The sequence below is a fragment of the Nonomuraea sp. WAC 01424 genome, assembly GCF_003947315.1.
In the GTDB taxonomy this organism is placed as follows: Bacteria; Actinomycetota; Actinomycetes; order Streptosporangiales; family Streptosporangiaceae; genus Nonomuraea; species Nonomuraea spiralis.
Window position 1 is genome coordinate 1 of record NZ_QHHZ01000025.1, and the last position, 111,000, is coordinate 111,000.

The following is a 111,000-nucleotide window of genomic DNA, read 5'->3' on the forward strand; positions in this document are numbered from 1 at the left end:
CACGCCAAATTCCGCGGACCCGGCGAACGCGCGAACGCCCAGCTGAAGAGCTGGAAGATCCTCCGAAAGCTACGCTGCAGCCCGTCCAAGGCCGGCCACCTGTGCAAGGCCATCGCAGTCCTTCAAACCATCGCGTCGCCCAGGCCGCGTGAGGCTGAAATAGGTTCAGTGTTCCGTCTGTCGGATGGCGTGCAAAGCCATCTTGGAACTGTGGCTCCTACTTGTCTCAGCCGAGGAGCGGGTCCTGTCGACTTTCGCGTTTTAGGCCATTCATTGCACCTTGCGAGGGCATGTTGGCACATTGGTTAGAGACAGCCAATTTGAGTGGGATCTTGAAGGCGGGCGGCAGGGTGGTCCATAAGTGCCTACGACGACGAGGCGATGTGGTCTGCGGAACGGGCTCTGGTCAGCGCTGTTGAGCCGCATCCGGTGGGATCGGACTGGTCGGACTTCGGTGCGCTCTGGATGTGCGAGGAGGCTGACTGGGCGGATTGCGAGGTGCGGCGCGGCAGTTTCTGCGGATATGTGGAGTCGGCGGGACAGGTGGCAAGGCGTGACTGCCGTGGCGCAGGCCCCGGGTTTCGCGGGCCTCGTTGAGACGCGTGAGGGTCGGCGTTGCGGCAAGGCTCTCTGTCGTAGGAGCGGCTTCATGACATGGCAAGGCTGGGGTGCAGGAGCGCTTGTGATCGCGATCTGAGGTGCGAGCCGTGCGGTGGCTGTGGAGCGGGGGCAGCACGCTGCCGGTCGCGTGTAAGAACCGTTCGAGCCGCGCTGGCATGGGGGCGGCTGCCCTGGGGAGCAAGGTCACTACCTGTGGATCGGTTGGGTGTGCTGAGTCAGTGAAGCTGTCCGGTCTCATGTAGGTGATCGAAGATGATCTGGTCGACTGGGGACACGCGGTCGCGGTCGGCGTAGCTCAACCAGGCGATCTCCTCGATCTCGTTACTGGGCGTCGGTACTCCGTGATGGTCGGCGGTGTAGCAGGTCATCTGTACGGTGATGCCCTCGGCGTGGCCGTGTGCTTGGGCCTGGTAAGTGCCGACGTGGGTGACGGTTGTGGGGACGATGGTGATGGAGAGTTCCTCGTCGATCTCGCGGATTAGGGTGTCTAGGTCGGATTCGCCGGGTTCGCGTTTGCCGCCGGGGATGTAATAGGCGTTCTTGCCTCGTGATCGGGTGCTGAGAATCTTGCCGTTGTCCAGGTGGATCCAGGCGATCTTGTCGATGGTGCTGTTCATCGTGTGCTCCTGTTATCGGGGGTGGAGGGATGAGGTACGCGGCCAGGTCGTGGGGATGTTGGAGGGTTTGTCGTTGGTGAAGGCCGTGCCGGCGCGGACGAGGGCGATCGGTGGGGTCCGTTGACCGCGCGTGAGCGGGCTTGGGTGGATGCGATCAGCGGAAGGTCGTGGCCAGTCTGGCAGCGTGGGCCCCTCTTTGCGGCCATCGGTGCGCATGCCGGTCAGCACCGGTCGGCAGAGCCTGTGTCTCTGCAAGCGGAGGTTGACGTGGACCGTCGGGCGAAGGATGACGTGGATGCCGTCGCACGCAGGTAGACGGCGTCGACGCCGGGCAGATCGCGTCCGGTCAAGGATTGTTGCTCGGCTTTCGCTGCTCGGGGGGCTTGGTGAGGGCCGGTGCCGACAGTCCGGTGTTGGAGTCGAGGAACTGGTCGCGTGCCGGCAAGCACGAAGGTCACCGGCAGATTGCTCTTGCAGATGGCAGCCGAGGCTGCATGTCGCTGATCGGTGCAGTGCGGCGGGCGCGGGCGCGGGCGGCCAGGATCGTCGGGGAGAGACGCTGGCGTTCGCCGGTGGGGTCGTCGATGCGCTTGTCGTTGGCGGGCAGGGCCATCGCCGCGATCGCGCTGGTAGCGAGGATCTTGCGCGGCTGGTGGCGGCCGTTGCGCACGACCAGGCCGTTCTCGGCGAGCTCATTGGTGGAAGGGGCGCGATGTAGGCGTCGATCTTGACCTGCTCCTACGGATGCCCTCACCGAGGGTTCGGTCGATCAAGGCCGGGAGGTGGAGCTGTTGTGGTTGTCAGCGGGCACCTTGAGGCAGCGGTATGCGGCATGGGTGTGCCCAACGTCGGCCTTGTCGGATGATCTGGTGAGGTTCACGCTTCCCGGCAGATCCACGGGTTTCGATCACCGCTTGCTCTGGGAGCGGTTCGGTCGAGCCCTGCCCTTTACCTGCACGGCTGGCCGGGGGTTTCCGTGCGCAGGGTCGACGTCTTTCGTTCGCTCCGAGGATGTGGGAGGCGGCGCGGTTGGATGGGCCCGGTCGCCGAGTCTCTTCGCGGCGAACGCGTGCGGCAATGATGTCGTCTTGGCTGGCTGGGTCTCTGCCAGTTGGGCGTCGTAGTTGGCGGACCTCGCGGCCTGGGGTGCGGTGGGTGTTGTGCTGGTTGATCTGTTTCGTGGTGGCGGTTTTTCGACGTCGCACTGTTGTTGGTTGGGCCGAGGGGAGCATGGAGCGTGGGCCTGGGCAGCTGTTCGGCGTAGCGGATGAACAGGTGGTGGCAGGCGCGGTTGGCGCGAGGTGCCAGGTCGTCCAGAATCCGGGTCGGGCGCGGCGCCAGGTGGCCGGGTTGTGTGCGGTCCAGTGTTTGGTTGGTTGCCGGTTGGCGGGCGCGCGAGAGTGGACGTTGGTGAGCAAGGCTGCTCAGACGGGATCGGACCAGGTGTGGGGCGTCGGTCTGGTCGGATGCCTGTAGGCGGTTCGGGGTGGCGAGGTTGTGCTCGGCCGGATGGGGTGGGCTTGAGCCTGGCAGCTTGACGAGGGTTGTGCGCCGTTTGTGGCGGCCTCGGATTGTGCTGGGTGGCCCTGGCCGGCGTATGAGACTGGCGACGACGGTGCCGCGGTTGAGGGCCTTCAGCGTTTGCGCATCCCCTACACCTCGGGGGTGTGGTGTCGCGGTCGCTGGGTCTGGCGGTGCGGCAGGTGGATTGTCGGGGGGCGTCGCTAGGTTGGGTTCAGGCGGGGCGAGGTGGGGTTCGGGCTGTTGGGTTTGCTGGTGCTGTTGGGAGAGGTGTTCGTGTGCGGGCTCCCCGGGGGCGGTTACAGGATGTCGCCGGTTAGCAGGGCGGTCCACATCAGCAGTGCTCTGGGCTGGGGCATTCGGAGGCTTTCGTCCATGTACGGGGTTCTGTGGGTTCGGCGGGTTCTACGGAGGAAGCCCTGGCCGCCGGCATGGCAGAGCTCGTAGAACGTGTGCGGGCATTCGCAGGTGTAGGCCTGGACTCGGATGCGTTCCCGTGCTGAGCGCATGGGATACCAGAGGATCGGGGTGCAGGTAGGGCGGGGCTCTGGGAGGTGGATGCCGGGGCAGCGGTCGCACTCATGGAGGGATTTGGCCATGGTCTGAATATACGTCTGGTTGTATCCGCTCGTCTATGTAGTAAGAGCGCTCTGTCTGAGTAGGCAGGAGGATATGGGAGGGCTCGTACCCGTTCGTCTATCTTGCCGGTGTGCTGGACTACGACGGGGACACCCACATCTACGTACAGATCGCGGAGATCCTTCGGCGGCGGGTCGCTGGGCTCGCCTCGGGACATCCTGTGCCGAGCGAGGCCGAGATTCAGAACGAGTTCGGGGTCGCGCGGACGACAGCCCGTCGGGCCATTCACGTGTTGCGCGAGGAAGGGCTCATCTACACGGTTCAGGGCGAGGGGACGTTCGTCGGCGTTCCTGATGAAGCGCCGCGTACGCAGCGGAAAGTGCCGCTCTATCGGCAGATCGCGTCGGATGTTGCGGAGCAGATCAAGGCGGGGCAGTTCCCGCCCAAGCGGCCGATTCCGGGTGAGACGGCGTTGGTGCAGCGGTACGACGTGGCGCGGGAGACGGTGCGGCGGGCGATGGCGTTGTTGCGGGATCAGGGGTGGATCTACACCGTGCCGCAGCGTGGGAGTTACGTGTCACCGGAAGAGTCGTGGCCCCAGGATTGAGGTTCGCTGAACTGCTTGTATCTAGACGTCTAAGGTATGAGCATGCTCGAGCGAGACGGGCCTGTGCCGATCTATGTGCAGATTGCCGAGATGATTCAAGGCCAGATTCTGCGAGGTGAGCTGCGGGCTGGGGAGGCGGTGCTGAGTGAGCTGGCCATGGAGGCCGAGTTCGGCGTGGCGCGGTCGACCGTCAGGAATGTGATGCGTGAGCTGCGCAGGAGGCAGCTTGTGCACACGGTCGGGGGTAAGGGGACGTTCGTGGGGGCCGTGGCGAGCACGGCGGGCACGGTGGTCGCGGTGGTCGCGGTGGTCGCGGGGAGTTCGGGGTCCGAGCACTTGCCCGGGTCCGGCGGCGCAGACGGAGACGGCAACGGGGACGGTGACAGGGCCAGCGACACGGCTGGGGCTGGGTGACTGCGGCGTGGGTTGCTGGTCATAGGTCGCGTTGACGCCTGGGGTGAGGGCGGCCCGTGCGGGGTGGATTCGGTCGGGTCGCCTCGGGTGAGATGGCGGCGAGGTGTGGGGCCGTGGGGTCCCCTTGGTACGGGTGCCGCGACGGACGGCGCCACGCGAACGGTACGCGGATCGTGGAAGGGCGCTGGACAGGGTGCTCACGGGTACGCGGATCGCGGAAAGGCATCAGGCGGGGAGCTCGCAGGTACACGAATCGCGGAAAGGCGCCAGGTGGGGGGCTCACAAGTACGCGGATCGCGGAAAGGCGCCGGGTAGGGGGCTCACAAGTACGCGGATCAAGGAAAGGCGCCGGGTGGGGGCTCACGGGGCGCGGTTGTTGTGGGTGTTCGGCGGGGCCTGATGGGGGCGTGGGTGTTGGCGGGGCAGGTGGCGGGCGTGAGCGTGGGCTGGAGGGGTCACGGGGGGAGGAGGCGGTAGTGGAGGCAGACGATTGGGGAGGCGTCGGTCACCTCGTAGCCCTGGGAGGACCAGTAGCGGCGGTGGGTTTCTCGCCAGTCTTCGATCGAGGTGTACCCTTCGCCCTCCGCTTCGGCGAACTCCCACGGGACCTCGGCGAACGGCACCAGTTCCACTGAGGTGATCTCGATGGTGGCGGCCTTCTCGCCGGCGTCGTTCACGAGGATCAGGTGCTCGCCGACGTGTTCGACCTCCTCGCCTTCGGTCTCGTAGTCGAGGGGCAGGAGGCCGGCGGTGGCGGTCTTCGCGCCGGAGAGGGTCAGGTCGGTGAGCCAGGTGCGTATCTTGCCGGGTGTGCCGAGGGCGAGGACTCTGCGTCCATCGATGCGGGGCCACATGGTCGCATCCTAGAAGACAGGGATGATCTCCTCGGGGTCGATGACGTTCACCTCGACGCCTTCCAGGTCCAGTTCGGGAATGGCGGGGAAGGCGATGCCCCAGCGCTCGACTATCGCGCGTACCTTGGCCATGGCCACGCGCCAGTTCTCCTTCTGCTCCTCGTACGAGAGCACGCCGAGGCCGGCGTCCCTGGCGTGGTCCATGAGGACGCGGTGATTGTCGAGGAAGTACGGCGGGAGTTCCCAGAAGCCTTCGGGCGGCTCCCAGAGAATCATGCTGAGGAAGACGAAACCGGCCCGGAGCTGGCGGGTGATGAGGCTGCGGGTGTCGTCGGTCAGGCCGGGCCATTCGTTCTCGAGAATGGTCATGCAGATTTGCAGGTGGCGGGACTCGTCGAGGCCGATGCGCTGGAACATCTCGCCGAAGACCGGATGCCGGGTGCCCGTGGCCATGCCCCTGAACAGCGTGGACGCCGCCATCTCGCCCATCATGAAACTGGTGAACAGGACCGGGAGCGAGTATTTCCCGACGGCGCTGGTGTAGCCGGTCCAGTAGCGGCCGCCGTTGTGGTAGAGCCAGCCGATGTTGTTGTGGGCGGCCTTTTCCAGATCGTCTTCCGGGGTCCAGTCGAGGGGGCCGCCGGGCCACAGCCGGGCGATGGTTCGCTGGCAGCACTCCTCGTGGTTCATCTCGTCGCGGGTGATGGAGAAGAAACACTTCCGGACCGGGTCTTCTTCGTGTTTCTCGAAGGCCTGGATGGTGGCGCGGGCGAAGACCGCCGGGCCCGAGGCGTCGAAATTGGCGAGGACGGCGAACCAGTACATGATGCCCAGGCGCTGTTCGCGGGTGAAGTCCTCCGGGTTCAGGCCGTCCCAGGGGAGGTCGGCCGGGTTCCAGAGTTTGCGCTTGGACTTCTCGTAGATGGCCGCGAGTTTCTCCGTCTCCACGTGCCATTCCATCGGATAGATGTTGGGCTGCGGGATCTCCGGCGCGGGCCAGAAGCCGCCTTCCGGGATCGTGAGGTCCGCCATGGTTGTGACACCTCCTCTCCCATCCTGCGTGGCGGCGTAACGCCATGCAAGCATCGCCGCGGTCCGGTGCGCCGGGGCCGTCCCCTACGTACGGGTGCGTTGGGTGACGGCGACGCAGGCCAGGACGACGAGCGCGGCGGCGACGGTGGCCGGGCCGAAGCGTTCGCCCATCAGGAACCAGGCCCAGACGAGGGTCAGCAGCGGCTGGGCCAGCTGGGTCTGGCCGGCGCGGGCGATGCCGCCCCTGGCCAGGCCCGCGTACCAGGGGATGAAGCCGAGGAACATCGAGATCAGCGCCACGTACGCGAAGCCGCCGAGTGAGGGGGCGGTGGGCGTGATGGGGGTGGTCAGGGCCAGGACCGCGGTGATCACGGCGGTCAGGGGGAGGAAGAGGACGAGGGTACGGCTGATCACCTGCCAGCCGGGGGTCGTCCTGGTCAGGCGGCCGCCTTCGGTGTAGCCGAGGGCGGCTGACAGGAGGGCGCCGACGAGGAGGATGTCCGGCCAGGCCGCGCCGGCCTGGCCTCGGGTGAGGGTGAAGGCGGTGATGGCGGCGGCGCCGGCGGCGCGGTCGGCCCAGAACAACGGGCGGGGGCGTTCGCCTGCTCGTACGACGGCGCAGGCGGCGGTGGCGGCGGGGAGCAGGGCGATGACCACGGCGGCGTGGGAGGTGCTGGCGCCCAGGTTCAGGGCCAGCCCGCTGAAAACGGGGAAGCCGAAGACGACGCCGAGTGAGATGACGGCGTAGGAGGGCCATTGGTGGCGTGGTGGGAGGAGGGGGAGGCGGGCGGCCTTGAGGCAGATCAGGGCGATGATGCCGGCCAGGGCGGCGCGGCCGATGGCGACCAGCCAGGGGTCGAAGCCCTGCATCGCGTAGACGGTTCCGGGGAAGCTGCCGGAGAAGGCCAGGACGCCCAGGAAGGCGAGCATCGTCCCTTGCCGGGCGCGAGCGGCTGCGCCGCCGCCGTCGGCTCCTCGCGTGGGGGCGGTGGCTGACGAAGCGCCGCGTGGGGTGCCGGTCGTGCTCGACGCCCGGGTCGCCTCGGGGCTGCGCCGTGAGATGCCGGAAGTGACGCTGGGGCTCTCGGAAGTGCGGTGCGAGGAGGCCGGAGTGACGCTGGGGTCCTCAGGAGTGCGGTGCGAGGAGGCCGGAGTGACGGTGGGGTCCTCGGGAGTGCGGTGCGAGGAGGTGGGAGCAATCCCGAGGGCCTCGGGGGTGTGGCGCAAGGGGGCGGTGGCGGGGGCGTTGGGGGCCTGGTGAGGGGTGGTGGGGGGGGTGGGTGCGGCTTGAGAAGAGGCGGGGTGGTGCGGAGGGGTGGGTGGGGGCGCTACTTGGGGGTGGTGGGTAGCGCTATTGTGGTCTTTCATGGTCAACGATAGCAGTATCGCCCAGATTGCTGCGATGTTGCGGGAAGAGGCCGATCGTCTCGGTCCCGGTGCGCGGCTGCCGTCCAGTCGGGAGATCATGCGGCGGCACAACGTCAGCCCCGTGACGGTCTCGCGGGCCATCGGTCAGCTCGCCGCCGAGGGTCGGGTGGTGTCGCGTCCGGGCAGCGGCGCGTTCGTGGCGGCGCGGCAGCCGGTACGCGGTCAGGACCCGGTGGACCTGTCCTGGCAGACGGTCGCGCTCGGCGACCCAGTCGTGGACGACGGCCCGGTGGCGGCGCTGCTGGCCCGTCCGCCCGAGGAGGCGGTGCCGCTGACCGGCGGCTACCTGCATCCGGGGCTGCGGCCGGACCGGCAGCTCGCGGCGGCCGCCGCGCGGGCCGTACGCAGGCCGGACGCCTGGGCGGTGCCGCCGCTCACCGGGCTGCGGGAGCTGCGGAGCTGGTTCGCCCGGCAGGCCGGCGGGGACGTGACGGCGGCGGACGCGCTGATCGTCAGCGGCGGCCAGGCGGCGCTCACGCACGCGTTCAGGGCGCTGGCGGCCCCCGGTACGCCGGTGCTGGTCGAGACGCCCACCTACCCGGGGGCGCTGGCGGCGGCCAAGGCGGCGGGGTTGCGGGCGACGGCCGTGCCGATGGACCGGGACGGTGTACGGCCCGAGCTGCTGGCCGAGGCGTTCGCCGTCACCGGCGCGCGGGTGTTCTTCTGCCAGCCCACCCTGCACAACCCGACGGGCGCGACGTTGTCCCCGGACCGGCGCGCGCAGGTGCTGGAGGTGGCGCGGGCGGCGGGGGCGTTCGTGATCGAGGACGACTACGCCCGCTACCTGGCCCCCGGCGCGCCCCCGTCGCTGGCCTCCATGGACGCCCACGGCACGGTCGTCAACGTGGGCTCGCTGACCAAGATCCTCTCCCCCAGCCTGCGGGTGGCGGCCGTCGTCGCCCGCGGGCCCGCCGCGCACCGGCTGCGGGCCAGCCAGCTCGTCGAGTCGTTCTTCGTGGCCAGGCCGCTGCAGGAGACGGCGCTGGAGTTCGTGGGCTCGGCGGCCTGGAGCAGGCACCTGAACGCCGTCCACGCCGAGATCCTCACCAGGCGGGACGCGCTCGCGGCGGCGCTGGCGGCCCGCATGCCCGCGGCCGAGGTGCACCTGCTGCCGATCGGCGGCCTGCACCTGTGGCTCCGGCTGCCCGCCGAGGTGGACGAGAACACGCTGGTCGAGACCGCCAGGCGGCTCGGGACGCTGGTGAGCCCCGGGCGGATGTACTACCCGTCGGAGCCGCCGGGCCCGCGGATCAGGGTGACCCACATGGCCGCCGCCGACCTGCGGGAGCTGGCCGAGGGGGTACGCAGGCTCGCCGAGGCGCTGGAACGCTGCCTGCTCTCACAGGTCCCGTGATCGGACTGGCCTCACAGGTCCCATGATCGGATGCCCGATAGAGTGTCGGGCATGCCGTTCTCCGCGGAGCTCGTACGCGACTTCGTGAACACCTACGACGTCGAGGCCGACGCGGACGAGCTGTCCTCCCCCGCCGAGCTGGCGTTGTGGCTGCGTGACCGGGGTCTGAGCGGTCCGGGCGACCGGGCGGGCGACGACGACCTGCTCACCGCCCTGGCCCTGCGCGAGGGCCTGCGGGCCGCGCTCAGGCGCGAACGGGCCGACCTGCCCGCCCTCCCGCTCACGGTGGGCGTGGGCGGCGACGGCCTGCCGGAGCTCGTCCCGGCGGGCGAGGGGGTGCGGGCCGGGCTGCCGCCGATCGCCGCCGCGTCGGTCGGCGCGTCCTGGGATCGGCTCAAGGTGTGCGCGGAGGGAACGTGTCAGCGGGCGTTCATCGACTCGTCCAGGAATCGTTCGCGCTCGTGGTGTTCGATGCGGGTATGCGGTAACCGCACCAAGACACGCGCATACCGGGCGCGGAAGCGGGGTTCGCGTCGTCTCCAAGGGTCAAACACCGATACGGTGTAACTCGTGCCTTGTGGCACGAACGGCAGGCGAAGGAGCGGGCCGAGATGGCAGACGTAGGCGTCCGGGCGGCCCGGCGCGAGGATGTTCTCCAGGTTGCGAATACTCAGATCCGCGCCTGGCGCTACGGCTATCGGGAGTTCCTCCCGGAGGGCCCACTCGAGCAGATGACGGGCCCGGCGGCCGAGAAGATGTGGCTGCGCCAGTGGGACGAGGCGATCGTCGCCCCGCCCGGCCCCACGCACCGGGTGCTGGTCGCGGTGGAGACCATCCTCGACACCGAGGGTTTCCCGGCGCTCGGCGCGGGCGGCAGCGCGGCGCTGACGACCCCGCGCGGCGGCGAGCGCGTGGTGGGGCTGGCCTCGCACGCCCCCGCCGAGGATCCCGACCTGGATCCCAGCAGGGTCGCCGAGATGCTGACGCTGCTGGTCGACCCTGACTTCGTCCGTCGCGGCCACGGCAGCCGCCTGCTCAACGCCACCGTCGACTACCTGCGCGAGGACGGCTTCCGCCAGATCGTCACCTGGGTGTTCGCCGACAACTACGCGGTGCTCGGCTTCCTGGAGTCGGCCGGCTGGGGAGAGGACATGGCCGAACGTGTCCTCGACATGGGCCGTCCGATCCGCATGGTCAGGCTCACCACGGATATCAGCTAGAGGTTCGACAGCATGGCTACCCCCGGTCAGTGGATCGCGGGCGCGCGCCCGCGCACCCTTCCCAACGCCGTAGTCCCCGTCATGGTCGGCACGGGCGTGGCGGTCGGCGACGGCGGATTCGTCTGGTGGCGCGCGGTCCTGGCGCTGCTCGTGGCGCTGTCGTTGCAGATCGGCGTCAACTACGCCAACGACTACAGCGACGGCATCCGCGGCACCGACGACCAGCGGGTCGGCCCGATGCGGCTCGTGGGCTCGCGGGCGGCCACGCCCCGGCAGGTCCTGACGGCGGCGCTGGGCTGCTTCGCGGTCGCGGCGGTGCTCGGTGTCGTGCTGGTGGTCGTGACGCGGGCGTGGTGGATCCTGCTGGTGGGGGTCGCGTGCATCGGCGCGGCCTGGTTCTACACCGGCGGCAAGCGGCCCTACGGCTACCGCGGGCTCGGCGAGCCGGCCGTCTTCGTGTTCTTCGGCGTGGTCCCGGTGATGGGCACCGCGTACGTGCAGACCGAGCAGCTGAGCTGGACCGCCTTCCTCGCCTCGATCCCGGTGGGCCTGCTGTCGTGCTCGATGCTGGTGGTCAACAACCTGCGCGACGTCCAGACGGACAGCACATCGGGCAAGCGCACGCTGGCGGTGCGGCTGGGGGCCGAGCGTACCCGGGCGCTGTACGTGTTGTGCCAGGTGGTGCCGTTCGTGGTGGCGCTGGCGATGATCGCCGTCACGCCGTGGGCGGCGCTCGCGGCGCTGGCCGCGCCGCTCGCGGTCACGCCGATCAGGACCGTGCTGGGCAAGGCCGTCGGGCCGGCGCTGATCGCGGTGCTGCAGCAGACGGGCAAGCTCCAGATGGCGTACGGCCTGCTGTTCGCGGTCGGCTTGGCGATCACTTTGTAGCCGGGTACAACTGGCTCTCGTACGCTCGTATGTCTGGATAAATCACCAGGTCACCCCCCTACGGTTCACTGTGTGCGCACGCACGAGCGACCCTCAGGAGGGGCAATGGAACAACGCGGGATCGAACTGGTCTCGGCCGGCGAAAGGTACGGCCGCCCGCGTGACCTGCTTTTCCTCTGGTCGGGGACGACGATGGGCATCTTCACCCTCGTCTACGGCATCACGATCGTGGCGGCCTTCCAGCTCAGCTTCACGCAGGCGGTCATCGCGATCGTCATCGGCAACCTGCTGGCGTTCCCGCTGGTCGGCCTGACCAGTTTGCAGGGCCCGGCGACCGGCACCTCCACCATGGCGGTCTCCAGGGCCGCGTACGGCCCCAAGGGCGCGCGCGTCCTCAGCTTCTTCGGCTGGCTGAACATGGTCGGCTTCGAGGCCGGCGGAATGGTGCTGATCACGTTCGCGGCGTTGTCGCTGCTGGAGCAGGCGGGGGTGAGCGACCAGGGGCTCGGGCTCAAGGTCGTGGTCATCCTGGTGGCCGCGGCCATCCAGCTCGTGTTGCCGCTGATCGGGCACGCCGCGGTGATGAAGGCGCAGAAGTACTTCACGTGGGTGTTCGTGGTGCTGTTCGGCGTGATGGCGATCCTGATCGCGCCCAAGGTCGAGCTCGGGGGCGGCGGCGGTTCCGCGGACTTCGCGACGTTCACGATGGCGATCGCGATGATCATGTCTGCGGGCGGGCTGTCGTGGGGGCCGCTGGGCGGTGACTACTCCCGCTACCTGCCGGCGAACTCCTCCAAGAAGGCGGTCTTCGGCTACGCGGCCCTCGGCGGGTTCGTCCCGTACGTGCTGCTGATGACGCTCGGGGCGGCCGTGGCGACCGTGGTCAAGGACAACACCGACCCGATCTCGGGGCTGCCGGGCGCGCTGCCCGGCTGGTTCGTGGTGCCGTACCTGCTGCTGGCGATCGTGTCGCTGTTCGCGGTCAACACCACCGACCTGTACTCGTCAGGGCTGAACCTCCAGGCGGCCGGGATCAAGGTCAAGCGCTGGGTGGCGGTCGTGGGCGACCTCGTGCTGTGCGTGATCATCACGTTCGTGGCGGTCACCTCGAACAACTTCAACACCATGCTCAACAACTTCCTCTCGCTGCTGATCATCTGGCTGGCGCCCTGGGCCGGGGTCTACATCACCGACTGGCTGCGCCGGAGGGGCCGCTACGACGCCGAGGCGCTGTTCGACGAGCGGGCGCCCGGCCAGATCCGGTGGCCGGCCCTCGTCGCTCAGGCCCTGGGCATGGTGGCGGCGGCCCTGTGGATCAACTCGGCCGTCTTCGTCGGGCCGCTGTCGGCGGCGACCGGCGGCAGCGACTTCAGCATCTTCGCGGGCTTCCTGGTGGCGGGGGCGGCGTACGCGCTGCTCGTGCCACGGCCCGCCGTACGGACTGTGGAGGCATGATGGACCGCGACCTGCTGGACGTGGCGTACGGGCGCCGGCCCGCCGACCGGATCATCACGGGCGGCACGCTCGTCAACGTGCTGACCGGCGAGCTCTACCCGGCCGAGATCGGCATCGTGGGCGGCCGGATCGCCGCCGTCGAGCCGGTGCTGGAGCGCGGCCCGGACACCGAGATCATCGACGCCCGGGGCGGCTACCTGGTGCCGGGCCTGATCGACGGTCACCTGCACATCGAGTGCAGCAAGCTGTCGGTCACCAGCTTCGCCGACCTGGTGGTGCCGTTCGGCACGACGAGCGTGGTGTCGGGGCTGGACCAGATCCTCGTGGCCGAGGGACTGCCGGGCGTACGGCGTTTCCTGGACGAGGCGGCGGCGACCGGCATGCGAATCTGGTGGGGTGCACCCGCGAAGGCGCCCTACACCGTGCCGGAGTCGACCGTCGGTCATCCGTTCGGTCCGGCTGAGCACAGGATCGCCCAGGAATGGCCGGAATGTGTGGGCATCTGGGAGACCGTCCAGGAGATGGTGGAACACTCCGATCCCGCCGTCCTGGAGGCCCTCGACCTGGCCCGGGAGCGACGGCTGCCGGTGTTCGGCTGCGCGCCGCTGTCCGACCCCCGCCGGATCAGCGGCCTGGCCGCGGCCGGCGTACGGCTGGACCACGAGTCGTACTCGCACGAGGAGATGCTGGAGAAGCTGCGCCGCGGCATGTACGGCATCATCCGCGAGTCGTCCGTCGCCCACTTCCTCGACGAGAACATCAAGGCCGTGGCCACGGCCGGCGCCCGCAGGCTGGCGTTCTGCACCGACGACGTGCACGCGGCCGACGTGCTGGCCGGCGGCCACATGGACAAGCTGGTCCGGATGGCGGTCGCGGCCGGGGTCGACCCGGTGACGGCGATCCAGATGGCCACCGTCAACTGCGCGGAGATGTACCGCATCGACCACCTGGTCGGCAGCCTCTCCCCCGGCCGGTTCGCGGACGTGCTGATCGTGGACTCGCTGGAGGACTTCCGGGTCCGCGAGGTGATCGCCAACGGCGTCCCCGCCGCCAGGGACGGGCAGATGGTCACGCCGACGCCGGCCCCCGAGCGCGGCCCGGTCCGGCCCTTCCCGATCAGCCCGGTCACCGCGGACGACCTGGTGCTGCGCGCCGAGGGCGCCGAGGCGACCGTACTGACCCTCGGGTTCACCGAGCAGGTCTTCGTCCGCAAGAGGCGCGACGTGACGCTGCCCGTGGTGAACGGCGTCGTGGAGCCCTCCGTGGAGCAGGACGCGCTGCTCGTCACGGTCGTCGAGCGGTACGGCAAGACCGGCAACAAGCCGGTCGCCATGGTCAGCGGCATGGGCCTGCGGGCCGGCGCGATCGCCACCAGCGCGGCCCCCGACGACAACAACATCATCTGCGTGGGCGCCTCCCGCGAGGACATGGCGCTGGCCGTCAACACCGTCGCCGAGCAGGGCGGCGGCCAGGCCGTCGTGGTGGACGGCGAGGTGCGGGCGCTGCTGCCGCTGCCGGTCGGCGGCATCGTCTCCGACCTGCCCGCCGCCGAGATGGCCGTGCTGGAGGAGCGGCTCGACGATCTGGCCCGCGAGCTGGGCTGCACGCTGCCCGCGCCGCTCATGTACCTGTTCTTCCTGTCGATCACCGCGATCCCCGACTACGCCGTCACCGACCTCGGACTGATCGACTGCGTACGGCTCACGGTCGTCGACCCGATCCTCACGGAGGTTTGATCATGAAGGACTTCATCGCCGGGCTGCCCAAGTGCGAGCTGCACCTGCACATCGAGGGCACGCTTGAGCCGGAGCTCAAGTTCGCCCTGGCCGAGCGGAACGGCCTCGCGCTGCCCTACGCCTCGGTCGAGGAGATGCGGGACGCCTACTCCTTCGACGACCTGCCCTCCTTCCTCAAGGTCTACTACGAGGGCATGCAGGTGCTGCGCACCGAGCCCGACTTCTACGACCTGGCCATGGCCTACCTGCGCAAGGCCGCCGAGCAGAACGTGCGCTACGCCGAGATCTTCTTCGACCCGCAGGCGCACACCTCGCGCGGGGTGCCGTTCGACGTGGTGATCCGCGGGCTGCGGCGGGCGCTGATCGACGCCGACCGGCAGCTCGGCGTGCGGGCCCAGCTCATCATGTGCTTCCTGCGCGACTTCCAGGCCGAGTACGCGATGGCGACGCTGCTGGAGTCGCTGCCGTACAAGGAGTGGATCGTCGGCATCGGGCTGGACTCCGACGAGAAGGGCAACCCGCCGGCCAAGTTCGCCGCGGTGTACGAGCGGGCCCGGCAGGAGGGCTACCTGCTGACCATGCACTGCGACGTCGACCAGGACAACTCGATCGAGCACATCCGCCAGGCGATCGAGGAGATCGGCGTCGACCGCGTCGACCACGGCGTCAACATCCTGGAGGACCAGCGGCTGGTCGACCTGGTGCTGGCCCGCGGCATCGGCCTGACCTGCTGCCCGATCTCCAATGGGTACGTCACCGACTCCATGAAGGCCGAGGGCATCCGCAAGCTCATGGAGCTCGGCGTCCGCGTGACGATCAACTCCGACGACCCGGCGTACTTCGCGGGGTACGTGGCCGAGAACCTCGCGGCGCTGCAGGAGGAGCTGCAGCTCACCCGGGAGGAGCTGGCCCAGCTTGAGCGCAACGCGTTCGAGATCACCTGGCTGCCGCGGCACCTGAAGGACGCCTACCTGGCCGAGGTCGACGCCTACCTCGCGTGACCCGATCCGGCGGGGGACCGGCTCGGCCCCCTGCCTAAAGGGCAACCGGCATAATCGCCGCATGCCCTCTTTTCTCGCCCATGACGGAACCGAGCTGGCCTTCCACGTGAAGGGCACGGGCGTGCCACTGGTGTGCGTGCCGGGCGGCCCGGGGCGTGCCTCCCGCTACCTGGGCGACCTCGGCGGGCTCCCCCGGCGGCTGATCCTGCTGGACGGCAGGGGCAGCGGCGACTCGGCGGTCCCGGCGGACGCGGAGACGTACCGGTGGGACCGGCAGGCGGCCGACGTCGAGGCGCTGCGGGAACATCTGGGGCTGGAGCGGATGGACCTGCTGGCCCACTCGGCCGGCGCGAACGTGGCCGTCCGCTACTCCGGCCTCCATCCGGGCCGCCTCGAATCCCTGTGCCTCGTCGCGCCCTCGCCGGTCGCCGTGGGCTTCGTACCGACGGAGGACGACTGGCGGGCCGGGCTGGAGCTGCGCGAGGACGAGCCCTGGTACGAGTCCGCCCTGGCCGAGTTCCGGTCGGGCGACGGGCTGGAGGGGCACCGCTTCCTCTACGGCCCCTGGACCGAGCGGGCCAGGGCGCACGCGGCGGGCGCCGAGGACGAGTGCGCCGAGGCCGCGGGCGACGGCTTCTACGCGCCTTCCCCGGTGACGCCGGATGAGGTCAGGGCCGGGCTGGCCGCCCTGGACGCGCCCGTGCTGCTGCTGACGGGCGACCTGGACGCCCACCCCTGCCGCCTGTACGCGCGGCCCTTCGCGAGCCTGTTCCGCGACGCGACGCCGGTGACGATGCCCGGCGCCGGGCACTTCCCGTGGGTGGACGACCCGGACGCGTTCGTCCGGATTGTGGCGGATTTCCTGGACCGGCGGGGTTAAGCCGCAGGGCATGATGGGGGTGGACCCTCGAAACAGGAAGGACTCACCACGTGCGGCAGGAACTCGCGGTGACCAACGGGCAGGCCGCCGGGGTGCGGGGCGCGCTGGCCGGCAACCTGCGGCGCACGCGGCTGGCCCGGGGGCTCAGCGTCCGCGAGCTGGCCGAGCTGACCGGGGTGAGCAAGGCGCTGATCTCGCAGATCGAGCGCGGGGTGGCCAATCCGACGATCGAGGTGCTGACGCGGCTGGCGGGGGCGCTGGAGCTCACGTTCGCCGAGCTGACCCGTACCCATCTGGCCGCGCCCGAGGTGCTGCGCAGGGGCGAGGGCATGCCGGTGGCCGTGGGCGACACGCCCGTGCGCAGCCTGTTCGCCGCGGCCGACCGGCGGCGGTTCGAGCTGGCCGAGGGCGACCTGCCGCCGATGACGCGCAGCGCCAAGAGCGCCCACGGCCACGGGTCGGTGGAGCACGCCTACGTGGTGTCGGGCGAGGTGACGGTGGAGAGCGACACGTGGTCGGTGCGGCTGGGCGAGGGTGACGCGGTGCGGTTCGGCGCCGAGGTCGACCACGTCTACGCGACCGGCGAGCGCGGCTGCCGGGTGCTGACGCTGATCTCCTACGACTGAGGGCGGGCCCGCCGCTCAGCCGGGCCAGCGGCTGGTGCCGTCGGGCACGCTGGCCAGCAGCTCACGGGTGTAGGGGTGGGCGGGGGCGTCCAGCACCTGGTCCACGTCGCCGGTCTCGACGCATTCGCCGGCCCTCAGCACGTACAGGCGGTCGGCCAGCTGGCGGACCACGGCCAGGTCGTGGGTGATGAACAGCAGGCCCATGCCCAGGCGTTCCCTGAGCCCGGCGAGCAGGGTGAGCACCTGCGCCTGCACGGACACGTCGAGGGCGGAGACGGGCTCGTCGCAGACCAGCAGCCGGGGCTCGCCGGCCACGGCCCGCGCGATGGCCACGCGCTGCCGTTCGCCGCCGGACAGGCCGGCCGGGCGCTTGCGGGCGAGCGCGGGGTCGAGGCCCACCAGGCGCAGCAGCGCCCCGACGTCCGGGGGGCGTCCCTCGGCCGCGAGCGCCTCCTTGAGCGTCGCCCCGACGGTACGCGCCGGGTTGAGCGTCGAGTACGGATCCTGGAAGATCATCTGCGCCGAACGCCGGGCCTGACGCACCGCCTGGCGGGACATCCGGGTGTAGTCGGAGCAGTCGAGGCCGTCGAGGGTGATGACGCCCGCGTCAGGGCGTTCCAGGCCGGTCACGCAGCGGGCCAGCGTGGTCTTGCCCGATCCCGACTCGCCGACGACGGCCACGACCTCGCCCGGGGCCACGGTCAGGTCCACGCCCGCCAGGGCCGGCCGCGACCCGCCCGCGTACGTCTTGCGCAGCCCCGTGACCTCCAGCAGCGGCGCGACGGCGGCCCGCGGCGGCGACGGCACGCCCGGCGGGGGCGGCGGCGCCTCGGGCAGCGCGGCGGCCCGTACGCAGGCCGACAACCGCCCTTCCACGCCCGGCACGGCGACCAGGGCGGGGACACCCGTACGGCACTCCGCCACCGTGCACGCGCACCGGTCGGCGAAGCCGCAGCGCCCGTCCACCGCGTCATGGGCCGGGACCGAGCCCGGCACGGACGGGATGACCGACAACCGCCGGTCGGCGGGCGGCTCGGCGGCCAGCAGCGCCCGCGTGTACGGATGCCGCTGCTCCTCCCGCAGCTCGGCGGCCCGTCCCACCTCCATGACCCGGCCCGCGTACATGACGACGACCCGGTCGCACATCGAGAACGCCAGCCGCAGGTCGTGCGTGATGAGCAGGAACGTCATGTCCCGTTCGCGCTGGATGCGCCGGATGAGGGCCAGGACCTCGCGCTGCGTGGTGGCGTCGAGCGCGGTGGTCGGCTCGTCGGCCACCAGGATCCGCGGCGCGGCGGCCAGCGCGCAGGCCAGGCCCACCCGCTGCCGCATGCCCCCGGAGAGCTGGAACGGGTATCTGCCCGCCACCTCGCCCGGCAGCCCCACCTCGGCCAGCAGCCTCGGGACCTCGCGCTTCGGGTCGGCGCCCTCGGGCAGTCCGTCGGCGATCTGCTTCCCGGCCTTGCGCAGGGGGTTGAGCAGCGTGAACGGGTCCTGCATGAGCAGCGAGACCGTGCCGCCGCGCTGCCGCCGCATGACCTTGGGGTCGTCGTCGACGCGCCGGCCGTCGATCTCGACGTGCCCGGTGGACTCCAGCCCGGCGGGCAGCAGCCCGAGCAGCGCCCTGACGGTCAGCGACTTGCCCGACCCGGACTCGCCCACGATCGCCACCGACTCCCCGGCGGCCACCTCGAAGGACACCTGCGACAGCAGCGTACGGCCGGTGCCCGGCTGCCGTACGGTCAGGTCCGCCACCCGCAACATGGTCACCGGGCCCTCCGCTCGAAGCGTTCGTGCAGCCAGTCGCCCACCAGGTTGAGCGCGGCGGCGGTGACGATCACGGCCAGGCCGGGCGCGATGACCGCCCACGGGTTGGCCAGGAGCTGGGTGCGGTTGTCGGCCAGCGTGCGCCCCCAGTCGGGCGAGCCGGCGGGCACGCCCAGGCCGAGGAACGACAACGACGACAGCGACACCAGCGCGTAGGCGAAGTTGAGGAAGGCCGAGGCCAGGCTGACGGGGGCGATGTTCGGCCAGATGTGCCGGGTCATGATTCGCCAGGACGACAGGTTCTTCAGCAGGGCGGCCTCGACGTAGGGCCGGTGCCGCTGCTCCAGGACCGCGCCGCGCACCACCCGCGTGTCGGTGGGCGAGAACAACACGACCAGCACGGCGACGGCCAGGCCGTAGCCGCCGCCGAGCACGCCCGCCACGACGATCGCGACCAGCAGCGCGGGCAGCGAGAACATCAGGTCGGCCCAGCGCATGACCAGGGTGTCCGCCCAGCCGCCGAAGTAGCCGGCGGCCAGGCCGAGCAGGTTGCCGACCAGCATGGACCCGGCGGCCACGGCGAACGCCCCCGGAACGGCGGTGCGCGCCCCGGCGACGAGCAGGCTCAGCACGTCGCGGCCCAGGTCGTCGGTGCCGAGCGGGTGGCCGGGGCCCGGCCCGGAGATGCCGGTCATCAGGTCCTGGGCGGTGGCGCCGGGGACCAGCCAGGGGGCGAAGGCGGCGGCGACCACGACGACCGCGAGCACGGCCAGCGCCAGCGGCACGGCGACGGGGAACCGGCGGGTCACGACGCACCCCCGCCGAGCCGTACGCGGGGGTCGGCCACCGAGTAGGCGACGTCCACCAGCAGGTTGACGGCGGCGATCAGCAGCGTCAGCAGCAGCGCGAGCGCCTGCACCACCGGCACGTCCTTGAACGTGACCGAGTCGACCAGCAGCGACCCCAGCCCCGGCAGCGCGAACGTGACCTCGACCAGCACGGTCCCGGCCAGCATGCCGGTGACGACGAGCCCGGCCGCGGTCAGCACGGGCACCAGCGAGTTGCGCATGGCGTAACCGAGCACGACGGGCGCGCTCAGCCCGCGGGCACGGGCGAAGACGACGTAGTCCTGGTCGAGCTCGCGCACGAGCGCGGCCCTGCTGAACCGGAGGAGCATGCCGGCCGCCCCGGCCGCCAGCGCGACGGCGGGCAGCGTCAGGTGCCACAACTCCCCGGCGAACCCCTCCCCCGTGCCGTAGACGGGGAACCAGCCGAGCCCGAGCGCGAACACCACGAGCAGCAGCAGGCCGACCGCGAACGGCGGCGCGCTCAGCCCCACCACCCCGGCGGTCACCACCAGGCGGTCGCTCGCCCGGCCCTTGCGCAGCGCGCCCAGCACGCCGAGCGGGAGACCGGCGAGCGCGGCCAGGAGCGTGCCGTAGGCGGTCAGGACGAGCGTGCGCGGCAGGCGTTCCCCGAGCATGGCGCCGACGGGCTGGCCGGTCCTGATGGAGACGCCGAGGTCGCCGCGGAGCACGCCGCCGAGCCAGCGCAGGTACTGCACGGCGACGGGGTCGTCGAGGTGGTAGCGGGCCCTGAGGGCGGCGATCGTGGAGGCGGTGGCCGGACGGGTGCCGAGCAGGGTCTGCTGGATGTCTCCGGGGGCCAGGTAGAGCAGGCCGAACACGCCCGCCGACAGCAGCAGCACGACGGCGGCGGTGCCCGCGGACCTGCGCAGCAGGAACCCGGCCCAGCCCATCACAACACCCCGCCCCCGGTCAGCCAGCCGATCACGCGCTCTGCCGCGTCCCTGCGGTGGGCGGGCTCGACCAGCTCATGACCCTCCCGAGGGTAGACGACGAGCTGAGTGCTCACACCGGCCGCCGACCAGGCACGATAGAGCTGTTCCGCCTGTCCGGGTGGCGTGGTGCGGTCGCGTTCGCCGTGCAGGATCAGGGTCGGGGTCTCGACCTCGGCGGCGTGGTAGACCGGCGAGCGGGCGGCCAGGTCCTCGCGTCCCTCGGGGGTGGCCGGGTCGGCCCCGGCGTGGTAGAGCGGGTCGAAGCCGCCTGCGAGGTTGCTGGCGGTGGAGAAGCTCAGCCAGTCGCTGACGCCGGACATCACGACGGCCGCACGGAAGCGGTTCGTACGGGTGACGGCCCAGGCGGTCAGGAAGCCGCCGTAGCTCAGTCCCATGACGGCCGTCCGGCCAGGGTCGGCGACGCCGGTGGCGTCGAGGTGGTCCACGCCGGCGAGCACGTCGTCCAGGTCCGCCTCGCCGAACCGGCCGATGACCGCGCGGGCGTAGTCCTGGCCGCGTCCGCTGCTGCCCCTGGGGTTGGGCAGCAGGACGGCCGCGCCGGCGTGCGCGAGCGGCACGGCGAGCTGGTTGGACTCGGCGGGCGCGAACGAACTGGACCACAACCAGGTGGGCCCCCCGTGCACGACGACAACCAGCGGCCGAGGCTCGTTCCCATCCTTCGGTGTCGTGAGGAGGAGGCCGGTGATCGGGAGGCCGTCGCGGCCCGTCCAGGTGATCTCCTCCTGGTGCACGGCGAGCCCGGCCAGCCCGGCGTTGAGGGCGGTGACCTGGCGCCAGCCGCCGTCGGCGAGGGAGGCCACGGCGACCTCCGGGGGCAGCTCGGGGCTCTCCCAGCAGGCCGCGGCCACCCGGCCGGCACGGTCCACGGACAGCGAGGGCTGGCCGTCGCGCCCGCCCAGCGTGCCCCGGGCCGTCCAGCGGCTCAGCACGCGGCCGTCGGCGGCGCCGAGCACACCGCCGTGCACGCCGGTGCCCGACCAGCCGGTGAACCACAGGGTCTCGTCGTCCAGCCAGCCGAGGTCGGTGACGTCGTCCAGCTCGCCCAGGTACGTGACCTCCCCCGTGACCAGGTCGGCGCGCAACACGCGGCCCGAGACGATCGACAACCCCTCGACCACCACGGCCGCCCGCCCGCCCGGGGCCAGCCGGGGCCGGCTGAGCTGCCAGGACGTGCGGTGCAGTGTACGCACCTCGCCGCCGTCGACCAGGTCCAGCCGCGGCCGGTAGTACCCGGCGGGTGTCTCGTCCTCTGAGGTCACCGCGAGGGCGCGGCGTCCGCGCCAGTCGGCGTCCCACACGGTCAGGCCGGGCAGGGCGAGCTCGTGCGGCCGGTCGTCGCCGATCTCGAACCAGGCCAGGCGGCGCAGCCGCGCGCCCGGCGTGAGGACGAAGGGGTCGGCCGGGTCATGGACACGCAGGCCCAGGTGGCTGCCGTCGCGTTCGCTGCCGGGATCGGCCAGCCGGACCAGGACGGTGCCGTCCTCGCCGGGGATCAGGTCCTCGATCTCGCCGTCCACGCGGGCCCGCCACCCGTCCACCGCCAGCTCGCCGGGGGCCGTCGCGCGCAGCAGCCGACCGTCGGGGAGCCACCGGACCAGGCCGTGGCAGTCGCCCGCGGCCGTCACGCCGCCGTCCAGCGTGACGACGTGCGCGACGCCGTCGATCACGCAGGCGACGCGGTCGCCGTCCGGGTGCAGGGACACCGACTCGGGGTATCGCATCCCGGCCAGCGCCTCGTGCACGTCGATGGGGTTCGTCATCAGCGCGCGGCCACCTTCGTCGCCCACGGGCCGACGAAGAAGTAGGGGCCGAAGCCGTCGGCGGCGACCGCCTTGCCGAACGCGGTGGCCGCCTCGCCCCACCACAGCGGCTGGTACGGCACGTCCGCCGCGGCCTTGACCAGCGCCTGGCCGAGCAGCTTGCCCCGGGCGGCGTCGTCGGTGCCCGCCTTGGCCTTGTCCAGCAGGCCGGTCACTTCGGCGTTGTCGTACTCGGCGATGTTGGTGCCGTTCTCGCCGGTGGCGCCGCCGTGCAGGAGCTGCTGGATGTACTCGGCGGGGTCGCCGGTGGTGGCGAAGTACCAGCCGAGGTAGATGCCGGAGCCGTGCTTGCCGAGGTCGGCGATCCACTGTTCGAGCGGCACCTCCTTGACCTCCAGCGTGATGCCGATGGTCTTGAGGTTCTCGGCCAGGGTGAGCGCCGCCCGGCCGAGCTGCGGGCCGCTGCTCGGGTACGTGAGCGTGTCGGAGAACCCCTGCGGCGTGGCCGACTTCGCCAGCTCGGCCTTGGCCTGGGCCAGGTCGAAGCCGTACTGGGGGATGGACGCGTACAGGGCGTCGACCTCGGCCTGGTCCAGCACGCCGCCCCACTGGGCCGGGTCGGGGATGGTGGCGGCGACCTTGCCGTGGCCGCGCAGGACGCTCCTGACGACGCCCTCCCGGTCCACGGCGTGGGCGACGGCCCGGCGTACGTGCACGTCGTCCCAGGGCTTCTTGGCGGTGTTGAAGGCCAGCGTGACCAGTGAACGGTCGCCGGCGGTCAGCACCTGCGCGCCGGGCACGGCCTTCCACTGGTCGATCTGCTCGGCGGGCACGTTGAGCGCGACGTCCACGGAGTCGCCGCGCATGGCCAGCAGCCGCGTCGACTCCTCGGGGATGAAGTCGATCCTGATCTGCCGGAAGGCCGGCTTCCCGCCCCGGTAGGCGTCGTTGCGCTCCAGCGTGACGTGCGAGTCGGGGGCGAACTCCGCCACCTTGTACGGCCCCGTCCCCAGCAGCTTGCCCTCCGGCGTGCCGATGCGCTCACCGGTGGCCTTGATGAACGCGGCGCTGGTCACCAGCAGCGTGCCGGGCGTGGGCACCCAGGCGAAGGAGGCGTCGGGGCTCTTGAGCTTGATGGTCACCTCGGCGTCGCCGGTCGCCTCGATCGTGTCCACGTTGGCGTAGGCGTAGGCGAAGGCGGTGGTCGAGCCCTTCTTGGCGTGCAGGTTCAGGCTGGCGACCACGTCCGCGGCGGTCAGCGGGCTGCCGTCGGCGAATGTCACGCCTGAGCGCAGCTTGTAGACGTAGGTGGTGGCGTTCTTCCTGGTCCACGACTCGGCCAGGGACGGCTGGAGGCTGCCGTCCGGACCCACGCCGACCAGGGACTCCTGCACCAGGAGGGCGACGACGTAGTTCATGATGCCCGCCTCCTTGGCCGCGTCCAGCGACCCGATGGAGGAGGGCAGCGCGACGCGCAGGACGTCCAGGCTCTTCTTGGCGCCCGTCCCCTCGGGCTCGGCCGATCCGCAGGCCGACAGCAGGCCGGGCAGTACGGCGAGCGCGCCCGCGAAGGCGGCAGACCGCAGGACAGAACGCCGGGAAACAGGCAGATCGGCCACCGGGGGACCCTACTTTCACACGACCGGTTAACCCGCCTAGCTGCAGTGTCTACCGGTAAACTCCAGTTGGCACACGAGAGTATTCGCTGCCCGCGCCAGCGGTCAAACCCACTCATCGAATCGGAAATACATGATCACGGTCTACAGCGCCCCCTGGTGCGGTTACTGCCACCGGCTGAAGGCGCAACTGTCCCGCGCCGGCATCCCGTACACGGAGATCGACGTGGACGAGACGCCCGGCGCCGTCGACTTCATCGCCGAGCTGAACGGCGGCTCCTGGCTCATCCCCACCGTGCTGTTCCCGGACGGCTCCGCCCTGGTCAACCCCAGCGTCGAGCAGGTACGGACCCGCCTCAGCGCATCCTGAGCGCCAGCATGAAGTCGACCCGCTCGTCCCAGGAGTTCAGCGACCTGCCGGTCAGCTCCTCGATCCGCCGAACCCGGTAGCGCAGCGTGTTGACGTGCACGTGCAGGCGCTCTGCCGTGGCCGTCCAGGAGCCCGACTCCTCCAGGTACGCCTGCAATGTCTCCAGCAGGTCCGTCTGGTTGGCCGCGTCGTACGACTCCAGCCGCCCCAGCAACCGCGCCCGGAACGCCCGCCGCAGCTCCCCGGGGATGGCGGCCAACAGCGTGCGGTGGGAGCTGACGTCGTCGCCGGTGACCACGCTGACCCGCTCGCCGCCCAGCGCGGCCAGCGTGAGCGCGTGCCTGGCCTCCTCGATGAGGCTGCTCAGCGCCGCCGGGCCGGTCGTCACGCTGCTCACCCCGAGCGTGATGCGGCCCTCGCCGAGCCCGGCCTCCAGGGTCCGGGCGCCCCTGAGCACGTGGTTCGTCAGCTCCTCGGCCGTGTTGCCGGCCAGCGGGACGAGCGCGAGGGCCTCGGCCGGACCGGTGGCCGTGACGATTCCGGGCGCGAGCGGCCGCAGCAGCTCGGCCAGCACCGGCACGGCGACCTCCCCGTCGCCGCCGAGCCGCGCCGACAGGGCCACGGCCACCAGGCCGTGCTCGGTCTCCACGTGCAGCGTGTGCAGGCGCGAGACGACGCCGGGCAGCGCCGCGTCGCCCGACTCCAGCAGCGTCAGCAGCTGGTCGAGCACCCGCCGCTCGATCCGCTGCGCCGCCTCCAGCCGCGAACGTTCCAGCGCCACGAGCGCGGCCAGCTCGACGATCAGGTCCTCGTTCTCGCCCTGCACCTGCTCGCCCGCGTAGGCCAGGAACCAGTTGGCGATGCGGTGGGAGGCCCCCTTGCCGACCGGGAAGACCGACAACGCCGTCCCGTCCTCCTGCGTCACCATGCCCGGCAGGAAACGCGCGGTGAGGAACGTGTGCGCCAGCCGCAGCCGGGCCGCCACGCCGAGCGGCTGGGAGCCGACGATCACCCGGCCGGTCGGCGAGAGCACCCAGCAGGGCACGTCGAGCTCGCCGGCCACCGCCGTGACGAGCTTGGTGAGGCTGCCACCGTCGACCAGGGTGCTGGCCAGGCGCCTGCGGGCGGCGTACGCGGGCCGCGGCGGCGTCGTGCCCAGCTCGACGATCAGGGCCCGCAACACGTGCTCGGTGACCTGACTGAACGGCACGTCCACCGGCAGCGTGAGCAGCGGCAGCCCGGCCTCGGCGCAGGCGTCGATGAGGTCGGCCGGCGGCACCTTGAGCGCGGTGCCCGCGACCAGCGCCGCCACGTCCCCGAGGCTCCGCACGAAGTCGCGGGAGGAGGCCGGGCCGGTGTGCCAGGTCAGCTCCGTGAGCACCAGCTCGCCCGTCTTGACGAACATGGCCGGGTCGGGCAGGTCGGTCGTGGCCACACCGCGTACGCGCCGGTCGAGCAGGTCGTGCCCGGTCAGCACCTTCAGCGCGAGCTGGTCGGCCTGGAGGAGGTCCCTCAGCCGCATGGCCAGCCCTCCTGGCGCCAGGCCGCGTCCCAGAACATCCATTCGTAGCGGGCCGTGGTGAGCGCGCGGTCGAGCAGCCGGTGCCGCTCCTCGCCCTCAGGTACGAGCCCGTCGAGCAGGTCGAGCACGCCGGCCACGGTCTCCTGGTAGCCCTCGCCGCCGTAGGTGTCGATCCACCAGGCGTACAGCGGGTCGGGCGAGGAGCGGCCGAGCAGGGTCTCGCCGACCCGGGCGTAGATCCAGTAGCAGGGCACGATCGCGCCCAGGGCCTCGGGGAACGTCCCCAGCGAGCACGTACGCACCAGGTACGAGGTGTAGCCGACCGTGGTGGGCCCGGCGGGCGTCTTGCGCGCGTCGGCTTCGTCCAGCCCGAACGCGGCCAGCAGTTCCACCACGAGACTGTGCTCGACCTCGACGGTCATGGCGGCGTCCCCCGCGAAACGCTGCACACCGGACGGCTCGGGCGAACGCGCCGCGCACGCCGCCAGCGCCCTGGCGTAGTCGGGCAGGAAGTGCGCCTCCTGCACCACGTAGTGACGGAACGCCTCCCGGGGCAACGACCCGTCGGTCAGCCCGGACAGGAACGGGTGGGCCAGGATCTGGTCGTACACACCGCCGACGACCTGCCACAACTCATCACGAAACCGGCTCACCCGTTCAGGCTATCGGCGCATCACGACCCGCGGCGCCACCTCGATGCCCAGCTCGCGCTCGTGTTCCACCAGCCTGCGCAGCTCCGGGCCCCACTCCGTCTCCGGCATCACCGCGAAGCCGTGCCGCTCGTACCAGGGGGCGTTCCACGGCACGTCCCTGAACGTCGTCAGCGTGACCGCCGGCGCGCCCACGGCCCGCGCGTGGTCGGCCACCGCCTCGACCAGCCGTCCGCCGATGCCCTGCCGCATGTTGTCGGGATGCACGGCGAGCTGGTCGAGGTGCAGGTTGCCGTCCACGTGACCGATCAGCGCGAACCCGGCCGGCGGATCGCCCTCGACGAGCACCGAGGCCGGGTCGTCCACCTCCTCGACCATGGTCGTGCCCGGCGGGAAGACGATGCCGACCTGCTCGAACAGCTTGTCGGCGGCCAGTTCCACGGAGATCAGCCCGGGAAGCTCGTCCGGGTCAGCCCATCGCACCATGGCGACACGGTCTCATGTTTCGGGCGGACCACGCCGCTGGTATTAGTGTTGATGATCGTAGGCCCGGCTGTGCGGAGCCGGGACCCTCTCCTCACGGCGTGCCCATGCCCCGTGTCCTCATGGGTCATGGGCACGTCGTGCAGCGGTCACAGGTCGAGCAGGGGCTCCAGGCCCACGGTGAGGCCGGGCAGCTCGCGCACCCGGCGCACGCCCAGCAGCACGCCCGGCGTGAACGCCGACCTGCTCATCGTGTCGTGCCGGATGGTGAGGATCTCGCCGTCGCCGCCGAGCAGCACCTCCTGGTGGGCGATCAGCCCGGCCAGGCGCACCGCGTGCACGTGCACACCGCCGACGTCCGCGCCGCGCAGGCCGTCGAGGGCGGTGCTGGTGGCGTCGGGCATCCCGCCGAGCCCGGCCTTCCCGCGCGCCTCGGCCACCAGCTCAGCCGTACGCCGGGCGGTGCCCGAAGGGGCGTCGGCCTTGTTCGGATGGTGCAGCTCGATGATCTCGACGGACTCGAAGTGGCGGGCCGCCTGCTGCGCGAAGTGCATCATGAGCACGGCCGCGATGCCGAAGTTGGGAGCGATCAGGCAGTTGACGCCCGGCGACCGCTCCAACCACCCGCGTACGGTCTCCAGCCGCCCGGCGTCGAAGCCCGTGGTGCCCACCACCGGGTGCACGCCATGGGCGATGGCCCATTCCAGGTTGCCCATGACCACGTCGGGATGGGTGAAGTCGACCACCACCTCGGCGCCTTCGAGCCCCTCGACGGGATCGTCCTTGTCGAGCGCGGCCACCAACTCCAGGTCGTCCGCCGCCTCGACCGCCTTGCACACTTCGACGCCCACACGACCGCGCGCGCCCAGCACCCCAACCCTGATCACACGCCCAACCCTATTACGCCCGCCTCCCTTGGGACGAGCCAGGTGGGAGAGACGCTCGGCGAGCGCTCCCCCACCCGAAAGGACGTCAGGCGATGGCCTCGGAGAAGTCCTTGTCCCCGTACGGCCCGATGACGGCCAGCGTGAGCGGCCGGCTGAGGACGTCGCGGGCGACCTCCCCGATCTCGTCGGGGGTGACCGCCTCGATCCGAGCCAGCACTTCGTCCACCGACATGAGCTCTTCGTACACCAGCTCGTTCTTCCCGATCCGCGACATGCGCGACCCGGTGTCCTCCAGGCCGAGCACGAGCCCGCCCCGCATCTGGCCCTTGCCGCGCATGATCTCGTCCGCGGTGAGCCCTTCGGCCACCACGCGGGACACCTCGTCCCGGCAGATCTTGAGCACGTCGTCGATCTTCGAGGGCAGGCAGCCCACGTAGATCCCGAACTGCCCGGTGTCGGCGTAGGCCGAGGTGTAGCTGTAGGCGGAGTAGGCCAGGCCGCGCTTCTCCCTGATCTCCTGGAAGAGCCGGGAGGACATGCCGCCCCCCAGCGCGGCGTTGAGCACGCCGAGCGCGAACCTGCGGTCGTCGGTCCTGGACATGCCGGTCGTGCCGAGCACCAGGTTGGCCTGCTCGGTCGGCCGGTCCAGCACCCTGACCCCGGAACGGGTCTCGGCGCCTGGCCCGCTGGTGCGCGGCGGGGCGAACTCGTAGGCCCCCTCCAGCGCGCCCGCCCGCTCGTACGCGCGGGCGACCAGCTCGACGACCTCCTCGTGCCGCACGTTCCCCGCCACCGAGACCACGGTGGTACGCGGCCGGTAGTAGCGGTGGTAGTACTCGGCGATGCGCTCGCGGCCCAGGGTGTTGATCGACTCGACCGTGCCCAGGATGGGCCGGCCGATCGGCGAGTCGCCGTAGAGCGCAGCCGCGAACTGCTCGTGCACCACGTCGGACGGGTCGTCGTCGTGCATGGCGATCTCTTCCAGGATCACCCCGCGCTCGGACTCGACGTCCTCCTCGGTGATCAGCGAGCTGGTCACCACATCGGCGAGGACGTCCACCGCGACCGGCAGGTCCTCGTCGAGGACCCGCGCGTAGTAGCAGGTGTACTCCTTGGCGGTGAAGGCGTTGATCTCGCCGCCGATGCCCTCGATGGAGGCCGAGATCTCCATCGCGTCCCGCGTGGGCGTGCCCTTGAACAGCAGGTGTTCGAGGAAGTGGGTGGCCCCCATGTGCTCGGGGGCCTCGTCACGCGACCCGATGCCGACCCACATGCCGACCGCGACGCTGCGCACGGTCGGCATGGTCTCGGTCACCACACGCAGGCCGCCCGGCAGGACGGTACGCCTGACGACTCCGGCTCCGTCCTTGCCGGGGTGCAGCGTGGTGGTCGTCACGAGGCCTCCTCCTGCGTCGGTGGTGCCGAGATTTGTGGTTGACCCGCTCACGAGTTGCGGTCGTCCCCCTCGTTGGGGCGGGTGGCGCGCACGCGGGTGCGGGTGCGGCGCGGCCGCTCCGACTTCTCCTCCGCGGCCGCGGTCTCGGCCTCGGGCGCGGCGCCCTCATCCTCGCCCTCGTCGGCGCCGGAGGCGGCCTTGGCCTCCTTCTCGGCGGCCTCCTTCTCGATGACCTCGACGGGCACGAGGGAGAGCTTGCCCCGGCCGTCGATCTCGGCGATCTCGACCTGGATCTTCTCGCCGACGCTCATGACGTCCTCGACGTTCTCGATGCGCTTGCCGCCGTGCAGCTTGCGGATCTGGGAGACGTGCAGCAGGCCGTCCTTGCCGGGCATGAGCGAGATGAACGCGCCGAAGGCCGCGATCTTGACGACCGTGCCCAGGTAACGCTCGCCGACCTCGGGCATGTGCGGGTTCGCGATGCTGTTGATCGCCGTACGGGCGGCCTCGGCCGAGGGCCCGTCGGTGGCGCCGATGTAGATCGTGCCGTCGTCCTCGATGGTGATCTCAGCGCCCGTGTCGTCCTGGATCTGGTTGATCATCTTGCCCTTCGGGCCGATGACTTCGCCGATCTTGTCCACCGGGACCTTGATCGTGATGATGCGCGGCGCGGTCGGGTTCATCTCCGCCGGGGAGTCGATCGCCTCCTGCATCACGTCGAGGATCGCCAGACGGGCGCCCTTGGCCTGCTTCAGCGCGCCGGCCAGCACGGAGGCGGGGATGCCGTCGAGCTTGGTGTCGAGCTGGAGGGCGGTGATGACGTCCTTGGTGCCGGCGACCTTGAAGTCCATGTCGCCCATGGCGTCCTCGGCGCCGAGGATGTCGGTCAGCGTGACGTAGTTGCCGCCCTCGCTGATCAGGCCCATCGCGATGCCGGCGACCATCTCCCGAAGCGGCACACCGGCGTCCAGCAGCGCCATGGTGGAGGCGCAGACCGAGCCCATCGAGGTCGAGCCGTTGGAGCCGAGGGCCTCGGAGACCTGGCGGATGGCGTACGGGAACTCCTCGCGCGAGGGCAGCACGGGGATCAGCGCCCGCTCGGCCAGCGCGCCGTGACCGATCTCGCGGCGCTTGGGCGAGCCCACGCGGCCCGTCTCACCGGTGGAGTACGGCGGGAAGTTGTAGTTGTGCATGTAGCGCTTGGTCCGCTCGGGGTTGAGCGTGTCGATGTTCTGCTCCATGCGCAGCATGTTCAGCGTGGTGATGCCCAGGATCTGGGTCTCGCCGCGCTCGAACAGGGCCGAGCCGTGCACCCGCGGAACCACGTGGACCTCGGCCGACAGGGCGCGGATGTCCTTGGTGCCACGGCCGTCGATGCGGACACCCTCGTTGACGACCCGCTCACGCATGAGCTTCTTCGTCACCGAGCGGAACGCGGCGGAGATCTCCTTCTCGCGCCCCTCGAACTCGGGCAGCAGCCGCTCGGCGGCCAGCGCCTTGACCTTGTCGAGCTCGGTCTCGCGCTCCTGCTTGCCGGCGATGGTCAGCGCGGCGGCCAGCTCGGTCTTGATCGCGGCCTCGACCGCGTTGTAGACGTCGTCCTGGTAGTCGAGGAAGACCGGGTACTCGGCGGTCTCCTTGGCGGCCACCTGGGCGATGCGGGACTGGGCCTCGCACAGCACCTTGATGAACGGCTTGGCGGCCTCAAGACCCTGGGCGACGGTCTCCTCCGTCGGGCCCACGGCGCCCTCGGCGACCAGCTTGAGCGTGTCCTTGGTGGACTCGGCCTCGACCATCATGATCGCGACGTCGCCGTCGTCGAGCAGGCGGCCCGCCACGACCATGTCGAACGTGGCCCGCTCCAGCTCGGGGTGCGTGGGGAAGGCCACCCACTGGCCCTCGATCAGCGCGACGCGCACGCCGCCGATCGGGCCGGAGAACGGCAGCCCGGCGAGCTGCGTCGACAGCGAGGCGGCGTTGATGGCGACCACGTCGTAGAGGTGCTCGGGGTTGAGCGCCATGACCGTGGCCACGACCTGGATCTCGTTGCGCAGCCCCTTGACGAACGACGGGCGCAGCGGCCGGTCGATCAGGCGGCAGGTCAGGATCGCGTCCTCGGACGGACGACCCTCACGGCGGAAGAACGAGCCGGGGATGCGGCCCGCGGCGTACATGCGCTCCTCGACGTCGACCGTGAGCGGGAAGAAGTCGAAGTTCTCCTTGGGAGCCTTGGACGCGGTGGTGGCGGAAAGCACCATCGTGTCGTTGTCGAGATAGGCGACGGCCGAACCGGCCGCCTGACGCGCGAGCCGGCCGGTCTCGAACCGGACCGTGCGCGTGCCGAACGAGCCGTTGTCAATGACGGCTTCAGCGGTGTGGACACCCTCCACGGGGGACCTCCTTGTGGTCGGTCACCCGCGCCCTCTTTTCTCACCGGCACCCTCGTGCCTATGAGGAAACCCGCTCGTCAGGCCGCCGCCCATCCGTCGTGCCAGGTCGGCACCGCGGCGGCGGTCCATCAGCGGTCTCCCCATAGTAGGTGCAGCGCCGGTCTTCGATCGAAGCGCCCGGTCGTTCGTACCGGAAGCCACTACCGAGGACCGGCCCGCAGGCGTCGCGGGTCGCATGGTGCTGAATCGGACGCGGGGGCTGTGTGTCTCGGATATTCAGTTGTACGCCGACGGCACGGCGGTTCTCCGCCGCGACGCGCCGGTCGCCTGGGCTCCTACCCACATGGGCGAGCCCATATGAGAAGGGAGCGGCGTCCCGCGCCGCTCCCTTTCCATGCTATCGGCGCAGACCGAGCCGCTCGATGAGCGAACGGTAACGCTGGATGTCGACCTTCTGCAGGTACTTCAGCAGACGACGCCGGCGACCGACGAGCAGAAGCAGGCCACGACGGCTGTGGTGGTCGTGCTTGTGCGTCTTCAGGTGCTCGGTGAGCTCGCTGATGCGCTTGCTGAGCAGCGCGATCTGCACCTCGGGCGAACCGGTGTCGCCCTCGGCCGTCGCGTACTCACTGATGATGGTCTTCTTGGCAGCGGTGTCGAGGGACACGGCTCTCCTTCGAACTACGGACACGCGCGAATGAGATGAAAGTGCGAACGACCGTGCGTGCCTACAGTCGCCGCGTGAAGGCCGTCATGGGCAGCGCAGCAGCGCCACCGTTACAGAGCCGACATGCAAGGTTACCATCGGAGTCAAGTGTTCCGCGCACACGACAATCGCGCCCGCCCTCCGCTGTCCTTCGTCGTCAGGACGTGATGCGCCGCGCGGCGTCGACGTCGGCGTGAATCTGGTCGATCAGCTCCTCGATCGACTCGAAGCGCGTGTTGCCACGCAGCCGGGCGGCGAACTCCACCGCCACGTGCACCCCGTAGAGCTCCAGGTCGTCGCGGTCGAGCGCGTACGCCTCCACTGTACGCGGCACGCCCTCGAACGTCGGATTCGTCCCCACCGAGATCGCCGCCGGCCACCGCTCGCCCTCGTACGGCGCCGGCAGGTTGGCCACCGGGACGCACTCCAGCCACCCCGCGTAGACCCCGTCGGCCGGGATGGCGGTCTGCTGCGGGGTCTCGACGTTGGCGGTCGGGAAGCCGAGCTGCCGCCCCCGCTGGTAACCGCGTACGACCACGCCCTCCACGCGGTGGGGCCGGCCCAGCTCAGCGGCGGCCCCCTCCACGTCGCCGGCGACGATCAGCGGGCGGACGGAGGTCGAGGAGACGCCGTCCAGCATGGGCACCACCTCGACCTCGAAGTCGTACTTGTCGCCCAGCGTACGCAGGGTCTCGGCGTCACCGGAGGCGTGGTGCCCGAACGTGAAATCGGCCCCCACCACGACCACCGCGGCCCCGAGCCGCTCGCTCAGCACTCCCTGGGCGAAGTCGTCGGGGCTCATCCTCGACACGTCGAGTGTGAACTCCACCACCTCGACGTCGTCGATCCCCAGCCCGGTCAGCAACTCGGCACGCCGCTTGAGCGTGGTCAGCCGCGCCCTGCGGGTGCCCGGCAGCACCACCTCGTCGGGATGCGGCTCGAACGTGACCGCCACGCCGCGCAGCCCCCGCTCGCGGGCGAGCGCGACCGTGCGCTCGACCACCTTCCGATGCCCGCGATGGACCCCGTCGTACACGCCGATGGTCACCACAGACCTTCTCGAACCCCGCACGCTAGGCCCCATTCGCTCGTGGCGGATCAATCCTAGACAAGCCTGCCATGTGTCTCCCGTTCACCTCCAATCGAGGGGCGGAGCGCCGGATTCCCGCAAGTAGGATGAGCCATCATGCCTCGATACGCGCTGCTGATCCTGCCCGCCTTCAACCGGGTCTACGGCGAGAGCTCGCCCCGCCTGACCCTGGCCGAGCTGGCCGTCTTCAGCGACCACGCCATCGAGAACACCGTGCTGAGCAGCGCGGAGACCACCATCGGCGGGGTCCCGTACATCACGTTCGAGACCGAGCGGCCGCTCGACGGGCCCGACGTCGCGCTGCTGTCCAACCTCTCCTCCGTCTACGCGGTCTTCGGCGTCGAGGGCGACCTGCTCCGCCCGCTGGCCATGCGCCCGCTCGACCGCCTGAGCAGCGACCTGCTCACCATCCAGAAGTACGCCGGCAAGACCAACGAACACTTCACCAAGCTGCTGCTCAACGTGACCGTGCTCGCCTCCGACCGGGCCCTGTCCGACAAGCTGTCCGTGTTCGACCCGATGTGCGGCCGCGGCACCACCCTCAACCAGGCCCTCATGTACGGCTACGACGCCTACGGCCTCGACGTCGACGGCAAGGACTTCGAGGCGTACACCGTTTTCATCAAGACCTGGCTGCGCAACAAGCGGCTCAAGCACACCGCCGAGACCGTGCCGGTGCGGCGTGACCGGGCCCTGGTCGGGCGGCGGCTCAACGTCTCGTTCGGGCTGTCCAAGGAGGCCGTCAAGGCGGGCGACGTCCAGCAGCTCGCCGTGGTCAACGCCGACACCCTCAAGAGCCGCGAGTTCTTCAGGCCCCGCACGTTCGACGTCGTCGTGACCGACGCCCCCTACGGCGTGCAACACGGCAGCAAGGGCGGCGGCGGCCTGTCCCGCAGCCCGCTGGAGCTGCTGCGGCAGGCGGTGCCGGTCTGGGCCGAGCTGCTGCGCCCCGGCGGCGCGATGGGCATCTCCTGGAACACCTACGGCGGCAAGAGCGCCGAGCTGGCCGCGATCCTCACCGGCGCCGGCCTGGAGGTCATGGACTACCCCGACTTCGAGCACTGGGTCGACCAGGCGATCGTCCGCGACATCCTGGTAGCCCGCAAACCCGCCTGACCCCGCCCAGGCCCCGCGGCGAACCCGCATGGGCGGCGGGTTCGCCGGTTCGGCCGGTTCAGCCGACGAAGACGGCGAGCGGCTTGGCCACCCGGCCCTGCTCCTCGACCAGCGCCAGCAGCTCCCCCTCGGGCCCGAACACACCGATCGGCCCCGGGCCGAGCCCGGCCGCGGGCAGCCGGCCGCCGTGGCCGATCACGCGCGCCTCCTCGGCGGTCACGTCCCTGCGCGGGAACGCCGCCGCCACCGCCGCGCCGATCGGCAGCACCACGCACTCCTCGGCGAGCTGGTCGACGGTCCTGACCAGCGACAGGTCGTACGGGCCGACCCGGGTCCGGCGCAGGCGTGTCAGATGGCCGCCGACGCCCAGCGCTGCCCCAAGGTCGCGGGCCAGCGCCCGGATGTAGGTGCCGCTGGAACACGTCACGACCGCGTCGACGTCCACGACGTCCCCGGCGGGCCTGACGTCGAGCACGTCGAAGCCGTACACGGTCACGGGCCGGGCCGCGAGCGCGACCTCCTCGCCCGCGCGCGCCATCTTGTACGCCCGCTGACCGTTGACCTTGATGGCGCTGACCTGCGGCGGGACCTGCATGATGGCCCCGGTGAGCGCCTCGACGCCCTTGTGCACCTCGGCCGCGCTCACCTCCGCCGCGGACGCCGTGGCCGTGGTCTCGCCCTCGGCGTCGTCGGTGTTGGTGGACACGCCCAGCCGGATCGTGGCCTCGTAGACCTTCTCGGTCAGCGCCAGGTGCCCGAGCAGCCTGGTCGCCTTCTCCACGCCGACCACCAGCACGCCCGTGGCCATCGGGTCGAGCGTGCCCGCGTGCCCGACGCGGCGGGTGCCCGCGATGCGCCGCATCCGGGCCACCACGTCGTGCGAGGTCCACTCGCCCTGCTTGTCGACGATGATCAGACCGCTCTCGGCCATCCAGCCTTCCCCAGCTCTCGTCTGAACTTGGCCATGGTCTCCTCGACGCTGTCGTAGGAGGTGAACCCGGCCGCGTTGTGATGTCCGCCGCCGCCCAGCGCGGCGCACACGGCCGCCACGTCGACCGCGCCCTTGGACCGGGTCGACACCTGCCAGTCGCCGTGGTCGTCCTCCTTGAGCACGACCGCGATCTCGGCCTCGTCGGTACGCCGCACGATGTCGATCATGCCCTCGACCTCCGTGTACGGCAGCCCGTACGCCGCCCGGTCGACCCGCGGCACGTACGTCCAGACCAGCGAGCCCTCAAGCTGCACCCGGTCGAGCGCCCTGGCCAGCACCTTGAGATAGCCGAACGGCGAACGGTCCCACAACTCGCGGGCGATCTCCTCGGTGTGCAGCCCTGTGAGCAACAACCTGGACGCCATCCGGTGCACGGCCGACGTGGTCGAGGAGTAGCGGAAGGAGCCCGTGTCGGTCACCAGGCCGGTGTACAGGCAGGTGGCGATGTCCCGGTCGAGGCTGCCGCCGAGCCGGTAGATCAGTTGCTCGGCCAGCATGGCCGTGGCGGCCGCGTGCGGGTCGATGAGGCTGTGCGTGCCGAACCCGGCGTTGGACGGATGGTGGTCGATCACGATGACCTCCTCGGCCCTGGCCGCGTTGGGGCTGAGCAGGCCCAGCCGCTCGAACGTGGAGGAGTCGAAGGTGATCATCAGCGCCGGCGCCTCGGGGTAGTCGGCCGGCGGGCACAACATCTCCTGCCCCGGCAGGAACCTCAGGATCCGCGGGACCACGAAGTACTCGTCGCCGAAGGAGGCCACGACCCGCTTGCCGATCGAGCGCAGCACGTAACCGACGGCCAGCATCGAGCCGAGCGCGTCGCCGTCGGGCGACACGTGACAGGCCAGGGCGACCTCGTCGACCTGGTCGATGAGCTGGATCGCGCGCTCCCAGGCGGCCTTGGGGATGCCCAAGGTCTCGGCCTCGGGGATGCACGGCTCCGGTGAGTGCTGCTCGGCTCGGGCCACGTGGGACGTCACTCCTGGTCGTCCTCACCCTCATCGGGCTTCTTGTACGGGTCGGCCTCTCCGGCATAGGCCGCGCCCTCGGCCCTGCGCGCCACCTCGGCGTCCCGCGCCCTGGCAGCGTTGATCAGGTCGTGGAGCTGGCGGGCACTGTCGGGCAGCGGGTCATGCTGGAACGTCAGCGTCGGAGTGAAACGCACGCCGGTCTGGCGGCCCACTTCGGCGCGGATGATGCCTTTGGCGCTCTCAAGGGCGGCCGCGCTGTCGGACCGCTCGGCGTCGGAGCCGAACACCGTGTAGAAGACCGTCGCCTCACGCAGGTCAGCGGTGATGCGCGTGTCGGTCACGGTGACGAAACCCAGGCGCGGGTCCTTGATCCGGCGCTCCAGCATCTCGGCGACGATCTGCTGGATGCGGTCGGCGAGCTTGCGCGCTCGTGCGGCATCCACCATGTTCGCTCCCCCTCACGCACGACCTGGCCGTGCAGTCGTTCAATCTTCGTCGTTGTAGAGGCGCTGTCTGGCTGACAGCAGCTCGATGTCAGGGCGGAAAGCCACCATTCTCTCGCAGGCGTCCATCACCTCTTTGCAGTTACCCGCAGAGGCGGAGACCACCGCGACGCCCACCTCGCACCTGCGATGCAGGTCAAGATGGCCGGTCTCGGCCACCGCGATGGACGGATAACGTCGCTGCAGCTCGGCGATCAGAGGCCGGACGACAGAGCGCTTCTGCTTCAGCGAACGCACGTCGCCGAGCAGGATGTCCAGGGTCAGAGAACCCACATACATCGTTTGGGACCACCGCTTGGCCTGGTGGGGTGGAAGCACGACCGGCCTGCTGCGGTGGAGAGGAGGCCCGGGCGTGCGAGTGGCGCCCGGCGGAGGTTCCGCCGGGCGCCCGGCCGTGGGTCAGACCCGCGGCTTCTCCCGCATCTCGAACGTCTCGATCGTGTCGTCGATCCGGATGTCGTTGTAGCCGACACCGATACCGCACTCGAAGCCCTCGCGGACCTCGGTGGCGTCATCCTTGAAGCGACGCAGGGACGAGACGGTCAGGTTGTCGGCGATGACGACGCCATCGCGGATGATCCTGGCCTTGCTGTTGCGGACGATCGTGCCGGAGCGGACCAGCGAACCGGCGACGTTGCCGATCTTCGGCACCTTGAAGACCTCGCGGACTTCGGCGGTGCCCATCTGGACCTCTTCGAACTCGGGCTTGAGCATGCCCTTGAGCGCCGCTTCGATCTCCTCGATCGCCTGGTAGATGACCGAGTAGTAGCGGATGTCGACGCCCTCGCGCTCGGCCAGGTCGCGCGCCCGGGGCTCAGGCCGGACGTTGAAGCCGATGATGACCGCGTTGTCGTCGGCGACGGCCAGGTTGACGTCGTACTCGGTGATGGCGCCGACCGCGCGGTGCAGGACACGGAGCCTGACCTCGTCGCCGACGTCGATCTTGAGCAGGGCGTCTTCCAGGGCCTCCACCGAACCGGACACGTCACCCTTGATGATGAGCTTGAGCTCGTCGACGCGACCCTTCTCAAGGTCGCTGAACAGCTCTTCGAGGGTGCGGCGACGGCTCGACTTCGCCATGTCGGCGCTGCGCTTGCGCGCCGCGCGCTGCTGGGCGATCTGGCGGGCCATCCGGTCGTCGGTGACGACGATGAAGTTGTCACCGGCGCTCGGCACGGCCGTCAGACCCATGACCAGGACCGGACGCGACGGCGTGGCCTCCTCGACCGGGTCGCCGTTGTCGTCGAGCATCGCACGGACGCGGCCGAAGGCCTCGCCACACACGATCGAGTCACCCACGCGCAGCGTGCCGCGCTGGACCAGGACGGTCGCGACGGGGCCGCGGCCCTTGTCGAGGTGAGCCTCGATCGCGATGCCCTGGGCGTCCATCGTCGGGTTGGCCCGCAGGTCGAGCTCGGCGTCGGCGGTGAGCAGGATGGCCTCGAGGAGGTTGTCGATGCCCGTGCCGTTCTTCGCCGAGATGTCGACGAAGAGGGTCGAGCCGCCGTACTCCTCGGCGACCAGGCCGTACTCGGTGAGCTGGGCGCGGACCTTGTTGGGGTCGGCACCCTCCTTGTCGACCTTGTTCACCGCGACCACGATCGGCACGTCGGCCGCCTGGGCGTGGTTGAGCGCCTCGATCGTCTGCGGCTTCACACCGTCGTCGGCCGCGACCACCAGCACCGCGATGTCGGTGGACTTGGCGCCTCGGGCACGCATGGCGGTGAACGCCTCGTGACCCGGGGTGTCGATGAAGGTGATCTTCCGGTCTTCGCCCTCGTGCACCGCGGGGACCTGGTAAGCACCGATGTGCTGGGTGATGCCACCGGCCTCGCGCGCCACCACGTTGGTCTTGCGGATGGCGTCGAGCAGCTTGGTCTTACCGTGGTCGACGTGACCCATGACGGTCACGACCGGCGGACGCGCGGCCAGGTCGGCCTCGTCGCCCTCGTCCTCGCCGAACTCGATGTCGAAGGCCTCGAGAAGCTCGCGGTCCTCCTCCTCCGGGCTGACGACCTGGATGTTGTAGTCGAGCTCGGCGCCGAGGAGCTGCAACGTCTCCTCGTTGACCGACTGGGTCGCGGTCACCATCTCGCCGAGGTGCAGCATGATCTGCACGAGCGAGGCGGGGTTCGCGCCGATGCGGTCGGCGAAGTCGGACAGCGACGCGCCGCGCGGCAGGCGGATCGTCGCGCCGTTGCCGCGAGCGACCTGCACACCGCCGATCGCCGGCGCCGACATGTTGTCGAACTCCTGGCGCCTCTGACGCTTGCTCTTACGACCACGCGCGGGACGGCCACCGGGACGCCCGAACGCGCCCGCCGTGCCACCGCCGCGACCACGGCCGCCACCACCGGGACGACCGGCGAAACCGCCGCCACCGCCACCGGGACCACCGGTGCCGGTACGGGGACCGGCGCCGCCGCCACCGGGACGACCGGCGAAACCGCCGCCGCCGCCACCGGGACGACCGCCGCCACCGCCGGGACGGCCACCGCCGCCACCGCCACCGGGACGACCGCCACCGCCGCCGCCGCCGGGACGCGGGCCACCGCCCGGACCGGCAGGACGACCCTGCGGCATCATCATCGGGTTGGGACGCGGACCACCGGGACGGGGACCACCCGCGCCGGGACCCGGACGCGGACCGGCCGCACCGGGCGGACCGGGACGCGGGCCGGCGGGACGCGGACCGGCCTCGCCGCCGCCACCGGGACGCGGCGGACGGGGACCCGCGCCGTCACGCGGCGGACCCTCACGACGCTCGCGCTGGCCGGGGCCACCGCCGTCGCGGCCACCGCCGGGACGCGGCGGACGGGACTGACCCATGCCGCTGGCGTTGGACGAGAACGGGTTGTTACCCGGACGCGGGCCGCGCGGACCCGGCTTGGGACCGGGACCGGGACGCGGGCCGCCACCGGCGGGCGCACCCGGACGCGGGGCCTGCTGGCCGCCACCGCCACCGCCACCGGAAGGCTGCCCGGGACGCGGCGCCGGACCGGGCTTGGGACCCGGACGGGCGGCGGGACCCGGACGCGGCCCCGGAGTCGGACGGGTGGGCGCGCCGGAACCGGCCGCGCTCTCGAAGCGGGCCTGCGGAGCCCCGGAGGTCTCGCCACGCGCAGCCTCGGGCTGCTGCTGCGGCTGATGGGGCATCGGCACCGGCGGACGCGGCTGACCGCCGCCCGCAGGGCCGGGACGCGGACCGGGCCTCGGAGCCGGGCCTGGACGCGGAGTAGTCGGGGTCGGCGCCTCCGCGGCGCCGTTGCCGGCCTGGTGTTCGGCCGGACGGGGCGCAGCCTTCGGCGGCTGCGGCCTGTTGGACGACGAACCGCCGCCCCTGGAGGGCCCACCCTTCGATGCGCCCAGAGCTTCGGTGAGCCTGCGGACCACCGGCGCCTCGATGGTCGAGGACGCCGAACGGACGAACTCCCCCATCTCTTGGAGCTTGGCCATGACGACCTTGCTCTCTACGCCGAACTCCTTAGCGAGCTCGTATACCCGGACCTTCGCCACTGCACTCCCTTACTCGGCCCGGGAGGCTGGCTGTGCCGTCCGGACCGTCGTTAACTTGACGTCTTCATCGCCGCGTGCTCATCAGGCGCTCATAGCAATCTGACTCCGCCCATCAACTCGGCGTCCTACATGACATTTCGTGATTCCCCCTCCAGGTGTGCCCGCACATGCGAGACGTCAAGCGGCCCCGGCACGCGGAACGCGCGCGGGAACGCTCGGCGCCGCTCGGCGAGCTCCAGACAACTCAAGGACGGATGCAGCGATGCACCGCGGCCGGAAAGCCGTCCTCGCAGATCAGGGACCAAGTGGTCCTCGATCAACACCAGGCGGAGCAGCTCGGACTTAGCCGTGCGAACCCTGCAGCCCACACAGGTGCGCTGTGGAGCTGCGTGGCCACCATATTCCAGCTTACCGTGTTGACGCATCTACGGAACCGGCGGCATCCTCGGCTTGTGTGTCAGGCCGGATGTCAATCCGCCATCCGGTGAGCCTGGCGGCAAGCCGGGCATTCTGCCCTTCCTTACCGATGGCCAGCGAGAGCTGGTAGTCGGGCACCGTCACCCTTGCGACCCGTCCTTCGAGATCGAGAACCTCGACATGGGAAACACGCGCCGGTGACAGCGCATTCCCCACGAACTCCCCGGGGTCCTCGGACCAGTCGATGATGTCGATCTTCTCGCCGTGCAGCTCGGTCATGACGTTGCGGACCCGCGAGCCCATCGGGCCGATGCAGGCGCCCTTGGCGTTGACGCCCGGCTTGCGCGACCTGACCGCGATCTTCGTACGGTGGCCGGCCTCGCGGGCCACGGCGGCGATCTCGACGGTGCCGTCGGCGATCTCGGGCACCTCCAGCGCGAAGAGCTTCTTGACCAGGCCCGGGTGGGTGCGCGACAGCGTCACCGACGGCCCCTTGTGGCCCTTCTTCACCTGCACCACGTACGCGCGGATGCGCTCGCCGTGGACGTAGTCCTCGCCGGGGACCTGCTCGGCGTGCGGCAGGATGGCCTCGATCTTGCCGAGGTCGACCAGCACCACGCGCGGGTCCTTGCCCTGCTGGATCACGCCGGAGACCAGCTCACCCTCACGGCTGGCGAACTCGCCGAAGTTGATCTCGTCCTCGGCGTCGCGGAGCTGCTGGAGGATGACCTGCTTGGCGGTGGTCGCGGCGATCCTGCTGAAGTTGCCAGGAGTGTCGTCGAACTCCCTGACGACGTCGCCCTCGTCGTCGAGCTCGGCGGCCCAGATCGTGACGTGGCCGCTGCCGCGGTCGAGCTCGGCGCGTGCCTTCGGCGCCGCGCCCTCGGTGCGGATGTAGGCGATCAGCAGCGCGTCCTCGATCGCCTTGACGACCAGGTCGAAGGAGATGTCCTTCTCCCGCTCCAGGCTGCGCAGGACGCTCATGTCGATGTCCACGAGGCTTCCCCCTTAGCCTTCGTCGCCGTCGACGTCGTCGGTGTCGTCGATCCGGCGGAACTCCACCTGTACCCGTCCACGGGTCAGGTCCTGGTAATCGATCCGGCGCGCGGAGCCCTCGACGTCGAGGTCGACGCCGCTCTCGTCCGCCGCCAGGATGCGGCCCTCGACCACGGTGCCGTCTCTCAGCTCGGCCTTCACCAGCCGCTTGGCGGCACGGCGCCAGTGGCGCGGCTCGGTGAGCGGGCGGTCGACGCCCGGCGAGGAGACCTCAAGCGTGTAGGCGGCCTGTCCCATCGCGTCGTCGTCGTCGAGCGCGGTGGAGACGGCCTGGCTCACGTCGGCGATGTCGTCGAGGCTCACGCCGCCGTCGCGATCGACGATCACACGCAGCAACCGCCTCTTGCCCGCCTGGGTGACCGTGACGTCCTCCAGATCGAGGCCCTCCGCGGCGACCACAGGCTCCAGGAGCTTCATCAGGTGGTCGCGGGGTGATGCGCTGCCCATATCGACCTCCCCTATTGTCATGTCTCAGCCGGGCGGACCTCGCCACTGGCTCTCCGCCGTCTGGCTGCGCAGCCAGCGACGACAGTTGACACCCTATCCGTACGGAGGCACGGAAAGAGCGCCACTCGTCGTGGTCGAGTGGCGGAGCGTCGCCTGACGGCGTTCCCGGGCACCAGCCCGTACGATGCTATCTGCGCCAGCAGTCACCTGGAGCCGTCACCGGCGGCTCCCCGGTCGCTGGGGTCCGTCGTCGCCCGGTCCGCATCCACCGGAGGTCCAAGCCCGTGCGCCCGCGTCACCTCTCCAGGCGAGCCGTGCTGGCGGGCGCGGCGGCCGCCCTGACCGCCTGCAGCGCCTCGGGCCCGGCGAAGCCTCCGGTTCCCGTGCCCGACTCGCCCGAGACCGTGCTGCTGCGGCAGGTGATCGCCGACAAGGAACGTACGGTCGCCCTCTACTCGGCGCTGATCGCGGACGGCGCCGACGTCCTTGAGCCGTTCCGCGCCCGTCACCAGGCCCACCTGGCCGAGCTGCGCAAATACCTGCCCGCGGGCGCGCCGCCGACGACGCCCGCCGGGTCCGCGACGCCCTCCGGCTCGCCCTCGGCCACGCCGTCGAAGTCGCCCAAGCCCTCGTTGTCGCGGCTGCGTGACCTGGAGAGCCGGGCCGCGGCACGGCGGCCGCGGCAGCTGGCCGTCCTGTCGCCCGGTGTGGCCCAGCTCGTCGCCAGCATCGGGGCCTGCGAGGCGGTCCACGCCGTGTCGCTGCCGAAATCGTTGTGAACGGGGTTGTGGTGGACGGGGACGACATCGACAGGCTGCGCAAGGCCCTGGCCGCCGAGCACGCCGCCGTGTTCGCCTACGGGCTGCTGGGGGCGCGTACGACGGGTGCGCTGCGGGACCGGGCCACCGCGGCGTACGACGCCCACCGGGCCCGCCGCGACCAGCTCCGCAGCCTGATCACCAGCCGCGGGGCCAAGCCCAGCGAGTCGGAGGCGTCCTACGCGCTGCCGTACGTGCCCTCCGGCTCCGCGCAGGCCGCCAAGCTGGCGGCGCGGGTGGAGAACGGGATCACGGCCGCCTACCTGGAACTGGCCGCCGCGCGGGACGCCACGCTGCGCAGGTACGCCGCCCAGGCGATGCAGGAGTCGGCGACCCGCGCCTACGCCTTCCAGCCGTCGCCGCCCCCGGCCTTCCCCGGCATGCCGGTGAGCAGCCCGCCCCCGACACCGCCCGCCACCACCCCCGGCGGCTGACGCCGCTCAGGGGCTCGGACCTCGGGGCGGCCGGTCAGCGGCAGGCGGCCAGGATGCGGGTGGCCGCGTCGGCGAGCGGGATCTCCTCCTTGACGCCGGTCACGCGGTCGCGCAGCTCGATGACGCCCTGCGACAGGCCGCGCCCGACTACCACGATCGTGGGCAGGCCAAGCAGCTCGGCGTCCTTGAACTTGACGCCCGGCGAGACCTGGGCGCGGTCGTCGACGAGCACCCGCAGCCCCTGCGACTCCAGCTCGGCGGCCAGCTCAAGGGCGGCCTCGATCTGGTTCTCCTTGCCGGTGCCGACGATGTGCACGTCGGCGGGCGCGATCTCGCGCGGCCACACCAGACCGAGCTGGTCGTGGGCCTGCTCGGCGATGACGGCCACGGCCCGGGAGACCCCGACGCCGTAGGAGCCCATGGTGATGCGGATCGGCTTGCCGTCGGGGCCGAGGGCGTCGAGGCCGGCGGCGTCGGCGTACTTGCGGCCGAGCTGGAAGATGTGGCCGATCTCGATGCCGCGGTCGATGGACAGCGAGGAGCCGCAGCGGGGGCACGGGTCGCCGGCGCGCACCTCGGCGGCCTCGATCGTGCCGTCGGGGACGAAGTCGCGCCCGGCGACCACGTCGACGGCGTGCTTGCCGGGCTCGTTGGCGCCGGTCACCCAGGAGGTGCCGGTCACGACCCGGGGGTCGACGAGGTAGCGGATGCCGAGCTCGCGCAGGATCTGCGGGCCGATGTAGCCGCGTACGAGACCGGGGTGGGCGGCGAAGTCGGCGGCCTCGAAGATGGCGGGCTCGCCGGGCGTGAGGGAGGCCTCCAGGCGCTTGAGGTCGACCTCGCGGTCGCCGGGCACGCCGACGATCAGCGTCTCGACCTTGTCGGAGCCGGGGGTGGTGACCTTGACGACGACGTTCTTCAGGGTGTCGGCGGCGGTGACGGACAGGCCGTGGCGTTCGTTGACGTAGGACACCAGGGACTCGATGGTCGGGGTGTCGGGCGTGTCGAGCACCCGCATCGCCGCGGCCTCGGCCAGGTCGCGGACGGGCGGCGCGGTGGTGGTGACGGCCTCGGCGTTGGCCGCGTAGCCGCAGGAGTGGCAGGCCACGAACGTGTCCTCGCCGGTGGGCGTCGGCGCCAGGAACTCCTCCGAGGCCGAGCCGCCCATCGCGCCCGAGGTGGCGAACACGATCTTGTACTCGATGCCGAGCCGCTCGAACGTGCGGATGTAGGTCTCGCGGTGCTGCTCGTAGGAGCGCTTGAGACCGTCGTCGTCGAGGTCGAAGGAGTAGGAGTCCTTCATGAGGAACTCGCGGCCGCGCAGGATGCCGGCCCTGGGCCTGGCCTCGTCGCGGTACTTGGTCTGGATCTGGTAGAGCGTGACCGGATAGTCCTTGTACGAGGAGTATTCGCCCTTGACCATGTCGGTGAAGAGCTCCTCGTGCGTGGGACCGAGGAGGTAGTCGGCCCCCTTGCGGTCCTGGAGCCGGAACAGGGTGTCGCCGTATTCGGTCCAGCGGCCGGTGGCCTCGTAGTACTCGCGGGGCAGCAGGGCGGGGAAGAGCACCTCCTGGCCGCCCATCCGGTTCATCTCCTCGCGAACGACCCTGGTGACGTTCTCCAGCACCAGCTTGCCGAGGGGCAGCCACGAGTAGATGCCGGGAGCCACGCGGCGGACGTAGCCGGCGCGGACGAGGAGCTTGTGGCTCGGCACTTCCGCGTCTGCCGGGTCGTCCCGCAGGGTGCGAAGAAACAACGACGACATGCGCAGCAACACGGCTACTCCTTGCTCGGGCCCGGATGTGAAGGACTACAGGCTATCGACTCGGGGAGCCCCGCCGCGCGGCGTCATCCGGCGCGGTCAGACGGAGATCGGGAGCCAGCCGCCCACGAAGACGGCCAGGCAGACGGTGAACAGGCCCGCGAAGACGGCCGAGAACGTCAGCGCGCGCACGCGGGCGCGCCGGTTGCGGCGCAGCACCACGACCAGCAGGACGGCCAGCACCCCGACCACCGTGGCCGGGCCGGGCCAGAACGCCTGCTCGGTGTCGATGAAGCCGGGGGTCGCGCGGTCGACGACGTCCGCGATCAGCAGCGCGCCGATCGAGCCCGCGGCCAGGTCGCCCCAGGCGTCCCTCCTGCGGGTGACGTAGGCGAGCAGGCCGAGGCCGACGAGCAGGGCGAGCGTCCAGTTCAGCCCGGCGGCGCCGCCGCCGATGATGTCGAAGCCGTCCACGCCGCGCAGCGCGCCCGCGCCCATGGCCGCCACCAGCGTGGACACCGCCGCCAGGAACGTGGTCAGCAGCGCCCAGCCGAACCCCGACGCGGTGGCGCCCACGACCAGCGAGAGGGTCAGGTAGGCGTACGGGTCGTAGAGCTGGCCGAGCCAGGACGGGCCCTTGCCGGCGGTGAGCATGCCGATCAGGCCGACGGCCAGTCCCGCGAGGAAGGCCGTCAGCACGTGACGTTCGATGCGTCGCTGACGCCGGTCGTACTCGGCGAAGTCGGCGTACTCGATGGCGGTGTGGTTCATCTTCATTCCCTGGTCAATCCCTCCCCCGGAGATGTCTAGGGATGACCACATCCAGATTATGTATCCATCCCAAAAAGGCAAATTTCGGACATCCCTATCCAAGACAAGCAATCGCTTGGTTTACGATGCTCCGGTGACACTCTCCGAGGAGCTCGGCGCCGTCGTCCGCGCCTATCTCGCCGACCGGCCGGAAGCGACGTGGCAGGCGTTCGCGCGCGACGTGGGCGTGGCGGGGCTGCTGGTGCCCGAGCGGTACGGCGGCGCCGGATGCGGCCCGGCCGAGACGGCGGCCGTGGCCGAGGAACTGGGACGGGCGCTGTCACCCCACCCGTTCCTGCAGTCGGCCGTGATGGCGGTCGCGGCGCTGATGGCCGACGGGGACGACGAGGCGCGGGCGCGGTTGCTGCCGGAGCTGGCCTCGGGGGCGACGACGGCGACCGTCGTGCTGCCGGGCGACGGGGACCTGCGGCTGGAGGGCGACCGGCTCTCGGGGGTGGTGCCGTACGGGCTGGCGGGCGAGGTCGTGCTCGCCTACGCCGGCGCGGAGCTGGTGGAGGCCGTGCCGGCGCGGCGGACGGCGTACCCGACCGTGGACGAGACCCGGCCGCTGGTCTCGCTCGCCTTCGACCGCGCACCCGTACGGCGGCTGGGCCCCGGCGCGTCGTGGACCCGCGTACGGGACCTCGCGATCGCGGCGCTGGCGGCCGAGCAGGCGGGCGGGGCGGCGCGCTGCCTGGAGATGGCCGTCGGGCACGCGCGGTCGCGGCGGCAGTTCGGCCGGCCGATCGGCTCCTTCCAGGCGATCAAGCACAAGCTGGCCGACGTGCTGCTGCTGGTGGAGTCGGCCCCGCCGGCCGCGCGGGCGGCGGACGGGTCGGAAGTGTTCGCGGCCGTGGCGGGGTCGTACTGCACGGAGGCGTATCTGACGGCGGCGGGCGAGAACATCCAGGTGCACGGCGGGATCGGGGTGACCTGGGAGCACCCGGCGCACCGGTATCTCAAGCGGGCCGCGTCGGACGCGCAGCTCTTCGGCCCGCCCCAGGCGCACCGCGCCCGCCTCGCGCCGCACGTGCTCGGCGAGGTGTGACGGCGGCTCAGCCGCCGAGCAGTTCCTCCCACGGATGCCGGGTGTTGGTGCGGCGGGTGGTGTCGAGCGCCTCGGCCAGGCGCCACAACCCGGGACGCGCGCGCACGCGGGCCCGGCCCATGGGATCGACCGCGCGCAGCTCGAACCGCACCCCCATCACCTCCAGCACGGCCGAGGCCGCGTCACCGGGACCCGCGACCGCGAGCGAGGAGTCGTCGGGGCCGGGGCCTGGGTCGGGCATCTTCCCGGCGAGCAGCGCGGCCACCTCCGAGGCGTACGGCCCGTCGCGCCACTCGATGTGCCAGCTCCGGTCGGCGCCGCGCCACCACGTCAGGTCGCGGCACCACTCGATGAAGTCCGCCTCGGTCGCGAGGGCGGCCATCACCCGGCCGAACGCCTCGTAACCGAGCGCGTCGGCGAGCGAGGGATCGTCGTCGCCACGGTCGGGGACCGTGCCGTCCTTCGGCCGCCGCAGCGCGTGCTTTCGCCTCACGGTCATCCACTCTGATCGGACGCGCGCCCTTCCCGCAAGACTTCGGCCCTGATAGTCTCTACCAAGCGAGCGCTTGGTTCACTACTTTCGCCGGAGGCGCGATGACGTCCCTACGGATCAGCCTGGGGTATGAACTGGAGGTCCGCGGCCGCACCCGCGAGGTCGAGCGACAGGCGTTCGAGAACGTGATCGAGCAGGTCGTCCTCGGCGATCGGCTGGGGTTCGACACGGCCTGGTTCGTCGAGCACCACTTCACCAGGGGTTTCTCCCACTCCTCCGCCCCCGATCTGGTCCTCGCGGCCATCTCGCAGCGCACCGGGCGCATCCACCTCGGGCTCGGCGTGGTGCTGCTGCCGTTCCAGTCGCCCATCCGCACCGCCGAGCGTGTCGCCACGCTCGACGTGCTGAGCGGCGGCCGCGTCGAGTTCGGCACGGGACGCGGCGCCTCCCCTCTGGAGTACCAGGCGTTCCAGCGGCCGTTCGAGAAGTCGCGGCAGATCTGGGAGGACTCGCTGGAGGCCACCCTGGCCATCTGGAACGCCGACGGCGAGCCGGTCAGCAGGTCGAACGAGTTCTTCGAGATCCCCGACGTGGCCGTCTACCCGCGGCCGGCCCAGCGGCCGCATCCGCCCGTATGGGTGGCCTCGACCTCGCTGGAGGGCTACCTGGCCGCCGCCCGGCACGGCTACAACCTGCTGGGCATGACGATGCTCAAGGGCATCGACGACGTCGCCGCCGACATCGCCCGGTACCGGGAATGCCTGGCCGAGAACGGCTTCGACCCCGACTCCCGGCGCGTGGCCCTGATGATCCCCTGGTTCGCCGCCCCCACCCGCGACGAGGCCAACGCCACCGCCGCCGACGCCGTCCTGTGGTACATCCGCCGCCAGGTCAACCTGGTCACCCCGCCCGACTACTACGACGCCCGCCACGCCACCCACCGCGTACTCGGCCAGCTGGCCGCCGGGATGCCGCCGGAGGAGGCCATGGCCACGCTGCGCGAGCACCTGATGGTCGTGGTGGACGACGTGGAGGGCTCGCGCAAGGCCCTGGCCAGGATCGCCGAGGCGGGCGCCACGGACCTGATCATCCAGGCGCAGGTCGGCGGGCTGGCCCACGAGAAGGTGTGCGAGTCGATGACCCTGTTCATGAACGAGGTGGCCCGTTGACGGCCGCCCGCTGGCTGACCCGCGACGACCTGGCCGCGGCCGGACGTTCCGCCGGAGGGCTCCTGCTCGTGGCGCCCGACGTGTCCAGCGTGTTCCCGATGGGCCCCGAGGACGTCGCCGCCGCGACCGGGCTCACCGGGGCGGCGCTGCGCGCGGCCGGCGTCGGCGGGCACGACCGGGTCGTGGTGGCGCTCGCCGAGCCGGCGGGCGCGCTGTGGGCCGCCGCCGCGGCGGACGTGGCCGGGGCCGCCGCCGCGGTCGGGCCGCGCGGCCGCCTGCGCCTGCACCACGCGCTGACCGCGCTCGGCGCGACCACGCTGGTCAGCACCCCGACGGGCGCGATGGACCTGCTGGCCCGCCTGCACCTGGAGTTCCTGCTCGACCCGCTCGACCTCGGGCTCGACCACATCGTCCTGACCGGCGAGATCGCCTCCAAGCGCACGATGGGACACCTCGCCGGCGAGTTCGGCTGCGCTGTCACGGAGGTGCTCGCCAGCCCGTTCGGCGGCGGCGCCCTCGCCTACAGGACCGCCGAGGACGCGCCGCTCACCCCGCTCGCGGACGGCGTGCTGGGGCTGGCCTCGCTGACCAAGGACGACCTGGCCGACCCGGCCGATCCGGCGGCCGAGCTGGTCATCACGCCGTCCGGGCACTCGACGCTGGGCGACGCCGTGCTCAGGACCGGCCTGGTGGCCAGGCCCGGCGGGTCCGGCATCCCCGCGCCCGCGCACACGGTCGGCGACCACGTGCTGGTCAGGGGCGTGTGGCTGGCGTTGCCGCGGATCGAGAAGGCGCTGTCGAAGATCGACGGCGTGACCGGCTGGGAGTTGTCGATCACCCGCCAGGGCACTCTGGACGCCGCCGCGCTGACCGTGTCGTTCGGCCGGGAGAGCCTGGTCAGGAACCCCATGTGGCGGTCGCGCATCGAGCAGGCGATACGGGCGCTGACCCCGGTCTCGATCGACGTGGGGGTCGCCCAGGACGTCCTGGAGACCCCCTCACCCGGCACCGTGGACGACCGGCGCGGCCACCACCTCGGCCGGGACAGGGCCCTCGTCACCTAGCGCGACGGAGTAGCCGATGGCATCGATGCCCGACTGGGGAACCCTCTCCCGCATGCTGCGCGACCAGGCCGAACGCCACCCCGACGCCACGGCGGTCGTCGAGGGCGGCGCCCGGGTCACGATGTCGGAGCTGCGGTCGCGGGCCGCCGAGGTCGCCCGGGGGCTGATCGCCCTCGGCGTCGAGCCCGGCGACCGGGTGGCGATCTGGGGCTCGAACTCGGCATCCTGGGTACGGCACGCGCTCGGTGTCTGGGACGCCGGCGCCGTCCTCGTGCCGCTGTCGGCCCGGTACAAGGGCATCGAGGCGGCCCAGCTGATCGCCAGGACCGGGGTGAAGGTCGTGATCGTCGGCGATCCGCCGCTCGCCGGCCTGCTCCCGCCCCTGGACGACGGCGTCACCGTACGCGCGGCCGGCGGCCTGGACCCGGCCGGGGTCACCGTACGGGCGGGCGAGGAACGGGCGCTCGCCGTCGGGCCGGACGACCTGTGCGAGATCATGTCCACGTCCGGCACCACGGGGACGCCCAAGGGCGTGATGCTCGACCACGCCCAGGTCCTGCGCGGCTACTGGGACTGGTCGGAGATCGTCACGCTGGACGAGCACGACCGCTATCCGGTGATCGCGCCGTTCAACCACGGGTTCGGGCTGAACGCCGGGCTCGTCGCCTGCCTGATGCGCCGGGCCACGATGGTGCCGATCCCGGTCTTCTCCCCGGACGCCCTGATGTCGCTGATCTCCACCGAGAAGGTGACGATCCTGGCCGGGCCGCCCACCCTGTTCGCCCGGATCCTGGACGAGCTGGACCGCGCCGACCGGGACGTCTCCTCGCTGCGGGTGGCCATCTGCGGCGCCGCCTCCGTACCGGCCGCGCTGATCACCCGGCTGGCCGAACGGGTCGGCCTGGAACGGATGATCAACGCGTACGGGCTGATGGAGGGCACGGTGGTCTCCATGACCAGGGCCGGCGACCCCATCGAGGTGATCGCGAACACCACCGGCAGGGCCGTGCCGGGCATCGAGGTCAAGATCGTGGCCGACGACGGCAAGGAGGTCGCGCCCGGCCTGCGCGGCGAGATCCTGCAACGCGGCTACGGCGTGATGCGCGGCTACTGGGACGAGCCCGCCAGGACCGCCGAGGTGGTCGACGCCGACGGCTGGCTGCACACCGGCGACGTCGGCGTGCTGGACGAGGCGGGCAACCTCGCCATCGTGGACAGGAAGAAGGAGCTCTACATCGTCAACGGCTTCAACGTCTCCCCCGCCGAGGTCGAGTCGCTCCTGCTGCGCGAGGGCTCGCTGGCCCAGGCCGCGGTGGTCGGCGTGCCCGACGCCGTCTCCGGGGAGTCGGGGGTGGCGTACGTGGTCCCCCGGCCGGGCGCGCGGGTCACCGCCGGGACGCTGCTCTCCTGGGCGAAGGCCAACATGTCCAACTACAAGGTGCCCAAACGGGTAGAAGTGGTCGAGGCGCTGCCCGTCAACGTCAACGGCAAGATCGACAAGCTGGCCCTGCGTACCCGGGCGGCGACCGGATAAGGGGTTCCGGCGTGTTCAGGGGCTGTCAGGGGCGCCCTCGTGAGCGAGAATCGCGAGCGGACGGTATTCGCGGAAGACGGGTTCATCCGCGAGGGCGACCGGGGATACATCGATGACACGGGCCGGTTGCACCTCTTGGGACGCGTACTCCGCGTCGCACCTTCACCGGCATGAGGAGGCAGCGTGGCGTTGCACGTGGCGGTCATCGGGTCGGGCCCCGCCGGGATCTACACGGCCGAGGCGCTGGTCAAACAGTCGGTCGAGCCCGTCCAGGTCGACGTGCTCGAACGGCTGCCCACGCCGTACGGGCTGGTCAGGTACGGGGTGGCGCCCGACCACACGTCGATCAAGTCGATCGCGAACTACCTGCGCAGGGTCCTGGAGCTGCCCCAGGTGCGGTTCCTCGGCGGCGTCACCCTGGGCGACCACCTCTCCGTCGAGGACCTGCTGCGGGTCTACGACGCGGTCGTCTACTGCACCGGCGCGATGGTCGACCGGCGGCTCGGCATCCCCGGCGAGGACCTGCCGGGCAGCGTCGCGGCGACCGACTTCGTCAACTGGTACTGCGGCCATCCCGACGTCGATCCCGGCCGCTTCACCCTCGACAGCTCGGAGGTCGCGGTGATCGGCGTCGGCAACGTGGCCGTCGACGTCGTGCGCGTGCTGGCCAAGACCGCCGAGGAGCTGCGGCACACCGACGTGCCCCACGACGTGCTGGAACGCCTGGGCCAGAGCCAGGTCAAGGCCATCCACATGGTCGGGCGGCGCGGGCCCGAGCACGCCAAGTTCACCCTGAAGGAGCTGCGCGAGCTGGGTGAGCTGGCCAACGCCGACGTATGCGTGCGCCCGGACGAGTCGGCCGTACTCGGCGCCGACTTCCCGCGCCAGGTCCAGGGCAACATCAAGGTCCTGCAGTCGTGGGCCGGTCGCGAGCCCGTCGGCCGCCCGCGCCGCCTCGACGTGCGCTTCTGGTTGCGGCCGGTGGAGATCCTGGGCGCCGAGCGGGTCGAGGGTCTGCGGCTGGAACGTACGCGCCTGTCGGAGGAGGGCCGCGTCGTCGGCACCGGCGAGTACGAGACGCTGCCCGTCGGCATGGTGCTGCGCTCGGTCGGCTACCAGAGCGTCCCGCTGCCGGGGGTGCCGTTCTCCGAGCGGACCATGACCGTGCCCAACGAGGCCGGCCGGGTGCGCCCGCGCGAGTACGTGGCGGGCTGGCTCAAGCGCGGCCCGACCGGCGTCATCGGCACCAACAAGTCCGACGCCGCCGAGACGGTCCGCACGCTGCTGGCCGACCTGGACGGGGAGGCCCTGGAGGGCGGCGAGCGCGTGTCGCGGCCGTCCGTCGAGTCGCTGCTGGCCGAGCGGGGCGTGCGGCCGGTGACGTACGGCGACTGGCTGGCCATCGAGCGGGCCGAGAGCGAGCTGGCCACGTCGCTCGGCCGCGGCGAACGCGTCAAGCTGGTCGGCGTCGACACCATGCTCCGCGCCTGCGCCCACCGGGAATGAGCCCGTACGTGAACGACGAGACCGTGCCCGGCTTCGCCGAGGTCCACGCGGCCCAGCAGGCCCGCTACCCCATGACCGAGCCGGACCGGCAGCCCGTCCACACCGTCTACGTGCCCGCCGACCGGTTCTCCGCCTCGACCGTCGCCGAGTGGGGCGGGCAGGCGTCCTCCCTGGCCAAGGCCCATCTGGAGGCGTTCGCGCCCGGCGTGCACGAGCGGGTGCTCGCCAAGCTGGCCCGCGAGCCGATCGAGGACCTGCGGATCGACTTCGAGGACGGCTACGGCGTGCGCCCGTACGAGGAGGAGGACGGCCACGCCGGACGGGCGGCGCGGGCCGTGGCCGACCTGCACGCCGCCGGGACCCTGCCGCGCCGGTGGGGGCTACGGGTGAAGTCGTTCGCCGACGGCGACCCCGGACGTTCGGTGCGCACGCTCGGCGCTTTCCTGACCGGGGTGCTCGACCACGCCGGCGAGCTGCCCGCCGGGTTCACGGTGACCTTCCCGAAGGTGCTGATGGAGGAATACCTCGGCATGTTCGCGGGGGTGCTCGAACGGCTGGAGGCGCGGCTCGGCCTGCCGCGGCTGCGCTTCGAGATGCAGGTGGAGGCCCCGCAGACGCTGCACTTCCTGCGGGCCGAGCTGGCCGGGGCGTTCGGCGGACGGCTGTCCGCGGCGCACTTCGGCGTGTTCGACTACACCGCCGCCATCGGCCTGCCGCCGCACGAGCAGCGGCTCGACCATCCGGCCTGCGACCACGCCAGGCACGTGATGCAGACGGCGTTCGCGGGCACGGGCGTGGAGCTGTCCGACGGCTCGCTGGCCGCCGCGCCCGCCTCCGACCGGGCCGAGGACGTACACGCCCTGTGGGGCCGGCACGCCCGGCTGGTCGGCCACTCCCTGGCCCATGGCTTCTACCAGGGCTGGGACATGCATCCCGCCCACCTGGTGAGCAGGTTCGCCACCGTCCACGCCTTCCACCTGGCCCGCTACGACTCCTACCGCGAGCGCGTACGGGCCTGGGAGGAGCGGCGGGCGGCCGGGGAGGGCGTCATGGACGAGCCGGCCACCATCCGGACGCTGGCGGCCGCCCTCCGCCGCGCCGACGCGGCCCTGTGATCCGTTCCTGCGGGGATCAGTCGCGCTCGACCAGGGAACGCCACTGCCGGACCAGCCGCCAGTCGACCGGGTCCGACCAGGTCGGCCGTACGGCCGAGCCCACGTGGAAGGCGCGGATGCCGTAGTCGAGCAGGTCCGGCACGTGGACGGGCTTGAGGCCGCCGCCGGCCAGGACGATCGAGCCGTCGCCCGCCTCGGCGCGGGACTTCAGCGTCGGCATCCCGGCGCCGACGCCCTGCGGGGAGCCGGAGGTGAGCACGGTGGCCAGGTTGGGCAGCAGCCGCACGGCCCGCCAGGACGCCTGTACGTCGGCCGCGTGGTCGACGGCGCGGTGGAAGGTCCACGGGAGCGGTGAGACGGCGTGGATGAGCGCCTCGGTGGCCGCCAGATCGACCACGCCCGCGCCGTCCAGGAAGCCGAAGACGAACCCGGCCGCGCCCGCCTGGGCGAGCTCCTTGGCGTCGCGGCGCAGCCGGTCCAGGATGTCGGGGCCGGCGGTGAAGTTCGCCTCGCAGCGCAACATCACCATCTGGGGCAGAGGGCACTCCGCGGCGATCGCGGCGACCGTCTCCGGTGCGGGGGTGAGCCCGTCGGCCGCCATGTCGGCGACGACCTCAAGGCGGTCGGCGCCGCCCTGCTCGGCGGCAACGGCGTCGCGCACGTTGAGCGCGATCACCTCAAGGAGGGATCCGGTCATGGAGGAGAGGTTATATGGTGCTCTGTCCTTTTGCGCCGGAAACGCACACGCCCTCGGCGCCCCGAGGCCGCGCGTTGCGGTACGATCTTGGACCACCCGACTGACTGAAAGCTCGGTGCCCGCGGTGAACTGCCGCCTGTCGTGAGGCGGCATGACCGCCGGCCGGACCCGGCTCCGCTCGGGCCGGATCCGGCCAGAGGGGTTCGCTAGGCGCTGATCAGCTCCGCGACCGTGAGGTCACGGAAGGCCGTCGTGGACAGATCGCGCGACGGCCGCTGGAACAGGGCCCCGGACGAGCGGTGCGGCAGGTCCACGGTACGGACGTGCCGGAAGCCGCGGGTGCGGTAGTAGTCCTGCAGCCGCGGGTTGGCCTTGGCGCAGTCGAGCCGGAGCCAGGGCAGCCCGGAGGCGTGGGCCGCGGTGCAGGCCCAGTCGAGGAGCGCGTCGCCGAGTCCGCTGCCGGACCAGGGCCGGGCCACGGCCAGCTTGTGGACGTAGAGCGCGGCGCCCGGGTTGTCGGCGGGCGTCCAGAACTCGGGGTCGGCGTTGTCGTCGAGGGCGATCGTGGCCACGGGCGGGGCCTGGACGTCGGGGTCGAGATAGCGGAGCTCGTCGTCGAGCAGGTACAGGACCCGCTCCTCGATGAGCGGCTCGATCCGCTCGGGGCCGAATCCCTGCCGCGGCCACTGCCGCACTCCCTGCGTGTAGAGCCACTCGGCGGTGTCCGCGAGAAGCCTGAGTACGCCGGGAAGGTCCGCGGCCTCCGCGCGCCGGAGTGCGAGCGGGTGAAGGAGGGTGTTTGTGTGCATAATACAGCCCTTCGATGCGTAGGGTGCCCATGCCAACACTCAGCGTGATGACGCAATGTCGCGCAGGGGCGTAATGGGTCCTCAACCCGATATATATGGATAAATGGCGATTTAGGGGAGTATGCACGACTCCCCTAGGCCAGCGAGGCGGCTTTCTCGCTGCGCCCGGCCGGCGGGATCACCCCTTCAACCGAGCCCGTCAGCGGCGACGATCGAGCTCGTATCTGATCAGATGTTTGTCGGCGGGCAGCACCGACACAGCGACACGCACTGGCATGTCGGCCCCGTCGTATCCGACTCGGACGTACACCATGACTGGTGTGCCGAGTTCAAGCTGGAGACGCTCGGCCTCCTCCTGGTTGGGCATGCGGGCCCAGATGTCGTCCACGACGCGTATCTGCGCATGGCCCAGTTCTTCCAGAACCCGGTTCGCCCCTCGCGCGATGTCTCCGGGCCTGGCGATCTCGGAATCGGCGACCAGATCACGGGGAAAGTAGGAGTCGTTGGTGTTGTACGGCTGGCCGTCCACGAACCGCAGGCGGCGACGTACGACCGCCAGCTCTCCATCCGCCAACTCCAGCCTGCTGGCGATCTCCTCGACGGGAGAAACCGTCAGAACTTCAATGTACTGGCTCGGAGCCCGGCCTTCCTGCGCAACGGCGTAGGCGAAGGCCTCCTTCAGTTCCCCGGTGGGTTGCGGCTCCAGCTCGCGCTGCGGGTAGATCAGCAGCGGTCTGCGGTCCCGGACCACCGTTCCGCGCCGCGGCGTGCGCGTGACCAGCCCCTCGTTCACGAGTTCCCCGAGGGCCAGCCTGACGGTGTTCCTGCTCACCCCGTGGTCTTCCATGAGCTGTGCCTCGGTCGGCAGCTGCGCCCCGGGGCCGAGAACACCCGAGTAGATGGCTCGACGCAACTCCGAAGCCACCTGCTGATACAGCACCGACCTTGCCACTTTCACCCCTTTTGTTCCAACAATTTAGACGATCTGGTTCTAGCAGGCCACAACCCCTTGACCGAAGCCCCTCGACCGGCCCATCATCCATTCGTTGGTACAAATCCATCTAAAGGCCGGTGAGGGGGTGGAGGCCAATGTCGCCGGTCCGCACGGACACGCCGTTCCTGCCCTGGCGGGACCCTCGCGAAGCAACACGTTTACTGCGTTACGTGTTGCCTTGCCGGCGGTCCACCCACACGTATCAGAGCAGTGGCGGTGGAATGCCCGTGCTCTCGGTGTCGACTGAACTGACCGTGTGGTGCAAAGACGGATCCTTTGTCTGGAACGAGGAGGGTGGCGCCCCCGTCACGCACCCCATTGATGACCCTGTCGGTTCAGCCCGACGCATCGCCGCACGTCGCCGGCGGCACGTGCCTTCGCACACCCCCACCGACTCCGTGCGCGAACCCGCGGCCTAGGACTCCATCCCTCGCCGGAGTCCTGGCGTCGCCGCTCACGGGGCAGGAAGCGCGTCCTGGCGGGTCCCCCACGCCCGCCAGGACGCGTCTTCCTCCGAGGGACCTGCTCGCCGCCGCCGTACCGCCCCCGCCGCCGGAGGACTGCGCGCCGTCCGGCTCCGGCCCGGACCCACGGCAGGAGTCAGCGGCCGTGACGCCGGGGTCACGTCTGTCGCCGAGTCACTGCCGCACACGTCTGCCGTCAAGTCCGGGTCGCCTCCAGTGTTGACGCCTCAGCTTCATCATCAACCCTCGCGGCCCAACCTGGGGGCACCTTCCGGAATGGTGGGACTGGTGGGAATTACCGGTACCAATCCACTGCCCGGATGAAGATCGATCAGCGGGAGGATGTGCGCTCGGGCGAATGGACATCCAGATCACCGCTCAGGGGCTCCCAGTCGAGCAGGGTCAGCCGGTCGTCGATCCGGGTGCGGACCCCTCGTACACGCTGGCCGGGCTCGGGCTCGGGGGCCGCGCCGCGCCAGTTCCCGGGCAGCAGGCAGCCGGGGACCGCGTCCAGCCGCACCATCACGACGACGTACGGCTCCCGCGCGCCCGGCAGGAACGGCTGGTGGTTGACGATCCAGCTCTCGACCACGCCCTCGGCCGGCACCGGCGTCCAGCGCCAGGACTCGCCCCGGCAGGACGGGCAGAAGGCCCGCGCCGGGAAGCGCGCGGTCCCGCAGTTGTCGCAGTGCTGCACCGCGAACCCCTCCCCAGCCAGGCGCTCCCACCACTCGGCGGAGTCTCGGTCGGGCTCGGGACGGGGACCGTGGGCCATGGGTCACGACCTTCTGAGGATCAGGGCGGAGGTAGCGGGCAGGATGTAGCCGGGCTGGGCGGTCGAGAGCGCCACCTCGGCGCCGGGCACCTGCCGCTCCCCCGCCTCGCCCCTGAGCTGGGCGACCGCCTCGGCGATGTGGTTGACGCCGTGCACGTACCCCTCGGACAGGAAACCTCCGTGGGTGTTCACGGGCAGCTCGCCGTCCATGGCCGTGGCCCCCGACTCCACGTACGGGCCGCCCTCGCCCTTGGCGCAGAAGCCGTAGTCCTCCAGCTGCACGATGACCGAGTACGTGAAGCAGTCGTAGATCTCGGCCACGTCCACGTCGCGGGGGCCGAGGCCGGCCTGGGCGTACAGGCGCTGGGCCAGGGCGGCGGCCGCGGTCACGGTGGGGTCGGCGGGAGCCGTGCCGGACAGGTGGGACGTGCCGCCGCCCCAGGCCGCCGCCGAGATCAGGACGGGGTGACGGCGCAGGTCGCGGGCGCGTTCGGCGGTGGTGACGACGACCGCGCAGGCGCCGTCGGTCTCCAGGCAGCAGTCGAGCAGGCGGAAGGGCTCGGCGATCCACCTGGCGGCCAGGTAGTCGTCCAGCGTGATCGGGGTACGCATGAGCGCCCGCGGGTTCTTCGCCGCGTTGGCGCGCTGGGTGACCGCCAACCGGCCGAAGTGCTCCTCCTTGGTGCCGTACCTGAGCATGTGGGCGCGGGCGTACATGGCGTACTGCTGCGGCGGGGCGACGTAACCGTACGGGGCCTGGTACTGGACCTCCGGGCTGACCGGGACGCCGCGTCCGGTGCCGCCCATGCGGAACTCGGAGCGGGCGTTTATCGCGCGGTAGCAGACGACGGTCTCGGCCATCCCCGTGGCCACGGCCAGGGCGGCCTGGCCGACGACGGCGTGCGAGACGCTGCCGCCGCCGAACTGGTCCAGGTGCCAGGCCAGGTCGGGCAGGCCCAGGGCGGGGGCCACCAGGGAGGGCGGTGCCGAGTCGCCGACGCGGTGGGTGGCCAGGCCGTCCACGGCGTCCGGGGGGAGGCCGGCGTCGTCCAGGGCGGCCAGGACGGCTCGGCAGGCCAGGGTGAGGGTGCTGACGCCCGAGTTCTTGGTGAAGGGGGTGTAGCCGACTCCCGCGATGGCGGTCACGTCCCGAAAATCAAGCAAGCGCTTGGGCACGTACGTCACGCTAGGCCCTCGCTTTCCCCAAGTCAATCGCCGTACGAACCCGCCCCGGGCCGTCGCGCGGCGATACCCCTAAGCACGTACGGGTTGACACGGTTTTCGAAATGGACCTACTGTCCAAGCAAGCGCTTGGTATGATGGGCGCAGTCGGTGACGAGGAGGCGGACCCCATGAGCACACACGCTGCCCGGCTCATCGCGCCGGACGGCTGTCGCGGCCTTCCGACGCCCCTTCAGCGCAGCAGGACTCGCAACGGAGCCACCATGCCGACCGGCCCCTCACAGCCCAGCGGGAACGGCCACCTCGACAGCCGCCGGTTCCGCCAGGTCCTCGGCCGGTTCGCGACCGGCGTCGTGGCGATCACCGCCCTCGACCCGGCGAACGACCAGCCCTGCGGCCTGGCGGCCAACTCCTTCACCTCGGTCTCGCTCGACCCCCCGCTGGTGGCCTTCTGCGTCGCCCACACCAGCACGAGCTGGCCCCGGGTGCGCGGCGCGAAGGTCGTCACGGTGAACGTGCTGGCCGAGCATCAGCGATCGGTCTGCGCGCAGATGGCGGCCAAGGGCGGCGACAAGTTCGCCGGGCTGAGCTGGACCGGCTCCCCCGGCGGCAACCCGGTGCTGGAAGGCGCGCTGGCCTGGCTCGACTGCGTGGTCCCGGCCGCGCACCCGGCGGGCGACCACGTGATCATCGTGGCCCGCGTGCTGCAGCTCGACACGCACGCCGACGGCGGCCCGCTGGTGTTCTTCCAGGGCGGCTACGGGGGCTTTGTTGAGCCTGCGTGAGCAGGCCCGCGCCTGGCTGGAGGAGAACCTGTCCGGCGCGTACGCGCAGGCCCGCGGCCTCGGCGGCCCCGGCAGGGAGCACGAGGGGCACGACCTGCGCCTGGCCTGGGAACGCCACCTCGGCAAGGCGGGCTGGACCTGCCTGAGCTGGCCCGAACGGTACGGCGGCCGCGCCGCCTCCCTCGACGACCAGGTCGCCTTCTACGAGGAGTACGCCAGAGCCGCCGCCCCGGCCAGGGTCGGCCTCATCGGCGAGGGCCTGATCGGCCCGACCATCCTGGAGTTCGGCACCGACGAGCAGAAGGAGCGTTTCCTCCCCCCGATCCAGCGCGGCGAGGAACTGTGGTGCCAGGGCTACTCCGAGCCCGAGGCCGGTTCCGACCTGGCGAACGTCCAGACCAGGGCGCGGCTGGAGGGCGGCGAATGGGTGATCACCGGGCAGAAGGTGTGGACGTCGCTGGCCCACCTCGCCGACTGGTGTTTCGTCCTGTGCCGTACCGAGGAGGGCTCGCAGCGGCATCGCGGGTTGTCGTACCTGCTGGTGCCCATGCGGCAGCCGGGCGTCACCGTACGTCCGATCCGGCAGCTCACCGGCACCTCCGAGTTCAACGAGGTGTTCTTCGACGGCGCGCGCACGGCCGCCGGCGCCCTGCTCGGGGCGCCCGGCGACGGCTGGCGGGTGGCCATGGCCACGCTGGGCCACGAGCGCGGCGCCTCCACGCTCGGCCAGCAGATCGGGTTCCGGCGGGAGCTGGCCGAGGTGATCGCGACCGCCCGGCGTACCGGGGCGGCGCAGGATCCCGTGCTGCGCGACCGGCTCGTCCGGTCGTGGCTGGAGCTGGAGATCATGCGGCTGAACGCCCTGCGGATGTTGCGCCCGGACCCGGGCCCGGAGGTGTCGATCGCCAAGCTCTACTGGTCGGAGTGGCACCAGCGGCTCGGCGAGCTGGCCCAGGAGGTGCAGGGAAAGGCCGGACTGGTGGCGGACGGCGGCCTGAACGACCTGCAGCGCTTGTATTTGTTCAGCCGGGCGGACACGATCTATGCCGGGTCCAGTGAGATCCAGCGGAACATCATCGCCGAGCGCACTCTGGGACTTCCCCGCTGATTGGAGCACGGATGGCACCGCCCTATCCGAGGTCGCACGGTCTGCTCGACGGCAAGGTCACGCTGGTGACCGCCGCGGCGGGCGCGGGCATCGGCTACGCCACGGCCAGGCGCTGCGCCGAGGAGGGGGCGACGATCGTCCTGTCCGACCGGCACGAGCACCGTCTGGCCGAAGCGGCCGACGCCCTGACGGAGCTGACCGGCGTCAAGCCGCTGGCGGTGCCGTGCGACGTGACGTCGGAGCCGCAGGTGCTGGCGCTGTTCGACGCGGTGGTGGAGGCGCACGGCCGGCTCGACGTGGTGGTCAACAACGCCGGCCTCGGCGGTACGGCCCCGCTGGCCGAGATGACCGACGAGCAGTGGCACGCGGTCCTCGACGTCACCCTCAACGGCACCATGCGCTGCACCAGGGCCGCGGTCCGGCACATGATCGGCCAGGGCTCCGGCGTGATCGTGAACAACGCCTCGGTGGTCGGCTGGCGGGCCCAGCGCGGGCAGGCGCACTACGCGGCGGCCAAGGCCGGGGTGATGGCGTTGACGAGGTGCGTCGCGCTGGAGGTCGCCGAGCACGGCGTACGGGTGAACGCGGTCGCGCCGTCACTCGCCGTGCATCCGTTCCTGGCGAAGGTGACGAGCGAGGAGCTGCTCGCGGAGCTGGCCGCCAAGGAGGCGTTCGGGCGGTCGGCCGAGCCGTGGGAGGTGGCCAACGTGATCGTCTTCCTGGCGAGTGACTACTCTTCGTACATGACGGGGGAAACCGTGTCGGTCTCCTCGCAACATCCCTGACCTGGCCCTGTCAGGGGAAGTTCGGGGTAGGCGAGCGGGTCGGCGGGGCGCTACGGTCCGCGTATGGGCACACGCTCCTCCTTCCTGCTCGACGTCCTGATCACCGAGTTCGGCGAGTCGATCAAGCGGGACCCGGCCGCCTTCCGGCGCAAGTTCCGCAAGATGGCGGCCTCCCCCTTCGCCTTCTACCGGGGCAGCGCCAGCCTGTTCTACGCCGACCTCACGGGCGACTTCGCCGACGAGTCCTACCTCGACGAGCCCACCGGCCGGGTGTGGATCCACGGCGACCTGCACGCGGAGAACTTCGGCACGTACATGAACGCCTCCGGGGTGCTGGTCTTCAACGTCAACGACTTCGACGAGGCCTACGTCGGCCCCTACGTCTGGGACCTCAAGCGTTTCGCCGCCAGCGTGGCGCTGATCGGCTACGCCAAGGCGCTGTCGGACGAGACGATCGGCGTGCTGGTGGGCGAGTTCGCGCGGGCGTACCTGGCCGAGCTGCACGGCATCGCGACCGGCGGCGACGAGGCCATCGGCTCGCTCACGCTGGACACCACCGGCGGCGTGCTGCACCGGGTGCTGCAGACGGCGCGGCTCAGCACGCGCGTGGCGATGCTCGACGTGGAGACCGTGATCGACGACTACGAGCGGCGCTTCGCCATGATGGACGGGCGCGAGGAGGTCGACGCGGCGACCAGGCAGGCCGTGCTCGCCGCGTTCGAGGACTACCTGGGGACGCTGCCCACGCCGTCCAACCCGGTCGAGCACGTGGTCAAGGACGTGGCGCTGCGCAAGGGCGTGGGGATCGGGTCGGCGGGGCTGCCGTCGTACAACCTGCTGCTGGAGGGGCGTTCGCAGGCGCTGGAGAACGACGTCATCCTCTACATGAAGCAGGCCCAGGCGCCGGCCGTGGCCCGCTACGTCGCCAACGAGAAGGCGGCCTCCTACTTCCTGCACCAGGGCCACCGCACGGCGGAGTCGCAGCGGGCGCTCCAGGCGTACGCCGATCCCTGGCTCGGCTACACGACGCTCGGCGGGGTGGGCCAGCTCGTGGCCGAGGTGTCGCCGTACTCGGCCGACCTCGCCTGGGACGACGTCAACGAGCCCGACGAGCTGCGGTCCATCGTGCGCGACCTCGGGCGGGCGGTGGCGCGCATGCACTCCGTGGCCGACGACGAGTCCAGCCACGACCTGGTGGACTTCTCGACGGAGGAGGCCATCGTCGCGGTCATCGACGGCGATCAGGCCGGATTCGTCGGCATGTTGGTGGATTTCGCCCACCGTTATGGGGCACAGGCTCGGGAAGACCATCAACGGTTCGTCGACCTGTTCAGGAACGGTCGCCTGCCCGGCGTGTGAGCCCTCGCGGCGGCCGCGGAGGAGCATCGTGCGTCATCTCATTGGGCTGCTGCTGGGGACCGAGGAGGACTGGCCGGCGGCGTTCGAGACCGTGTTACGCCGGTTGGGGCCGATCAAGGGGGTGGGCGGGTTCGACGTCGAGCGCATCACGATCGAGCCGTTCGACCTGCGCGCCAGGCCACGCCACGAGCTGGTGATCGACCGGCTGGCGTACTGGTACTACCACCCCCGCGAGTGGCTCAAGAAGATCGCCATGATGGACGACGTCTACCTGCTGAACAGCCCGTTCACGTTCCAGTCCATGGAGAAGCACGCGGCCTACTGCGCGATGATGCGGCTGGGCCTGAAGGTGCCGGAGACGGTGCTGGTGCCGTACAAGAACCCGGTGGACAACGCCCGCTACGCCTACACCTCCGAGCGTTACAACCGGGCCTTCGACCTCGACGCGGTCGCCGAGGGCATCGGCTACCCCCTGTTCATGAAGCCGTACGACGGCGGGGCCTGGCGGGGCGTCTCCCGGGTACGCGACCGCGACGAGCTGCACCGCGCCTACGACCAGAGCGGCGAGATGCTCATGCACCTCCAGCAGTCCGTCGAGGGGTACGACGCCTTCGCCAGGTCGTTGTCGATCGGCGCGGAGACCATGGTCATGCGCTTCCGCCCCGACGAGCCGATGCACGACCGGTACGCCGTGGACCACGAGTTCCTCTCGCCGTCCGTGGGCGAGGAGGTCGTCACCGTCGGACGGCTGGTGAACGCGTTCTTCCGCTGGGAGTTCAACTCCTGCGAGACCCTGGTCAAGGGCACGGACGTGCACCCGATCGACTACGCCAACGCCTGCCCCGACGTGGCGCTGATCAGCTTGCACTACTACTTCCCCTGGGCGATCAAGGCGCTGGTGAAGTGGAGCGTGTTCTGCGTGGTCACCCGCCGCCGTCCGCGCATAGACCTGGAGACGCACGACTACTTCGCCGTCACCGGCGACTACGGCGAGCGGCTGGCCCAGTACCGCAAGCTGGCCGACCGGTACTTCGAGGTCGACCGGTACGAGGAGTTCTGCCGCACCCACCTGGGACACATCGACGAGGTCGTCCAGGAGTGGGTCGCCGGGCCGGACTTCGACCGGCTGCTGGTGGGGACGGTGGCGGCGACGTACCCGGCCGCTGAGCGCGAGCGGTTCACCGAGCACTTCCGCGGGCTGCTGCGGCTGTGGGTGAAGGACCAGAACTGCTAGTAACCGACCAGTCGGTATGGCATGCTTCCGGAACATGACTCTGTTCTCGGTGGAAGGCAAGACGGTCGTCGTCACCGGAGGTTCGCGCGGCATCGGCCGCATGATCGCCGCCGGGTTCGTGGAGGCGGGCGCGACCGTCGTCATCTCGGCGCGCAAGACGGCGGAGGTCGAGAAGACCGCCGCCGAGCTCGGGTGCTCGGCCGTGCAGGCCGACCTGTCCACGCGGGAGGGGGTCGACACGCTGGTCTCGGCCGTCGGCGGCCCGCTGCACGTGCTGGTCAACAACGCCGGGGCGACCTGGGGCGCACCCCTGGAGGAGTATCCGGAGCACGCCTTCGACAAGCTCTGGGACATCAACGTCAAGGGCGTGTTCTACCTGACCCAGAAGTTCCTGCCGCACCTGCGGGAGGCGGCCGGCGCCGACGACCCGGCCCGGGTGATCAACGTCGGCTCGATCGACGGCATCAGGGTGCCCGCCCTGGAGAGCTACGCCTACTCCTCCACCAAGGCCGCGGTGCACATGCTGACCCGGCACCTGGCCAGGCAACTGGCCAAGGAGCACATCACGGTCAACGCCATCGCCCCCGGCCCGTTCGAGTCGAAGATGATGGCGTTCGCCCTGGACGACCCCGCCACCCGCGCGGCCATCGCCTCGAACGTGCCCCTCGGCCGGATCGGCCGGCCCGACGACATGGCGGGCGCGGCCATCTTCCTGGCCTCGCGGGCGGGGGCCTACCTGACGGGCACGGTCATCCCGGTGGACGGCGGGATCTCCTGCTGATCAGAGCAGCTCGGTCAGGGCCCTGGCCAGGTTCGCCGCGGCGTCCGGCGCGTAACGCAGGAACAGGTACGGCTCGGTCAGCTCCAGCTCGATGACCACCGGCGTGCCGTCGGACAGCCGGACCAGGTCGATCCTGGCGTAGAGAAGGGCGTGGGGAATGGCTGCGAGCACCTTCTCGGCCAGGTCGACCTGGTCCGGGGCCGGGGTGCGGAGCTCGGCCCGCGCGTTGTGGTCGAAGGTCGCGCCCGGCGAGAGCATCGGATGGCGCCGGACGGCGTGGCTGAAGCGGCGGTTGAAGTACAGCAGGGAGGTCTCGCCCTCCGACTCCACCATGTCGAGGTAGGGCTGCACCATCGGCTGCCGCCCCGCGGACTGGAGCGCGGCGGCCAGTTCGCCGGCCTTGTCGCGGTCGGTGGTCCTGGTCGTGTCGCGGGCCCCGGCGGAGATCGCGGGCTTGACGACGTATTCCGGCCAGTCGGGCAGGTCGTGGGCGGACCAGTGTGTCGGCACGGTCGGCACGCCCAGGTCCCTGAGGTAGGTCTTGTCGGTGTTGCTCTCGAGGACGGCGACCGGGTTGAGCAGGCGGGTGACGGACTCCACGCCGCGCGCCCAGGTCAGGAACTCCTCGCGCCGGTCGATGTAGTCCCACACCGATCGCACGACCACGGCGTCGTAGGCGCTCCAGTCGGCCGCGGGGTCGTCCCAGCGGACGGCGCGACCCTCGATGCCGTTCGCCTGCCAGTGGGAGAGCGCGAGGTCGCGCTCGTCGTCCTGGCCGGTCGCGTCGTCAAACGTCACATATGCACATTTAGCCACGCAGGGATGTTAATACGGGGCGAGTTACGCCTTTCCGACCAGGCCCGAACGGGGGCGCCCTCTCCGCGCCGGAGGGCGCCCCCGGGTCCGGCTAGGAGTCGACGCTGGTGTAGGCGTGGCTGCCGTCGGTGGCGGTCACGGCGTTGCCGTTGACGTTGTTGACGCTCGTGGTGTCGCTGCCGCTCACGTTGACGTTCACGACGTTGCCGAAGTTGTTGCCCGACTGGGAGGTGTCGTGGTTGGAGCTGGAGTTGCCCGCGTTGGTGTCGGCGTAGGCGGGGGCGGACAGCAGCGTGAGAGCGGCCGCGGCGGCGACGGCGCCGGTGGTCACGCAGAGCTTCTTCATCATTCGATGTCCCTTCCTTGGAGCTGTACGGGCGTCAGTAGAAGATGTAGGTCACCGCGATGCCGCCGTCGGTGGCGGTGGTCGCGATGCCGTTGGTGTTGTTGACGTTGGCCGAGTCCCAGCCACTCCGAATGGCCGAAGTGACGTCGCCGAAGTTGTTTCCGGCCTGGGACGAGTCGCTGTTGCTGCTCCAGTTGTCGAGCCAGGTGTCAGCGTGAGCGGGAACGGCCATGAGTGCGGCGCCGGCGACCGCTGCCAGCACGGCACCTGCGGCGCACAGCTTTTTGATCACTTCTGCTCCTTCACCGGTGAGGAAGCCCTTCGGGACGGCGGGAGCCAGGGCCCTGGGCACGCCGCCGCCCCCTTTTTGACCTTCTGTGACCCATTGGGACCAAGGTCAATGCGACTATATAACTCTGTGTTGCCCGTCGGTAGCGAAGAGTGATCAGAACATTGTTCGAGCCATACGCTGACATGAGATGGCAGCGACCCGGCCCTAGGGTCCAGACATGATCTACGAGCTGCGGCGGTACACCCTTCACCCCGGACGGCGGGACACGCTGATCACGCTGTTCGAGCGCGAGTTCGTCGAGCCGCAGGAGGCGGCCGGCATGCGGGTCGCCGGCACCTTCCGCGACCCCGGCGCGCCCGACACCTTCACCTGGCTGCGCTCCTTCCCGGACATGGAGACCCGGCGTACGGCACTGGAGTCCTTCTACGACGGCCCGGTCTGGCGGGCCCACCGCGACGCCGCCAACGCCACGATGATCGACTCCGACGACGTGCTCCTGCTGCGCCCGGCGGCCGGGCCGCCACTCCCCTCCTGGGACCGGCCGCCCGTCGGCGCCGCCGAACCCCCCGCCGCCCTGTACGTCGCGACGATCTGCCACGTCGAGGACGGCTTCGCCGAATTCTTCGCCCGGCAGGTCGCACCGGCGCTGGCCGAGGCCGGGGCGCCGCCGGTCGGCCGGCTGGAGAGCGAGCACGCCGAGAACACCTTCCCCCGCCTGCCCGTACGCACGGGTGAGACGGTGTTCGTGTGGTTCACCCGTTTCGCCCGGCCCGAGGACGAGCGCGAGGTGGACCTGTCCCTGCTGGAGGCCCGGCTCACCGCCCCGCCGGTGCGCCTCCGCCTGCGTCCCACCGCCCGGTCGTCGATGCGCTGAGGCGTTCTTTCCAACCTCCGGGGCCGCCGCGGAGTTGATTCTCTACATGGACCGCTACGAGGGGTTCCATGAGTTCGTCCGGAGCCGCCAGCAGTCGCTGATGCGGACCGCGTACCTGCTCACCGGGGACCCCCATCTCGCCGAGGACCTGTTGCAGACGGTCCTGACCCGTGTCGCCGCGCACTGGGGCAAGCTCGCCAAGGGCGGCAACCCCGAGGCGTACGCCCGCCGGGCCCTGGTCAACCAGACCATCTCCTGGCGCAGGCGCCGGCGGCCCGAGCTGCCCGCCGCCGAACTGCCGGAGACCGGCGGGCACGCCCACGACGAGGCCACCGTACGCCGCCTGGCCCTGCTCGGCGCGCTGGCCCGGCTCACGCCCAAGCAGCGGGCGGTGATCGTGCTGCGCTTCTACGAGGACCGCACCGAGCACGAGACCGCGCGGCTCATGGGCGTCTCGCTCGGCACGGTCAAGAGCCAGACCCACTACGCGCTGTCCAAGCTGCGCGCGCTCACCCCCGTGGAGGTGTACCGATGAAGTCGTTGAGCGAGGACCTGCACGCGCTGGCGGAGCAGGCGCCCGACGTCGACCTGGGGGCGCGGGCCGTCCGCGGCGCCCGGCGCAGGCGGGCGACCCGGCTGGCGGTGGCGGCCGCGGCGGCGGTCTGCGTGATCGCGGGCGGCGGCGCGACGTTCCTGTGGCAGGAACGGGCTCCCGCGCTCGTGCTCCCCCCGCCGGAGACCACCGTGCTCCCGCTGCCCGCGAAGGGCGTCGCGCCGGTCGAGCAGTTCTACCGGGCGATCTGCCGGGACACCGGGCCCACGTGCGCCTGGCGGCTGGTGACCCGGGACGGGGCCACGTACGAGCTGGCCGACGGACCGCGGGACGGGCCCGTCGAGGCGACGCCCGACGGGCGCAGGATCGCCTACTACAGCCCGGGACGGCACGCGGTCGTCGTCCGCGACCTGGCCGGCGGCCAGGTGTGGACGTCGCCGCTCAAGCAGCAGGAACGGGAGTTCGACAGCGAGTTCGCGCTGCGGCTCGCACCCGGCGGCCTGCGCTTCGCCGTGTCGGGCCGGACGTCGAACAAGCTGGTGGACCTCAAGCGCGGCACGGCGACCGACCTGCCCAAGGGGTGGTGGCCGGTGAGCGTGTCGGACGGGACCGGCCCCGTCGTGATGGCCAAGTCGTCGGACGACACCACCTCGGTACGGGTGCTCGGCCACGACCCCGTCGCGGTCACGCCGTCCACCTACGACTTCAGCGCCCTGGCCCCGGACGGGCGCACGATGGCCCGGGTGAACGCGACCCTCGACCGCGACCGTACGCCCATGGTGCAGAAGGACGGCACGCTCGTCGTCTTCGACGTCCTGGGAGGCGTCGAGCGCCGGATCCGGCCGTCGGGGCTGGCCGCCGGGCTGCTGCCGGCCAAGCTCGGCGGCTGGTTGTCGGCGCGGGAGGTGACGATGATGACCGTTTCCGGCGACGCCCGCCAGGACGCCGTCGTGTACGCCGTGGACGTGGTCTCGTCGCGGGCCAGGGAGCTGTTCACGCTCAGGGACGACAGGCAGTTCTCCGTCCCCGGCCTGGTCCGCTAGCGCGCCGGGGAGCGGGTCAGGGGGCCGCGCCGTAGACGGGCTCGGGGGCGGGCGCGGCCTCCAGGAGCCCGCCGGCGGCCGCGCCCACCTCCCCAGGGGACCAGCGGGCGCCGCGGTCCGCGCCGGGGCCGTGGCGCCAGCCGGTGGCCAGGGAGATCGTGCCGCCCTCGACCTCGAACACCCGGCCCGTCACGTGCCCGGAGTGCGCCGAGCCGAGCCAGACGACGAGGGGGGCGATGTTCGCCGGGTCCATGGGGTCGAAGCCGGACTCCGGCCTGGCCATGGTCGCGGCGAACACCTCCTCGGTCATCCGGGTGCGGGCGGCCGGGGCGATGGCGTTGACCGTGACGCCGTAGCGGGCCAGCTCGGCGGCGGCGACCTGGGTGAGCGCGGCGATCCCGGCCTTGGCCGCCGAGTAGCCGGCCTGGCCGACGCTGCCGAGCAGGCCGGCGCCCGACGAGGTGTTGATCACCCGGCCCGACACCTCCTCGCCCGCCTTCGTCCGCTCCCGCCAGTGGGCCGCCGCGTGCCGCAGCGGCAGGAAGTGGCCCTTGAGGTGGACGCGGATCACGTCGTCCCAGTCCTGCTCGGTCATCGAGACCAGCATGCGGTCGCGCAGGAAGCCGGCGTTGTTCACCAGCGTGTCCAGCCGGCCGTACGCGCTGACGGCGGTCTTGACCAGCCGGGCGGCGCCCGCCCAGTCGGACACGTCGTCGCAGTTGGCCACCGCCTGCCCGCCGAGCGCCTCGATCTCCGCGACGACCTCCTGGGCGGGGCGGGGGGCCGCGCCGCCGCCGTCGCGGGAGGTGCCGAGGTCGTTCACCACCACGCGGGCGCCCTGTCTGGCGAACTCCAGGGCGTGCTGTCTGCCGATGCCGCGTCCGGCGCCCGTCACGATCACCACGCGGCCGGTGCAAATACCCACGAGACCTCCCAAGGGGATCATGAACAGATATCAGGAAATATCGTCGGAAGCTAGGAATTGCCAGGCGGGGATCTCGCCGCCGCCGTCCACCCGTACCTCGGCGCCGGTCACGTAGCCGGGGGCGGCCAGCCACAGGCAGGCCGCGGCCACGTCGGCGGGGGTCGCGGGGCGGCCGGCGGGAATGGTCGCGTCCGCCCGCCCGTGGCCGGTGTACCGCTCGGCCGCCGTGGTGCCGGCCAGGCCGACGACGACCGAGTTGACCCTGACCTCGGGGGCCCACTCGGCGGCCAGGCAGCGGGCCAGGTGATGCAGGCCCGCCTTGGCGGCGCCGTACGCGGACGTGCCCGGCGAGGGACGGGCCCCGCTGACGCTGCCGATCATCACGATCGCGCCCCGGGCGGCGGCCAGCAGCGGGTGGGCGGCCTGGGACACCAGCAGGGGGGCGGTCAGGTTCAGCTCGATGACGCGGGCGTGCAGGCGCGGCGAGGTGCCCGAGACGGGAGCGGGCGGTGAGCCCCCGGCGTTGTTGACCACCACGTCGAGCCGGTCGAAGCCGGCCATCAGCCGTTCGACGTCCGCCGGCACGCGCACGTCGGCCTGGACGAAGCGCAGGCCGTCCAGGGGGCCCGGGTCCGTCCTGGCGCAGACCGTCACCTCGGCGCCGGCGGCGCGGAAGGCCCCGGCGATGCCCGCGCCGATCCCCTGGGTGCCGCCCGTCACCAGCACGGACCTGCCCGCGTAGTCGTAAGAGACCGTCACGGGTGCTACCGTACCAAGCAAGCGTTAGGTGCGACCAGGGAGCGCGATGGGGATCACACTGCGGGACGGGCCGGTCGCCGAGGTCGTGGTGGACATGCCGCCGGTGAACGCGTTGACCGTCCGGGGCTGGGCGGAGCTGGCGGCGGCGGTACGGGCGGCCGGGCGCGACCCCGCGACCAGGGTGGTGGTGCTGCGCGCCGAGGGTCGCGGGTTCAACGCCGGCGTGGACATCAAGGAGATGCGGGCCGACCCCGGGCACACCGCGCTGGTCGGGGCGAACCGGCAGTGTTTCGAGGCGTTCGCCGCCGTCTACGAGTGCGAGGTGCCGGTGATCGCCGCGGTGCACGGCCACTGCCTGGGCGGCGGGGTCGGCCTGGCGGGCAACGCGGACGTGGTGGTGGCCAGCGAGGACGCCTACTTCGGGCTCCCCGAGGTGGACCGCGGGGCGTTGGGCGCGGCCACGCACCTGGCCCGGCTGGTGCCCCAGCACCTCATGCGGGCGATGGTCTACACGTGCAGGAACGTCACGGCGGCCGAGCTGCACGCGTTCGGATCGGTGCTGGCGGTGGTGCCGCGCGACAAGCTGCGGAAGGCGGCGATGGAGGTGGCCGGGCAGATCGCGGCCAAGGACCCGTACGTGATCCGCCGCGCCAAGGAGTCGCTGAACGGCATCGACCCCGTGGACGTCAGGCGCAGCTACCGCTTCGAGCAGGGCTTCACCTTCGAGCTGAACCTCATGGGCATGGGCGACGAGCACAGGGAGCGGTTCCGATGAGCAAGGTGATGTCCGTCGAGGAGGTCGCGGCCTCGGTGAAGAGCGGGATGACGGTCGGGATCGGCGGCTGGGGCTCGCGGCGCAAGCCCATGGCCCTGGTGGGCGGCCTGCTGCGGTCCCCCGTACGGGACCTGACGATCGTCTCCTACGGCGGCCCGGACGTCGGCATGTTGTGCGCGGCGGGGAAGGTGCGCAAGGTCGTGGCGCCGTTCGTGACGCTCGACTCCATCCCCCTCGAACCGCACTTCCGGGCGGCCCGGCAGGCGGGCGAGATCGAGTTCGCCGAGTACGACGAGGGCATGTTCATGTTCGGGCTGCTGGCGGCGGCGCACCGGCTGCCGTTCCTGCCGACGCGGGCGGGGCTGGGGTCCGGCGTGCTGCGGGTCAACCCGGACCTGCGTACGGTGCGCTCGCCGTACGGGGACGGGGAGGAGCTGGTCGCGGTGCCGGCCCTGACCATGGACGTGGCGCTGGTGCACCTGAACCGGGCCGACGCCCGCGGGAACGCCCAGTACCTGGGCCCCGACCCGTACTTCGACGACCTGTACGCCAAGGCGGCCGGGCGCTGCTACGTGTCGTGCGAGCGGCTGGTGGACACCGCCGACCTGCTCAAGGAGGGGCCGGTGCAGTCGCTGCTGATCAGCAGGTCGATGGTGGCCGGCGTGGTCGAGGCGCCCGGCGGGGCGGGGTTCACCTCGTGCGAGCCGGACTACGGGCGCGACGAGGAACGGCAACGGCGTTACGCGGAGGGCGGCCTCGATGAGCAGCACTGAGGTGGGCGGGACTGAGGTGGGCGGCACTGAGGTGGGCGGCACTGAGGTGGGCGGCACTGAGGTGGGCGGCACTGAGGTGAGCAGGGCCGATGTGTGCGTGCTGGCGTGTGCGGAGGCGTTCAGGGGGGACGGGGAGATCCTGGCGGCCGGGATCGGCGGCGCGGTCACGGTGCTGGCCGAGCTGCTGGCGCGGCTGACGTTCGAGCCCGATCTGCTCACCCACGACGGCGTCTGCCTGCTCACCGGCGACGTGCCCGCGCTGGGGGCCGCGCCCGGGGTGGTGGAGGGCTGGCTGCCGTTCCGCGAGCACCTGTGGCTGGTGCTGAACGGCCGCCGGCACGTCATGCTGGGGGCCAGCCAGATCGACCGGCACGGCAACAGCAACATCTCCTGCATCGGCGACTGGGCGCGGCCCAAGGCGCAGCTTCTCGGGGTGCGCGGCGCGCCGGGGAACACGCGGTGCGACCCCACGAGCTACTGGATCCCGCGGCACTCGCGGCGGGTCTTCGTGCCCGAGGTGGACATGGTGAGCGGGCTCGGCACCGACCGCGGCGCGTACGACTTGCGGCGGGTGGTGACGAACCTGGCGGTGCTCGACTTCGCCACGGACGACGGCTCGATGCGCCTGGTGTCCACGCATCCTGGCGTGAGCGTGGCCGACGTGGTCGCGGCCACCGGATTCGACCTCGTCATCCCGCCGGATGTGCCCACGACGCGGGAGCCGGACGCCGGGGAGCTGGCCGTACTGGAGCGCCTCGATCCGGGTCGCGCGCGCGAGCGCGAGGTGGCCGCGTGAGGACCGCCCTGACCGAGCTCACCGGCTGCCGCCATCCGATCGTCCAGACGGGCATGGGGTACGTCGCGGGCGCCCGGCTGGCCGCTGCTGTCTCGGCGGCGGGCGGGCTGGGCGTGATCGGGGCGGCCACCATGTCGGTGCCCGAGATGACGGCGGCCATCAGGCGGGTCAAGGAGCGCACGCAGGCGCCGTTCGGGGTCAACATCCGTTCGGACGCCGACGACGCGGCCGAGCGGGTGGAGGTGCTGATCAGGGAGGGCGTGCGGGTGGCGTCGTTCGCCCAGGCGCCGCGGCGGGAGCTGATCGGCCGGCTCAAGGACGCGGGGGTGGTGACCGTACCGTCGGTGGGGGCGCGCCGGCACGCCGAGAAGGTGGCCGCGTGGGGTGTGGACGCGGTGATCGTGCAGGGTGGCGAGGGCGGCGGGCACACCGGCCCGCTGGCCACCACCTTGCTGTTGCCGCAGGTGGTGGACGCGGTGGACATTCCGGTGATCGCGGCGGGCGGCTTCTTCGACGGGCGTGGGCTGGTGGCCGCGCTGGCCTACGGCGCGTGCGGGATCGCCATGGGCACCCGCTTCCTGCTGACCCGCGACTCCCCGGTGCCCGGCCAGGTCAAGGACGTCTACCTGGCGGCCCGCGAGACGGTCGTGACGACCAGGGTGGACGGCGTGCCGCACCGCGTGCTCAGCACGCCGTTCGTGGCCTCGCTCGAACGGTCGCGGCTGCTGCGCGCGGTGCTGAACGGCGCCCGGTTCAAGCGGCTGTCCGGCCTGTCATGGGGCGCGATGGTCCGCGAGGGACGCCGGATGCGGCGCGGCCGGGAGCTGACCTGGGCGCAGGTGCTCCAGGCGGCCAATACGCCGGTGCTGCTCAGGGCGGCGATGGTGGACGGGCGGCCGGACCTCGGGGTGATGGCCGCCGGTCAGGCCGTGGGCGTGATCGGCGACCTGCCCTCGTGCGCGGAGCTGATCGACCGGGTGCTGGCCGAGGCCGAGGACGTGCTCAAGCGCCTGGCCTGACTCACAGGACGGTGATGCCCCGGGCGGCGAGGATGGCACTGGCCTGGGCCTGGTTGATGACCGCGCCGGCGAACGCGCGCAGCTTGGCGTCGTCGGGCTGCCCGAGGCCGGCGCCGCGCAGGTCGGCCTTGGTGAACGTGGTGTTGAGCAGCCGTGTGCCGATGAGCCGGCAGTCGCTGAAGGTGGCCTCGGTGAAGTCGCAGCCCGACAGGTCGGCGTCGTCGAAGCGCACGCCCTCGATGAGCTCGCCGCGCAGGGAGCAACCGCCGAGGTTGGCCAGCGTCAGGTTGCAGCGCGCCACCTTGAAGCCGGTGCCGCGCGAGGCCGTCAGCGCGGCGCCGATCATGCGGCAGCCGGTGAAGGAGACGTCGGTCAGCAGCGCGCCGCCGAACTGGGCCGAGGACAGGTCGACGTCGGTGAACGTCACGTCGATCAGGTCGGCGTCGTTGAACCTGGGGCGCATGCCGCCGCCGCCCTTGAAGACCGCGCCGTCCAGGTCGGCCTTGCGGAAGTCGGCGCCGTCAAGCACACAGGACTCGAACAGGGCGCCGGCCAGCGCGGCTCCGGACAGGTCGGCCTCGGTCAGGTCGCAGCCGCGGAAGACGTGCGGCTCGTCGCCCTGGAGGACGGGGCGGCTGTGGGAGAGGTCTTCGCCGTCGAGGGTCACGGTGTCACAGCGTACCGGTGAGCACCTCCGCCGCGGCCTGGCCGCAGACCCGCGCCGACCCGTACGTGGCGATGTGCACGGCGCCGAGGTCGGAGCGGGCGGGCAGGCCCATCTCCACCACGACGGCGTCCGGACGGGCGCTGAGCAGGTGCCGCAGCGCCTCGCCCTGCCAGTCGTAGCGGTGGGCGTCGCGGACCACGATCACCAGTGGCCGCTGGGCCGCCTCGCCGATCAGCCGCTCCAGCCGGGCCCCGGTCGTCTCCCCGGCCACGAGCCTGGTGACGGCGGTGCCGGGCAGCAGCCGGCCGAGCGGTTCGCCGACGCCCCACGGGGTGCCCTTGTCGATGGCCAGGTTCATCTCGGGAGCCAGCTCGACCACGTGCGCCGCCCCGGTCAGCGGCAACACCGACGCCGTCGACCTGCGGGTGACACGTACGGCCCGGCGGGCGGCGGCGAGCCCGATGTAGCCGTCCTCTGGTACGGGGCTGCCCGAGGAGGTGGTCCAGGCGGCCAGCTCGCGGACCCGGCGGGCGGCGTCGGCCAGTCTCTCCTCGGGCAGCAGTCCTTCGGTCACGGCGGCGGCGATGGCGTCGCGTACCTCGACGGCGGTGGCCTCGTCGGCCCGCTCGCCGCCCACGCAGATCGCGTCGGCCCCCGCGGCTATGGCGCGGGCGGAGGCGCCCCCGATCCCGTACGCCCCCGACACCGCGGCCATTTCGATGCCGTCCGTGATGATCATTCCCTGGAAGCCCAGTTCCTCGCGCAGCAGGCCCGTGAGGACCTTCGGGCTGAGCGTGACCGGCTGGTCGGCGTCGTAGGAGGGCACGAGCAGGTGGCCGGTCATGATCGACCGGACCCCCTCCTTGATCGCCTCCCTGAAGGGGAAGAGCGCCTCCTCGATGCCCGCGTCGGCCACCACGGGCACGCCGTGGTGGGAGTCGACGATGGTGTCCCCGTGACCGGGGAAGTGCTTGGCGCAGGCGGCCACCCCGGCCGACTGCAGGCCGCGGACGAACGCCCTGGTGTGCCGGGCCACCAACGCCGGGTCCGCACCGAAGGCCCGCAGGCCGATGACCGGGTTGTCCGGGTTGGAGTTCACGTCGGCCGAAGGGGCGAAGTCGATGGTGATGCCCGCGCTCGCCAGCTCGCCGCCCAGGTCCCTGGCCAGGGCCTCGGTCAGGCCGACGTCGTCCACGACGCCGAGCGCGTACCCGCCGGGCCGGCTGCTGCCGGTGCTCACCTCCAGCCGGGTGACCTCGCCGGACTCCTCGTCGGTGCCGACCAGCACCGCGGGGTTCTCCGCGCGCAGCGCGGCGGTGAGCCGGGCCACCTGGGCGGGGTCGGCGATGTTGCGGGAGAACAGCACCACGCCCGCCAGTCCCTCGCCTAGTCGGCGGCGTATCCAGTCCGGAGGCGTCCGTCCGACGAAACCTGGGAGTAATACTGCGTCGGCGAGGCGAAGAAGGTCACCGCTCATGGGCATGACCCGAAATCTAATAGGAAAGTTTCCTATTTGCTAGAGGCATTTTCTGATGTCAGCCCGCTTTCTTCCGGGATTAACTCCATCGCCACTCCGGACGGCCTTCCCCGCCATTCGGGTGAAAGCCCGCGGCCGGGCCGGTCAGCCGAGGCGCTCGATGACGGTGACGTTCGCCTGCCCGCCGCCCTCGCACATGGTCTGCAGGCCGTACCGGCCGCCGGTGCGCTCCAGTTCGTGCAGCAGCTTCACGGTCAGGACCGCGCCGGTCGCGCCCAGCGGGTGGCCGAGCGCGATCGCGCCGCCGTTGGGGTTCACCCGGGCGGGGTCGGCGCCGGTCTCCTTGATCCAGGCCAGTACGACCGGCGCGAACGCCTCGTTGATCTCGATCGCGTCGAAGTCGTCTATGGCCATGCCGGTCCTGCCCAGGGCGTGGGCCGTGGCGGGGATGGGCGCGGAGAGCATCATGATCGGGTCCGCGCCGCGCACCGACAGGTGGTGCACGCGGGCGCGCGGGGTCAGGCCGTGGTCGCGTACGGCCCTGGGCGAGGCGACCAGCAGCGCCGCCGCGCCGTCGGAGATCTGGGACGCCAGCGCCGCCGTGAGCCTGCCCCCCTCGGTCAGCGGCCGGAGCGCGGCCATCTTCTCCGGCGTGGTGTCCCGGCGCGGCGTCTCGTCGTCGGCGACGCCCTCGTACGGGACGATCTCGCGCCGGAAGTGCCCGGCGTCCACGGCCCGCAGGGCGCGGCGGTGCGACTCGTAGGCATAACGTTCCATGTCCTCGCGTGACAGGTCCCAGGCCGCCGCCATCTGCTCGGCGCCGGCGAACTGGGAGACCTCCGCGGTGCCGTACCGCGCGGCCCAGCCCTTCGACCCGGCGAACGGGTTCTCGTGCCCGAGCGGCCGGCCCGCCAGCATGGCCGAGGAGATCGGGATCATGCTCATGTTCTGCACGCCGCCCGCGACCACCAGGTCACCGGTGCCCGACAACACGGCCTGGGCGGCGAAGTGCAGGGCCTGCTGCGAGGAGCCGCACTGGCGGTCGACCGTGACGCCCGGCACCTCCTCGGGCAGCCCGGCGGCCAGCCAGCAGGTACGCGCGACGTCACCGGCCTGCGGCCCGATCGTGTCCACGCAGCCGAAGATCACGTCCTCCACGGCGGAGGGGTCGGCGCCCGTGCGATCCATCAGCTCACGCAGCACGTGGGCGCCGAGATCGGCGGGATGGGCCCCGGACAGTCCGCCGTTCCTGCGCCCGACCGGGGTGCGGACGGCGCCGACGATGTACGCCTCGTTCATTCTCGCATCGTAGCAAGCGCTTGGTCGCCTCGTAACGCCATAATGAGCTGGGCCGGTTGCGTGAACAAGCGATTGTCCGATGGCTCATAATGGAAACGTGACCACGCGAAAGAACTCCGGCACCGCCACCTCACCGGCGAAGCGCCAGCGCGCCACCTCCTCAGGGGCGGCGTCAGAGCGACGCGACCACCTCGTCAAACTCGCCGCGGAGCTCTTCGCGCGCAAGGGTTTCCAGGCCACGACCGTACGCGAGATCGCCGACGAGGCGGGCATTCTCTCCGGAAGTCTCTACCACCACTTCGACTCCAAGGAGACGATCGTCGACGAGGTGCTGTCCACCTTCCTCGACGACCTCATCGCCCGCTACCGCGCCGCCGTCGACAACAACTCCGACGCCCGCACGGTGTTGTCGGAGATGGTCCGCATCGGCTTCGGCACGCTGGAGCCCCACCGCGCCGCGATCACCGTCATGCAGAACGACTGGAACTACCTGCGCCAGTTCGAGCGCTTCAACTACCTCGTCAAGGCCGAGGACGAGGTCGAGCAGATCTGGGTGGCCCAGATCAAGGCGGGCCAGGCCGCCGGGCTGTTCCGGGCCGACGTCGACCCCAAGCTGACCTACCGGATGATCCGCGACACCATCTGGGTGGCGGTGCGCTGGTTCCGTCCCGGGGGCAGGCTCAACACCTCCGCTCTGGCCGAGCACTACATCACCGTGCTGTTCGACGGGCTCGCCACCGGTGAGCGCACGACCCAGCGCCAGGGATGAGCCTCGGCAAGGCGGTGCGGCTGGCACTGCAGGAGGCGGCCGAGCCGGACAAGGCCGAGCCGATGCGCGCGTACATGAAGTCGGAGATGCCTTTCCTCGGCGTGCAGGCGGTGCCGCGGCGGGCCGCGCTCCGGCGGGTGTTCGCCGGCCACCGCATCGACTCCGCGCCCGAGTGGCGGCGCGCGGTGCTCTCGCTGTGGCGCGAGGCCGAATACCGCGAGGAGCGTTACGCCGCCGTCGAGCTGTCCGGATATCACTTCTACCGCGACTTCCAGACCCTCTACACCGTGCCGATGTACGAGGAGATGGTCGTCACGGGCGCGTGGTGGGACCTGGTCGACGAGCTGGCCACCCACCGCGTGGGCGGCCTGCTGACCGCCTACCCCGACTCCATGCGCCCGCTGATGCTGGAGTGGGCGGCCGACGCCGACCTGTGGAAGCGCCGCACGGCCATCCTGTGCCAGAACCGCTTCAAGTCCCGTACGGACACCGCCCTGCTCTACGCCTGCATCGAGCCGAGCCTGTCCGACAACGACTTCTTCGCCCGCAAGGCCATCGGCTGGGCCTTACGCGAATACGCCAAGACCAACCCGGACGAGGTCGTGCGTTACGTACGCGCGAAGGGCATCTCGGGCCTGAGCCGCCGCGAGGCGCTGAAGAACCTGCCCGTCGGCTAGCCGTCCTCATCTCGTCCACAGCGCGTCCTGCACGGCCTGCACCAGGGCCATCAGCTCCGGCGTCACCCGTTCCCGCGCCCAGGCCAGCGCGTACGTGATGCGCAGCTCCCCCGCCTCCAGCGGCACGAACCGTACGTCCTCCCGCCGGACGGCCCGGACCAGGAGCTGCGGGATCGGCAGCAGCCCGGCCGCGGCGACCACCAGGTCGAGCGCGGCGGAGAAGTCGTCGTCGGCGACCATCCGCGCGCGCCCCGGCAGCCCCGCCCAGGCCCGGCCGCCCGGCGTCAGCACCACCTGGCCGCCCAGATCGTCCGCCGTGACCCGGCCGCGCCCGGCCAGCCGGTGCCCGAGCGGCACGGCCAGATGGTCGACGGTGACGTGGAAGCGGGCCGCCGTGACGAACCGCGCGGGCGCCGGGGTGGCCAGGATCGCGGCCGAGACCTCGCCGCCGTCCAGCGCCCGCGCCGCGGCGCTCCGGCCGACCACCACCAGCTCCACGCCGATGGCCGGGGCGCGTCCCGCCAACCTTCTCGCGATGCGCGCGGCGAGTGTGCCCACCAGTGGTGGATAAGCCAGGTGAATAGTAGGGCGGGCCAGTCTGGCGGCCTCGGCGGTGAACGCCTGCGCCGATTCGAGCGCCTGCCGGGCGTACGGGAGCAGGCCCTTGCCCTCGGCCGTGAGCCGTACCTCGCGGGCGCTGCGCTCGAAGAGCCTGACCCCGGTGGCACGTTCGAGCCTGGTGATGGCCTGGCTGACGGCGGGCTGCGACATGCCCAGGTCGGCGGCGGCGGCCGAGAAGCCGAGCCGTTCGGCGACCCTGACGAAGCAGTGGATCTCTTTGAGCATAAGCAGCACTTATCGATGATGCACGACGTCGGCCGCGGTGGACAGGATTCCGGCATCTGACCGACGTGATCGAGGAGCTGAGATGTCGCCATTCCCCACGTCCACGGTGCTCGGGTACCCGAGGATCGGGCCGCGCCGGGAGCTCAAGCGGGCGCTGGAGTCGTACTGGGACGGGCGCTCCGGCCGGGCGGAGCTGGAGCGGGCGGGCGCGGAGATCAGGGAGCGGACCTGGCGCCGGCTGGCCGAGCTGGGCCTCGAAGGGCTGCCGTCCAACACCTTCTCCCTGTACGACCACGTGCTGGACACGGCCGTGCTGCTGGGCGCGGTGCCGGAGCGCTACCGGGCGGCCGAGGACCCCTACTTCGCGATGGCCAGAGGCACCGACGGCCTGGCGCCGCTGCGGATGACGAAGTGGTTCGACACCAACTACCACTACATCGTGCCGGAGATCGGCCCGGAGACCGTGTTCAAGCTGGACGCCTCCAAGCCGCTCGCCGAGGTGCGCGAGGCCCGCGCCCTGGGCTACGAGACGCGGCCCGTCGTGGTCGGGCCGGTGACGTTCCTGCTGCTGGCCGGGGCGCCCGAGCGGCTGGACGAGGTGCTCGGCTGCTACGAGGAGCTGCTCGCGGCGCTGGCCGCCGAGGGCGTCGCGTGGGTGCAGCTCGACGAGCCGGCGCTGGTCGGCGACCGTACGCCGGAGGAGCTGGAGGCCGTCCGGGGCGCCTACGACCGGCTCGGGGCGGTGACCGCGCGTCCCGGGCTGTTCGTGGCCTCCTACTTCGGCGACCTCGGCCCGGCGCTGCCGGTGCTGGCCGCCACGCCCGTGGAGGCGATCGGCGTGGACCTCGTGCGCGGCGGCGACGTGCCCGACCTGCCGGGCAAGACCGTGGTCGCGGGTGTGGTGTCGGGCCGCGACGTGTGGCGCACCGCGCCGGAGCGCGCCCTGGCCGCCCTGGGCGCCGTACGCGCCGGCCGGGTGACGGTGAGCACGTCGTGCTCGCTGCTGCACGTGCCCTACGACGTGGACGCCGAGCCCGACCTCGACCCCGGGCTGCGGGCGCGGCTGGCGTTCGCCGAGCAGAAGGTGGCCGAGGTGGTCGCGCTGGCCCGGTCGGACTTCCAGGGTCCGGTCCCCGCCGCGCCCTCGGTGCCGCTGACCTCGCCGGCGGCGCCGGAGGAACGTGCCCCGTACGCCGTGCGGGCCGCCGCCCAGGCCGCGCACCTGGGCCTGCCCCCGCTGCCGATCACCACCATCGGCTCGTTCCCGCAGACCGGCGAGCTGCGCGCGGCACGGGCCGCCGTGGCGAACGGCACGCTGTCCGAGGACGACTACGAGCGGCGCGTCGAGGCCGAGATCGAACGGGTCGTCAGGGTGCAGGAACGCCTCGGCCTGGACGTGCTCGTGCACGGCGAGCCCGAGCGCAACGACATGGTGCAGTACTTCGCCGAACACCTCGACGGGTTCGCGGTCACCAGGAACGGCTGGGTGCAGTCGTACGGGTCGCGCTGCACCCGTCCGCCGATCCTGCACGGCGACGTCAGCCGTCCCGGGCCCATCACCGTACGCTGGGCCTCCTACGCGCAGTCGCTCACGGACAGGCCGGTCAAGGGCATGCTCACCGGGCCGGTGACGATCGTGGCCTGGTCGTTCGTCCGCGACGACCTGCCGCTGCGCGACGTCGTGTTCCAGGTCGCCGACGCGGTACGCGAGGAGGTGCGCGACCTGGAGGCCGCCGGACTGTCGATCATCCAGGTGGACGAGCCCGCGCTGCGCGAGCTGCTGCCGCTGCGGCGGGCCGCGCAGGCCGACTACCTGGAGTGGGCGGTGGCGGCCTACCGCCGGGCCACCTCGGGGGCGGCCGACCGTACCCAGATCCACACCCACCTGTGCTATTCGGACGCCGACCAGATCCTGGCCGCCATCGACGGCCTGGACGCCGACGTCACCACGATCGAGTCGGCCCGCTCGGGGGCGCGCATCCTGGGCGCGGTCGGCGCGTTCGGCCGCGGCCTCGGACCCGGCGTGTACGACATCCACTCCCCCCGCGTCCCGGGCGCCGACGAGGTCGAGAACCTGCTGCGCAGGACGCTGGAGGCGCTGCCGGCCGAACGGGTCTGGGTCAACCCCGACTGCGGGCTCAAGACGCGCACGTACGAGCAGGTGGAGTCCTCGCTCGCGCACGTCGTCGAGGCCACCCGGCGCCTGCGGGCCGAGCTTCAGGCGTAGAGCGCGGTGAACTCCTCGACCGTCATGCCGAACAGGACCTCGTCGTCGTAGCGGCCGGCGGCGAAGCGGCTCCTGCGCCGGCGGCCTTCCTCGACGAAGCCCAGCCGCCGGTGCAGGGCCAGCGACGGCTCATTGGAGCTGTAGACCCACGCCTCGGCCTTCTGGAAGCGGCGCTCGGCGAACATGTACCGCAGCAGCAGGACGATCGCCTCGCCCGCGTAGCCCTTGCGGTGGTGGGGGGTGCCGATGGAGATGCCGTAGGCGAACGTGCCGTGCATACGTTCCACGTCGTGGGTGTTGATCATGCCGACCGGCCGGCCGTCGTCCGCGGCGGCGACCACCAGACGCACCTGGTCCATGTCGGACTCCTGCTCGGCCAGCTCGGTGGCCCACTTCTTCGCCTCGGCGGCCGAGCGGGGCGGGTGCAGCCGCCAGCCGTTCCTGACCGCTTCGGAGTCCTCCTCGAAACCGAGGAACGCCTCCCAGTCCTCCGGTTCGATGGCTCTCAGGCGTACACGCTCGCCCACCCACACAGACGTCATGCCGTGGAGCAAACCAGACCCCACCCCTCCCCCGCGAACCCTTTTCCCGGCCTCACCCGCGTCCGTATCTGTCCTCGGCCCGCCAGAAGTACCAGAGCCCGAGGAGCAGTCCGGCGACCGCCCAGAACGCGCAGCTCAGCCAGACGACAGGACGCGGGTTGTAGGCGTGGATCAGGATGTCGCGCATGAACTCGATGGTGGAGGCGGCGGGATTGAGATACATGACGTCCGCCACCCACTGGGGCAGCCCGACCCCTCCGACGGGCTTGCCGGTGGCCGGGTCCGGATAGCCCACGATCTTGTACTGGATGGAGAAGAAGACCCCGGAGGCGTACAACCAGGTCCGCAGGACGAACGGCAGGAGCTGGTTCATGTCGCGCAGCGAGGCCCCCACGCGCGCCAGGACCAGGCTCAGACCGGTGTTGAACATCGTCTGCAGGAGCAGGGCGACCGGGATCATCAGCCAGAACCAGGTGGGGAACTCCCCCATGACGACCACCAGGACGAGCAGCACCCCCATGGAGACGGCCGCCTGCCGCAGTTCCTGGAGGGTGTACGCCAGGGGCAGCGCGGCGCGGGGGAAATGCAGGGCGCGGATGAGCGAGAGGTTCCCCGAGACGGACTTGGCCCCCGCAGAGGCCGACCGCTGGCTGAAGGTGAAGACGAACATGCCCGTGACGAGGAACGCCGGATAGTTCTCGATATGGTCGTGTCCGCCCAGGACGAGGCCGAACATGACCCAGTAGATGCCGGCGTTCAGCAGCGGCGTCAGCACCTGCCAGAGTTGCCCGAGCGCGGAGGCGGAGTATTTCGAGGCGGTGCGGGAGGTCGCGTAGACCAGGATGAAATGGCGGCGTTCCCATAATCGGCGGAGGTAGACGTGCATGTCCGGCCGGGCCATGGCTCGCCGCAGCCCGTGACGGGTCGCGAGGGCGGCGAGTGATTCCTGCTCGGGCGCGGATGACATGGGGTCCCCTAACGGCCTGCCGAATGGGAAAAGTCTAGGCGCCGATTCATCGGAACAGCGCTCCCCTTACGAGGCCGACAGGGCGCCGCCGTCATCGACGAGGCGTCGCTTGCCCAGTCGGCCTTACCTCCGGCGAGGCCTGAGCCTCGACGGGACAACCTTCCCCGGCCAGGACAAGGGTGTCCCAGGCTCAGGACGCTCATGTCTCGTAGACTGGATGGCATGAGCGTGATGCGCGATGAACTTCATCACCTGGTGGACCGGCTGCCCGAAGAGAAGGTCGCGCCTCTGCTCCGTCTGGTCCGGGATCAGCTCGACGAGCAGCAGGCGGTGCGGGACCTGCCGTTCATCGGAATGCTCGAGGCGGAGCCGGATTTCGCGGAACGCGCCGAGGAGATCTTGCGGGCGGAGGACAATCATCCCTTGTGATCGTCCTTGACACAGGTCCGTTGGTCGCGGCGCTCAACAGCAAAGACAGGCACCATGAGGTGTGTGCACGCCTTCTGCGTACGCATCCGGGTCCGTTGCTCGTCCCGTCCACGGTGGTCACCGAGGTGTGTCAGCTGGTGGAGAGGCGGCAGGGCAGTGCAGCGGAGGCTTCGTTCTTGCGAACCTTCGGGGCAGGTCTGAACTTGGTCGACCTTACTGAGCAGGACCTTCGGCGTATGAGCAGGTTGGTCGCCACCTATGCGAACCTGCCTCTGGGCGCGGTCGACGCCTCCGTCATAGCGATCGCCGAACGGCTCAACACTCCAGAGGTGGCCACGCTCGATCGCCGGCACTTCACGGTGGTGCGCCCGCACCACACCCATTCGCTGCTCCTCCTGCCGGAAAGACTCTGAGAACGACTGCTTCGACGGAAGGCGACGCGCCGTGCTGCTCTTCCCGGCTCCGGAAGTGGGTGCCATGCGTAGAGGGCGCGCTCGCGTTCCGGCTCCCAGCCAGTACGCCACCAGAACCCGTCGGGGCGACACCAGACGACGAGTCCGCCCCAGACGGAGACGAGCGCCATCCCGTAGCCGTCATGTACGTGGCCAGGCACGTTCAGCTGCGTCAGCTCCCGCTGCAACTGCTCGGCGGCGTCCAGCGACGTCATGACCCGCGGGCGAGATCGTGCGTGTTGTGGATTCACTCCGCGCTGCCTCCAATGACTTTCGGTCCCGGTACGCCAAGTGAAGCCAGATGGAGGGGACCTTCCAACCTCGCCGCAACCCGTTGCCGGGACGTGTCGGGCAGGGGGAAACGTCCCGGGACGGCCTTGAAACGTCCCGGACGTTCGAGTCCACTGGATGTGTGAACGAGCGCCTACGCACAGCGATGCTCCGTCATGGTGTGGCCCTGGAGGACCTGGCCGAGATCTGCGGCGTCGAGCCCAAGACAGTCGAACGCTGGGTCAACACCGGCCGTGTTCCGCACCGGAGGCACAGGTGGGCGGCGGCGAAGCTACTGACCGCCGACGAGACGTACCTGTGGCCCGGTGTGCTGGAAAGCAGCGGGGCTCGCCGCGGCAGGGCGCACCGGTCGGAACTCGTGGAGGTCTTTCCCGACCGTGCCAGCGTACCTCGTGAGCTGTGGCTTCGGCTTCTCACCGACGCTCAGGAGCGGGTGGACGTCCTCGTCTTCTCAGGAACCTGCTACGCCCAGACGCAACCCAGGATCGCCCGGCTGCTCACCGAGATCGCACAGCGCGGGGTTGCGATCAGGTTGTGCTTCGGCGACCCCGACGCGCAGTCGGTGGAGACGCGAGATCGCGAGGAAGGGCTGAGCGGAACGCTGCCCGCCAAGATCCGCTCGTCCTTGACCTACTACCGGACGCTGCCGGACCTCGATGGCTGCGAGATCCGTCTGCACGCGACCACTCTGTACGCCTCTCTGTTCCGCTACGACGACGACATCCTGGTCAACCCGCACGCGTACGGCGAACCAGCCTCCGCCAACCCGACCTTCCACTTCCATCGCCTCGACGGAGGGACGATGGCCGAGCACTACATGTCATCGTTCGAGCGAGTCTGGGCCGGAGCCGTTCCGTGGTCCGGCGCGGAAGTCTGAGGAGGCATTCCCCATGGGACGAGTCGAGTACTGGAACGCCCCGGACGCCCCGAAGGCGAACAGTCTGGTGCCGGCCTGCGGGACGGTGACCGTGGACGACGCCGGCCGCATCCTCATGCAGCGCCGGCGCGACACCGGTCAGTGGGCGTTGCCGATGGGCAAGATGGAGATCGGCGAGACCCCCTCACAGTGCGCCGTACGGGAGACGGAGGAGGAGACCGGCGTCCGCGTCGAGCCCACCGGCCTCCTCGGCGTCTATTCAGACCCGGGCCACATCGTGGCCTACACCGACGGCGAGGTGCGCCAGGAGTACGAGGTGATGCTGATCGCCCGCCCGGTCGGCGGCCGTCCGGAGGCCAACGACGAGGCGAGCGACGTGCGCTGGGTCGAGCCGGGCGAGCTGCACACGCTCGACATCCATCCGACCCAGTGGCGACAGCTCAACGACTATCTGCGGCAGAGGCATCCCCACGTCGATTGAGGTCGGCCGGTTACGACGACAGCGTCTTGTGGATCATTCCTGACGGATGGTGCAGGCGCCGGAGGTCAGCGTAGCGGGAGGCGATCCGGCGCGCGGCTCGTGATGGCTCGACGGCCGGATGGCGGGCGTACAACGTGCGCCGACGCCCGCCATCCCGACGTACTCGCCGCCCAACGCAAGGAACGCATCCGCATCCGCATCCGCAGCGAGAAAGGCATCCGATGGGGCGGACGCCCCGTCTCCGCCGCAGCCTGATCGTACGACCCTGGTGGAGAACGTCAGATGCTCGCACTACGGGCGATGCGGTACAGCACGTTCGGACGCAGTGGCCCTTCGGGCTCGGTGGGGTCGTCGAAGTCGTCGGCCGGGTCCCGGGTCATGCCGATCCGGCGCATCACCGCCTGGGAACGAAGGTTGGTGGCCGTTGTGACAGCGAGGATCTCAGGAAGCTCAAGAACGTCGAAGCCGTGGGCCAGGACTGTCAGCGCAGCCTCGGTGGCGTAGCCCTGGCCCCAGGCCGAGCGGGCGAGCCGCCAGCCGATCTCCACTCCTGTGAACGGCATGTGGTCGTCCACTTCGTCCAAGCCTGCGAAGCCGATGAACTCGCCCGTGGCCTCCACCTCGACCGCCCACCACCCGTAGCCTCGCTGGTCGAACTCGGCCTGAAAGAGCGACACGGAGGCGTCGCTCTGTTCGCGGGTAAGCAGGTCGCCCAAGTGCTCCCGGACCTCGGGATCGGCGTTCATGGCCGCCCACGGTTCAAGGTCGGAGTCACGCCATCGGCGCAGGATGAGGCGCTCGGTACGCAGTTCGGCCATGCTGACCAGCCAACATGAGCCTTGGCCCCCAGGCAATCAGTTTTCTTGCGTGACACCGCCTCCCAGAAACACGGGCCGCTCCTAGGGCCAACGAAGCGACCACCGATCCGGCGAACGTATCCGGTCAGAGCACTGGCGCCAGGCGCGGGGGTTGCGCCGCCAGGCGCCCCAAGAAAGATCGCCTGAGTCTCCAAGCGCGAAGCGCCCCCGACGAAGCCCACTGAGCCCAGAGGCGAAGCCCCCTTAGGTGAAGCCGTTCATTTGAGGGCTCCCGAGGTCAGGCCGGACTGGATCTGGCGTTGGAACACCGTGTACACGACCAGCATCGGCAGGATCGCCAGCGTCAGCGCGGCGAACAGCGCCGACCAGTCCTGGTCGTACCCCGCCGCCGTGGAGATGTCCGCGATCCCCTGAGTGAGCACCCATTTGTCCCGGTCCTGGAGCAACACCAGCGGAAGCTGGTACTGGTTCCACTGCCCCAGCACATTGAAGATCGTGATGCTGATGATGCCCGGCCGCGCCATCGGCAACATGATCTGGAAGAACACGCGGGTGTGCGACGCGCCGTCCACCATGGCCGCCTCCCCCACCGCCGTGGGCAGCGTACGGAAGAACGCGGTCAGGAAGAACACCGTGAACGGCATCGAGTACGCGATGTAGACCAGCACCAGCCCCGCGTGCGTGTTCAACCCGATGTACGGCCCCACCAGCGGCACGGCCCCCATGTTCTGCACGACGAAGAACAGCGGCGTCAGCTTCAGGTAGACGGGGAAGGCCAGCCCGGACACGAACAGGAAGTAGATCGGCCGGTTGGCGCGGAAGGGATAACGCGCCAGCACGTACGCGGCCATCGAGCCGAGCAGCATCGTCCCGGACACGCTGAAGGCGACCACGATGACGCTGTTGAGCATGTACTGCCCGATGTGCGCCTGTTCCCAGGCTCGGGCGAAGTTGTCCCAGTTGAGCTTGGCCGGCAGGCCCCACGCCTCGCCGAAGATCTCGTCCTCGCTCTTCACCGAGGCCAGGAAGGTCCACAGGATCGGCACCACCACGAGCACCGTCCACACCAGGAGCGCGACGTGGGACAGCGCGGCCATCGGCCCGAGCCGCCGCCGGCGCTCCTGGCGGGCCAGTTTGCGGGAGTTCGCCACCGTCCACGAGGTCGTCGTTGTCATCTAGTACTCGATTCGTTCGCGGCGCGACAGGCGCAGCGAGAGGATGGCGAAGCCGACGGTGAAGAAGAACATCATGACGCCCAGCGCCGAGGCGTATCCGAAGCGGAAGTACTGGAAGGCGTTGCGGTAAATCTCGGCGGCCATCACGGTGGTCGACCAGTCGGGACCGCCGTGCTGGTCGGTCATCACCCACACGATCGCGAACGCGTCCAGCGCCAGGATGCCGAGGTAGACCCAGGCCACCTGGATCGTGTCCCACAGCAGCGGCAGCGTGATGCGGAAGAACAGGCTGAACCGGCTCGCGCCGTCGATCTGCGCCGCCTCGAACATGTCACGCGGGATGGAGGCCAGCCCGGCCGAGAACAGCACGACGTAGAAGCCGACCGCCTGCCAGACCAGTACGCCGAGCACCGACCAGAAGGCGACGTCCGGGTCCGACAGGAAGCCGACCGGCTTGGCGCCGGGCGCGATCAGCGGCCCGTTCAGCATGCCGCTGCCGTCGGGCCGGAACACCTGCTGGAACAGCACCCCCACCACGGCCACGGCCAGGACCTGCGGGAAGAAGAACACCACACGGTAGAACTTCGAGCCCGCGATGCCCGAGGAGCCCTTGCGCCCGCCCACGTTGAGCAGGAAGGCGAAGAACAGCGCGATCACGATCGTGAGCAGCGGCAGCAGGACGAGCAGCAGGCCGTTGTGGGTGACGGCCTTCCAGAAGATGCCGTCCTTGAACAGCCGGACGAAGTTGTCCAGCCCGACGAAACCGGGCGTCGCCGTCACACCGCGCCAGTCGGTCATCGCGATCCGGAACGCCTGGATCAGCGGCGAGATGACGTAGACGAGGTAGAGGATCACCGGGGCTGCCAGGAACGCGGTGATGAACAGCCCGCGGCGATACCTGTTGAACAACATCAGCGCTTGTACTTCTTGATGGAGGAGTCGTTCTTGATCTCGTCGGCCTTCTTCTGCATGCGCTCCAGGTACTTCTCCGGGGTCAGGCCGCCGGACATCAGCTCGCCGGTGGCCGCGATGCCCTCGTCCTTGAGCTGGCCGTACCAGGTGTTCCAGCGGTAGTAGACGGCGTTGGCGCCGGCGTCGGCGACGGCCTTGGAGGCGCTGGTGACACCGGGCGAGATCGTACGGCCCTCGGTCGCGCCCTTGACCGCGGTCACCGTCTTGACCATCTCGCTGAAGTCGCCGGCCGCCTTCTTCGACAACATGCCGCGCAGGTACTCGATGCCCGCCTGCGGGTTGGCGCTCCTGGCCGAGACCATGAAGTTCTCGCCGGGCTGGGTGTGCAGGGTGCCGTACGGCATCTTGTCGGAGCCGGTGACGTCGGGGATCGGGAACATGCCGTACTCGAAGTCGGGCGGGGTGGTGCTCTTCTGCTCGTTCTCCAGCCACGACCCGGACGGCAGCATGGCCACCTTGTACTTGTTCTGGGCCGTCTGGGTCTGCACGTGGTCGAGGCCGGTCGTGCCCTCCATCAGGTACTTGGCGCCCACCTCGGCCCAGGCCGTGGCGGCCGTCTTCATGGCCTCGGTGGTCCAGGCGCCGTCCTCCAGGTTGTCGATGTTGACCAGCACCTCGTTGCCGCCGATCTTGGCGGCCATGGTCAGCAGCGGCTCGTACAGGTACTGCGGGAACTTGCCCGCGTACGTGAAGGGCGCCATCTTGCCGGACTTCTTGATCGTCTCGCAGAGCTTGGTGAACTCGTCCCAGGTCTTGGGGATCTCCCAGCCGTTATCCCTGAACACCTTCTGTGAGTACCAGATGCCGTGGATGTAGTTCACGTAACCCAGCACGCTGAACTTGCCGTCGTAGGTGCCGATCTCGATGACCGACGGGTCGATCGTGTCCCTGACCTTGACGGCGGGGTCGTCCCAGCTCGGCGCGTCGAGCAGCGCGGTGAGGTCCTGGAGCTGGCCGTCCTGGGACAGGGCGCCGAAGTCCATGAAGTTGGCGCCGGAGTTGTCGATCACCTCGGGCGGGTTGCCGCCGGCGAAGCGCGGCTGGAGGACCTTGGTGATCTCCTTGGTCGCGTTGTGCTTGATCTCGCTCTTCGGGTACTTCGTCTTGAACAGGGGCTCGTGGATGGTCTTGGCGTAGTCCTGGCCGAACCCGCCGTCGAAGATCCACACCTCCAGCGGCTTGCCGTCCGCGACGCCGAACGGGTTGGCCGCGCTGGTCGCCACCGGCGCGGAGGACGCGGTGGCCGTGGGCTTGGCGACGGGGGTGGCACAGGCGGCCAGCGCCCCGGCCACGGGCACGAGGGCCGCCCCGCGCAGGAGTTCACGCCGGCTGATATGGGGGGTGTCAGGCATTGATGGCTCCTAAATTTTCATGATCCTCGTCGGATGCGCCCTGCGTAGCGGCTCTCCAGTGCCTTGTTGTGCTCGTCGCCGCCGGTCACGTTGACCGACAGGTAGATGGGGGGCCGCTCGCCCAGGGCGACGAGCTCCTCCACCGCCTCGGTGACCACCATCTGCGCGAGCAGCGCCGAGGTGACCGTGGAGACCGCGCCGTACGTGCCGCCGTCCGGCAGGTCGAGGACGGCGTCCCCGTACGGGGAGCCGTTGTCGAGCACGACGTCGGCCAGGTCCATGAGCTTGTCGCCCGAGGGGTGGCGCGAGGTCATGCGGGTGCTGTGCGCGACCGACGTGATCGCGACGAGCGGGTGGCCGCGCTCCTTGACCAGCCTGGCCAGCTCGACGACCGTGCCGTTCACGCCCGAGCTGGAGACCAGGACGAACACGTCCTGCGGCTCGACGGGGGCCAGGTCGTAGATCTCGTGGGCGACGGCCGGGTCGCGTTCGAGCTCGGGGGTGAGCACGCTCGGCGGGCGGCCGCCGTACAGGACGAGGTCGCGCGGCGAGAGGCGGTTGCTGGGCACGAGGCCGCCGGCCCGCCCGGCGATCTCCATGGCGATGGCCTCGGAGTGCCCCGACCCGAACGCGTTGACCACCCCGCCGGCCCGCAGCGCGGCCACGATCAGCGCGGCGGCCCGGCGCACCGGCCCGGCCTGGCTCTCGGCGACCTGCGCGGCGAGCGCGAGCACCTTGGTTGCGTACGTCATTCAGCCTCTCTCCACCCGGTGGCTCTCCACGGCGCTGATCGTGAGCTCGAACGCCTCGTTGGTGCGCTCGTAGGTGCGCTGCGCGACGGCCACGTAGACGGCGTCGAGCACGAAGAGCTGCGAGTGCACGGCCGCCAGCCCGCCCAGCCTGAACGTGGTCTCCCTGCTGGCCGTCGTCAGCACCAGGTCTGCCAGTTCGGCCAGCGGCGAGCGGGCGAAGGAGGTGACCACGACCGTGGTGGCGCCGTGGCTGCCCGCCTCGGCCAGCGCCTCCATGACCTCGCGGGTACGGCCCCGGTGGCTGATGCCGATGGCGATGTCGTCCGCGCCGAGCAGCGCCGCCTCCGACAGGGCCACGTGCGCGTCGCCCGCGCTCCAGCCGGGTACGCCGATGCGGCGCAGCCTGCCTTCGAGCATGGTGGCTACGTTCCCGCTGGTGGAGACGCCTATCAGGAGCACCCGGCGGGCCCTGACGATGGCGTCGGCGACCTGGGCGACGACCGCGAGGTCGAGCTGGGCGGCGGTGTCCTGGATGAGCCTGGCGTCGGCGGCGGCCATCACCTCGATGGCCGAGTCGAGCGGGTCGTCCGGGCCGATCTCGTGGCCGACGCCCGCGCCCCAGCCGGCCTGCGCGGCCCTGCCGGTCTCGGTGGCGAGGGCGACCCGCAGCTCGGCGTAGCCGGAGAAGCCGAAGGCCCGGCAGAACCTGGTCACGGTGGCGGGCGAGCTGCCCGCTCGCTCGGCCAGCGCGATGATGGTCGACCGCGCGGCCTCGGCGGGGTCACCGAGGATCACCTCGCCGACCCTGCGCAACGCCTCCGGCAAACCGGGCAGTTCCGTTTCGACGCGCCCGAGCGCTCCTGAAGTCACGAATATTCCTTCCGAATACCCGGCCTTCTGGCGAAAATTATTCTTGCTTCTCGGTCGCGTCAACCCCCAGAATTTGACCGTGACGAAATCGCTGGTGGTCGGTGTAGACGCGGGTGCCACCTCGACCCGCGTGTCCGTCCACACCCTCGACGGGACCCGGGTGGGCTACGCGCGGGCCGGTGCGGGGAACCCCTCGGCCCACGGTCTGGACAAGGCCGTCGCGGCGGTCGGGACGGCGCTCGGCCACGCGCTGGGTTCACATGACGGCGGCCAGGTCGTGGCCTCGCTGGCCGGGGTCGCGGGCCAGGTCGAGACGCTGGTCCCTGAGCTGGCCCGGGTGTGGGCCGCGCACGGCGTCCAGGACGGGCCCCGGATCGAACGCGACGTGGCCGTGGCGTACGCCGCCGGCACGCCCGAGCCCGACGGCTCGCTGCTGCTGTCGGGCACCGGCGCGGTCGCGGCCAGGGTCACCGGCCACCGCATCCACACGATCGCCGACGGGCTGGGCTGGCTGCTGGGCGACGAGGGCTCGGGCTTCTGGATCGGCCGCGCCGCCGCAAAGGCTGTGGTCGCCTCCCTCGACCAGGGCGCGACGGCCGCGCCGGGAAGCCTGATCGCGCTCGTCGTGGGGCACTTCCTGGGCGAGGAGCGGCCGGGGTCGCCGCGCGCGGTCGCCGACCGGCTCGTACGCCTGGCGCAGGCCGATCACATGCGGCTCGCCGCCCTGTCCGCCCTGGTCAGCGAGGCGGCCGAGGCCGGCGACCCGATGGCGCTCAAGGTCGCGGACGAGGCCGCCGACCGCCTGGTGGCCACCCTGCGCCGGGTGCACGTCGCGGGGGACGTCGTGCTGGCCGGCAGCGTGCTGACCAGCGAGGGGCCGGTGCGCCGGGCCGTACTGGCGCGGCTGGCCGGCGAGCGCGTGACGACGGCCCGCGACGCGGCGGGCGCGGCGGCCTGGCTGGCGGCCAGGGAGGCGCTGCCGCGCGACGACGGCCGGGCCTCGCATGCCGCCTTCACCGAGAGCCCTTCGGCGTTCACCGAGAGCCCCTCTGCGTTCACGGACGGCCCTTCGGGAGGGCTCACCGGGTGAGCAGGGCCGCGCTGCCGTAGCTGCCGCCGAAGCCCGTCACCAGGGCCGTCTCCCGCCCGGCACGCAGTTCCCGCACCGCCTGGGCCACGTTGTTGAGCCCGTGCACGTACCCCTCGGACAGCAGGCCGCCGTGCGGGTTGACCCAGGCGTGCCGCCGTTCCAGCAGGTACGCCCCCAGGTCCGCCCGCGCCGCCAGCCCGAAGTCCTCCAGCTGCCTGGGCACCAGCCACGAGTAGGCGTCGTAGAGCAGCGCCGCCTCGACGTCCGAGGGCCGCATCCCGGAGGCCGCCCACAACATGGGCGCGACGTACGCCGAGAAGACCGCGGTCACGTCGGGCGAGCGGTCCATCGACGAGCACCCCGGCCCGCCTCCGCGGACGACCGCCCGGATGCGCGGCCCGTCCAGGACACCGCTCACCACCAGCGCGCACGCGCCGTCGGTCTCCTGGCAGCAGTCGGCGGTACGCAGAGGCGTGCAGACGTACGGTTTGTCCAGGTAGGCGGCCAGTTCCAGCGGCTCACGGCGCAGGGCCCGGGGGTTGGTCGCGGCATTCGACCTGGACTGGGCGACCACGGCGTGCAGGTGTTCGGCGGTCAGGCCGGTGTCGTGCAGGTAGCGGGTGGCGGCCATCGCGAACAGCGGGATCGGGCCGGCCAGGCCGTAGGTGTGGTGTTCCAGGGGGCCGGTGGAGGCGGTGTTCATGCGCGTGCCGGAACGCCCGTTGAGCGCCCGGAAGACCAGGACGTTGCGGGCCAGGCCGGCGTGGACCAGCATCGCCGCGTCCCCCAGCACGGACGCCGCCTGCGTCCCGCCGCCGGCGATGTCGTTGTGCCAGCGCAGCCGCTCGACGCCCAGGGCGCGGGCGACCTGGACGACCGGCGCCGAGTCGTTCATGTGGTAGCTGAGCAGCCCGTCCACCTCGCCCGGCGTGATGCCCGCGTCCGCGCACGCGGCCCGGCACGCCTGCGCCGCCAGCTCCAGTTCGGTACGCCCCGACCGCCTGCTCAGGGTGGTCATCCCGATCCCGGCCACGGCCGCGCACCCGGCGAAGGACTGCATGCCCGCCCCCTTCCAGGTCCGGTCGGCGATCACGGTAACCCGGCGGGCTGCGCTAAGACAAGCGCTTGCTCGGCACACAAACCCCGATGCGCCCCAGGCTCCGATATCGTGCCGCGTCATGATCCCGACGGAATCGAGGACGAGCATGCTGAAGGTCCCCGGCGCCCGCCTCCACTACGAGCTGCGCGGCAGCCACCCGCTCCTGCTGGTCGTCGCCGGCGGCGACGGCGACGCGCGGGCGAACGCGGCCCTCGCCGACGGGCTGGCCGACCGCTACACCGTGCTCACCTACGACCGGCGCGGCCTGTCCGCCAGCACGATCGACGACCCCGCGCAGCCGATCACCCTCGCCACCCACGCCGAGGACGTCCACCACCTGCTGGCCGCGCTCACCACCGAGCCCGCCCGCGTCTACGGCAGCAGCATCGGCGCGCTGATCGCCCTGGAACACCTCGCCCGCCACCCCGGCCAGGTGCGCCTGCTGGTCGCCCACGAGCCGCCCGCCGTCCAGGTGCTCCCCGAGGCCGAACGGGCGGCGGCCGACGCGGCTCAGCGCGAGGTGGAGGAGACGTTCGCGGCGGAGGGGACGTTCGCCGCGCTGGCCAAGTTCCTGGTCGTCGCGGGCATCGACCCCGCCGACCGCGAGGAGGACGTCGTCCTGCCCCGTCCGAGCCGGGAGCGGCAGGCCAACCTGGAGTTCTTCCTGACCCACGACGCCCCCGCCGTGCGCCGCCACCGGCTGGACCTGGACGCGCTCAGGTCCGCCGCCGGCCGCGTGGTGCCCGCCGTGGGGGTGAGCAGCGGGCCGATCATGCCGTACCGTTGCGGGGTGCTGCTGGCGGCGGAGCTGGGGGTTCCGTACGCCGGGTTTCCGGGTGGCCACAACGGTGGCGTTCTGCGGCCGAAGGGCTTTTCCGCCCGCCTGCGCGAAGTCCTGACCAGCGAGAAGGCATAAACCGTGACTCGATGTCTTCACGGAGGCTGTCCCGTCTTGTAATACGGAGATGCGCTCATCCGATAGCCCATCATCATCACCCCGAGGTGAGAGATGGATCTACGCTACGTCAGGTACGCGATGGCGATCGCGCGCGCCGGCAGCCTGCGCCGGGCCGCGGCCGCGCTGCACATCGCGCAGCCCACGCTGTCGGAACAGCTCAGGGCGCTGGAGAAGGAGATCGGCGTCGAGCTGTTCAGCCGCTCGTCCAGCGGCGTACGCCTCACCGAAGCAGGTGAGGCGTTCCTGGCCCGTGCCACGGTCGCGCTCGACGCGTACGAGCGGGCCGTGACCGCCGCCAGGAGCAAGGGACGCACGGCCCGGCTGACCGTGGCCGACGGGCTGGCCGACGTGGCCGCCCGCCTGCTGTCCCAGCTCCAGAACGTGCCGGTGCGGCTCGCGCCGATGAGCACGGCCGAGCAGATGATCTCCATCGCCGACGGCACGCTCCAGGCCGGCCTCGGCTACGCCCCCGGCTCGCTGCCCAGGGGCGTGGCCCGCATGCTCATCCACCGTTTCCCCGTACGCGCGTTGCTCCCCCGCGACCATCCCCTGGCCGCGCACGAGACGTTGTCGCTGGCGGACCTGGCGGCCGAGCCGCTGATCATGCCGGAGTCCGACGCGGTCGCCGGGGCCCGGCGGTTCCTGGAGGGGTTCGTCCGGCATCGCCTGCATCCCCGGCTCGGCCCGGCCGCCGCCACCCATGACCTGGTCATCGACATGGTGGGCGCGGGAGTCGGCTACACCCTGTGCGTGCACGAGGGCATCACCGTCCCGGACGAGCTCGCGTTCGTGCCGATCAAGGAGGACGTGCCGCCGCTGGAGGCGGTCTTCCTCTGGAACCGGCAGGCCGACGTCCAGGAGGTGGTGAGCGCGGCCCGCCATGTCGCCCGCTCTGGATAGCGCTATTATCTATCGATGCGCATCTCAGAGCTGAGCGCCCGTTCGGGTGTCGCCATCCCCACGATCAAGTACTACCTCCGTGAGGGCATGCTGCACCAAGGCGAGCAGACCGCCGCGACCCGCGCCGAGTACGACGACTCCCACCTGCGCAGGCTCCGCCTGATCCGGGCCCTCCTGGAGGTGGGCAGGCTCCCCGTGGCCGCCATCAAGACGGTCATCGCCGCCGTCGAGGACGAGACGCTCCCCATGCACCACATGCTGGGGATCGCGCACTACGCGCTCGGTCCGGTCGTCGAGCCCGAGCAGGACGAGGAGTGGCGGGCCGCGCGGGCCGAGGTGGACCACCTGCTCGGCGAGCTCGGCTGGACCGTCGCCGAGGACGCCCCCACCCGCGACGAACTGGCCCAGACGCTGGTCCGGATGCGCCAGCTCGGCCTGCACGTGGACCTCGCGCCGTACGTCGAGGCCGTCGGGAAGCTGGTGACCGAGGTCGAGATGGACACCATCCCCTTCGACGGGCCGCGCGACGCGGCGGTGGAGGCCCTGGTGCTCGGCACGGTGTTGTACGGCAAGGCGTTCGACACGCTGCGCCGGATGGCCCAGGAGTCGGAGTCGGCCCGCCGGCTGGGGCCGCGCTAGCGGTCAGAGCAGGCCGTTCCCGCGCAGGATCTGGACCGCCCGCACGGTGGCCGCCCCCCGCCATTCGAGCGCGCCGGCGGGCGAGATCCGGGCGTAGTCCACGACCCAGCCGCCGTCGTCCTGCTGCGTCCCGGCCAGCCGTTCCAGGTCCGCGGTGATCACCTCGGGCGCGAACAGCTCACGCGCCGGCCGCCCCGGGTACGGCGCGAAGTCGAGGGGGTGCAGCCGCTCCTCCTCGGTGCCGCCCTCCACGGGCACCCGCCCGTCGTCCGGGATGTCGGCCGCCAGCCGCCTGAGCAGCCCGGCGGCCTCGGGGTGCGTGTCGTGGACGGCGTCCAGGAAGCGCACGGCGAAGGAGAGCACGTACGCGTGCGGCCGTTCCTCCAGCGCTTCGATCGCGTCGAGGCAGTAGCGGGTGGCCCGTGCCAGCCATGGGTGCGCGGCCACGGCCGGGTCGTGGGCGGCCACGCCGAGGGCCGCCGCCGCGGAGATGGCCGTGATCTGGAGGGACGAGGTGGTCGTGGCCGCGCCCGCCCACCAGGGCGCGGTGCCGTCGGCCAGGGAGAGCGGAAGCGCGAACGGCAACCCGCCGTCGGGCAGCGTGACCGACTCCAGCCAGTCGCACAGCGCGACGGCCTGCGGCGCGGTCTCGGGGGCGATCTCCTCGAGCACCTCGAAGGCGTGCAGCGCCGCGCCCGGCTGGCTCTCCGGCGCGCGCAGGTCGGGCTCCAGGCCCCAGCCGTAACCGCCGTCGGGGTTGCGGTAGGCGTCGAGCGCGTCGAGCACCGGGGCCGGGCCGGTCTCCCCCATGAGCAGGTGGAAGCGGCGCCGGTCCAGGATCCGGGCGTGCGTGGCCATGAAGCCGGCGACCGCCTGAAGGTTCACGTTCATGTGGCCATCGTGCCCGGACGGCGGCCGTCAGGTCTTGTACGGATCGGACGCCCTCAGCCGGTGACGCCCACCGGCCGTTTCAGCAGCCACAACGCGGCCCGCTGGAGCAGCGTGCGATGGATCTCGTTGTCGTAGGACCTGGTGTCGTGCCCCAGCGCGTCGTAGACCACCCGGCCGCGGCGCACCGGACGCGCCCAGACCAGCGGCTGGCCGTGGGAGGAGGCCAGCGGCCGTACGTCCGGCAGCACGTCGAGGTCGCTGTAGACCTCGTCCACCACGTCGAAGTCGCGCAGGCCCTCCACGATCGGGTGCGCGTCGCCGTGCACCCGCACGCCGGTCCAGCCGAGGGGCGGATGGGAGGACTTGGGCCAGCTCCAGCGCCCGCCGAGGACGCGCGGCCAGCCCTGCCAGTCGTCGAAGCAGATGGCGGCCGTGTGCATGCACAGCAGGCCGCCGCCCCGGTCGAGGTGGTCGAGGAGCGTGGTGCGGGCCTGGGCGGGCAGCTCGAAGCGCCGCCCGTCGCGCAGACCGGCGAAGCGGTCCTGGCCCATCTGCCAGCGCAGCGCGTTGACGGTGATGAGCTGCACCTCCGGCGCCTCGCCCAGCGCGCCCGCGATGTCCTCGGTGATCTCGGACTCGACGCCCACCTCCGCCAGCACGTCGGCGAGCACGGCCACCGTGGCGGCGAAGTCGTGGAAGAGTCCTCCTGACAGGATCAGATTTCTCGCCACGCCTCCAGCTCATCACGCCTCCCGTGACATTGCCAAGCGCCGACCGGCGACCCCGGCACGCCGGCCCCCCTGCTGAGGAGGCATGATGCCGGACGTGGACTTCGAGGAATATCGGCCGATGTTGCTGGGCCTGGCCTACCGCCTGCTCGGCAGCATGTGGGACGCCGAGGACGTCGTTCAGGAGGCGTGGCTGCGGTGGGAGGGCACGGACCGGAGCACGATCAGGGAGCCTCGGGCGTTCCTGCTGACCGTGGTCTCGCGCCTGGCCCTCGACCAGCTCCGCTCGGCCCGGGTCAGGCGGGAGGCGTACACCGGGCCGTGGTTGCCCGAGCCGGTCGCGACGGGCGACGCGGGGCCGCTGGACACGGCCGAGCTGCGCGACACCATGTCGTACGCGACCCTGCACATGATGGAGCGGCTGTCGCCGCCCGAGCGGGCGGTGTTCGTGCTCAGGGAGGCGTTCGAGCTGCCGTACGACCAGATCGCCGAGATCGTCGGCTCGTCGGTGGCCAACGCCCGGCAGATGCACCACCGGGCCTCGACCCGGCTGTCGCAGGGCCGCGACAGGTTCAGCCCGACGAACGAGGACCACACCAGGCTGCTGACGAAGTTCATGGAGGCGGCGGGCGGCGGCGACCACGACGCGCTGACCGAGCTGCTGCACGAGGACGTCGTCCTGTGGAACGACGGCGGCGGCAAGGTCAGGGCCGCCCTGCGCCCGATCTTCGGCCGGCGCAAGGTGAGCGGCTTCATCGGCGGCCTGCTCTCCCGCTACGACTTCAGCCAGGCGCGCCTCGTCGAGGTCAACGGCCGTCCGGCGCTGTGGACGCGCGTGGGGGGCAACGACCAGCTCATCGCCCTCGACGTGCGCGACGGCCGGATCCAGGAGCTCTACGGCTTGTCCAATCCGGACAAGCTGGCCCGGGTGCGGCCGAGTTGATCGGCCCGTCACTATAGTCGCCTTATGGATCTCGGCATCTCGGGCAAGGTCGCCCTGGTCACCGGTGGCAGCGCGGGCATCGGCCTGGCCGCCGCCAAGAGCCTCGCGCGCGAGGGCTGCGACGTGTGCGTCAGCGCCCGCAACCCCGAACGGCTCGCGGACGCCGTGGTGGAGCTGCAGCAGTTCGGCGGCGTGGTGCACGCCGTACTGGCCGACGTGGAGGACCCGGCCGCGGCTCAGCACGTGGTCGAGGAGACCCGCGACGTGCTCGGCCCGGTCGACATCCTGGTGGCCAACGCGGGCGGCCCGCCCACGGGCCGTTCCGACGAGGTCGACCTCAAGGACTGGGACGTCGCGGTGCAGCGCAACCTGCTCGGCACGGTCCGGCTGATCCAGGCGGTGCTGCCCGAGATGCGCTCACGCGGCTGGGGCCGGGTCGTCACCGTCACCAGCTCGTCGGTCCGCGAGGCGATCGACGGGCTCGCGCTGTCCAACGCCATGCGCCCGGCCGTCGCCGGGATCGTGCGCACGCTGGCCCGCGAGGTGGGCGGCGACGGCGTGCTGGTCAACAACGTGCTGCCGGGGCCGATCGACACCGAGCGCCTGCGCGGGATGTCCGGCGGCGACGACGACGTCGTGGCGGCGCGCGGCCGGGCCGTGCCCGTCGGGCGCGTCGGTCAGGCCGAGGAGGTCGGGGACGTGATCGCGTCCCTGGCCAGCGAGCGGGCCTCGTACGTGAACGGGGTCTCGATGCTGGTCGACGGCGGCCACAGCCGGGTCATCGCCTGAGCACGGCGGCGACGACGCCGGCCGCCCAGTCCTCGTCCTTGTCGGGCGGGTCGACGAAGTAGGACAGGTTGGCCCGGTGGTAGCAGGCGCCCATCAGCAGGGAGGCCGCCGCGCCGGGGTCGAGGCCCGGGTCGGTGCGGCCCGCGCGCCGCTCGGCGGCCAGGATCTCGGCCAGCGACAGGATCGGCATGTGGGGGCCGGTGTTCGTGGTGGCCAGCATGTGCCTGAACCTGGCCAGCAGCGAGGGGTCGGCCAGCATGCCGGAGGCGATCGTGGCGGCCCTGGTGTAGAACTCCAGCGTGGCCAGGACGAACCGGGTCAGGTCGGCCGCCAGGTCGCCCTGACCGGCGGCCAGCCGCAGCCGGGCCAGCGCAGGGGCGAGCGCGGGCATACGTTCGAGCAGCACCGCGAGGAAGAGGGCTTCCTTGCCGTCGAAGTGCTTGTAGAGCAGGGCCTCGGAGCAGCCGGCCGCCCGTGCGATGCGCTTGGTCGTCGCGCCGGAGATGCCGAACTCGCGAATGGCCTGCTCGGCGGCGTCGACGATGCGCTCGCGGGTGCTCATCCGACCATGATATGAGCGAGTGCTTCCACACCCGTGCGTGCATGACATCCTTCCCTTAGGGACCATTGGGGAGAAGGTAGGGGAATGGACAAGCCGGTCATCGTGACGGTCGACGACGATCCGGGGGTGTCCCGGGCGGTGGCCCGTGACCTCCGGCGCCGGTACGGCCATGAGTACAGGATTGTCCGCGCCGAGACGGCCCACGACGGCATCGAGGCGGTCAAGGAGATGCGGCTGCGCGGGGACGAGGTGGCGGCGATCCTGGCCGACTACCGGATGCCCCAGATGAACGGCGTGCAGTTCCTGGAGGCCGCCATGGACATGTATCCGTACGCGCGCCGGGTGTTGCTGACCGCCTATGCCGACACCGACGCCGCGATCCAGGCGATCAACGTGGTCGACCTCGACCACTATCTGCTCAAGCCGTGGGACCCGCCGGACGAGAAGTTCTACCCGGTGATCGACGGCCAGCTCGACGCCTGGATGCGGACCGACCGTACGGCTCGTCCTGAGTTGCGCGTGGTGGGCGACCGGTGGTCGGCGCGTTCGTACCAGGTACGGGACTTCCTGGCCCGCAACCATGTGCCGTACCAGTGGATGCTGGCCGAGGACCCCGAGGGCGCGCAGCTGGTGAAGGCCGCGGGCGAGGGTTGTCACCTGCCGCTGGTCGTCACCGAGGACGGCACCACTCTGGAGTCCCCCGACCACGCCACGCTGGCCACGGCCGTCGGCCTGTCCACCACGCCGGCCACCGACTTCTACGACCTGATCGTGGTCGACGGCGGGCCCGCGGGCCTCGGCGCGGCGGTCTACGGCGCCTCGGAGGGCCTGAAGACGGTGCTGGTCGAGGCGCACGCCTCGGGCGGCCAGGCGGGCCAGAGCTCCAGGATCGAGAACTACCTGGGCTTCCCCGACGGCGTGTCCGGGCAGCAGCTCGCCGACCGGGCCCGCCGGCAGGCGCTGAAGTTCGGGGCCGAGCTGCTGAGCGCGCGCAAGGTCACCCATCTGGAGCCGCGCGGCCAGGCGCGGGTGATCGGGTTCAAGGACGGCGGCGAGATCGCCGCCCACGCGGTCATCCTGGCCACCGGCGTCACCTATCGCCGGCTGGAGGCGCCCGGCCTCGACGAGTTCGTCGGCAGGGGCGTCTTCTACGGCGCCGCGCTGACCGAGGCGCCCGCGTGCAAGGACAACGAGGTCTACATCGTCGGCGCGGCCAATTCGGCGGGTCAGGCGGCCGTCTACCTGGCGGGATTCGCGAGCAAGGTCCATTTGTTGGTGAGGAGTGATGGTTTGGAGAAGTCCATGTCCCACTACCTCATCGAGCAGATCCACGCGCTCGGCAACATCGAGGTCCACCTCCTGACCGAGGTCGTCGCCGGCGCCGGTGACAGCCACCTCGAACGCATCACGTTGTCGACCAAGGGCGAGGAGCGCACGGTCGACGCCCAGTACCTGTTCGTGTTCATCGGGGCCGAGCCGTACACGTCGTGGCTGGGCGAGACGATCGAGCGGGACGCGAAGGGGTTCGTGCTGACCGGGCCCGACCTGGTGCAGGGCGGGCGGCGGCCGCGCAACTGGACGCTGCGCCGCGAGCCCTACTACCTGGAGACCAACGTGCCGGGCGTGCTGGCCGCCGGAGACGTACGGGCCGAGTCGATCAAGAGGGTGGCCTCGGCCGTCGGTGAGGGCGCGATGGCCGTCGCGCTGGTGCATCGTTACCTGGAGAAGCAATGACCGAGACCGCCGTCGACATCGACGAACTACGCAAGCTCTTCCTGTTCGAGCGGCTGACCGACGAGCAGCTCACCAAACTCGCCACCAGCGGCCGGGTACGCGCCTTCGCCCAGGACGAGGACATCGTCCGGCAGGGCGAGCCGGCCGAGTGCTTCGCCGTGCTGCTGGAGGGCGAGGTGCAGATGATCAACGAGACGGTCAGCGCCGGCACCGTCGCCATGCCGCGCGCCTCCCAGCCGGGCGTCTACGGCGGCGCCACCTCGGCGTACCTGGGCGACCGGGCGCCGGAGACGTACCAGCACACGTTGCGCGCGACCGCGCCCTCGCGGATCTTCCTGCTGCCGGCCAAGAAGTTCGCCTACATCGTGGCCGAGTGGTTCCCGATGGCGATGCACCTGCTCGACGGCATGATGTCGGGCGGGCGTATGCAGCGGGAGATCATCGACCGGCGGCAGCGGCTGACCGCGCTCGGCACGATCACGGCCGGGCTCACGCACGAGCTCAACAACCCGGCCGCGGCCGCCGTGCGCGCGGTGAGCGAGCTGCGCTCGCTGATCAAGGCGTCCCGCATCCAGCTCGCCCAGCTCGCCGAGGACGGCATCCCGCCGGAGAAGCTGCGCACGCTGATCGAGGCGCAGGAGGCGTGCACGAGCAACCTGGGCAACCAGCCGCAGCGCTCGCCGCTGGAGATCTCCGACGCCGAGGACGAACTGGGCGACGCGCTGGAGGAGGTCGGCGTCGAGGACGCGTGGGAGCTGGCTCCCGCGCTGGTCAACGCCGGGTTCAGCGCCGAGTACCTGCAGAAGATCCGCGGCAAGGTGGGCGAGGAGCACACCCCGGCCGCGCTCCACTGGCTGGCCGAGGCCATCGAGATCTCGCAGATGCTGAACGAGGTCACCGAGGCCACCGAGCGCATCACCTCGCTGATCCGCTCGGCCAAGCAGTACTCGCAGATGGACCGCGCGCCGTTCCAGATGATCGACGTGCACGACCTGCTCGACAGCACGATCGCCATCTTCCGCGGCAAGATCGCGCCGGGCGTCAGCGTGGTCACCGACTACGACCGCACGCTGCCGCTCATCCCCTGCTACGCCGGCGAGCTCAACCAGGTGTGGACGAACCTCATCCACAACGCGCTCGACGCCATGGGCGACGAGGGCACCCTGACCGTACGCACGGCCCACGACGAGGACGAGGCCATCATCGAGATCGGCGACACCGGCCCCGGCGTGCCCGACGCGATCAAGGACCGGATCTTCGAGCCGTTCTTCACCACCAAGAGCGTCGGCGAGGGCACCGGACTCGGCCTGGACATCTCCTACCGCATCGTGGCCGGACGGCACGGCGGCGAGATCAAGGTGCGTTCGGTGCCGGGCGAGACGTGGTTCGAGGTACGCCTGCCGCTGCGCGAGCCGGTCGCGCAGCAGTGAGCCCCGCGGCGCGGGTCACCAGACGTGGTCCCGCGCCGCGTCGAGTGCCGTCAGCACGGCCCCCTGCAACACCGCGTTGCCCTCGACCCGGGTGGCCCTGACCTCGGTGGGAGCGGGCGACAGGTCCCGCAGCCGGGCGGCGACCTGCTCGGCCAGTTCGTCGCCGCCCTCGTGGCCCATGGCCCCGCCGAGCACGACCAGGCCGGGGTCGAGCAGGGTGACGAACGCGAAGGCGCCCTTGGCGACCCGGCGCACCCACTCCTCGCGCCGGGTCTCGGCCTGGAGCAGCAGGCAGAGCGCCGTGCCCTCCACCTCAAGGAAGCCGATCTCCCCCGCCCCGCCGGACGCGCCGCGGCGCAGCCGTCCGCCGAGGACGACCGCGGCGCCGAGGCCGTCGTCCAGCCAGAGCAGCACGAAGTCGTCACTGCCCTGGGCCGCGCCGGTACGCAGTTCGGCCACGGCGGCCAGATTGACCTCGTTCTCCAGGACGACCGGCACGCCCAGCCGCTCGCGTACGGCGCTCACCAGGCCGGGCCGCCACCCGGGCACGTCGTTGGCCACCGTCAGCTCGCCGTCCTTGGGCTTGACCAGGCCGGGCGCGCCGATGACCACGTTGTCGAGCGGGCGGCCCGCGGCGGCCTCGGCGACCGCCGCCTCGATCAGGCCGACCAGGTCGCCGGCGATCTCGCGGACGGCCGAGCCGACCAGGCGGCCGGTCAGGTCGGCGACCGTGACGTGGATCGCGGTGCGCCGCAGGTCGACCCCGGCCACGTGGGCCCGGCCGGCGACCAGCGCGTAGAGGCGGGCGTTGGGGCCGCGGCGGTCCTCGCCGCATTCGCCGGCCTCCTCGATGAGGCCGCCGCCCTTGAGCCGTTCGATCAGGTCGGAGACGGTGGGCCGGGACAGGCCGGTCAGCTCGCGCAACTGCGGGGCGGTCAGCGGACCGTGCTCCAGCAGCAGGTCGAGGGCGAGCCGATCGTTGATCGCACGGGCCATGGACGGGGTCGCGGTCTTCACGCCGCCCATAATAGTCAGGAAGCCTCCCTGATAGGTCTTTTCATCAGGAAGGTTGCCTGATAGTTTCCCGGTCATGAATCATCACCGCGCCATCGCGGCCGTCTTCGCCGCGCACGGCGCCGTCGCCGGCAGCCTGGCCACCCGGATCCCGTGGATCCAGGAGCACGTCCACCTCAGCGCGGGCCTGCTCGGGTTCGCGCTGCTCTGCCCGTCGATCGGGGCGTTCGTCGGGATGCCGCTGGCCAGCCGGCTGGCCCACCGGTTCGGCAGCCGGGCCAGCACGCGCCTGCTGCTCGCGTTGTGGTGCGCCGGCCTCGCCCTGCCCGCGCTCGCCCCCACCCCCGTGTGGCTGTTCGCCACCTTCCTGCTGTACGGCGCGACGGCGGGCATGTGCGACGTCGTCATGAACGCCCACGGCGTCACGCTCGAACGACACCTGAACAAGCCGATCATCTCCGGCCTGCACGGCATGTGGGCCGTCGGGAGCCTGGCGGCGGGCGGCCTCGGCACCCTGGCCGCGCAGGCGGGCATCGACGCCCGCCTGCACCTCGGGGTCGTCGCGGCCACGCTGATGGTCCTGGGCGCGATCGCCGGGCGCGGCCTGCTGCCCGACGGCCCGCAGGCCGCCGACGCGCCCGCGCCGCGCCGGTTCGCGCTGCCCGGGCGCGGCATCCTGGCCATCGGGCTGGTCGGCTTCTGCGGCACGTTCGCCGAGGGGGCCAGCTCGAACTGGGCGGCGGTCTACCTCACCAACGTGGCCGACGCCGGGCCCGGGGTCGCCGCCGCCGGATACACGATCTTCATGCTCTGCATGGCCGGGGCCCGGCTCGCGGGCGACCGGGTGGTACGGGTGACCGGTCCCGCGCGGGCGGTGCGGACCGGCGGGCTCGTGGCGGTCGCCGGCGGCGTGCTGGTGGTCCTGGCCCGTACGCCGGCGCTGGGCATCACCGGGTTCGCGCTGGTCGGGCTGGGGGTGGCGATCATCGTGCCGCTGGTGTTCGCGGCGGCGGGGCGGGCGGGGCGTACGCCGGGCGAGGGGGTCGCGGGGGTCGCGACGATCACGTACCTGTCGGGGCTGACCGCGCCGGCGGTGACCGGGTGGGTGGCCGACAGCGTGTCGTACCCGGCGGCGTTCGCGCTGATCACGGGGATCCTGGTGGCGCTCACCCTGCTCGCGCCGGTGTTGCGGCAGCGCGAGACCGCGCCCGAGAGGGTCCTGGAGCGGCATCCGGCGTGATACGCTCCCAAGCGAGCGCTTGGTTTATCAGCTGAGAGGCCGCCGCATGAAGTTCTCGACCTTCCACCTCTTCCACCGCTTCGACGGGCAGAGCTTCAAGGACGTCTACGACTACCATCTGGAGCTCATCGAGCTGGCCGAGGAGCTGGGCTTCAACGGGGTACGGCTGGCCGAGCACCACTTCCGCGACTACGGCGTCGTGCCCAACCTGTTCACCATGCTCGCCCACGCCGCCGCCCGCACCTCCCGGATCAGGCTCGGCACCGGCATCGTGGTGTTGCCGCTGCACAACCCGATCCACGTGGCCGAGGAGGCCGCGCAGGTGGACGTGCTCTCCGGCGGGCGGCTCGACCTGGGCATCGGCCGGGGTTACCAGAGCTACGAGTTCGAGGGCTTCGGCATCGACCTGGCCGAGGCGCGGGACCGGTTCAACGAGGCGCTGGAGGTGATCCTCGGGCTGTGGACGCGGGAGTCGTACCAGCATGAGGGGAAGTTCTACCGGACCGGCGCGGAGGTCTCGCTCGCGCCGCGCCCGCTCCAGACCCCCCACCCGCCGCTGCACGTGGCCGCCGTCTCCCCCGAGACCGTCACTATGTACGCCGAGCGCGGCCTGCCCGTCCTGGCCGATCCCGCGGCCACGTTCCGCAAGGTCGTCAAGGCGGCCGAGACCTGGCGGGAGACGGCCGCGCGGGCCGGCCACCCGGCGGGCGCGGACCTCGTGGTGGCCCGCAGCGTGTACGTCGCCCCCACCCTGGAACGGGCCCGCGAGGACCAGACCAGGTTCGAGGCGTCGTTCGACCGCTCGCGCATCTTCAACGAGCGCAGCGCCCCCATCGACCCGAGGACCGGCAAGGCCGCCCAGGGTTTCGAGTACTACCAGGACCGCTACCTCAAGGGCGGCTCGGTCTCGCCGGACTTCCGCTGGGAGCAACTGGAGGTCATCGGCGACCCCGCCCGGGTCGTCGAGCAGATCTCGTTGCTCAGGGACGCCGGCTTCACCGATCTCCTGTGCGACTTCGGCAGCACCAGGCCCATGCCGCTGGAGGACATGAAGCGGGTCATGCGTTTCTTCGCCGCCGAGGTCATGCCGGCCTTCGCCCCCGCAGGAGGATGACGATGATCCACAGCCTGACCCTGTCCGAAGTCCTCGCCGACCACGCCCGCAGCCGCCCCCAGGTCACCGCCGTGGTGGACGGGGACGTGCGGCTCACCTACCCCGAGCTCGACGCCCGCGTGACGCGGCTGGCCGACGCCCTGGCCGGGCGCGACCTCGTCGCCGGCGACCGGGTGATGTGGCTCGGCCAGAACTCGTACGCGGTGCTGGAGCTGCTGCTGGCCTGCTCCCGCCTGGGCGCGGTCCTGTGCCCGGCCAACTGGCGGCAGTCGCGGGACGAACTGCGCTTCGTCCTGTCCGACCTGGCGCCCAGGGTCGTCGTCTGGGAGCCCTCCGACCAGGCCGCCGAACTGGCGGACGAGGCGACATGGGTGCGCGCCGGCGGCGCGTACGAGGAGCTGGTCGCGGGCGGCTCGCCGAGGGAGTTCCCGCAGGTGGACGATGCCGAGCCGGTGCTCGCGCTCTACACCGCCGCCTTCGCCGGCCGGCCCTGCGCCGCCCTGCTCAGCAGCGCGGCCCTGGTCGCCCACAGCACCACGCTGCTCGTCGTACGGCAGATGGAACCGGGCTTCACCTTCCTCAACGACGGGCCGCTCTTCCACGTCGGGACGATGATGTTCTGCCTGGCCACCCTCCAGATCGGCGGCACGAACGTGTTCACGCCCGCCTTCGACGCCGAGGAGGTCTGCCGGCTGGTCGACGCCGAACGGGTGACGCAGGCGTTCCTGTTCGGGCCGATGATCGACGCCGTCGCGGCGGCGAACGCGGGCGGCAAGTACGACCTGTCCTCGCTGCGCTTCGTCGCCCACTCCGCCGAGTGGGACGACATGATCACCGTGGACGACTCGCCCTGGTGCCGCTCGAAGATGGGCGGGTACGGGCAGACCGAGGTGGGCGGCATGCTCACCTTCCTCGGGCTGGCCGAGGGCGGGGCGGGGTTCGCGGGACGGCCTTCGCCGCTGGTCCAGGTACGCATCCTGGATCCGGAGGGCGTGGAGGTGCCGGCGGGCGAGGTGGGCGAGATCTGCGCGAGGGGCAAGACCCTCTTTTCCGGATATTTCGCCCGACCCGACTTAAATGAGGTGAAGTCGCGGTACGGCTGGCATCACACCGGCGACCTCGGCCGCCGCGAACCCGACGGCACCATCACCTTCATCGGCCCCCGCCTCCGCATGATCAAGTCGGGCGCCGAGAACGTCTACCCCGCCGAGGTCGAGCGGGCGCTCAAGACCCACCCGGCCGTCGCGGACGCGGCGGTGATCGGCGTGCCCGACCCCTCCTGGCACCAGGCGGTCAAGGCGGTCGTGGTGCTCAGGCCGGACGCCGCCGTCTCGGCGGAGGACCTGGTCACGCACGTCAGAGGGGAGCTGGCGGCGTACAAGAGGCCGCGCGAGGTGGTGTTCGCCGACGCCATCCCGAAGCAGGGCTTCACCCCCGACTACGACGCCCTCGACGCCGCGTACGGCGGCGGCAACTACCCGGGCGCCTGAGCTACAGCGGGAGCCCGGCCTCCAGGTGCGCGAGCGCCTTGTCCAGCTCGGCGGGGCCGTCCATGGCCGGGTTCCGCGTCCACTCGAACCACAGGGCCACCATCACGCCCGTGACGGCCCCGGTGACGTTCCTGATCTCGGGGTCGTCCACGCTGCGGCCCTCGCGCGCGGCGAGCTCCTCCCGCAGCGTCCCCAGCACGCCGGTGACGTTCTCCAGGCCGGCCGCCCACAACTCGGGAACGGTGAGCATGAGCATCTCCCGTTCCATGCCGTCGGCGATCTCCTCCCGCGTCTGAGCGTCGTTCACCGCCCGCATGGCCGCGCGTACGGCCTGGACGGGCCCGACGCCGGCGGGCACGGCCCTGAGCGCCTCCAGGAAGGGCGGGAACTGGTCGACCAGCACCAGGTCCTCCTTCGTCGGGAAATAGCGGAAGACGGTGCTGGGCGCGACCTCCGCCGCCTCGGCGACCTGCTCGACGGTCGTCTGCGCGTATCCCTGCTCGCGGAACAGCCGCAGTGCCGCCTTCTGGATCAGCGCCCTGGTCCTGGCCTTCTTCCGTTCGCGCAGGCCCTGGGCCGGTCGCTCGCTCATGCCACCGCATTCTCCGGGCTGCCGCCGCGCAAGTCCACCCATCGGAGATCACTTTGAATCGCTATACAACTCTTATTTAAGAGTCTACTCTCACAATTATGCGACTTCCCACCGAACGCCCCGCGGAATGCCCCTTCGACCCTCCGGCCGGGCTGGCCGGCCTTCCGGCGATGAGCCGCCTGGAGTTCGCCGACGGCCATCTCGGCGGGCTGGCCACCACCGCCGAGGCCGCCCGCGCGGTGCTGGGCGATCCCCGGTTCAGCGCCAGGCAGGAGCTCAAGCACGCGGCCGTCCACGCCGTACCCGCCGGCGGGCCGGGCAGGGCGGCGCCGCCGGGCTTCTTCGCCGCCACCGATCCGCCGGAGCACACCCGCTACCGGCGCCTGCTCACCGGGCAGTTCACGCTGCGCAGGATGCGCCTGCTCGAAGCGCGGATCGAGCGCATCGCCGCCGACCACCTCGACGCCATGGCCGCCGCCGGGCCGCCGGCCGACCTGGTGACGGCGTACGCGCTGCCGATCCCGTCGCTGGTCATCTGCGAGCTGCTCGGCGTCCCGTACGCCGACCACGGACTGTTCCAGGAGCTCAGCGCGCGGCTCGTCACCTTCGGCGACGGGGGCGCGGGGGCGCTGGGCGCGCTGATCGCCTACCTCCGCGAGCTGGTCCGCGGCAAACGCGCGAAGCCGGACGACGACCTGCTCAGCGGCCTGACCGGCGAGCTGTCGGACGAGGAGCTGGCCAACCTCGGGGTGATCCTGCTCGTCGCCGGGCACGAGACCACGGCCAACATGCTCGCCCTGGGCGTGTTCGCGCTGCTGGAGCGCGGGTGCGCGTACGAGGAGGGGGCGGTCGAGGAACTGCTGCGCTGGTTGTCGATCCTGCATCTCGGCGCGCCCTCCAGAGCCGCCCTGGAGGACGTGGAGGTGGCGGGCGTGACGGTCAGGGCGGGCGAGACCGTGGCCCTGTCCCTGCCCGTGATCAACCGCGACCCGGCCGTGTACGCCGACCCCGACCGCTTACTGCCCGGCCGCCCGGAGGCCCGCCGCCACCTGGCCTTCGGGCACGGCGTGCATCAGTGCCTCGGCCAGCAGCTCGCCAGGATCGAGTTGCGCATCGGCTACCGGGCGCTGTTCGAGCGGTTCCCCGGCCTGCGGCTGGCCGTGCCGGCCACCGAGGTCCCGGTCAAGCACGACGCCGCCGTCTACGGCGTCAGGAGCCTGCCCGTCACCTGGTGACCGGCCCGTTCACAGGATGGCGAGCGGGGTGACCGGGCTGCCGGTGCCGCCCTCGATGCGCAGCGGCGCGGCCACGAACACGAACTCCGTACGGCCGGCCGCGCCCAGCTCTTCGAGCCAGAGCATCTCGATCAGGTGGATCCCGTGCCGGTGGAGCAGGATGAGGTGCAGGTCGTCGGCCGCGGGCTCGTCGGCCAGCTGGTGGGCGTTCAGTCCGCCGATGGCCGCGTTGTCCGAGGCCACCGCCGACACGTCCAGCCCGGCCAGCCAGGCGCCCGCCTCCGCCGACAGGCCCGGCTGGCCCGCCCAGTACTCCTCCCGCGAACGCTCCCACGCCAGCGGCCATCCCGTACGGATCACCGCGACGTCCCCCGGGCGCGGCGTGGCGATCTCGCGCAGCAGCCCGGCCGGGATCCGGAAGTCGGCGGGCAGGTGGTCGAGCCCGAGGTGCCGGGGCACGTCGAACAGCACCCCCCTGGCCACCACGCCGCCCACGTGCTCGATCCCGCACCTGGTCGCGCCGTAGGAGCGGACGCGGGCGGCCGGGTGGCCGTTGTAGAGCTCGTCGCCGGTCCACATGTGGCACAGCGCGTCCATGTGGGTGGTGGT

General features: G+C 71.2%; 112 protein-coding genes and 1 pseudogene (1 of these 113 only partly in view). 55 read left to right on the forward strand and 58 right to left on the reverse strand.

Annotation, left to right across the window (positions count from 1 at the left end):
• A pseudogene (locus tag DMB42_RS47210) lies at positions 1-126 on the forward strand (IS5/IS1182 family transposase); the annotation flags it as partial.
• A gap of 710 nt (positions 127-836) precedes the next feature.
• On the opposite strand, the gene DMB42_RS47215 reads toward DMB42_RS47210, so the two are convergent.
• Together DMB42_RS47215 and DMB42_RS47220 are read right to left on the reverse strand one after the other, a co-directional pair.
• Entirely contained in the window at positions 837-1,238 is a 402-nt protein-coding gene (locus DMB42_RS47215) for an NUDIX domain-containing protein (protein ID WP_125646950.1), read from the reverse strand.
• Positions 1,239-1,692: 454 nt separating this feature from the next.
• Positions 1,693-1,908: a hypothetical protein gene (locus DMB42_RS47220; RefSeq protein ID WP_125646953.1), complete on the reverse strand. Its 216-nt coding sequence runs from the start codon at positions 1,906-1,908 to the stop codon at positions 1,693-1,695.
• Positions 1,909-3,468: 1,560 nt separating this feature from the next.
• Here DMB42_RS47220 and DMB42_RS47225 point away from each other — a divergent pair.
• The gene (locus DMB42_RS47225; protein WP_125646956.1) at positions 3,469-3,945 is read left to right on the forward strand and encodes a GntR family transcriptional regulator; all 477 of its coding nucleotides are present in this window, start codon (positions 3,469-3,471) and stop codon (positions 3,943-3,945) included.
• Between the two features lie 42 nt (positions 3,946-3,987).
• A complete protein-coding gene (locus tag DMB42_RS47230) occupies positions 3,988-4,359 on the forward strand; it encodes a GntR family transcriptional regulator (protein ID WP_260478356.1) in 372 nt (123 codons plus the stop codon).
• Between the two features lie 455 nt (positions 4,360-4,814).
• On the opposite strand, the gene DMB42_RS47235 is transcribed toward DMB42_RS47230, so the two are convergent.
• The 3 genes from DMB42_RS47235 to DMB42_RS47245 form a co-directional block, all read right to left on the reverse strand.
• Positions 4,815-5,213, reverse strand: a complete 399-nt coding sequence (locus DMB42_RS47235; protein ID WP_125646959.1) for an ASCH domain-containing protein — start codon at positions 5,211-5,213, stop codon at positions 4,815-4,817.
• 9 nt (positions 5,214-5,222) lie between these two features.
• A complete protein-coding gene (locus DMB42_RS47240) occupies positions 5,223-6,245 on the reverse strand; it encodes a hypothetical protein (RefSeq protein ID WP_125646962.1) in 1,023 nt (340 codons plus the stop codon).
• Positions 6,246-6,329: 84 nt separating this feature from the next.
• Entirely contained in the window at positions 6,330-7,175 is an 846-nt protein-coding gene (locus DMB42_RS47245; RefSeq protein ID WP_125646965.1) for a DMT family transporter, read from the reverse strand.
• Positions 7,176-7,233: 58 nt separating this feature from the next.
• Here DMB42_RS47245 and DMB42_RS53860 point away from each other — a divergent pair, with 58 nt between their 5' ends.
• From DMB42_RS53860 to DMB42_RS47295, 10 genes are all read left to right on the forward strand, one after another.
• Entirely contained in the window at positions 7,234-7,506 is a 273-nt protein-coding gene (locus DMB42_RS53860; RefSeq protein WP_185845239.1) for a hypothetical protein, read from the forward strand.
• A 141-nt stretch (positions 7,507-7,647) separates the two neighbouring features.
• Positions 7,648-9,027, forward strand: coding sequence for a PLP-dependent aminotransferase family protein (locus DMB42_RS47255; RefSeq protein ID WP_260478357.1), 1,380 nt, complete (start codon positions 7,648-7,650; stop codon positions 9,025-9,027).
• Between the two features lie 51 nt (positions 9,028-9,078).
• Positions 9,079-9,594 carry a CGNR zinc finger domain-containing protein gene (locus tag DMB42_RS47260; RefSeq protein WP_125646971.1) on the forward strand — a complete coding sequence of 172 codons (516 nt, stop codon included), beginning with the start codon at positions 9,079-9,081 and terminating at the stop codon, positions 9,592-9,594.
• A 164-nt stretch (positions 9,595-9,758) separates the two neighbouring features.
• Positions 9,759-10,247: a GNAT family N-acetyltransferase gene (locus tag DMB42_RS47265; protein ID WP_125646974.1), complete on the forward strand. Its 489-nt coding sequence runs from the start codon at positions 9,759-9,761 to the stop codon at positions 10,245-10,247.
• 12 nt (positions 10,248-10,259) lie between these two features.
• On the forward strand, positions 10,260-11,135 hold the full coding sequence (locus DMB42_RS47270; protein WP_125646976.1) for a 1,4-dihydroxy-2-naphthoate polyprenyltransferase: 876 nt from the start codon (positions 10,260-10,262) through the stop codon (positions 11,133-11,135).
• Between the two features lie 105 nt (positions 11,136-11,240).
• The gene (locus DMB42_RS47275) at positions 11,241-12,590 is read left to right on the forward strand and encodes a cytosine permease (protein WP_125646979.1); all 1,350 of its coding nucleotides are present in this window, start codon (positions 11,241-11,243) and stop codon (positions 12,588-12,590) included.
• Positions 12,587-14,326 (forward strand): adenine deaminase, encoded by a 1,740-nt coding sequence (locus DMB42_RS47280; protein WP_125646982.1) that lies wholly within the window; start codon positions 12,587-12,589, stop codon positions 14,324-14,326. The genes DMB42_RS47275 and DMB42_RS47280 overlap by 4 nt, the downstream gene beginning before the upstream one ends.
• Before the next feature lie 2 nt (positions 14,327-14,328).
• Complete coding sequence (locus DMB42_RS47285) at positions 14,329-15,327, forward strand: adenosine deaminase (RefSeq protein ID WP_125646985.1); 999 nt, start codon at positions 14,329-14,331, stop codon at positions 15,325-15,327.
• A gap of 61 nt (positions 15,328-15,388) precedes the next feature.
• Entirely contained in the window at positions 15,389-16,207 is an 819-nt protein-coding gene (locus DMB42_RS47290) for an alpha/beta fold hydrolase (RefSeq protein WP_125646988.1), read from the forward strand.
• Between the two features lie 50 nt (positions 16,208-16,257).
• Positions 16,258-16,833 carry a helix-turn-helix domain-containing protein gene (locus DMB42_RS47295; protein ID WP_125646991.1) on the forward strand — a complete coding sequence of 192 codons (576 nt, stop codon included), beginning with the start codon at positions 16,258-16,260 and terminating at the stop codon, positions 16,831-16,833.
• Positions 16,834-16,848: 15 nt separating this feature from the next.
• Here the strand turns inward: DMB42_RS47295 and DMB42_RS47300 are convergent, their stop codons facing one another.
• Genes DMB42_RS47300 through DMB42_RS47320 form a run of 5 tightly spaced genes read right to left on the reverse strand, consistent with a single transcriptional unit; the run spans position 16,849 to position 23,801 of the window.
• Positions 16,849-18,597 carry an ABC transporter ATP-binding protein gene (locus DMB42_RS47300; RefSeq protein ID WP_125647364.1) on the reverse strand — a complete coding sequence of 583 codons (1,749 nt, stop codon included), beginning with the start codon at positions 18,595-18,597 and terminating at the stop codon, positions 16,849-16,851.
• 2 nt (positions 18,598-18,599) lie between these two features.
• On the reverse strand, positions 18,600-19,409 hold the full coding sequence (locus DMB42_RS47305; RefSeq protein ID WP_125646994.1) for an ABC transporter permease: 810 nt from the start codon (positions 19,407-19,409) through the stop codon (positions 18,600-18,602).
• The gene (locus DMB42_RS47310) at positions 19,406-20,359 is read right to left on the reverse strand and encodes an ABC transporter permease (protein ID WP_125646997.1); all 954 of its coding nucleotides are present in this window, start codon (positions 20,357-20,359) and stop codon (positions 19,406-19,408) included. Before DMB42_RS47310 ends, DMB42_RS47305 begins: the two co-directional genes overlap by 4 nt.
• Positions 20,359-22,182: a S9 family peptidase gene (locus tag DMB42_RS47315; protein WP_125647000.1), complete on the reverse strand. Its 1,824-nt coding sequence runs from the start codon at positions 22,180-22,182 to the stop codon at positions 20,359-20,361. Before DMB42_RS47315 ends, DMB42_RS47310 begins: the two co-directional genes overlap by 1 nt.
• Positions 22,182-23,801, reverse strand: coding sequence for an ABC transporter substrate-binding protein (locus DMB42_RS47320; protein WP_125647003.1), 1,620 nt, complete (start codon positions 23,799-23,801; stop codon positions 22,182-22,184). The genes DMB42_RS47315 and DMB42_RS47320 overlap by 1 nt, the downstream gene beginning before the upstream one ends.
• Before the next feature lie 130 nt (positions 23,802-23,931).
• Between DMB42_RS47320 and DMB42_RS47325 the strand changes: the two genes are divergently transcribed.
• Positions 23,932-24,168 (forward strand): mycoredoxin, encoded by a 237-nt coding sequence (locus DMB42_RS47325; protein ID WP_125647006.1) that lies wholly within the window; start codon positions 23,932-23,934, stop codon positions 24,166-24,168.
• On the opposite strand, the gene DMB42_RS47330 is transcribed toward DMB42_RS47325, so the two are convergent.
• The 8 genes from DMB42_RS47330 to DMB42_RS47365 form a co-directional block, all read right to left on the reverse strand.
• On the reverse strand, positions 24,155-25,690 hold the full coding sequence (locus DMB42_RS47330) for a PucR family transcriptional regulator (RefSeq protein WP_185845241.1): 1,536 nt from the start codon (positions 25,688-25,690) through the stop codon (positions 24,155-24,157). The genes DMB42_RS47325 and DMB42_RS47330 overlap by 14 nt on opposite strands.
• A complete protein-coding gene (locus DMB42_RS47335) occupies positions 25,681-26,343 on the reverse strand; it encodes a TenA family protein (RefSeq protein WP_125647012.1) in 663 nt (220 codons plus the stop codon). Before DMB42_RS47335 ends, DMB42_RS47330 begins: the two co-directional genes overlap by 10 nt.
• Before the next feature lie 9 nt (positions 26,344-26,352).
• Positions 26,353-26,826 carry a GNAT family N-acetyltransferase gene (locus tag DMB42_RS47340; protein WP_125647014.1) on the reverse strand — a complete coding sequence of 158 codons (474 nt, stop codon included), beginning with the start codon at positions 26,824-26,826 and terminating at the stop codon, positions 26,353-26,355.
• Between the two features lie 146 nt (positions 26,827-26,972).
• Positions 26,973-27,710: a 4-hydroxy-tetrahydrodipicolinate reductase gene (dapB, locus tag DMB42_RS47345; protein ID WP_125647017.1), complete on the reverse strand. Its 738-nt coding sequence runs from the start codon at positions 27,708-27,710 to the stop codon at positions 26,973-26,975.
• An 85-nt stretch (positions 27,711-27,795) separates the two neighbouring features.
• On the reverse strand, positions 27,796-29,106 hold the full coding sequence (locus DMB42_RS47350) for a pitrilysin family protein (RefSeq protein WP_125647020.1): 1,311 nt from the start codon (positions 29,104-29,106) through the stop codon (positions 27,796-27,798).
• Positions 29,107-29,153: 47 nt separating this feature from the next.
• Positions 29,154-31,496 carry a polyribonucleotide nucleotidyltransferase gene (locus DMB42_RS47355; protein ID WP_125647023.1) on the reverse strand — a complete coding sequence of 781 codons (2,343 nt, stop codon included), beginning with the start codon at positions 31,494-31,496 and terminating at the stop codon, positions 29,154-29,156.
• A 397-nt stretch (positions 31,497-31,893) separates the two neighbouring features.
• The gene (gene rpsO, locus DMB42_RS47360) at positions 31,894-32,163 is read right to left on the reverse strand and encodes a 30S ribosomal protein S15 (protein ID WP_090945762.1); all 270 of its coding nucleotides are present in this window, start codon (positions 32,161-32,163) and stop codon (positions 31,894-31,896) included.
• 196 nt (positions 32,164-32,359) lie between these two features.
• Positions 32,360-33,286, reverse strand: coding sequence for a bifunctional riboflavin kinase/FAD synthetase (locus DMB42_RS47365; protein WP_125647026.1), 927 nt, complete (start codon positions 33,284-33,286; stop codon positions 32,360-32,362).
• A gap of 102 nt (positions 33,287-33,388) precedes the next feature.
• On the opposite strand from DMB42_RS47365, the gene DMB42_RS47370 reads away from it, so the two are divergent.
• Positions 33,389-34,408: a TRM11 family methyltransferase gene (locus DMB42_RS47370; protein ID WP_125647029.1), complete on the forward strand. Its 1,020-nt coding sequence runs from the start codon at positions 33,389-33,391 to the stop codon at positions 34,406-34,408.
• A 58-nt stretch (positions 34,409-34,466) separates the two neighbouring features.
• Here the strand turns inward: DMB42_RS47370 and truB are convergent, their stop codons facing one another.
• The 8 genes from truB to rimP all read right to left on the reverse strand — a co-directional run bounded on the left by truB (position 34,467) and on the right by rimP (position 42,306).
• The gene (gene truB / locus DMB42_RS47375) at positions 34,467-35,339 is read right to left on the reverse strand and encodes a tRNA pseudouridine(55) synthase TruB (protein ID WP_125647031.1); all 873 of its coding nucleotides are present in this window, start codon (positions 35,337-35,339) and stop codon (positions 34,467-34,469) included.
• Positions 35,321-36,376 carry a bifunctional oligoribonuclease/PAP phosphatase NrnA gene (locus DMB42_RS47380; protein ID WP_260478358.1) on the reverse strand — a complete coding sequence of 352 codons (1,056 nt, stop codon included), beginning with the start codon at positions 36,374-36,376 and terminating at the stop codon, positions 35,321-35,323. Before DMB42_RS47380 ends, truB begins: the two co-directional genes overlap by 19 nt.
• Positions 36,373-36,813, reverse strand: coding sequence for a 30S ribosome-binding factor RbfA (rbfA, locus tag DMB42_RS47385; protein WP_125647034.1), 441 nt, complete (start codon positions 36,811-36,813; stop codon positions 36,373-36,375). Before rbfA ends, DMB42_RS47380 begins: the two co-directional genes overlap by 4 nt.
• Positions 36,814-36,852: 39 nt before the next feature.
• Positions 36,853-37,149 (reverse strand): DUF503 domain-containing protein, encoded by a 297-nt coding sequence (locus tag DMB42_RS47390; protein WP_125647037.1) that lies wholly within the window; start codon positions 37,147-37,149, stop codon positions 36,853-36,855.
• 120 nt (positions 37,150-37,269) lie between these two features.
• Positions 37,270-40,386, reverse strand: coding sequence for a translation initiation factor IF-2 (gene infB / locus DMB42_RS47395; protein WP_125647039.1), 3,117 nt, complete (start codon positions 40,384-40,386; stop codon positions 37,270-37,272).
• A 125-nt stretch (positions 40,387-40,511) separates the two neighbouring features.
• Positions 40,512-40,811: a YlxR family protein gene (locus tag DMB42_RS47400; RefSeq protein ID WP_125647042.1), complete on the reverse strand. Its 300-nt coding sequence runs from the start codon at positions 40,809-40,811 to the stop codon at positions 40,512-40,514.
• A complete protein-coding gene (nusA, locus tag DMB42_RS47405; protein ID WP_125647045.1) occupies positions 40,795-41,799 on the reverse strand; it encodes a transcription termination factor NusA in 1,005 nt (334 codons plus the stop codon). The genes DMB42_RS47400 and nusA overlap by 17 nt, the downstream gene beginning before the upstream one ends.
• A gap of 12 nt (positions 41,800-41,811) precedes the next feature.
• Positions 41,812-42,306, reverse strand: coding sequence for a ribosome maturation factor RimP (gene rimP / locus DMB42_RS47410; RefSeq protein ID WP_125647048.1), 495 nt, complete (start codon positions 42,304-42,306; stop codon positions 41,812-41,814).
• A 284-nt stretch (positions 42,307-42,590) separates the two neighbouring features.
• Between rimP and DMB42_RS47415 the strand changes: the two genes are divergently transcribed.
• Positions 42,591-43,085: a hypothetical protein gene (locus tag DMB42_RS47415; RefSeq protein WP_125647051.1), complete on the forward strand. Its 495-nt coding sequence runs from the start codon at positions 42,591-42,593 to the stop codon at positions 43,083-43,085.
• 11 nt (positions 43,086-43,096) lie between these two features.
• Positions 43,097-43,558 (forward strand): ferritin-like domain-containing protein, encoded by a 462-nt coding sequence (locus DMB42_RS47420; RefSeq protein ID WP_260478359.1) that lies wholly within the window; start codon positions 43,097-43,099, stop codon positions 43,556-43,558.
• Positions 43,559-43,592: 34 nt separating this feature from the next.
• Here DMB42_RS47420 and DMB42_RS47425 read toward each other — a convergent pair whose 3' ends face one another.
• Both DMB42_RS47425 and DMB42_RS47430 read right to left on the reverse strand, forming a co-directional pair.
• Positions 43,593-45,335 (reverse strand): proline--tRNA ligase, encoded by a 1,743-nt coding sequence (locus DMB42_RS47425; RefSeq protein WP_185845242.1) that lies wholly within the window; start codon positions 45,333-45,335, stop codon positions 43,593-43,595.
• 84 nt (positions 45,336-45,419) lie between these two features.
• The gene (locus tag DMB42_RS47430) at positions 45,420-46,091 is read right to left on the reverse strand and encodes a hypothetical protein (protein WP_125647054.1); all 672 of its coding nucleotides are present in this window, start codon (positions 46,089-46,091) and stop codon (positions 45,420-45,422) included.
• A 133-nt stretch (positions 46,092-46,224) separates the two neighbouring features.
• Between DMB42_RS47430 and DMB42_RS47435 the strand changes: the two genes are divergently transcribed.
• On the forward strand, positions 46,225-47,178 hold the full coding sequence (locus tag DMB42_RS47435) for an acyl-CoA dehydrogenase family protein (RefSeq protein WP_125647057.1): 954 nt from the start codon (positions 46,225-46,227) through the stop codon (positions 47,176-47,178).
• A 7-nt stretch (positions 47,179-47,185) separates the two neighbouring features.
• Here the strand turns inward: DMB42_RS47435 and DMB42_RS47440 are convergent, their stop codons facing one another.
• Entirely contained in the window at positions 47,186-47,677 is a 492-nt protein-coding gene (locus DMB42_RS47440) for a hypothetical protein (protein ID WP_125647060.1), read from the reverse strand.
• 95 nt (positions 47,678-47,772) lie between these two features.
• On the opposite strand from DMB42_RS47440, the gene DMB42_RS47445 reads away from it, so the two are divergent.
• The 5 genes from DMB42_RS47445 (at position 47,773) to DMB42_RS47465 (ending at position 54,059) form a co-directional block, all read left to right on the forward strand.
• On the forward strand, positions 47,773-48,840 hold the full coding sequence (locus DMB42_RS47445; protein WP_125647063.1) for an LLM class flavin-dependent oxidoreductase: 1,068 nt from the start codon (positions 47,773-47,775) through the stop codon (positions 48,838-48,840).
• Positions 48,837-49,904: a hypothetical protein gene (locus DMB42_RS47450; protein WP_125647066.1), complete on the forward strand. Its 1,068-nt coding sequence runs from the start codon at positions 48,837-48,839 to the stop codon at positions 49,902-49,904. The genes DMB42_RS47445 and DMB42_RS47450 overlap by 4 nt, the downstream gene beginning before the upstream one ends.
• 16 nt (positions 49,905-49,920) lie before the next feature.
• On the forward strand, positions 49,921-51,438 hold the full coding sequence (locus tag DMB42_RS47455; RefSeq protein WP_260478360.1) for an AMP-binding protein: 1,518 nt from the start codon (positions 49,921-49,923) through the stop codon (positions 51,436-51,438).
• Between the two features lie 183 nt (positions 51,439-51,621).
• Complete coding sequence (locus DMB42_RS47460) at positions 51,622-52,944, forward strand: FAD-dependent oxidoreductase (RefSeq protein WP_260478361.1); 1,323 nt, start codon at positions 51,622-51,624, stop codon at positions 52,942-52,944.
• A gap of 8 nt (positions 52,945-52,952) precedes the next feature.
• The gene (locus DMB42_RS47465; protein ID WP_260478362.1) at positions 52,953-54,059 is read left to right on the forward strand and encodes a DUF6986 family protein; all 1,107 of its coding nucleotides are present in this window, start codon (positions 52,953-52,955) and stop codon (positions 54,057-54,059) included.
• A 16-nt stretch (positions 54,060-54,075) separates the two neighbouring features.
• Here DMB42_RS47465 and DMB42_RS47470 read toward each other — a convergent pair whose 3' ends face one another.
• From DMB42_RS47470 to DMB42_RS47490, 5 genes are all read right to left on the reverse strand, one after another.
• The gene (locus DMB42_RS47470; RefSeq protein WP_125647072.1) at positions 54,076-54,756 is read right to left on the reverse strand and encodes a copper homeostasis protein CutC; all 681 of its coding nucleotides are present in this window, start codon (positions 54,754-54,756) and stop codon (positions 54,076-54,078) included.
• Positions 54,757-54,962: 206 nt separating this feature from the next.
• The gene (locus DMB42_RS47475) at positions 54,963-55,565 is read right to left on the reverse strand and encodes a GNAT family N-acetyltransferase (protein WP_125647075.1); all 603 of its coding nucleotides are present in this window, start codon (positions 55,563-55,565) and stop codon (positions 54,963-54,965) included.
• Positions 55,566-55,764: 199 nt separating this feature from the next.
• Positions 55,765-56,517 carry a GntR family transcriptional regulator gene (locus tag DMB42_RS47480; protein WP_185845243.1) on the reverse strand — a complete coding sequence of 251 codons (753 nt, stop codon included), beginning with the start codon at positions 56,515-56,517 and terminating at the stop codon, positions 55,765-55,767.
• 837 nt (positions 56,518-57,354) lie between these two features.
• Positions 57,355-57,798 (reverse strand): Zn-ribbon domain-containing OB-fold protein, encoded by a 444-nt coding sequence (locus tag DMB42_RS47485; RefSeq protein WP_125647078.1) that lies wholly within the window; start codon positions 57,796-57,798, stop codon positions 57,355-57,357.
• 3 nt (positions 57,799-57,801) lie between these two features.
• The gene (locus DMB42_RS47490; RefSeq protein ID WP_125647385.1) at positions 57,802-58,962 is read right to left on the reverse strand and encodes a thiolase C-terminal domain-containing protein; all 1,161 of its coding nucleotides are present in this window, start codon (positions 58,960-58,962) and stop codon (positions 57,802-57,804) included.
• A 281-nt stretch (positions 58,963-59,243) separates the two neighbouring features.
• On the opposite strand from DMB42_RS47490, the gene DMB42_RS47495 reads away from it, so the two are divergent.
• The 6 genes from DMB42_RS47495 to DMB42_RS47520 all read left to right on the forward strand — a co-directional run bounded on the left by DMB42_RS47495 (position 59,244) and on the right by DMB42_RS47520 (position 65,032).
• Positions 59,244-59,765 (forward strand): flavin reductase family protein, encoded by a 522-nt coding sequence (locus DMB42_RS47495; RefSeq protein ID WP_125647388.1) that lies wholly within the window; start codon positions 59,244-59,246, stop codon positions 59,763-59,765.
• Positions 59,752-60,873 carry an acyl-CoA dehydrogenase family protein gene (locus tag DMB42_RS47500; RefSeq protein WP_125647081.1) on the forward strand — a complete coding sequence of 374 codons (1,122 nt, stop codon included), beginning with the start codon at positions 59,752-59,754 and terminating at the stop codon, positions 60,871-60,873. Before DMB42_RS47495 ends, DMB42_RS47500 begins: the two co-directional genes overlap by 14 nt.
• A gap of 11 nt (positions 60,874-60,884) precedes the next feature.
• Positions 60,885-61,658 (forward strand): SDR family oxidoreductase, encoded by a 774-nt coding sequence (locus DMB42_RS47505; protein ID WP_125647084.1) that lies wholly within the window; start codon positions 60,885-60,887, stop codon positions 61,656-61,658.
• Positions 61,659-61,721: 63 nt separating this feature from the next.
• Positions 61,722-63,017: a DUF2252 domain-containing protein gene (locus tag DMB42_RS47510; protein WP_125647087.1), complete on the forward strand. Its 1,296-nt coding sequence runs from the start codon at positions 61,722-61,724 to the stop codon at positions 63,015-63,017.
• 28 nt (positions 63,018-63,045) lie between these two features.
• On the forward strand, positions 63,046-64,251 hold the full coding sequence (locus DMB42_RS47515) for a RimK family alpha-L-glutamate ligase (RefSeq protein ID WP_221762687.1): 1,206 nt from the start codon (positions 63,046-63,048) through the stop codon (positions 64,249-64,251).
• Between the two features lie 34 nt (positions 64,252-64,285).
• The gene (locus tag DMB42_RS47520) at positions 64,286-65,032 is read left to right on the forward strand and encodes an SDR family oxidoreductase (RefSeq protein ID WP_229824899.1); all 747 of its coding nucleotides are present in this window, start codon (positions 64,286-64,288) and stop codon (positions 65,030-65,032) included.
• Here the strand turns inward: DMB42_RS47520 and DMB42_RS47525 are convergent, their stop codons facing one another.
• The 3 genes from DMB42_RS47525 to DMB42_RS47535 all read right to left on the reverse strand — a co-directional run bounded on the left by DMB42_RS47525 (position 65,033) and on the right by DMB42_RS47535 (position 66,486).
• On the reverse strand, positions 65,033-65,830 hold the full coding sequence (locus DMB42_RS47525) for a RimK family alpha-L-glutamate ligase (RefSeq protein WP_260478363.1): 798 nt from the start codon (positions 65,828-65,830) through the stop codon (positions 65,033-65,035).
• A 109-nt stretch (positions 65,831-65,939) separates the two neighbouring features.
• The gene (locus DMB42_RS47530) at positions 65,940-66,197 is read right to left on the reverse strand and encodes a hypothetical protein (protein ID WP_125647094.1); all 258 of its coding nucleotides are present in this window, start codon (positions 66,195-66,197) and stop codon (positions 65,940-65,942) included.
• A 31-nt stretch (positions 66,198-66,228) separates the two neighbouring features.
• Positions 66,229-66,486 (reverse strand): hypothetical protein, encoded by a 258-nt coding sequence (locus tag DMB42_RS47535; protein WP_125647097.1) that lies wholly within the window; start codon positions 66,484-66,486, stop codon positions 66,229-66,231.
• 217 nt (positions 66,487-66,703) lie between these two features.
• Between DMB42_RS47535 and DMB42_RS47540 the strand changes: the two genes are divergently transcribed.
• From DMB42_RS47540 to DMB42_RS47550, 3 genes are read left to right on the forward strand one after another with little or no spacing between them, the layout of a single operon-like run.
• Positions 66,704-67,360 (forward strand): NIPSNAP family protein, encoded by a 657-nt coding sequence (locus DMB42_RS47540; protein WP_125647100.1) that lies wholly within the window; start codon positions 66,704-66,706, stop codon positions 67,358-67,360.
• 46 nt (positions 67,361-67,406) lie between these two features.
• Positions 67,407-67,895: a SigE family RNA polymerase sigma factor gene (locus tag DMB42_RS47545; protein WP_125647103.1), complete on the forward strand. Its 489-nt coding sequence runs from the start codon at positions 67,407-67,409 to the stop codon at positions 67,893-67,895.
• On the forward strand, positions 67,892-68,956 hold the full coding sequence (locus DMB42_RS47550) for a hypothetical protein (RefSeq protein ID WP_125647105.1): 1,065 nt from the start codon (positions 67,892-67,894) through the stop codon (positions 68,954-68,956). Before DMB42_RS47545 ends, DMB42_RS47550 begins: the two co-directional genes overlap by 4 nt.
• Before the next feature lie 16 nt (positions 68,957-68,972).
• Here DMB42_RS47550 and DMB42_RS47555 read toward each other — a convergent pair whose 3' ends face one another.
• Both DMB42_RS47555 and DMB42_RS47560 read right to left on the reverse strand, forming a co-directional pair.
• On the reverse strand, positions 68,973-69,881 hold the full coding sequence (locus DMB42_RS47555; protein WP_396986047.1) for an SDR family oxidoreductase: 909 nt from the start codon (positions 69,879-69,881) through the stop codon (positions 68,973-68,975).
• A gap of 30 nt (positions 69,882-69,911) precedes the next feature.
• Entirely contained in the window at positions 69,912-70,640 is a 729-nt protein-coding gene (locus DMB42_RS47560) for an SDR family oxidoreductase (RefSeq protein ID WP_125647111.1), read from the reverse strand.
• A gap of 46 nt (positions 70,641-70,686) precedes the next feature.
• On the opposite strand from DMB42_RS47560, the gene DMB42_RS47565 reads away from it, so the two are divergent.
• From DMB42_RS47565 to DMB42_RS47580, 4 genes are read left to right on the forward strand one after another with little or no spacing between them, the layout of a single operon-like run.
• Positions 70,687-71,415: an enoyl-CoA hydratase family protein gene (locus tag DMB42_RS47565; RefSeq protein WP_125647114.1), complete on the forward strand. Its 729-nt coding sequence runs from the start codon at positions 70,687-70,689 to the stop codon at positions 71,413-71,415.
• On the forward strand, positions 71,412-72,188 hold the full coding sequence (locus DMB42_RS47570) for a CoA transferase subunit A (RefSeq protein ID WP_125647117.1): 777 nt from the start codon (positions 71,412-71,414) through the stop codon (positions 72,186-72,188). Before DMB42_RS47565 ends, DMB42_RS47570 begins: the two co-directional genes overlap by 4 nt.
• On the forward strand, positions 72,175-72,984 hold the full coding sequence (locus DMB42_RS47575) for a CoA-transferase subunit beta (protein ID WP_125647120.1): 810 nt from the start codon (positions 72,175-72,177) through the stop codon (positions 72,982-72,984). Before DMB42_RS47570 ends, DMB42_RS47575 begins: the two co-directional genes overlap by 14 nt.
• Entirely contained in the window at positions 72,981-74,003 is a 1,023-nt protein-coding gene (locus DMB42_RS47580) for a nitronate monooxygenase family protein (protein ID WP_125647123.1), read from the forward strand. The genes DMB42_RS47575 and DMB42_RS47580 overlap by 4 nt, the downstream gene beginning before the upstream one ends.
• 1 nt (position 74,004) lies before the next feature.
• Here DMB42_RS47580 and DMB42_RS47585 read toward each other — a convergent pair whose 3' ends face one another.
• The 3 genes from DMB42_RS47585 to DMB42_RS47595 all read right to left on the reverse strand — a co-directional run bounded on the left by DMB42_RS47585 (position 74,005) and on the right by DMB42_RS47595 (position 77,446).
• The gene (locus DMB42_RS47585) at positions 74,005-74,670 is read right to left on the reverse strand and encodes a pentapeptide repeat-containing protein (protein ID WP_125647126.1); all 666 of its coding nucleotides are present in this window, start codon (positions 74,668-74,670) and stop codon (positions 74,005-74,007) included.
• 4 nt (positions 74,671-74,674) lie between these two features.
• On the reverse strand, positions 74,675-76,153 hold the full coding sequence (locus tag DMB42_RS47590) for a glycoside hydrolase family 3 protein (protein ID WP_125647129.1): 1,479 nt from the start codon (positions 76,151-76,153) through the stop codon (positions 74,675-74,677).
• A gap of 138 nt (positions 76,154-76,291) precedes the next feature.
• On the reverse strand, positions 76,292-77,446 hold the full coding sequence (locus DMB42_RS47595) for an acetyl-CoA C-acetyltransferase (RefSeq protein WP_125647132.1): 1,155 nt from the start codon (positions 77,444-77,446) through the stop codon (positions 76,292-76,294).
• Positions 77,447-77,543: 97 nt separating this feature from the next.
• On the opposite strand from DMB42_RS47595, the gene DMB42_RS47600 reads away from it, so the two are divergent.
• Together DMB42_RS47600 and DMB42_RS47605 are read left to right on the forward strand one after the other, a co-directional pair.
• A complete protein-coding gene (locus DMB42_RS47600; RefSeq protein WP_125647135.1) occupies positions 77,544-78,215 on the forward strand; it encodes a TetR/AcrR family transcriptional regulator in 672 nt (223 codons plus the stop codon).
• Positions 78,212-78,892, forward strand: a complete 681-nt coding sequence (locus tag DMB42_RS47605) for a DNA alkylation repair protein (RefSeq protein ID WP_125647138.1) — start codon at positions 78,212-78,214, stop codon at positions 78,890-78,892. Before DMB42_RS47600 ends, DMB42_RS47605 begins: the two co-directional genes overlap by 4 nt.
• 6 nt (positions 78,893-78,898) lie before the next feature.
• Here the strand turns inward: DMB42_RS47605 and DMB42_RS47610 are convergent, their stop codons facing one another.
• The gene (locus DMB42_RS47610; protein WP_185845245.1) at positions 78,899-79,738 is read right to left on the reverse strand and encodes a LysR family transcriptional regulator; all 840 of its coding nucleotides are present in this window, start codon (positions 79,736-79,738) and stop codon (positions 78,899-78,901) included.
• A gap of 82 nt (positions 79,739-79,820) precedes the next feature.
• Here DMB42_RS47610 and metE point away from each other — a divergent pair, with 82 nt between their 5' ends.
• The gene (metE, locus tag DMB42_RS47615; protein WP_125647144.1) at positions 79,821-81,965 is read left to right on the forward strand and encodes a 5-methyltetrahydropteroyltriglutamate--homocysteine S-methyltransferase; all 2,145 of its coding nucleotides are present in this window, start codon (positions 79,821-79,823) and stop codon (positions 81,963-81,965) included.
• On the opposite strand, the gene DMB42_RS47620 is transcribed toward metE, so the two are convergent.
• Positions 81,956-82,507, reverse strand: coding sequence for a GNAT family N-acetyltransferase (locus DMB42_RS47620; RefSeq protein WP_125647147.1), 552 nt, complete (start codon positions 82,505-82,507; stop codon positions 81,956-81,958). The two genes, metE and DMB42_RS47620, sit on opposite strands and share 10 nt — an antisense overlap.
• 52 nt (positions 82,508-82,559) lie before the next feature.
• A complete protein-coding gene (locus tag DMB42_RS47625) occupies positions 82,560-83,474 on the reverse strand; it encodes an ABC transporter permease (RefSeq protein ID WP_125647150.1) in 915 nt (304 codons plus the stop codon).
• A 222-nt stretch (positions 83,475-83,696) separates the two neighbouring features.
• On the opposite strand from DMB42_RS47625, the gene DMB42_RS47630 reads away from it, so the two are divergent.
• The 4 genes from DMB42_RS47630 (at position 83,697) to DMB42_RS47645 (ending at position 86,004) form a co-directional block, all read left to right on the forward strand.
• Complete coding sequence (locus DMB42_RS47630; RefSeq protein ID WP_125647153.1) at positions 83,697-83,903, forward strand: hypothetical protein; 207 nt, start codon at positions 83,697-83,699, stop codon at positions 83,901-83,903.
• The gene (locus DMB42_RS47635; protein WP_125647156.1) at positions 83,900-84,316 is read left to right on the forward strand and encodes a type II toxin-antitoxin system VapC family toxin; all 417 of its coding nucleotides are present in this window, start codon (positions 83,900-83,902) and stop codon (positions 84,314-84,316) included. Before DMB42_RS47630 ends, DMB42_RS47635 begins: the two co-directional genes overlap by 4 nt.
• A gap of 490 nt (positions 84,317-84,806) precedes the next feature.
• Entirely contained in the window at positions 84,807-85,523 is a 717-nt protein-coding gene (locus tag DMB42_RS47640) for an XRE family transcriptional regulator (RefSeq protein WP_221762688.1), read from the forward strand.
• A 13-nt stretch (positions 85,524-85,536) separates the two neighbouring features.
• Positions 85,537-86,004, forward strand: coding sequence for an NUDIX domain-containing protein (locus tag DMB42_RS47645; RefSeq protein WP_125647161.1), 468 nt, complete (start codon positions 85,537-85,539; stop codon positions 86,002-86,004).
• 278 nt (positions 86,005-86,282) lie between these two features.
• Here DMB42_RS47645 and DMB42_RS47655 read toward each other — a convergent pair whose 3' ends face one another.
• From DMB42_RS47655 to DMB42_RS47680, 6 genes are all read right to left on the reverse strand, one after another.
• Positions 86,283-86,822, reverse strand: a complete 540-nt coding sequence (locus tag DMB42_RS47655) for a GNAT family N-acetyltransferase (RefSeq protein ID WP_125647164.1) — start codon at positions 86,820-86,822, stop codon at positions 86,283-86,285.
• A 257-nt stretch (positions 86,823-87,079) separates the two neighbouring features.
• Complete coding sequence (locus tag DMB42_RS47660) at positions 87,080-87,997, reverse strand: carbohydrate ABC transporter permease (protein WP_125647167.1); 918 nt, start codon at positions 87,995-87,997, stop codon at positions 87,080-87,082.
• Positions 87,998-88,909, reverse strand: coding sequence for a carbohydrate ABC transporter permease (locus DMB42_RS47665; protein WP_125647170.1), 912 nt, complete (start codon positions 88,907-88,909; stop codon positions 87,998-88,000). It abuts the gene before it with no gap.
• A complete protein-coding gene (gene ngcE, locus DMB42_RS47670; RefSeq protein ID WP_125647172.1) occupies positions 88,909-90,321 on the reverse strand; it encodes an N-acetylglucosamine/diacetylchitobiose ABC transporter substrate-binding protein in 1,413 nt (470 codons plus the stop codon). Before ngcE ends, DMB42_RS47665 begins: the two co-directional genes overlap by 1 nt.
• A 17-nt stretch (positions 90,322-90,338) precedes the next feature.
• Positions 90,339-91,073, reverse strand: coding sequence for a sugar isomerase domain-containing protein (locus DMB42_RS47675; RefSeq protein ID WP_125647175.1), 735 nt, complete (start codon positions 91,071-91,073; stop codon positions 90,339-90,341).
• On the reverse strand, positions 91,074-91,943 hold the full coding sequence (locus DMB42_RS47680) for a MurR/RpiR family transcriptional regulator (protein WP_125647178.1): 870 nt from the start codon (positions 91,941-91,943) through the stop codon (positions 91,074-91,076).
• Positions 91,944-92,022: 79 nt separating this feature from the next.
• Here DMB42_RS47680 and DMB42_RS47685 point away from each other — a divergent pair, with 79 nt between their 5' ends.
• A complete protein-coding gene (locus DMB42_RS47685; protein WP_185845246.1) occupies positions 92,023-93,033 on the forward strand; it encodes an N-acetylglucosamine kinase in 1,011 nt (336 codons plus the stop codon).
• Here the strand turns inward: DMB42_RS47685 and DMB42_RS47690 are convergent.
• Positions 93,023-94,093, reverse strand: coding sequence for a thiolase C-terminal domain-containing protein (locus DMB42_RS47690; protein ID WP_125647183.1), 1,071 nt, complete (start codon positions 94,091-94,093; stop codon positions 93,023-93,025). The two genes, DMB42_RS47685 and DMB42_RS47690, sit on opposite strands and share 11 nt — an antisense overlap.
• A 118-nt stretch (positions 94,094-94,211) precedes the next feature.
• Between DMB42_RS47690 and DMB42_RS47695 the strand changes: the two genes are divergently transcribed.
• From DMB42_RS47695 to DMB42_RS47705, 3 genes are all read left to right on the forward strand, one after another.
• Complete coding sequence (locus tag DMB42_RS47695; RefSeq protein WP_125647185.1) at positions 94,212-95,048, forward strand: alpha/beta fold hydrolase; 837 nt, start codon at positions 94,212-94,214, stop codon at positions 95,046-95,048.
• Between the two features lie 93 nt (positions 95,049-95,141).
• A complete protein-coding gene (locus DMB42_RS47700; RefSeq protein WP_125647188.1) occupies positions 95,142-95,990 on the forward strand; it encodes a LysR family transcriptional regulator in 849 nt (282 codons plus the stop codon).
• Positions 95,991-96,005: 15 nt separating this feature from the next.
• Complete coding sequence (locus DMB42_RS47705; protein WP_125647191.1) at positions 96,006-96,629, forward strand: MerR family transcriptional regulator; 624 nt, start codon at positions 96,006-96,008, stop codon at positions 96,627-96,629.
• 3 nt (positions 96,630-96,632) lie between these two features.
• Here the strand turns inward: DMB42_RS47705 and DMB42_RS47710 are convergent, their stop codons facing one another.
• Both DMB42_RS47710 and DMB42_RS47715 read right to left on the reverse strand, forming a co-directional pair.
• The gene (locus DMB42_RS47710) at positions 96,633-97,520 is read right to left on the reverse strand and encodes a hypothetical protein (protein ID WP_125647193.1); all 888 of its coding nucleotides are present in this window, start codon (positions 97,518-97,520) and stop codon (positions 96,633-96,635) included.
• A 53-nt stretch (positions 97,521-97,573) separates the two neighbouring features.
• Positions 97,574-98,251, reverse strand: a complete 678-nt coding sequence (locus tag DMB42_RS47715; RefSeq protein ID WP_125647196.1) for a ThuA domain-containing protein — start codon at positions 98,249-98,251, stop codon at positions 97,574-97,576.
• Positions 98,252-98,333: 82 nt separating this feature from the next.
• Between DMB42_RS47715 and DMB42_RS47720 the strand changes: the two genes are divergently transcribed.
• Together DMB42_RS47720 and DMB42_RS47725 are read left to right on the forward strand one after the other, a co-directional pair.
• Positions 98,334-99,191 (forward strand): RNA polymerase sigma-70 factor, encoded by an 858-nt coding sequence (locus tag DMB42_RS47720; RefSeq protein WP_221762689.1) that lies wholly within the window; start codon positions 98,334-98,336, stop codon positions 99,189-99,191.
• A 24-nt stretch (positions 99,192-99,215) separates the two neighbouring features.
• A complete protein-coding gene (locus DMB42_RS47725) occupies positions 99,216-99,980 on the forward strand; it encodes an SDR family oxidoreductase (protein ID WP_125647199.1) in 765 nt (254 codons plus the stop codon).
• Here the strand turns inward: DMB42_RS47725 and DMB42_RS47730 are convergent.
• Positions 99,970-100,542 carry a TetR/AcrR family transcriptional regulator gene (locus DMB42_RS47730; protein ID WP_185845247.1) on the reverse strand — a complete coding sequence of 191 codons (573 nt, stop codon included), beginning with the start codon at positions 100,540-100,542 and terminating at the stop codon, positions 99,970-99,972. The genes DMB42_RS47725 and DMB42_RS47730 overlap by 11 nt on opposite strands.
• Positions 100,543-100,626: 84 nt before the next feature.
• Here DMB42_RS47730 and DMB42_RS47735 point away from each other — a divergent pair, with 84 nt between their 5' ends.
• Positions 100,627-102,276 carry an FAD-dependent oxidoreductase gene (locus DMB42_RS47735; protein WP_125647205.1) on the forward strand — a complete coding sequence of 550 codons (1,650 nt, stop codon included), beginning with the start codon at positions 100,627-100,629 and terminating at the stop codon, positions 102,274-102,276.
• Complete coding sequence (locus tag DMB42_RS47740) at positions 102,273-103,706, forward strand: ATP-binding protein (protein WP_125647208.1); 1,434 nt, start codon at positions 102,273-102,275, stop codon at positions 103,704-103,706. Before DMB42_RS47735 ends, DMB42_RS47740 begins: the two co-directional genes overlap by 4 nt.
• Positions 103,707-103,721: 15 nt before the next feature.
• Here the strand turns inward: DMB42_RS47740 and DMB42_RS47745 are convergent, their stop codons facing one another.
• Entirely contained in the window at positions 103,722-104,723 is a 1,002-nt protein-coding gene (locus tag DMB42_RS47745; RefSeq protein WP_221762690.1) for an ROK family transcriptional regulator, read from the reverse strand.
• Between the two features lie 73 nt (positions 104,724-104,796).
• Between DMB42_RS47745 and DMB42_RS47750 the strand changes: the two genes are divergently transcribed.
• The 3 genes from DMB42_RS47750 to DMB42_RS47760 are packed head-to-tail and all read left to right on the forward strand — an operon-like array spanning position 104,797 to position 108,564.
• A complete protein-coding gene (locus DMB42_RS47750) occupies positions 104,797-105,960 on the forward strand; it encodes an MFS transporter (protein ID WP_221762691.1) in 1,164 nt (387 codons plus the stop codon).
• A gap of 46 nt (positions 105,961-106,006) precedes the next feature.
• Positions 106,007-107,074 carry an LLM class flavin-dependent oxidoreductase gene (locus DMB42_RS47755; RefSeq protein ID WP_125647213.1) on the forward strand — a complete coding sequence of 356 codons (1,068 nt, stop codon included), beginning with the start codon at positions 106,007-106,009 and terminating at the stop codon, positions 107,072-107,074.
• Between the two features lie 2 nt (positions 107,075-107,076).
• Positions 107,077-108,564, forward strand: coding sequence for an AMP-binding protein (locus DMB42_RS47760; protein WP_125647216.1), 1,488 nt, complete (start codon positions 107,077-107,079; stop codon positions 108,562-108,564).
• Between the two features lies 1 nt (position 108,565).
• Here the strand turns inward: DMB42_RS47760 and DMB42_RS47765 are convergent, their stop codons facing one another.
• Positions 108,566-109,156, reverse strand: coding sequence for a TetR/AcrR family transcriptional regulator (locus DMB42_RS47765; RefSeq protein ID WP_125647219.1), 591 nt, complete (start codon positions 109,154-109,156; stop codon positions 108,566-108,568).
• 98 nt (positions 109,157-109,254) lie between these two features.
• Between DMB42_RS47765 and DMB42_RS47770 the strand changes: the two genes are divergently transcribed.
• On the forward strand, positions 109,255-110,391 hold the full coding sequence (locus DMB42_RS47770; protein WP_185845248.1) for a cytochrome P450: 1,137 nt from the start codon (positions 109,255-109,257) through the stop codon (positions 110,389-110,391).
• A gap of 9 nt (positions 110,392-110,400) precedes the next feature.
• Here DMB42_RS47770 and DMB42_RS47775 read toward each other — a convergent pair whose 3' ends face one another.
• Positions 110,401-111,000, reverse strand: partial view of a cyclase family protein gene (locus tag DMB42_RS47775; RefSeq protein ID WP_125647224.1) — the 3' portion only. The gene runs 309 nt beyond the window's last position; 600 of the gene's 909 nt are visible here — the last part of the coding sequence; the start codon falls outside the window, past its right edge; the stop codon is at positions 110,401-110,403.

What these genes read in the sequence shown, in the direction of transcription:
- DMB42_RS47215 (WP_125646950.1), bottom strand. Translation starts at nt 1,238, where the DNA reads ATGAACAGCACCATCGACAAGATCGCCTGGATCCACCTGGACAACGGC.
- DMB42_RS47230 (WP_260478356.1), top strand. Translation starts at nt 3,988, where the DNA reads ATGCTCGAGCGAGACGGGCCTGTGCCGATCTATGTGCAGATTGCCGAG.
- DMB42_RS47235 (WP_125646959.1), bottom strand. Translation starts at nt 5,213, where the DNA reads ATGTGGCCCCGCATCGATGGACGCAGAGTCCTCGCCCTCGGCACACCC.
- DMB42_RS47240 (WP_125646962.1), bottom strand. Translation starts at nt 6,245, where the DNA reads ATGGCGGACCTCACGATCCCGGAAGGCGGCTTCTGGCCCGCGCCGGAG.
- DMB42_RS47245 (WP_125646965.1), bottom strand. Translation starts at nt 7,175, where the DNA reads ATGCTCGCCTTCCTGGGCGTCCTGGCCTTCTCCGGCAGCTTCCCCGGA.
- DMB42_RS47255 (WP_260478357.1), top strand. Translation starts at nt 7,648, where the DNA reads ATGTTGCGGGAAGAGGCCGATCGTCTCGGTCCCGGTGCGCGGCTGCCG.
- DMB42_RS47260 (WP_125646971.1), top strand. Translation starts at nt 9,079, where the DNA reads ATGCCGTTCTCCGCGGAGCTCGTACGCGACTTCGTGAACACCTACGAC.
- DMB42_RS47265 (WP_125646974.1), top strand. Translation starts at nt 9,759, where the DNA reads ATGACGGGCCCGGCGGCCGAGAAGATGTGGCTGCGCCAGTGGGACGAG.
- DMB42_RS47270 (WP_125646976.1), top strand. Translation starts at nt 10,260, where the DNA reads ATGGCTACCCCCGGTCAGTGGATCGCGGGCGCGCGCCCGCGCACCCTT.
- DMB42_RS47275 (WP_125646979.1), top strand. Translation starts at nt 11,241, where the DNA reads ATGGAACAACGCGGGATCGAACTGGTCTCGGCCGGCGAAAGGTACGGC.
- DMB42_RS47280 (WP_125646982.1), top strand. Translation starts at nt 12,587, where the DNA reads ATGATGGACCGCGACCTGCTGGACGTGGCGTACGGGCGCCGGCCCGCC.
- DMB42_RS47285 (WP_125646985.1), top strand. Translation starts at nt 14,329, where the DNA reads ATGAAGGACTTCATCGCCGGGCTGCCCAAGTGCGAGCTGCACCTGCAC.
- DMB42_RS47290 (WP_125646988.1), top strand. Translation starts at nt 15,389, where the DNA reads ATGCCCTCTTTTCTCGCCCATGACGGAACCGAGCTGGCCTTCCACGTG.
- DMB42_RS47300 (WP_125647364.1), bottom strand. Translation starts at nt 18,597, where the DNA reads ATGTTGCGGGTGGCGGACCTGACCGTACGGCAGCCGGGCACCGGCCGT.
- DMB42_RS47310 (WP_125646997.1), bottom strand. Translation starts at nt 20,359, where the DNA reads ATGGGCTGGGCCGGGTTCCTGCTGCGCAGGTCCGCGGGCACCGCCGCC.
- DMB42_RS47315 (WP_125647000.1), bottom strand. Translation starts at nt 22,182, where the DNA reads ATGACGAACCCCATCGACGTGCACGAGGCGCTGGCCGGGATGCGATAC.
- DMB42_RS47325 (WP_125647006.1), top strand. Translation starts at nt 23,932, where the DNA reads ATGATCACGGTCTACAGCGCCCCCTGGTGCGGTTACTGCCACCGGCTG.
- DMB42_RS47330 (WP_185845241.1), bottom strand. Translation starts at nt 25,690, where the DNA reads ATGCGGCTGAGGGACCTCCTCCAGGCCGACCAGCTCGCGCTGAAGGTG.
- DMB42_RS47340 (WP_125647014.1), bottom strand. Translation starts at nt 26,826, where the DNA reads ATGGTGCGATGGGCTGACCCGGACGAGCTTCCCGGGCTGATCTCCGTG.
- DMB42_RS47365 (WP_125647026.1), bottom strand. Translation starts at nt 33,286, where the DNA reads ATGGGGCCTAGCGTGCGGGGTTCGAGAAGGTCTGTGGTGACCATCGGC.
- DMB42_RS47370 (WP_125647029.1), top strand. Translation starts at nt 33,389, where the DNA reads ATGCCTCGATACGCGCTGCTGATCCTGCCCGCCTTCAACCGGGTCTAC.
- truB (WP_125647031.1), bottom strand. Translation starts at nt 35,339, where the DNA reads ATGGCCGAGAGCGGTCTGATCATCGTCGACAAGCAGGGCGAGTGGACC.
- rbfA (WP_125647034.1), bottom strand. Translation starts at nt 36,813, where the DNA reads ATGGTGGATGCCGCACGAGCGCGCAAGCTCGCCGACCGCATCCAGCAG.
- DMB42_RS47390 (WP_125647037.1), bottom strand. Translation starts at nt 37,149, where the DNA reads ATGTATGTGGGTTCTCTGACCCTGGACATCCTGCTCGGCGACGTGCGT.
- DMB42_RS47400 (WP_125647042.1), bottom strand. Translation starts at nt 40,811, where the DNA reads ATGCGTCAACACGGTAAGCTGGAATATGGTGGCCACGCAGCTCCACAG.
- rimP (WP_125647048.1), bottom strand. Translation starts at nt 42,306, where the DNA reads ATGGGCAGCGCATCACCCCGCGACCACCTGATGAAGCTCCTGGAGCCT.
- DMB42_RS47430 (WP_125647054.1), bottom strand. Translation starts at nt 46,091, where the DNA reads ATGAACCACACCGCCATCGAGTACGCCGACTTCGCCGAGTACGACCGG.
- DMB42_RS47440 (WP_125647060.1), bottom strand. Translation starts at nt 47,677, where the DNA reads ATGACCGTGAGGCGAAAGCACGCGCTGCGGCGGCCGAAGGACGGCACG.
- DMB42_RS47445 (WP_125647063.1), top strand. Translation starts at nt 47,773, where the DNA reads ATGACGTCCCTACGGATCAGCCTGGGGTATGAACTGGAGGTCCGCGGC.
- DMB42_RS47455 (WP_260478360.1), top strand. Translation starts at nt 49,921, where the DNA reads ATGGCATCGATGCCCGACTGGGGAACCCTCTCCCGCATGCTGCGCGAC.
- DMB42_RS47470 (WP_125647072.1), bottom strand. Translation starts at nt 54,756, where the DNA reads ATGACCGGATCCCTCCTTGAGGTGATCGCGCTCAACGTGCGCGACGCC.
- DMB42_RS47475 (WP_125647075.1), bottom strand. Translation starts at nt 55,565, where the DNA reads ATGCACACAAACACCCTCCTTCACCCGCTCGCACTCCGGCGCGCGGAG.
- DMB42_RS47485 (WP_125647078.1), bottom strand. Translation starts at nt 57,798, where the DNA reads ATGGCCCACGGTCCCCGTCCCGAGCCCGACCGAGACTCCGCCGAGTGG.
- DMB42_RS47495 (WP_125647388.1), top strand. Translation starts at nt 59,244, where the DNA reads ATGCCGACCGGCCCCTCACAGCCCAGCGGGAACGGCCACCTCGACAGC.
- DMB42_RS47505 (WP_125647084.1), top strand. Translation starts at nt 60,885, where the DNA reads ATGGCACCGCCCTATCCGAGGTCGCACGGTCTGCTCGACGGCAAGGTC.
- DMB42_RS47510 (WP_125647087.1), top strand. Translation starts at nt 61,722, where the DNA reads ATGGGCACACGCTCCTCCTTCCTGCTCGACGTCCTGATCACCGAGTTC.
- DMB42_RS47520 (WP_229824899.1), top strand. Translation starts at nt 64,286, where the DNA reads ATGACTCTGTTCTCGGTGGAAGGCAAGACGGTCGTCGTCACCGGAGGT.
- DMB42_RS47530 (WP_125647094.1), bottom strand. Translation starts at nt 66,197, where the DNA reads ATGATGAAGAAGCTCTGCGTGACCACCGGCGCCGTCGCCGCCGCGGCC.
- DMB42_RS47540 (WP_125647100.1), top strand. Translation starts at nt 66,704, where the DNA reads ATGATCTACGAGCTGCGGCGGTACACCCTTCACCCCGGACGGCGGGAC.
- DMB42_RS47545 (WP_125647103.1), top strand. Translation starts at nt 67,407, where the DNA reads ATGGACCGCTACGAGGGGTTCCATGAGTTCGTCCGGAGCCGCCAGCAG.
- DMB42_RS47550 (WP_125647105.1), top strand. Translation starts at nt 67,892, where the DNA reads ATGAAGTCGTTGAGCGAGGACCTGCACGCGCTGGCGGAGCAGGCGCCC.
- DMB42_RS47565 (WP_125647114.1), top strand. Translation starts at nt 70,687, where the DNA reads ATGGGGATCACACTGCGGGACGGGCCGGTCGCCGAGGTCGTGGTGGAC.
- DMB42_RS47570 (WP_125647117.1), top strand. Translation starts at nt 71,412, where the DNA reads ATGAGCAAGGTGATGTCCGTCGAGGAGGTCGCGGCCTCGGTGAAGAGC.
- DMB42_RS47575 (WP_125647120.1), top strand. Translation starts at nt 72,175, where the DNA reads ATGAGCAGCACTGAGGTGGGCGGGACTGAGGTGGGCGGCACTGAGGTG.
- DMB42_RS47590 (WP_125647129.1), bottom strand. Translation starts at nt 76,153, where the DNA reads ATGCCCATGAGCGGTGACCTTCTTCGCCTCGCCGACGCAGTATTACTC.
- DMB42_RS47595 (WP_125647132.1), bottom strand. Translation starts at nt 77,446, where the DNA reads ATGAACGAGGCGTACATCGTCGGCGCCGTCCGCACCCCGGTCGGGCGC.
- DMB42_RS47605 (WP_125647138.1), top strand. Translation starts at nt 78,212, where the DNA reads ATGAGCCTCGGCAAGGCGGTGCGGCTGGCACTGCAGGAGGCGGCCGAG.
- DMB42_RS47610 (WP_185845245.1), bottom strand. Translation starts at nt 79,738, where the DNA reads ATGCTCAAAGAGATCCACTGCTTCGTCAGGGTCGCCGAACGGCTCGGC.
- metE (WP_125647144.1), top strand. Translation starts at nt 79,821, where the DNA reads ATGTCGCCATTCCCCACGTCCACGGTGCTCGGGTACCCGAGGATCGGG.
- DMB42_RS47620 (WP_125647147.1), bottom strand. Translation starts at nt 82,507, where the DNA reads ATGACGTCTGTGTGGGTGGGCGAGCGTGTACGCCTGAGAGCCATCGAA.
- DMB42_RS47625 (WP_125647150.1), bottom strand. Translation starts at nt 83,474, where the DNA reads ATGTCATCCGCGCCCGAGCAGGAATCACTCGCCGCCCTCGCGACCCGT.
- DMB42_RS47630 (WP_125647153.1), top strand. Translation starts at nt 83,697, where the DNA reads ATGAGCGTGATGCGCGATGAACTTCATCACCTGGTGGACCGGCTGCCC.
- DMB42_RS47645 (WP_125647161.1), top strand. Translation starts at nt 85,537, where the DNA reads ATGGGACGAGTCGAGTACTGGAACGCCCCGGACGCCCCGAAGGCGAAC.
- DMB42_RS47655 (WP_125647164.1), bottom strand. Translation starts at nt 86,822, where the DNA reads ATGGCCGAACTGCGTACCGAGCGCCTCATCCTGCGCCGATGGCGTGAC.
- DMB42_RS47660 (WP_125647167.1), bottom strand. Translation starts at nt 87,997, where the DNA reads ATGACAACGACGACCTCGTGGACGGTGGCGAACTCCCGCAAACTGGCC.
- DMB42_RS47665 (WP_125647170.1), bottom strand. Translation starts at nt 88,909, where the DNA reads ATGTTGTTCAACAGGTATCGCCGCGGGCTGTTCATCACCGCGTTCCTG.
- ngcE (WP_125647172.1), bottom strand. Translation starts at nt 90,321, where the DNA reads ATGCCTGACACCCCCCATATCAGCCGGCGTGAACTCCTGCGCGGGGCG.
- DMB42_RS47675 (WP_125647175.1), bottom strand. Translation starts at nt 91,073, where the DNA reads ATGACGTACGCAACCAAGGTGCTCGCGCTCGCCGCGCAGGTCGCCGAG.
- DMB42_RS47690 (WP_125647183.1), bottom strand. Translation starts at nt 94,093, where the DNA reads ATGCAGTCCTTCGCCGGGTGCGCGGCCGTGGCCGGGATCGGGATGACC.
- DMB42_RS47695 (WP_125647185.1), top strand. Translation starts at nt 94,212, where the DNA reads ATGATCCCGACGGAATCGAGGACGAGCATGCTGAAGGTCCCCGGCGCC.
- DMB42_RS47700 (WP_125647188.1), top strand. Translation starts at nt 95,142, where the DNA reads ATGGATCTACGCTACGTCAGGTACGCGATGGCGATCGCGCGCGCCGGC.
- DMB42_RS47705 (WP_125647191.1), top strand. Translation starts at nt 96,006, where the DNA reads ATGCGCATCTCAGAGCTGAGCGCCCGTTCGGGTGTCGCCATCCCCACG.
- DMB42_RS47710 (WP_125647193.1), bottom strand. Translation starts at nt 97,520, where the DNA reads ATGAACGTGAACCTTCAGGCGGTCGCCGGCTTCATGGCCACGCACGCC.
- DMB42_RS47720 (WP_221762689.1), top strand. Translation starts at nt 98,334, where the DNA reads ATGATGCCGGACGTGGACTTCGAGGAATATCGGCCGATGTTGCTGGGC.
- DMB42_RS47725 (WP_125647199.1), top strand. Translation starts at nt 99,216, where the DNA reads ATGGATCTCGGCATCTCGGGCAAGGTCGCCCTGGTCACCGGTGGCAGC.
- DMB42_RS47730 (WP_185845247.1), bottom strand. Translation starts at nt 100,542, where the DNA reads ATGAGCACCCGCGAGCGCATCGTCGACGCCGCCGAGCAGGCCATTCGC.
- DMB42_RS47735 (WP_125647205.1), top strand. Translation starts at nt 100,627, where the DNA reads ATGGACAAGCCGGTCATCGTGACGGTCGACGACGATCCGGGGGTGTCC.
- DMB42_RS47740 (WP_125647208.1), top strand. Translation starts at nt 102,273, where the DNA reads ATGACCGAGACCGCCGTCGACATCGACGAACTACGCAAGCTCTTCCTG.
- DMB42_RS47750 (WP_221762691.1), top strand. Translation starts at nt 104,797, where the DNA reads ATGAATCATCACCGCGCCATCGCGGCCGTCTTCGCCGCGCACGGCGCC.
- DMB42_RS47755 (WP_125647213.1), top strand. Translation starts at nt 106,007, where the DNA reads ATGAAGTTCTCGACCTTCCACCTCTTCCACCGCTTCGACGGGCAGAGC.
- DMB42_RS47760 (WP_125647216.1), top strand. Translation starts at nt 107,077, where the DNA reads ATGATCCACAGCCTGACCCTGTCCGAAGTCCTCGCCGACCACGCCCGC.
- DMB42_RS47765 (WP_125647219.1), bottom strand. Translation starts at nt 109,156, where the DNA reads ATGAGCGAGCGACCGGCCCAGGGCCTGCGCGAACGGAAGAAGGCCAGG.
- DMB42_RS47770 (WP_185845248.1), top strand. Translation starts at nt 109,255, where the DNA reads ATGCGACTTCCCACCGAACGCCCCGCGGAATGCCCCTTCGACCCTCCG.